The organism is Streptomyces sp. NPDC013317 (genome assembly GCF_055563155.1).
In genome coordinates this window covers 56,889-166,911 of sequence record NZ_JBVHDX010000003.1, presented here as the reverse complement: position 1 = coordinate 166,911, position 110,023 = coordinate 56,889, and the positions used below count along the sequence as shown (strand labels likewise).

Annotated in this window: 116 protein-coding genes, 1 tRNA gene and 3 pseudogenes (2 of these 120 only partly in view); 61 read left to right on the top strand and 59 right to left on the bottom strand. The window is 70.8% G+C overall.

From position 1 onward, the window contains the following. Together ACZ3IJ_RS09645 and ACZ3IJ_RS09640 are read right to left on the bottom strand one after the other, a co-directional pair. Window positions 1-841, bottom strand: the 5' portion of a protein-coding gene (locus ACZ3IJ_RS09645; RefSeq protein ID WP_467467131.1) for an MBL fold metallo-hydrolase. The gene continues 164 nt to the left of window position 1, outside the view; 841 of the gene's 1,005 nt are visible here — the first part of the coding sequence; the start codon lies at window positions 839-841; its stop codon lies beyond the left edge, outside the window. An 82-nt stretch (window positions 842-923) separates the two neighbouring features. After that, complete coding sequence (locus tag ACZ3IJ_RS09640; protein WP_467467130.1) at window positions 924-1,700, bottom strand: LysR substrate-binding domain-containing protein; 777 nt, start codon at window positions 1,698-1,700, stop codon at window positions 924-926. 58 nt (window positions 1,701-1,758) lie between these two features. Between ACZ3IJ_RS09640 and ACZ3IJ_RS09635 the strand changes: the two genes are divergently transcribed. Beyond that, window positions 1,759-2,163 (top strand): DUF5997 family protein, encoded by a 405-nt coding sequence (locus ACZ3IJ_RS09635; RefSeq protein ID WP_467467129.1) that lies wholly within the window; start codon window positions 1,759-1,761, stop codon window positions 2,161-2,163. 42 nt (window positions 2,164-2,205) lie between these two features. Here ACZ3IJ_RS09635 and ACZ3IJ_RS09630 read toward each other — a convergent pair whose 3' ends face one another. Continuing rightward, entirely contained in the window at window positions 2,206-2,991 is a 786-nt protein-coding gene (locus tag ACZ3IJ_RS09630) for an SGNH/GDSL hydrolase family protein (protein ID WP_467467128.1), read from the bottom strand. Window positions 2,992-3,154: 163 nt separating this feature from the next. On the opposite strand from ACZ3IJ_RS09630, the gene ACZ3IJ_RS09625 reads away from it, so the two are divergent. Further along, window positions 3,155-3,817: a class I SAM-dependent methyltransferase gene (locus ACZ3IJ_RS09625; protein WP_467467127.1), complete on the top strand. Its 663-nt coding sequence runs from the start codon at window positions 3,155-3,157 to the stop codon at window positions 3,815-3,817. A 4-nt stretch (window positions 3,818-3,821) separates the two neighbouring features. Here ACZ3IJ_RS09625 and ACZ3IJ_RS09620 read toward each other — a convergent pair whose 3' ends face one another. Continuing rightward, window positions 3,822-4,313, bottom strand: coding sequence for a nucleotide triphosphate diphosphatase NUDT15 (locus ACZ3IJ_RS09620; RefSeq protein ID WP_467467126.1), 492 nt, complete (start codon window positions 4,311-4,313; stop codon window positions 3,822-3,824). A gap of 125 nt (window positions 4,314-4,438) precedes the next feature. Between ACZ3IJ_RS09620 and ACZ3IJ_RS09615 the strand changes: the two genes are divergently transcribed. Further along, a complete protein-coding gene (locus tag ACZ3IJ_RS09615; protein WP_467467125.1) occupies window positions 4,439-5,179 on the top strand; it encodes a class I SAM-dependent DNA methyltransferase in 741 nt (246 codons plus the stop codon). Between the two features lie 74 nt (window positions 5,180-5,253). Here the strand turns inward: ACZ3IJ_RS09615 and ACZ3IJ_RS09610 are convergent, their stop codons facing one another. Then, a complete protein-coding gene (locus ACZ3IJ_RS09610) occupies window positions 5,254-5,535 on the bottom strand; it encodes a hypothetical protein (protein ID WP_467467124.1) in 282 nt (93 codons plus the stop codon). Beyond that, window positions 5,532-5,981 (bottom strand): DUF2269 family protein, encoded by a 450-nt coding sequence (locus tag ACZ3IJ_RS09605; protein ID WP_467467123.1) that lies wholly within the window; start codon window positions 5,979-5,981, stop codon window positions 5,532-5,534. Before ACZ3IJ_RS09605 ends, ACZ3IJ_RS09610 begins: the two co-directional genes overlap by 4 nt. An 83-nt stretch (window positions 5,982-6,064) precedes the next feature. Here ACZ3IJ_RS09605 and ACZ3IJ_RS09600 point away from each other — a divergent pair, with 83 nt between their 5' ends. Beyond that, complete coding sequence (locus tag ACZ3IJ_RS09600) at window positions 6,065-6,406, top strand: PadR family transcriptional regulator (RefSeq protein WP_467467122.1); 342 nt, start codon at window positions 6,065-6,067, stop codon at window positions 6,404-6,406. Next, the gene (locus tag ACZ3IJ_RS09595) at window positions 6,403-7,122 is read left to right on the top strand and encodes a permease prefix domain 1-containing protein (RefSeq protein ID WP_467467121.1); all 720 of its coding nucleotides are present in this window, start codon (window positions 6,403-6,405) and stop codon (window positions 7,120-7,122) included. Before ACZ3IJ_RS09600 ends, ACZ3IJ_RS09595 begins: the two co-directional genes overlap by 4 nt. A 63-nt stretch (window positions 7,123-7,185) precedes the next feature. Here the strand turns inward: ACZ3IJ_RS09595 and ACZ3IJ_RS09590 are convergent, their stop codons facing one another. Further along, window positions 7,186-8,559, bottom strand: a complete 1,374-nt coding sequence (locus ACZ3IJ_RS09590; protein WP_467467120.1) for a cytochrome P450 — start codon at window positions 8,557-8,559, stop codon at window positions 7,186-7,188. Window positions 8,560-8,713: 154 nt separating this feature from the next. Further along, entirely contained in the window at window positions 8,714-10,885 is a 2,172-nt protein-coding gene (gene helR / locus ACZ3IJ_RS09585; RefSeq protein WP_467467119.1) for an RNA polymerase recycling motor ATPase HelR, read from the bottom strand. Window positions 10,886-11,141: 256 nt separating this feature from the next. Here helR and ACZ3IJ_RS09580 point away from each other — a divergent pair, with 256 nt between their 5' ends. From ACZ3IJ_RS09580 to ACZ3IJ_RS09570, 3 genes are all read left to right on the top strand, one after another. Further along, on the top strand, window positions 11,142-11,576 hold the full coding sequence (locus tag ACZ3IJ_RS09580; RefSeq protein ID WP_467467118.1) for a DUF5990 family protein: 435 nt from the start codon (window positions 11,142-11,144) through the stop codon (window positions 11,574-11,576). Window positions 11,577-11,660: 84 nt separating this feature from the next. Continuing rightward, window positions 11,661-12,107, top strand: coding sequence for an SRPBCC family protein (locus tag ACZ3IJ_RS09575; RefSeq protein WP_467467117.1), 447 nt, complete (start codon window positions 11,661-11,663; stop codon window positions 12,105-12,107). A 183-nt stretch (window positions 12,108-12,290) separates the two neighbouring features. Further along, the gene (locus tag ACZ3IJ_RS09570; protein WP_467467116.1) at window positions 12,291-13,163 is read left to right on the top strand and encodes an endo alpha-1,4 polygalactosaminidase; all 873 of its coding nucleotides are present in this window, start codon (window positions 12,291-12,293) and stop codon (window positions 13,161-13,163) included. A 119-nt stretch (window positions 13,164-13,282) separates the two neighbouring features. Here the strand turns inward: ACZ3IJ_RS09570 and ACZ3IJ_RS09565 are convergent, their stop codons facing one another. Beyond that, on the bottom strand, window positions 13,283-13,948 hold the full coding sequence (locus ACZ3IJ_RS09565) for an HAD family acid phosphatase (protein ID WP_467467115.1): 666 nt from the start codon (window positions 13,946-13,948) through the stop codon (window positions 13,283-13,285). A 140-nt stretch (window positions 13,949-14,088) separates the two neighbouring features. After that, a complete protein-coding gene (locus ACZ3IJ_RS09560; RefSeq protein ID WP_467467114.1) occupies window positions 14,089-15,108 on the bottom strand; it encodes an AraC family transcriptional regulator in 1,020 nt (339 codons plus the stop codon). A gap of 100 nt (window positions 15,109-15,208) precedes the next feature. Between ACZ3IJ_RS09560 and ACZ3IJ_RS09555 the strand changes: the two genes are divergently transcribed. After that, a complete protein-coding gene (locus ACZ3IJ_RS09555; protein WP_467467113.1) occupies window positions 15,209-16,138 on the top strand; it encodes an MBL fold metallo-hydrolase in 930 nt (309 codons plus the stop codon). A gap of 76 nt (window positions 16,139-16,214) precedes the next feature. On the opposite strand, the gene ACZ3IJ_RS09550 is transcribed toward ACZ3IJ_RS09555, so the two are convergent. Both ACZ3IJ_RS09550 and ACZ3IJ_RS09545 read right to left on the bottom strand, forming a co-directional pair. Continuing rightward, on the bottom strand, window positions 16,215-19,274 hold the full coding sequence (locus ACZ3IJ_RS09550) for a glycoside hydrolase family 3 protein (RefSeq protein ID WP_467467112.1): 3,060 nt from the start codon (window positions 19,272-19,274) through the stop codon (window positions 16,215-16,217). Window positions 19,275-19,471: 197 nt separating this feature from the next. Then, a complete protein-coding gene (locus ACZ3IJ_RS09545; RefSeq protein WP_467467111.1) occupies window positions 19,472-20,473 on the bottom strand; it encodes a LacI family DNA-binding transcriptional regulator in 1,002 nt (333 codons plus the stop codon). 376 nt (window positions 20,474-20,849) lie between these two features. Between ACZ3IJ_RS09545 and ACZ3IJ_RS09540 the strand changes: the two genes are divergently transcribed. Both ACZ3IJ_RS09540 and ACZ3IJ_RS09535 read left to right on the top strand, forming a co-directional pair. Beyond that, window positions 20,850-22,694, top strand: a complete 1,845-nt coding sequence (locus ACZ3IJ_RS09540; RefSeq protein WP_467467110.1) for a ricin-type beta-trefoil lectin domain protein — start codon at window positions 20,850-20,852, stop codon at window positions 22,692-22,694. 97 nt (window positions 22,695-22,791) lie between these two features. Then, a complete protein-coding gene (locus tag ACZ3IJ_RS09535; RefSeq protein ID WP_467467109.1) occupies window positions 22,792-24,273 on the top strand; it encodes a hypothetical protein in 1,482 nt (493 codons plus the stop codon). On the opposite strand, the gene ACZ3IJ_RS09530 is transcribed toward ACZ3IJ_RS09535, so the two are convergent. Further along, a complete protein-coding gene (locus ACZ3IJ_RS09530) occupies window positions 24,266-24,919 on the bottom strand; it encodes a Tat pathway signal sequence domain protein (protein WP_467467108.1) in 654 nt (217 codons plus the stop codon). The genes ACZ3IJ_RS09535 and ACZ3IJ_RS09530 overlap by 8 nt on opposite strands. A 390-nt stretch (window positions 24,920-25,309) precedes the next feature. On the opposite strand from ACZ3IJ_RS09530, the gene ACZ3IJ_RS09525 reads away from it, so the two are divergent. The 3 genes from ACZ3IJ_RS09525 (at window position 25,310) to ACZ3IJ_RS09515 (ending at window position 27,412) form a co-directional block, all read left to right on the top strand. Continuing rightward, window positions 25,310-26,074 carry a TetR/AcrR family transcriptional regulator gene (locus tag ACZ3IJ_RS09525; protein ID WP_467467107.1) on the top strand — a complete coding sequence of 255 codons (765 nt, stop codon included), beginning with the start codon at window positions 25,310-25,312 and terminating at the stop codon, window positions 26,072-26,074. A 208-nt stretch (window positions 26,075-26,282) separates the two neighbouring features. Then, window positions 26,283-26,954 (top strand): DUF6230 family protein, encoded by a 672-nt coding sequence (locus ACZ3IJ_RS09520; RefSeq protein WP_467467106.1) that lies wholly within the window; start codon window positions 26,283-26,285, stop codon window positions 26,952-26,954. A gap of 119 nt (window positions 26,955-27,073) precedes the next feature. Beyond that, complete coding sequence (locus ACZ3IJ_RS09515; RefSeq protein WP_467467105.1) at window positions 27,074-27,412, top strand: DUF6114 domain-containing protein; 339 nt, start codon at window positions 27,074-27,076, stop codon at window positions 27,410-27,412. A gap of 87 nt (window positions 27,413-27,499) precedes the next feature. On the opposite strand, the gene argG is transcribed toward ACZ3IJ_RS09515, so the two are convergent. The 10 genes from argG to ACZ3IJ_RS09465 form a co-directional block, all read right to left on the bottom strand. Continuing rightward, window positions 27,500-28,945: an argininosuccinate synthase gene (gene argG / locus ACZ3IJ_RS09510; RefSeq protein WP_391801875.1), complete on the bottom strand. Its 1,446-nt coding sequence runs from the start codon at window positions 28,943-28,945 to the stop codon at window positions 27,500-27,502. A 37-nt stretch (window positions 28,946-28,982) separates the two neighbouring features. Then, window positions 28,983-29,621: a phosphatase PAP2 family protein gene (locus ACZ3IJ_RS09505; protein ID WP_467467104.1), complete on the bottom strand. Its 639-nt coding sequence runs from the start codon at window positions 29,619-29,621 to the stop codon at window positions 28,983-28,985. Window positions 29,622-29,669: 48 nt separating this feature from the next. Beyond that, a complete protein-coding gene (locus ACZ3IJ_RS09500; RefSeq protein WP_467467103.1) occupies window positions 29,670-31,007 on the bottom strand; it encodes a diacylglycerol/lipid kinase family protein in 1,338 nt (445 codons plus the stop codon). A 456-nt stretch (window positions 31,008-31,463) separates the two neighbouring features. Further along, window positions 31,464-31,736: a hypothetical protein gene (locus tag ACZ3IJ_RS09495; protein ID WP_467467102.1), complete on the bottom strand. Its 273-nt coding sequence runs from the start codon at window positions 31,734-31,736 to the stop codon at window positions 31,464-31,466. 129 nt (window positions 31,737-31,865) lie between these two features. Then, window positions 31,866-32,660 (bottom strand): SDR family NAD(P)-dependent oxidoreductase, encoded by a 795-nt coding sequence (locus ACZ3IJ_RS09490; protein WP_467467101.1) that lies wholly within the window; start codon window positions 32,658-32,660, stop codon window positions 31,866-31,868. A gap of 862 nt (window positions 32,661-33,522) precedes the next feature. Further along, window positions 33,523-33,747, bottom strand: a complete 225-nt coding sequence (locus ACZ3IJ_RS09485) for a hypothetical protein (protein WP_467467100.1) — start codon at window positions 33,745-33,747, stop codon at window positions 33,523-33,525. A gap of 767 nt (window positions 33,748-34,514) precedes the next feature. Continuing rightward, the gene (locus ACZ3IJ_RS09480; protein WP_467467658.1) at window positions 34,515-35,618 is read right to left on the bottom strand and encodes a hypothetical protein; all 1,104 of its coding nucleotides are present in this window, start codon (window positions 35,616-35,618) and stop codon (window positions 34,515-34,517) included. A 112-nt stretch (window positions 35,619-35,730) separates the two neighbouring features. Then, window positions 35,731-36,072, bottom strand: a complete 342-nt coding sequence (locus ACZ3IJ_RS09475) for an STAS domain-containing protein (RefSeq protein WP_467467099.1) — start codon at window positions 36,070-36,072, stop codon at window positions 35,731-35,733. 169 nt (window positions 36,073-36,241) lie between these two features. Continuing rightward, complete coding sequence (locus tag ACZ3IJ_RS09470) at window positions 36,242-36,451, bottom strand: hypothetical protein (protein WP_467467098.1); 210 nt, start codon at window positions 36,449-36,451, stop codon at window positions 36,242-36,244. Between the two features lie 202 nt (window positions 36,452-36,653). Then, on the bottom strand, window positions 36,654-37,679 hold the full coding sequence (locus ACZ3IJ_RS09465; RefSeq protein WP_467467097.1) for a YihY/virulence factor BrkB family protein: 1,026 nt from the start codon (window positions 37,677-37,679) through the stop codon (window positions 36,654-36,656). 347 nt (window positions 37,680-38,026) lie between these two features. Between ACZ3IJ_RS09465 and ACZ3IJ_RS09460 the strand changes: the two genes are divergently transcribed. Next, window positions 38,027-38,296 (top strand): hypothetical protein, encoded by a 270-nt coding sequence (locus ACZ3IJ_RS09460; RefSeq protein ID WP_467467096.1) that lies wholly within the window; start codon window positions 38,027-38,029, stop codon window positions 38,294-38,296. 183 nt (window positions 38,297-38,479) lie between these two features. Here ACZ3IJ_RS09460 and ACZ3IJ_RS09455 read toward each other — a convergent pair whose 3' ends face one another. From ACZ3IJ_RS09455 to ACZ3IJ_RS09405, 11 genes are all read right to left on the bottom strand, one after another. Continuing rightward, entirely contained in the window at window positions 38,480-38,914 is a 435-nt protein-coding gene (locus tag ACZ3IJ_RS09455; RefSeq protein ID WP_467467095.1) for a hypothetical protein, read from the bottom strand. Between the two features lie 71 nt (window positions 38,915-38,985). Then, complete coding sequence (locus ACZ3IJ_RS09450) at window positions 38,986-39,309, bottom strand: gas vesicle protein K (RefSeq protein WP_467467094.1); 324 nt, start codon at window positions 39,307-39,309, stop codon at window positions 38,986-38,988. Window positions 39,310-39,314: 5 nt separating this feature from the next. Continuing rightward, on the bottom strand, window positions 39,315-39,593 hold the full coding sequence (locus ACZ3IJ_RS09445; RefSeq protein ID WP_467467093.1) for a gas vesicle protein: 279 nt from the start codon (window positions 39,591-39,593) through the stop codon (window positions 39,315-39,317). Beyond that, window positions 39,590-40,543, bottom strand: a complete 954-nt coding sequence (locus tag ACZ3IJ_RS09440) for a GvpL/GvpF family gas vesicle protein (RefSeq protein WP_467467092.1) — start codon at window positions 40,541-40,543, stop codon at window positions 39,590-39,592. The genes ACZ3IJ_RS09445 and ACZ3IJ_RS09440 overlap by 4 nt, the downstream gene beginning before the upstream one ends. After that, entirely contained in the window at window positions 40,540-40,995 is a 456-nt protein-coding gene (locus tag ACZ3IJ_RS09435) for a gas vesicle protein (RefSeq protein WP_467467091.1), read from the bottom strand. The genes ACZ3IJ_RS09440 and ACZ3IJ_RS09435 overlap by 4 nt, the downstream gene beginning before the upstream one ends. A gap of 38 nt (window positions 40,996-41,033) precedes the next feature. Continuing rightward, window positions 41,034-42,230 carry an SRPBCC family protein gene (locus tag ACZ3IJ_RS09430; protein ID WP_467467090.1) on the bottom strand — a complete coding sequence of 399 codons (1,197 nt, stop codon included), beginning with the start codon at window positions 42,228-42,230 and terminating at the stop codon, window positions 41,034-41,036. Continuing rightward, window positions 42,223-42,858 (bottom strand): hypothetical protein, encoded by a 636-nt coding sequence (locus tag ACZ3IJ_RS09425; protein WP_467467089.1) that lies wholly within the window; start codon window positions 42,856-42,858, stop codon window positions 42,223-42,225. The genes ACZ3IJ_RS09430 and ACZ3IJ_RS09425 overlap by 8 nt, the downstream gene beginning before the upstream one ends. Window positions 42,859-42,898: 40 nt before the next feature. Beyond that, window positions 42,899-43,156, bottom strand: coding sequence for a gas vesicle protein GvpG (locus ACZ3IJ_RS09420; protein WP_467467088.1), 258 nt, complete (start codon window positions 43,154-43,156; stop codon window positions 42,899-42,901). Between the two features lie 61 nt (window positions 43,157-43,217). Further along, the gene (locus tag ACZ3IJ_RS09415; RefSeq protein ID WP_467467087.1) at window positions 43,218-43,931 is read right to left on the bottom strand and encodes a GvpL/GvpF family gas vesicle protein; all 714 of its coding nucleotides are present in this window, start codon (window positions 43,929-43,931) and stop codon (window positions 43,218-43,220) included. Between the two features lie 3 nt (window positions 43,932-43,934). Continuing rightward, a complete protein-coding gene (locus ACZ3IJ_RS09410) occupies window positions 43,935-44,372 on the bottom strand; it encodes a gas vesicle structural protein GvpA (RefSeq protein ID WP_467467086.1) in 438 nt (145 codons plus the stop codon). 168 nt (window positions 44,373-44,540) lie between these two features. Continuing rightward, entirely contained in the window at window positions 44,541-44,837 is a 297-nt protein-coding gene (locus ACZ3IJ_RS09405) for a gas vesicle protein GvpO (RefSeq protein ID WP_391801856.1), read from the bottom strand. 343 nt (window positions 44,838-45,180) lie between these two features. On the opposite strand from ACZ3IJ_RS09405, the gene ACZ3IJ_RS09400 reads away from it, so the two are divergent. The 4 genes from ACZ3IJ_RS09400 to tpg all read left to right on the top strand — a co-directional run bounded on the left by ACZ3IJ_RS09400 (window position 45,181) and on the right by tpg (window position 49,596). Further along, window positions 45,181-46,257, top strand: coding sequence for an epoxide hydrolase family protein (locus ACZ3IJ_RS09400; protein ID WP_467467085.1), 1,077 nt, complete (start codon window positions 45,181-45,183; stop codon window positions 46,255-46,257). Between the two features lie 106 nt (window positions 46,258-46,363). Next, window positions 46,364-46,585, top strand: a complete 222-nt coding sequence (locus tag ACZ3IJ_RS09395; protein ID WP_467467084.1) for a hypothetical protein — start codon at window positions 46,364-46,366, stop codon at window positions 46,583-46,585. Window positions 46,586-46,746: 161 nt separating this feature from the next. Continuing rightward, window positions 46,747-49,026, top strand: a complete 2,280-nt coding sequence (gene tap, locus ACZ3IJ_RS09390; protein WP_467467083.1) for a telomere-associated protein Tap — start codon at window positions 46,747-46,749, stop codon at window positions 49,024-49,026. Window positions 49,027-49,035: 9 nt separating this feature from the next. Next, a complete protein-coding gene (gene tpg / locus ACZ3IJ_RS09385) occupies window positions 49,036-49,596 on the top strand; it encodes a telomere-protecting terminal protein Tpg (RefSeq protein ID WP_467467082.1) in 561 nt (186 codons plus the stop codon). Window positions 49,597-49,614: 18 nt separating this feature from the next. On the opposite strand, the gene ACZ3IJ_RS09380 is transcribed toward tpg, so the two are convergent. Next, window positions 49,615-50,112, bottom strand: coding sequence for a hypothetical protein (locus ACZ3IJ_RS09380; protein ID WP_467467081.1), 498 nt, complete (start codon window positions 50,110-50,112; stop codon window positions 49,615-49,617). A 625-nt stretch (window positions 50,113-50,737) separates the two neighbouring features. After that, the gene (locus ACZ3IJ_RS09375; protein WP_467467080.1) at window positions 50,738-51,340 is read right to left on the bottom strand and encodes a hypothetical protein; all 603 of its coding nucleotides are present in this window, start codon (window positions 51,338-51,340) and stop codon (window positions 50,738-50,740) included. A gap of 133 nt (window positions 51,341-51,473) precedes the next feature. On the opposite strand from ACZ3IJ_RS09375, the gene ACZ3IJ_RS09370 reads away from it, so the two are divergent. Then, complete coding sequence (locus ACZ3IJ_RS09370) at window positions 51,474-52,802, top strand: MFS transporter (protein ID WP_467467079.1); 1,329 nt, start codon at window positions 51,474-51,476, stop codon at window positions 52,800-52,802. A gap of 54 nt (window positions 52,803-52,856) precedes the next feature. On the opposite strand, the gene ACZ3IJ_RS09365 is transcribed toward ACZ3IJ_RS09370, so the two are convergent. Continuing rightward, window positions 52,857-52,934 (bottom strand) — tRNA-Trp (locus ACZ3IJ_RS09365). A gap of 560 nt (window positions 52,935-53,494) precedes the next feature. Here ACZ3IJ_RS09365 and ACZ3IJ_RS09360 point away from each other — a divergent pair. The 3 genes from ACZ3IJ_RS09360 to ACZ3IJ_RS09350 all read left to right on the top strand — a co-directional run bounded on the left by ACZ3IJ_RS09360 (window position 53,495) and on the right by ACZ3IJ_RS09350 (window position 56,464). Next, a complete protein-coding gene (locus ACZ3IJ_RS09360) occupies window positions 53,495-54,685 on the top strand; it encodes a serine hydrolase domain-containing protein (RefSeq protein ID WP_467467078.1) in 1,191 nt (396 codons plus the stop codon). 180 nt (window positions 54,686-54,865) lie between these two features. After that, window positions 54,866-55,690, top strand: a complete 825-nt coding sequence (locus tag ACZ3IJ_RS09355) for a class I SAM-dependent methyltransferase (RefSeq protein ID WP_467467077.1) — start codon at window positions 54,866-54,868, stop codon at window positions 55,688-55,690. Window positions 55,691-55,897: 207 nt separating this feature from the next. After that, window positions 55,898-56,464 (top strand): restriction endonuclease, encoded by a 567-nt coding sequence (locus ACZ3IJ_RS09350; RefSeq protein WP_467467076.1) that lies wholly within the window; start codon window positions 55,898-55,900, stop codon window positions 56,462-56,464. Between the two features lie 135 nt (window positions 56,465-56,599). Here the strand turns inward: ACZ3IJ_RS09350 and ACZ3IJ_RS09345 are convergent, their stop codons facing one another. Then, window positions 56,600-57,628 carry a hypothetical protein gene (locus ACZ3IJ_RS09345; RefSeq protein WP_467467075.1) on the bottom strand — a complete coding sequence of 343 codons (1,029 nt, stop codon included), beginning with the start codon at window positions 57,626-57,628 and terminating at the stop codon, window positions 56,600-56,602. A gap of 468 nt (window positions 57,629-58,096) precedes the next feature. Here ACZ3IJ_RS09345 and ACZ3IJ_RS09340 point away from each other — a divergent pair, with 468 nt between their 5' ends. After that, the gene (locus ACZ3IJ_RS09340; protein ID WP_467467074.1) at window positions 58,097-59,284 is read left to right on the top strand and encodes an FAD-dependent monooxygenase; all 1,188 of its coding nucleotides are present in this window, start codon (window positions 58,097-58,099) and stop codon (window positions 59,282-59,284) included. Next, entirely contained in the window at window positions 59,284-60,813 is a 1,530-nt protein-coding gene (locus ACZ3IJ_RS09335) for a hypothetical protein (RefSeq protein WP_467467073.1), read from the top strand. The genes ACZ3IJ_RS09340 and ACZ3IJ_RS09335 overlap by 1 nt, the downstream gene beginning before the upstream one ends. A 106-nt stretch (window positions 60,814-60,919) precedes the next feature. Here the strand turns inward: ACZ3IJ_RS09335 and ACZ3IJ_RS09330 are convergent, their stop codons facing one another. The 3 genes from ACZ3IJ_RS09330 to ACZ3IJ_RS09320 all read right to left on the bottom strand — a co-directional run bounded on the left by ACZ3IJ_RS09330 (window position 60,920) and on the right by ACZ3IJ_RS09320 (window position 62,249). Then, complete coding sequence (locus ACZ3IJ_RS09330) at window positions 60,920-61,390, bottom strand: UBP-type zinc finger domain-containing protein (RefSeq protein ID WP_467467072.1); 471 nt, start codon at window positions 61,388-61,390, stop codon at window positions 60,920-60,922. A gap of 107 nt (window positions 61,391-61,497) precedes the next feature. Next, on the bottom strand, window positions 61,498-61,677 hold the full coding sequence (locus tag ACZ3IJ_RS09325) for a DUF6480 family protein (protein WP_467467071.1): 180 nt from the start codon (window positions 61,675-61,677) through the stop codon (window positions 61,498-61,500). 80 nt (window positions 61,678-61,757) lie between these two features. After that, entirely contained in the window at window positions 61,758-62,249 is a 492-nt protein-coding gene (locus ACZ3IJ_RS09320) for a DUF427 domain-containing protein (RefSeq protein WP_467467070.1), read from the bottom strand. Between the two features lie 112 nt (window positions 62,250-62,361). Between ACZ3IJ_RS09320 and ACZ3IJ_RS09315 the strand changes: the two genes are divergently transcribed. Both ACZ3IJ_RS09315 and ACZ3IJ_RS09310 read left to right on the top strand, forming a co-directional pair. After that, window positions 62,362-63,087 (top strand): DUF2625 family protein, encoded by a 726-nt coding sequence (locus tag ACZ3IJ_RS09315; RefSeq protein WP_467467069.1) that lies wholly within the window; start codon window positions 62,362-62,364, stop codon window positions 63,085-63,087. A 341-nt stretch (window positions 63,088-63,428) separates the two neighbouring features. After that, a complete protein-coding gene (locus ACZ3IJ_RS09310; RefSeq protein ID WP_467467068.1) occupies window positions 63,429-63,980 on the top strand; it encodes a hypothetical protein in 552 nt (183 codons plus the stop codon). Between the two features lie 74 nt (window positions 63,981-64,054). Here the strand turns inward: ACZ3IJ_RS09310 and ACZ3IJ_RS09305 are convergent, their stop codons facing one another. Next, window positions 64,055-64,408, bottom strand: coding sequence for an STAS domain-containing protein (locus ACZ3IJ_RS09305; protein ID WP_467467067.1), 354 nt, complete (start codon window positions 64,406-64,408; stop codon window positions 64,055-64,057). A 1,059-nt stretch (window positions 64,409-65,467) separates the two neighbouring features. On the opposite strand from ACZ3IJ_RS09305, the gene ACZ3IJ_RS09300 reads away from it, so the two are divergent. Both ACZ3IJ_RS09300 and ACZ3IJ_RS09295 read left to right on the top strand, forming a co-directional pair. After that, window positions 65,468-65,818: a DUF485 domain-containing protein gene (locus ACZ3IJ_RS09300; protein WP_467467066.1), complete on the top strand. Its 351-nt coding sequence runs from the start codon at window positions 65,468-65,470 to the stop codon at window positions 65,816-65,818. Beyond that, window positions 65,815-67,434 (top strand): sodium/solute symporter, encoded by a 1,620-nt coding sequence (locus ACZ3IJ_RS09295; RefSeq protein WP_467467065.1) that lies wholly within the window; start codon window positions 65,815-65,817, stop codon window positions 67,432-67,434. The genes ACZ3IJ_RS09300 and ACZ3IJ_RS09295 overlap by 4 nt, the downstream gene beginning before the upstream one ends. Window positions 67,435-67,594: 160 nt before the next feature. Here the strand turns inward: ACZ3IJ_RS09295 and ACZ3IJ_RS09290 are convergent, their stop codons facing one another. Next, window positions 67,595-68,047, bottom strand: coding sequence for a hypothetical protein (locus ACZ3IJ_RS09290; RefSeq protein ID WP_467467064.1), 453 nt, complete (start codon window positions 68,045-68,047; stop codon window positions 67,595-67,597). 667 nt (window positions 68,048-68,714) lie between these two features. Between ACZ3IJ_RS09290 and ACZ3IJ_RS09285 the strand changes: the two genes are divergently transcribed. Genes ACZ3IJ_RS09285 through ACZ3IJ_RS09275 form a run of 3 tightly spaced genes read left to right on the top strand, consistent with a single transcriptional unit; the run spans window position 68,715 to window position 71,857 of the window. Beyond that, a complete protein-coding gene (locus ACZ3IJ_RS09285; RefSeq protein ID WP_467467063.1) occupies window positions 68,715-70,337 on the top strand; it encodes a PP2C family protein-serine/threonine phosphatase in 1,623 nt (540 codons plus the stop codon). Further along, on the top strand, window positions 70,334-71,443 hold the full coding sequence (locus ACZ3IJ_RS09280; protein WP_467467062.1) for a cobalamin B12-binding domain-containing protein: 1,110 nt from the start codon (window positions 70,334-70,336) through the stop codon (window positions 71,441-71,443). The genes ACZ3IJ_RS09285 and ACZ3IJ_RS09280 overlap by 4 nt, the downstream gene beginning before the upstream one ends. A 24-nt stretch (window positions 71,444-71,467) precedes the next feature. Beyond that, complete coding sequence (locus ACZ3IJ_RS09275; protein WP_467467061.1) at window positions 71,468-71,857, top strand: STAS domain-containing protein; 390 nt, start codon at window positions 71,468-71,470, stop codon at window positions 71,855-71,857. A gap of 27 nt (window positions 71,858-71,884) precedes the next feature. On the opposite strand, the gene ACZ3IJ_RS09270 is transcribed toward ACZ3IJ_RS09275, so the two are convergent. After that, window positions 71,885-72,715 carry an alpha/beta fold hydrolase gene (locus tag ACZ3IJ_RS09270; protein WP_467467060.1) on the bottom strand — a complete coding sequence of 277 codons (831 nt, stop codon included), beginning with the start codon at window positions 72,713-72,715 and terminating at the stop codon, window positions 71,885-71,887. 312 nt (window positions 72,716-73,027) lie between these two features. On the opposite strand from ACZ3IJ_RS09270, the gene ACZ3IJ_RS09265 reads away from it, so the two are divergent. After that, complete coding sequence (locus ACZ3IJ_RS09265) at window positions 73,028-73,921, top strand: hypothetical protein (RefSeq protein WP_467467059.1); 894 nt, start codon at window positions 73,028-73,030, stop codon at window positions 73,919-73,921. Between the two features lie 184 nt (window positions 73,922-74,105). Continuing rightward, window positions 74,106-74,642, top strand: coding sequence for an SMI1/KNR4 family protein (locus ACZ3IJ_RS09260; RefSeq protein WP_467467058.1), 537 nt, complete (start codon window positions 74,106-74,108; stop codon window positions 74,640-74,642). Window positions 74,643-74,684: 42 nt separating this feature from the next. Here ACZ3IJ_RS09260 and ACZ3IJ_RS09255 read toward each other — a convergent pair whose 3' ends face one another. Further along, complete coding sequence (locus ACZ3IJ_RS09255) at window positions 74,685-75,290, bottom strand: hypothetical protein (protein ID WP_467467057.1); 606 nt, start codon at window positions 75,288-75,290, stop codon at window positions 74,685-74,687. 214 nt (window positions 75,291-75,504) lie between these two features. Here ACZ3IJ_RS09255 and ACZ3IJ_RS09250 point away from each other — a divergent pair, with 214 nt between their 5' ends. The 3 genes from ACZ3IJ_RS09250 (at window position 75,505) to ACZ3IJ_RS09240 (ending at window position 77,012) form a co-directional block, all read left to right on the top strand. Beyond that, window positions 75,505-76,281, top strand: coding sequence for a class I SAM-dependent methyltransferase (locus ACZ3IJ_RS09250; protein ID WP_467467056.1), 777 nt, complete (start codon window positions 75,505-75,507; stop codon window positions 76,279-76,281). 97 nt (window positions 76,282-76,378) lie between these two features. Next, on the top strand, window positions 76,379-76,630 hold the full coding sequence (locus ACZ3IJ_RS09245; protein ID WP_467467055.1) for an antitoxin MazE7: 252 nt from the start codon (window positions 76,379-76,381) through the stop codon (window positions 76,628-76,630). A 4-nt stretch (window positions 76,631-76,634) separates the two neighbouring features. Beyond that, complete coding sequence (locus ACZ3IJ_RS09240; protein ID WP_467467054.1) at window positions 76,635-77,012, top strand: toxin Doc; 378 nt, start codon at window positions 76,635-76,637, stop codon at window positions 77,010-77,012. 67 nt (window positions 77,013-77,079) lie between these two features. On the opposite strand, the gene ACZ3IJ_RS09235 is transcribed toward ACZ3IJ_RS09240, so the two are convergent. Beyond that, on the bottom strand, window positions 77,080-77,679 hold the full coding sequence (locus tag ACZ3IJ_RS09235) for a hypothetical protein (RefSeq protein WP_467467053.1): 600 nt from the start codon (window positions 77,677-77,679) through the stop codon (window positions 77,080-77,082). A 348-nt stretch (window positions 77,680-78,027) separates the two neighbouring features. On the opposite strand from ACZ3IJ_RS09235, the gene ACZ3IJ_RS09230 reads away from it, so the two are divergent. The 4 genes from ACZ3IJ_RS09230 to ACZ3IJ_RS09215 all read left to right on the top strand — a co-directional run bounded on the left by ACZ3IJ_RS09230 (window position 78,028) and on the right by ACZ3IJ_RS09215 (window position 82,543). Further along, window positions 78,028-80,127 (top strand): SpoIIE family protein phosphatase, encoded by a 2,100-nt coding sequence (locus ACZ3IJ_RS09230; RefSeq protein WP_467467052.1) that lies wholly within the window; start codon window positions 78,028-78,030, stop codon window positions 80,125-80,127. A gap of 163 nt (window positions 80,128-80,290) precedes the next feature. Then, window positions 80,291-80,830: an ArsR/SmtB family transcription factor gene (locus tag ACZ3IJ_RS09225; protein ID WP_467467051.1), complete on the top strand. Its 540-nt coding sequence runs from the start codon at window positions 80,291-80,293 to the stop codon at window positions 80,828-80,830. Continuing rightward, window positions 80,827-82,122 carry an MFS transporter gene (locus ACZ3IJ_RS09220; protein WP_467467050.1) on the top strand — a complete coding sequence of 432 codons (1,296 nt, stop codon included), beginning with the start codon at window positions 80,827-80,829 and terminating at the stop codon, window positions 82,120-82,122. The genes ACZ3IJ_RS09225 and ACZ3IJ_RS09220 overlap by 4 nt, the downstream gene beginning before the upstream one ends. Window positions 82,123-82,315: 193 nt before the next feature. Next, window positions 82,316-82,543, top strand: a complete 228-nt coding sequence (locus ACZ3IJ_RS09215; protein ID WP_467467049.1) for a hypothetical protein — start codon at window positions 82,316-82,318, stop codon at window positions 82,541-82,543. 77 nt (window positions 82,544-82,620) lie between these two features. On the opposite strand, the gene ACZ3IJ_RS09210 is transcribed toward ACZ3IJ_RS09215, so the two are convergent. After that, window positions 82,621-83,409 carry an alpha/beta fold hydrolase gene (locus ACZ3IJ_RS09210; protein WP_467467048.1) on the bottom strand — a complete coding sequence of 263 codons (789 nt, stop codon included), beginning with the start codon at window positions 83,407-83,409 and terminating at the stop codon, window positions 82,621-82,623. A 199-nt stretch (window positions 83,410-83,608) separates the two neighbouring features. Here ACZ3IJ_RS09210 and ACZ3IJ_RS09205 point away from each other — a divergent pair, with 199 nt between their 5' ends. Further along, window positions 83,609-84,166 (top strand): hypothetical protein, encoded by a 558-nt coding sequence (locus tag ACZ3IJ_RS09205; protein WP_467467047.1) that lies wholly within the window; start codon window positions 83,609-83,611, stop codon window positions 84,164-84,166. Between the two features lie 135 nt (window positions 84,167-84,301). Beyond that, window positions 84,302-85,084, top strand: coding sequence for a hypothetical protein (locus ACZ3IJ_RS09200; RefSeq protein WP_467467046.1), 783 nt, complete (start codon window positions 84,302-84,304; stop codon window positions 85,082-85,084). 204 nt (window positions 85,085-85,288) lie between these two features. Here the strand turns inward: ACZ3IJ_RS09200 and ACZ3IJ_RS09195 are convergent, their stop codons facing one another. Beyond that, window positions 85,289-86,077: an alpha/beta fold hydrolase gene (locus ACZ3IJ_RS09195; protein ID WP_467467045.1), complete on the bottom strand. Its 789-nt coding sequence runs from the start codon at window positions 86,075-86,077 to the stop codon at window positions 85,289-85,291. Between the two features lie 276 nt (window positions 86,078-86,353). On the opposite strand from ACZ3IJ_RS09195, the gene ACZ3IJ_RS09190 reads away from it, so the two are divergent. The 4 genes and pseudogenes from ACZ3IJ_RS09190 to ACZ3IJ_RS09175 all read left to right on the top strand — a co-directional run. Continuing rightward, entirely contained in the window at window positions 86,354-87,646 is a 1,293-nt protein-coding gene (locus ACZ3IJ_RS09190; protein WP_467467044.1) for a hypothetical protein, read from the top strand. Between the two features lie 461 nt (window positions 87,647-88,107). Beyond that, on the top strand, window positions 88,108-88,296 hold the full coding sequence (locus tag ACZ3IJ_RS09185) for a hypothetical protein (RefSeq protein ID WP_467467043.1): 189 nt from the start codon (window positions 88,108-88,110) through the stop codon (window positions 88,294-88,296). Between the two features lie 413 nt (window positions 88,297-88,709). Continuing rightward, window positions 88,710-89,336: a VOC family protein gene (locus ACZ3IJ_RS09180; RefSeq protein ID WP_467467042.1), complete on the top strand. Its 627-nt coding sequence runs from the start codon at window positions 88,710-88,712 to the stop codon at window positions 89,334-89,336. 215 nt (window positions 89,337-89,551) lie between these two features. After that, window positions 89,552-89,804: pseudogene (locus ACZ3IJ_RS09175) on the top strand (transposase); the annotation flags it as partial. Window positions 89,805-89,868: 64 nt separating this feature from the next. On the opposite strand, the gene ACZ3IJ_RS09170 reads toward ACZ3IJ_RS09175, so the two are convergent. After that, a complete protein-coding gene (locus ACZ3IJ_RS09170) occupies window positions 89,869-90,360 on the bottom strand; it encodes a hypothetical protein (RefSeq protein ID WP_467467041.1) in 492 nt (163 codons plus the stop codon). An 807-nt stretch (window positions 90,361-91,167) separates the two neighbouring features. Between ACZ3IJ_RS09170 and ACZ3IJ_RS09165 the strand changes: the two genes are divergently transcribed. The 6 genes from ACZ3IJ_RS09165 to ACZ3IJ_RS09140 all read left to right on the top strand — a co-directional run bounded on the left by ACZ3IJ_RS09165 (window position 91,168) and on the right by ACZ3IJ_RS09140 (window position 96,786). Next, entirely contained in the window at window positions 91,168-91,566 is a 399-nt protein-coding gene (locus ACZ3IJ_RS09165; protein ID WP_467467040.1) for an SRPBCC family protein, read from the top strand. A 293-nt stretch (window positions 91,567-91,859) separates the two neighbouring features. Beyond that, window positions 91,860-92,243, top strand: coding sequence for a DUF6479 family protein (locus tag ACZ3IJ_RS09160; protein WP_467467039.1), 384 nt, complete (start codon window positions 91,860-91,862; stop codon window positions 92,241-92,243). Window positions 92,244-92,568: 325 nt separating this feature from the next. Beyond that, window positions 92,569-93,279 (top strand): SDR family NAD(P)-dependent oxidoreductase, encoded by a 711-nt coding sequence (locus ACZ3IJ_RS09155; protein ID WP_467467038.1) that lies wholly within the window; start codon window positions 92,569-92,571, stop codon window positions 93,277-93,279. After that, window positions 93,276-94,487, top strand: coding sequence for an FAD-dependent oxidoreductase (locus ACZ3IJ_RS09150; RefSeq protein ID WP_467467037.1), 1,212 nt, complete (start codon window positions 93,276-93,278; stop codon window positions 94,485-94,487). Before ACZ3IJ_RS09155 ends, ACZ3IJ_RS09150 begins: the two co-directional genes overlap by 4 nt. Then, entirely contained in the window at window positions 94,487-95,218 is a 732-nt protein-coding gene (locus ACZ3IJ_RS09145; protein ID WP_467467035.1) for a class I SAM-dependent methyltransferase, read from the top strand. The genes ACZ3IJ_RS09150 and ACZ3IJ_RS09145 overlap by 1 nt, the downstream gene beginning before the upstream one ends. Before the next feature lie 56 nt (window positions 95,219-95,274). Then, window positions 95,275-96,786, top strand: coding sequence for an FAD-dependent oxidoreductase (locus ACZ3IJ_RS09140; protein ID WP_467467657.1), 1,512 nt, complete (start codon window positions 95,275-95,277; stop codon window positions 96,784-96,786). 60 nt (window positions 96,787-96,846) lie between these two features. On the opposite strand, the gene ACZ3IJ_RS09135 is transcribed toward ACZ3IJ_RS09140, so the two are convergent. From ACZ3IJ_RS09135 to ACZ3IJ_RS09120, 4 genes are read right to left on the bottom strand one after another with little or no spacing between them, the layout of a single operon-like run. After that, window positions 96,847-97,857: a DUF5914 domain-containing protein gene (locus ACZ3IJ_RS09135; protein WP_467467033.1), complete on the bottom strand. Its 1,011-nt coding sequence runs from the start codon at window positions 97,855-97,857 to the stop codon at window positions 96,847-96,849. Further along, complete coding sequence (locus ACZ3IJ_RS09130; protein WP_467467032.1) at window positions 97,854-98,852, bottom strand: phytoene/squalene synthase family protein; 999 nt, start codon at window positions 98,850-98,852, stop codon at window positions 97,854-97,856. Before ACZ3IJ_RS09130 ends, ACZ3IJ_RS09135 begins: the two co-directional genes overlap by 4 nt. Then, a complete protein-coding gene (gene crtI, locus ACZ3IJ_RS09125) occupies window positions 98,839-100,404 on the bottom strand; it encodes a phytoene desaturase family protein (protein WP_467467031.1) in 1,566 nt (521 codons plus the stop codon). The genes ACZ3IJ_RS09130 and crtI overlap by 14 nt, the downstream gene beginning before the upstream one ends. Beyond that, window positions 100,401-101,543: a polyprenyl synthetase family protein gene (locus tag ACZ3IJ_RS09120; protein WP_467467029.1), complete on the bottom strand. Its 1,143-nt coding sequence runs from the start codon at window positions 101,541-101,543 to the stop codon at window positions 100,401-100,403. Before ACZ3IJ_RS09120 ends, crtI begins: the two co-directional genes overlap by 4 nt. A gap of 393 nt (window positions 101,544-101,936) precedes the next feature. Here ACZ3IJ_RS09120 and ACZ3IJ_RS09115 point away from each other — a divergent pair, with 393 nt between their 5' ends. Continuing rightward, a complete protein-coding gene (locus tag ACZ3IJ_RS09115) occupies window positions 101,937-102,473 on the top strand; it encodes a Dps family protein (RefSeq protein ID WP_467467656.1) in 537 nt (178 codons plus the stop codon). A 47-nt stretch (window positions 102,474-102,520) separates the two neighbouring features. Then, window positions 102,521-102,748 carry a hypervirulence associated TUDOR domain-containing protein gene (locus tag ACZ3IJ_RS09110; protein ID WP_467467028.1) on the top strand — a complete coding sequence of 76 codons (228 nt, stop codon included), beginning with the start codon at window positions 102,521-102,523 and terminating at the stop codon, window positions 102,746-102,748. A gap of 595 nt (window positions 102,749-103,343) precedes the next feature. Here ACZ3IJ_RS09110 and ACZ3IJ_RS09105 read toward each other — a convergent pair. The 3 genes from ACZ3IJ_RS09105 to ACZ3IJ_RS09095 form a co-directional block, all read right to left on the bottom strand. Then, window positions 103,344-103,817 carry a hypothetical protein gene (locus ACZ3IJ_RS09105; protein ID WP_467467026.1) on the bottom strand — a complete coding sequence of 158 codons (474 nt, stop codon included), beginning with the start codon at window positions 103,815-103,817 and terminating at the stop codon, window positions 103,344-103,346. A gap of 280 nt (window positions 103,818-104,097) precedes the next feature. Then, window positions 104,098-104,697 (bottom strand): isoamylase early set domain-containing protein, encoded by a 600-nt coding sequence (locus tag ACZ3IJ_RS09100; RefSeq protein ID WP_467467025.1) that lies wholly within the window; start codon window positions 104,695-104,697, stop codon window positions 104,098-104,100. 179 nt (window positions 104,698-104,876) lie between these two features. Further along, complete coding sequence (locus ACZ3IJ_RS09095) at window positions 104,877-105,266, bottom strand: hypothetical protein (protein WP_467467024.1); 390 nt, start codon at window positions 105,264-105,266, stop codon at window positions 104,877-104,879. A 207-nt stretch (window positions 105,267-105,473) separates the two neighbouring features. On the opposite strand from ACZ3IJ_RS09095, the gene ACZ3IJ_RS09090 reads away from it, so the two are divergent. Both ACZ3IJ_RS09090 and ACZ3IJ_RS09085 read left to right on the top strand, forming a co-directional pair. Continuing rightward, on the top strand, window positions 105,474-105,695 hold the full coding sequence (locus ACZ3IJ_RS09090) for a hypothetical protein (protein ID WP_467467023.1): 222 nt from the start codon (window positions 105,474-105,476) through the stop codon (window positions 105,693-105,695). Between the two features lie 511 nt (window positions 105,696-106,206). Continuing rightward, a complete protein-coding gene (locus tag ACZ3IJ_RS09085; RefSeq protein ID WP_467467655.1) occupies window positions 106,207-106,617 on the top strand; it encodes a hypothetical protein in 411 nt (136 codons plus the stop codon). A 187-nt stretch (window positions 106,618-106,804) separates the two neighbouring features. Here ACZ3IJ_RS09085 and ACZ3IJ_RS09080 read toward each other — a convergent pair whose 3' ends face one another. Continuing rightward, window positions 106,805-106,996, bottom strand: a complete 192-nt coding sequence (locus tag ACZ3IJ_RS09080; protein WP_467467022.1) for a hypothetical protein — start codon at window positions 106,994-106,996, stop codon at window positions 106,805-106,807. Window positions 106,997-107,648: 652 nt separating this feature from the next. Here ACZ3IJ_RS09080 and ACZ3IJ_RS09075 point away from each other — a divergent pair. After that, window positions 107,649-108,034: pseudogene (locus ACZ3IJ_RS09075) on the top strand (DUF5959 family protein). On the opposite strand, the pseudogene ACZ3IJ_RS09070 reads toward ACZ3IJ_RS09075, so the two are convergent. Then, window positions 107,976-108,260: pseudogene (locus ACZ3IJ_RS09070) on the bottom strand (transposase); the annotation flags it as partial. The pseudogenes ACZ3IJ_RS09075 and ACZ3IJ_RS09070 overlap by 59 nt on opposite strands. 35 nt (window positions 108,261-108,295) lie before the next feature. Continuing rightward, window positions 108,296-108,613 (bottom strand): helix-turn-helix transcriptional regulator, encoded by a 318-nt coding sequence (locus tag ACZ3IJ_RS09065; RefSeq protein WP_467467021.1) that lies wholly within the window; start codon window positions 108,611-108,613, stop codon window positions 108,296-108,298. A gap of 192 nt (window positions 108,614-108,805) precedes the next feature. Between ACZ3IJ_RS09065 and ACZ3IJ_RS09060 the strand changes: the two genes are divergently transcribed. From ACZ3IJ_RS09060 to ACZ3IJ_RS09050, 3 genes are all read left to right on the top strand, one after another. Continuing rightward, a complete protein-coding gene (locus ACZ3IJ_RS09060; RefSeq protein ID WP_467467020.1) occupies window positions 108,806-109,102 on the top strand; it encodes an STAS domain-containing protein in 297 nt (98 codons plus the stop codon). A gap of 379 nt (window positions 109,103-109,481) precedes the next feature. After that, window positions 109,482-109,784: a hypothetical protein gene (locus tag ACZ3IJ_RS09055; RefSeq protein WP_467467018.1), complete on the top strand. Its 303-nt coding sequence runs from the start codon at window positions 109,482-109,484 to the stop codon at window positions 109,782-109,784. A gap of 182 nt (window positions 109,785-109,966) precedes the next feature. Further along, a protein-coding gene (locus ACZ3IJ_RS09050; RefSeq protein ID WP_467467654.1) for an MmyB family transcriptional regulator crosses the window boundary here: on the top strand, window positions 109,967-110,023 show its beginning. The gene runs 177 nt beyond the window's last position; 57 of the gene's 234 nt are visible here — the first part of the coding sequence; its start codon is at window positions 109,967-109,969; the stop codon falls past the right edge of the window.

Below are 110,023 nucleotides of genomic sequence, written 5' to 3'. Positions count from 1 at the left end.
GGACCGGGACCACGACCGGCGGGAATCCCAGGGCGCGCAGCAGCCGGGGGACGTACCGGTGGGTCGCAGTGCTGGAGGGGACCGCGACCGTCGCCACGTCGGGCCGCAGCCCCTCGGCCGCCCGCTCGGCGAAGTCGCTCGCGCCCATCAGGAACACGGCGGGCCCGTCGGAGCCGGCCGTGACCTGGAAGGCGAGCGTGTCGCCCTCGGGCAGGTCGGAGATGGTCGCCGGAGCGGCGGCGGGCGGCGCCGTGAGCGTGCCCGGCGCGAAGTAGGAGTGCTTCTTGTTGCGGCTGTGGAGGCTCGCCACCACCTCCACGGTGAGGCCGCCGCCGAAGTCGAGCACCTCACCGCCCTTGACCACGGAGATCTGGAGCGGGTCCACGCCGAAGGCCACCAGCAGATGGAAGGTCGTCTCGGTTCCCACCACTCGGGCCCCGGTGGTCTTCGCGAGGTAGGGGACGTCGGCGACGTGGTCCCAGTGGGAGTGGCTGACGAGAATCAGCTCCGGGCGACCGGCGTACTCCCGTACGAGCGTGGGATCGGTCGCCGCGATCCGCGTGGCCGGGTCGAAGTGCCCGTCGAAGAGGCCGGTCCTGAAGCGGGTGAGATACGGGTCGAAGAGCACCGTCCGCCCGCCGGTGTCGATCCGCCAGCCGGACGTGCCCAGCCACCGAAGCGAGGCCGAGCCGTGCGCGGAGGTCTCGGCGCGATGCCGAGCGGCGGTGGCGGGGGAGGGGGTGCGGGCATGGGCCGCGGTCGGCAGAAACGGTAAGGCCGTGCCGATGGCGGCGCCCCGCAGGACGTTCCGCCGGGCGTACGCGTGCGTGTCGTCGGTCATCCCGTCAGAAGATCACCCGCCGCGTTCCGCTGTCCATCACCGGAACGCAGGGATGCTCCCTCCGGCGAGGCGCGACGGGCCGCTACGGCCTGCGGCGGGGCTTGCCGCTTCCGCGCTTCACGCTCTTCGAACCCTTGGCGCCCTTCGCACCGCCGGAACCGGCCCGGGGGCTCTTGTCGGCCGGCCTGCCGCTCTTCTCCGGACGCTTGGCCTTCGCCTTGGCCTTCGGCTGCGGCGGCGTCGCGGCGCGCCCCCGGGTGCTGTTGACCGTCCGCCCGCGAACGATTCCGATGAACTCCTCCACCAGGTCCGGCGTCGGCTCCGCCTGCGGCCAGGAGAGCGCGACCCGCGACTCGGGGGTGTCCGACAGCGGCCGGTAGGTGAGGTCCTTGCGATGGTGGAGGCGCGCGAGCGACTGCGGGACCACGAGCAGACCCACACCCGCCGCGACCAGCTCGATCGCGTCGGCCGTCGTCGCCGGGCGCTCGATCGCCGGCCGCCCCGGCGGACGGTCCCAGTCGAGGGTGTCGTCGAGCGGGTGCAGCACGATCTCGTCCGCCAGCTCCTCCGGCGACACCTCCTCGACCGCCGCCACCACATGGTCCTTCGGAACCACGACCACGGTCGTCTCGGCGTACAGGGGAATCGCGCTGAGCTCCGTACGGTCGACCGGCATGCGCACGAGCCCGGCGTCGGCACCGCCGGTCCGCAGCAGCTCGTCCGCCTCGGCGGCCGGCACCTGGACGAGGGTCAGCGGGACGTCCGGCAGGCGCTCGTTCCAGACCCGCACCCACTTCGTGGGCGTCACTCCCGGTACGTACGCGAGCCGGAACGAGGAGGGTTCTTCCTGGCCAGTCACCCCGCCAGGTTACCGGTCGTGGTCAGAGGTAGCTCACACGCTCGATACCCTTGACACCATGACGTCGCACCAGACCGCCCAGACGATGAAGCCCGCGACCGCGGCGAAGAAGCTGGGTGTGTACCTCGAGGCCACCCCCGCCGACTTCCGGGAGGGTGTCGTCTCGCGCACCGAGCTGAACGCCCTGCAGACCGATCCGCCCGAGTGGCTCCGCGAGCTCCGGCGCAACGGCCCCCACCCGCGTCCGGTGATCGCGGCGAAGCTCGGCATCTCCATCTCCGGACTCGCCCGTGGCGGCATCACCGAGGCCCTCACCACCGAGCAGATCGAGGCGCTGAAGGCGGACGACCCCGAGTGGCTCCAGAAGGAGCGCGCCACGCAGGCCGAGGTCCGCAAGGAAGCCGTCCGCATCAAGGAGAAGCAGGCCGAGAAGGCGGCGAAGGCCGACCGCTCGGACTCCTGACGTCGTCCCGCGCCGAGTGAGCGGCACGGCCCGGGCCGTACCTCACCCGGCCAGGACCGGCACCAGCTCGGGACGCTTCGCCGTGCGGCCCTCCCCCGAGGAGCGGCCGCGCAGCCGCCTTCCGAGCCACGGGCCGAGGAAGCCCGCGACCCAACGCGCCTCGTCGAGCGCCCTGCGCGGGACGGACGGCGCGGGGCCCGGGAGCTCGGGCAGCGGACGGGTCCAGGCGTCGTCGCTGCCGGGAACCCCGAGGGCGTGGGCGACCGCCGCGGCGATCCGCTCATGGCCGAGCGGACTCGCGTGCAGCCGGTCGGCGCTCCACAGCCGGGAGTCCGTCACCACCGGATGGTGGAAGGTCTCGGCGACCGCGACGCCGTGCCGCGACGCCGCCTCGCGGATGCGCTCGTTGAGCGCGAGGACGCGCGAGGCGAGCGGCCGGGCGAGCGGGATCACCCGCCCCGTGTCCGGGAACGTCACCGTCGCCACCCGCGCGCCCTGGGCCGTGAGCCGGGCGAACATCGCCTCCAGATGACCGACCACCTCGTCCGCGTCGAACCGTGGCCGGAGGAGGTCGTTCATCCCCGCGACCACGGTGGCCACGTCGGGCCGCAGCGCCAGCGCCGGACCGAGCTGTTCGGCGTGGACCTGACCCGCGAGGCGGCCCCGTACGGCCAGATTGGCGTAGGTCAGTCCGGGGCTGCTCGCCGCCATCAGCTCCGCGAGCCGATCGGCGCAGCCACGGAGGCCGGAGGTGTCGTCGCCGTCCCCGAGGCCTTCGGTCTGACTGTCGCCCAGGGCGACATAACGCGTGTACGGGCCGGTGTGCATGGGCCTCTTGCTCCTCCGTGCGGCGGCGTGCCCTCAGCGGCACGCGTCGAAGGTATTCAACACCGTACCTATTCAATTTGGCGACTAGGTTCGGCGGGCGGTCCCGCTGTACGCGGACGGGGACCCGGGCCCGGCTGTCAGTGCCCGCTGGCAAGATCGTCGGATGACCTACCGTACCGAGGCCATCGCCGCCTACTGGGACTCCGCCGCCCCGAGCTTCGACGACGAACCCGACCACGGACTGCGCGCCGACCGCACCCGCGCGGCCTGGGCGCGGCGTCTCGAGACCTGGATGCCGCCCGCACCGGCCGGCGTCCTCGACATCGGCTGCGGGACGGGGTCCCTCTCGCTGCTCCTCGCTTCGGCAGGCCACCGGGTGACGGGCGTCGACCTGGCGCCGAGGATGGTGGAACAGGCGCGGGCCAAGTTCGCGGCGGCCGGCCTCGAAGGCCGGTTCCTGTCCGGTGACGCGATGGCGCCGCCGACCGGGGGCGAGCGGTTCGACGCCGTGCTGTCCCGGCACCTGCTGTGGACCCTGCCCGACCCCGAGGCCGCACTGCGCGCCTGGGTGAGCCGTATGCGGCCGGGCGGCACGCTGGTCCTCGTCGAGGGGCGCTGGCGGGAGTCGGGGCAGAGCGGCGTCCCGTACGTCACGGGTGCCGAGGCCCTGCCATGGCACGGCGGCATCCGCGCCGAGGGCCTGGCCGCGGCCGTCCGCCCGCTCGTCGCCCGCCTCCGCGTCGAACCCCTCGACGGAGTCGCGGACGACGACCTCTGGGGGAAGCGGGTGGACGACGAACGGTACGCGCTGATCGCCGAGGTGTGATCCGTCAGCGGCCCGGCATCACGCGGTAGCGGTGGAACGGCCCCTCGTCGATGGGCAGTTCGGGGCGCCACGTCCTGAGTGCCTGGGCGGAGGGCGTGAACAGCGGCTCGGGGAGGCGGTCGAGCGCGGTCCACTCCCAGCGCAGGATCTTGTCCGGCTCCGCCACGGCAGGGGTGCCGCTGAAGGCCCGTACGACTGCCACCGCCGTCAGCCGGGTGAGCTCCGTCGAGGTCAGCGAGTCCAGCAGGATCCCGATGACCTCGACGTCGGCCGGGTCGGCCACGAGCGTGGTCTCCTCGGCGAGTTCACGGACCGCCGCCGACTCGATGGACTCGCCCGGATCCACCTTCCCGCCGGGCAGCTCCCACGCCCCGCTGGGATGCAGCCCCAGCAGAACCCGCCCGGCTTCGTCGGTCACCACGACACCGGCGCCGAGCGAGGCCTGGGCGGTCGGGGGCTGGGCGTTGCGCTGGGGCGGCTGGTCGGCGGGGGACATGTCGACTCCTCGTACGGACGGGGGGCATGGTGTCGCAAGCCAGCCAACACCATGCCCGGCCGGGGAACTCCTGGCGGCGATAACGCGTCGACAGCGCCCCTCGGAACCCGGCAGAGTGGCCGCTCGTGACGAGCAGTGAACTGTGGACCCGTGCGACCGCCGACCGCTACGACGCCGAGGAGGCCGAGATGTCCTCGGCCGCCGTTCTCGGGCCGACCCTCGCCTTTCTCGCCGAGCTCGCCGGAGACGGCCGGGCACTGGAGTTCGCCATCGGAACCGGACGAGTCGGCGTCCCGCTCCGGGAACGCGGCGTGCGGGTCGTGGGCATCGAACTCTCCGAGCACATGGCGGCGGTGCTGCGGCGCAAGGCCGACGAGAGCGCACTCCCGGTCACCATCGGGGACATGGCCACCACGGTCGTCCCGGGCGAGTTCGCCCTGGTCTATCTCGTCTACAACACCATCACGAATCTGCTCACGCAGGACGAGCAGGTCGAGTGCTTCCGCAACGCCGCACGTCATCTGGAGCCCGGCGGCCGATTCGTCATCGAGCTGGGCGTGCCGCCGCTGCGGTTCCTGCCGCCCGGACAGGTCGCGGTGCCGTTCGACGTCTCCGAGCGGCATCTGGGCTTCGACACCTTCGACCTGGTCGAGCAGATTCTCGTCTCGCACCACTTCACCCGCGACGGCGACGACGGCCACTACCGTCGTGGCGACTCCCGGCACCGGTACGCCTGGCCGGCGGAGCTCGACCTGATGGCACGGATCGCCGGGCTGGAGCTGGAGCGCCGCGTCGCGGACTGGGACGGGGCGCCGTTCGTCCAGGACTCCCCGAAGCACATCTCCGTATGGCGCAAGCCGGCCTGAAGTCGGCCACCGGGCTCCACGACCCGGCGCCTGGCGCCGAGTCGTGGAGCCATGCCCGGCGTACCGGTCGGCGATCAGCCTGCGGGCTTCCGGGTGTCTGGGCGGCTGCCCCGGAGCCGGCGGAGCGCGAGCAGTCCGCCGACCCCCGGGATGACGGCGAGCCATCGGGCGCCCGACGAGGCGGCGCCGGGAGCCGGCCAGGCCGCCGCGATCGTGACCAGGTAAACGGTCCCGTGCAGCGGTCCGATCAGGGATGAGACCGCGGGCGCGTGCGCCGTGAGCAGGTTGGCCAGCAGGGCGACCAGGGAGGCCGCCTCCGCGGCGGCGGCGATACGAAGGACGCGCACGGTCGTCACGCCCCCGTCGTCGAGCCGGGCCGGACGATCATGAGGACCACGACGACCGCCCACAGCACGTTGAAGACGCCCGTGAGCATGGCCAGCCGCGCCGCCGTCGCGCGCGAGGCCGAGTCGTCGGCGCCTCCGGCGGTCTCGGCCCCGTCCAGCACGCGCCGCTGGCCGGGGAGGATCGCGAGGATCAGGACGGCGGCGGCGATCGCGGTCAGCGCCAGCGAGGTGAGCAGCCAGGCGTCGGTGAGGACGCCGAGCTGGATCGCCGTGGCGATGCCGAAGACCGGGACGGCGACGCCGGCGACGGCGTAACCCCGGCAGATCCGGTGCAGCAGCGCGGCGACCGAGGAGGTCTGCCGCGCGTAGCGGGGGAAGAGCGAGGCGGCGACGGTGATCGGCCCGACCACCAGAATCGCCGCGAGTACGTGTATGGACAGCAGCAGCTTGGTCACTGCGGGCCCCTCCAGCCGATGCGCTATATGTTGGCTGCCAATAGATAGCATGTCTACTGCTTCATTGAGTAGGCTGCCTACCTATGAGGGCTGATGCGGTGCGAGGGCACCTCGACGGACTGCTGCTGGCCGTACTGGAGCCGGGGCCGCTGCACGGGTACGCGATCATCACGGCGGTCCAGCAGCGCAGCGGAGGCGTGCTCGACCTGCGCACGGGCACGATCTATCCGGCGCTCAACCGGCTGGAGCGCATCGGTCTGCTGAGCAGCAGCTGGGACGCGACCGGCGAACGCCGGCGACGCTGCTACGAACTCACCGACGCCGGGCGCGGAGCGCTCGCGGGGGAGCGGGCGGCCTGGCACGAGTTCACGACGGCGATCGGCTCGGTCCTCAACCCCGCCGCCCCGCCCAGGCCCGCGACATGAGGGCGCGCAGGGACGTGGCGGACCGCACCGATCCCACCAATCCCACCGACGCTATCGACCCCACCCACACCGTCGGCTCCCCGGACCCGATCGACGCATACGCCACGGAGCTGCGCGGCGCGCTCCACGGTCCGCGCCGCATCGCGGAGCGCCTCGTCGAGGAGGTGCGCGGCGGGCTGGCGGACGCCACGGAGGCGTACACCCGCGAGGGAACGCCCTACGGGGAAGCGGTCCGCGAGGCGGTACGGGAGTTCGGGACGCCCGCCGAACTCGCCCCCGCCTGCCAGCGCGAACTGACGATCGCCCAGGCCCGCCACACGGCGCGCTCCGTCGTTCTCGTGGCCCCGCTGCTCCTCGCCTGCTGGTACACCCTCGTCACCACGGGGACAGGTCAGGACGGGCTGCTGCCCCGAACGGCTCAACTGCTGGCCGTCGTCGCGGGCGCCGCCGCCCTCCTCGCCGCGAGCGCCCTGGCGGCCACAGGCACACTCGCCCGCCGCCTGCCCACCCCGGAGCGCCTCCCGCTCCTGGTCGCGTGGACGGGCACCACGGCCACGGTGTCCATGGCGCTCGCCGCCCTCTCGCTGGCCGTCGCGTCCTTCATGACCGCGCAGTGGCCCCTGATCGCCCTGGCGTGCGGCCTCGCCGCGGCCTCCCACGCCCTCACGGCCTCCTCGGCCCGCGCCTGCCGCCGCTGCGCACGGCTGCCCGCCTGACGCCGCACCTGACCGCCGCGCCTGACCGCCGCGCCTGACCGCCGCGCCCGGTGTCCGAGCGCCTCAGACTCCGGCGGCCAGGGCGTCACTCACCCGCACCTCCAGCGGTGCGCGGAACGAGAGCAGGTCCAGGACGGGCGGAGGCGGCGCACCCGGGGTGAGCCGGAGGCCGGGGAGACGGCCGGCCGCCGCCTTGAGGGCCACCGCCGCCTCCGTACGGGCCAGGGAGGCGCCCGGGCAGCGGTGGCGGCCCGCCCCGAACGACAGATGGTGGCGGACGTTGGCCCGCGAGGGGAGCAGCCGGTCCGGGGCGTCGAAGACCTCGGTGTCGGAACCGCTGCCCATGAGCATCAGCAGCAACTCGGCGCCGGCGTCGAGCCGTACGCCGCCCAGCTCCACCGGCGCCGCCGTCACCCGGCGCCAGGTCGTCACGGGCGGCTCCCGGCGCAGCACCTCCTCGACCCACGCCTCGGCAAGCCCCTCCTCGTGTGCCACTCGCTGCCACAGGCCGGGTTCGGCGAGCGCGCTGCGCAGGACCGTCGCGATGAGCTGGCCGGTCGTGGACTGCCCGGCGATGAAGACGAAGAAGCAGGCGCCGACCGCCGTATGCACGTCCACCGCCTCGCCGTCGGGCAGACGGTGGCGGGCGAGCGCCCCCACGAAGCTGTCCGGCGCCGCCTTCCGGTCGACGACGACCGATGTCAGCCACTGGTGGAACTCGCCGACGAGCGCCGCGAGTTCGACCTGCCGCTCCGGAGTCGGCCGACCGTAGAAGAGCTCCAGCGAGGCGTCGCTCCAGCGCACCAGCGTCACAGGGTCCAGACCGTCGATCCCCAGGAGCTCCATCATGACCCGGCAGGGCAGGGTGTGCGCGAAGGTGCCGAAGAGGTCGCCGGAACCCCGCGCGTCGAGCTCCGCCCGTACGCCGTCGAGGAGTTCGCCGGCCACCCGCTCGATCACCGGCACCGCCGCGGCGACCCGCTGGGCGTTGAAGAACCGCGTCACCACGCGCCGCAGCCCGGCGTGGCTCTCGGTCGCGTTGTTGGCCAGGGCGGGCCGCAGCCGGAATCCCGCGCGGGCGAGGAGCCGCAGCGCCGGAACGGCCAGTGGAGTGACCGCGTGCTGAGCGTTGTCCGGCCGGAACGCCTCCGGATCGAGCAGCACCCGGCGGATGTCCTCGTACCGGCTGACCAGCCACAGACCGGTGGCGGCGTCGTGATGGACCGGTGCCTCGGTGCGCAGCGCGTCCAGCCAGGGGTACGGATTGGCGACGAACTCCTCGCCGAACAGGTCGAGCAGCCCGATCCGGTCGGCGGGACCGACCAGGTCGCGCAGCGGACTCGGCGCGGGCGCGGAGCCGGTCCCGCCACCGTACGGGCAGGGGCCGGCCGGACCCGTCGGAGATGCGGGCCCGGGCCCGCCGGGAGCGGATGTCACGCTCGCGGACGCTAGCACGCGCCCGCACGCCTACCGGTCGGTCTGTGCGAGGGATCACGCGGGAATCCGCGCAGGCCAGAGGCAGTGCTGCCAGGACGGCAGGGCACCGGCCCCGCACACCCCGGGACCGGCGCCCTCGTCCGTCACTCCCGGGTCAGGAGCCCGTCAGGACGACAAGCCGCTGCGTCGCCCGGGTCATCGCGACGTAGCGGTCGACCGCTCCCTCGACACCCGTGCCGAACGCCTCCGGGTCGACCAGGACGACCAGGTCGAACTCGAGACCCTTCGACAGTTCGGGCGTCAGCGAGCGGACACGGGACGTCTCACGGAACGCGGGGTCGCCGATGACGCAGGCGGTCCCCTCGGCATGTCCGGACAGCCACTCGTCGAGGATCGCGTCGCGGTCCGCGACGGAGCCGTGGCCGACGGGCACGCCGCTGCTGCGGACGGAGGCCGGCACGTTGGCGTCCGGAAGCGCCGCCCGGATCGCCGGCTCCGCCTCCGCCATGACCTCCTCGGGGGTGCGGTAGTTGATGCCCAGCGAGGCCACCTCGATCCGGTCGAATCCGATCCGCTCCAGCCGCTCCTCCCACGACTCCGTGAACCCGTGCCGGGCCTGCGCACGGTCGCCGACGATGGTGAAGCTCCGGGAAGGGCAGCGCTGGAGCAGCATCTGCCACTCCGCGTCGGTCAGTTCCTGGGCCTCGTCCACGACGATGTGCGCGAACGGACCCACGAGCAGGTCCCGGTCGGTGCCCGGCAGCGCGGTCTCGTCGATCAGGCTGTCCTGGAGGTCCTTCCCGCGCAGCATCCGCACCGCGCCCTCGCTCTCGTCGCCGGCCTGGTCGATGTCGGCGGTCGTGATGATCTCGTCGATCACCCGGGCCATCCGCTCGCGCTCGGCGGCGACGGCGGCCTGGTGCTGCCGCTTGCGCCGTGCCGCCTCCGGGTCCCCGAGCCGCTGCCGCGCCGCGTCCAGCAACGGCAGGTCGGACACCGTCCAGGCCTGCGCGTCCGCCCGCCGCAGCTTCCGCACGTCGTCGGGACCCAGCCACGGGGCGCACATGCGCAGGTAGGCGGGGACCGACCAGAGATCCCCGACGAGGTCGGTCGGTTCGAGCAGCGGCCACGCGCCATAGAGCGTGTCGGCCAGTTCCTGGTCGTTGCGGAGCGATCTCTGGAACACCTCGGGTGCGACGTCGCCGTCGAACTTGCCCAGCAGGATCGTGGTCAGCTCCTCCCAGATCAGGTCACGCGCCTCGTTGTGCGGGGTACCCGGCTCCGGTGCGGCGAACGCCTCGGTCCAGTCGTCGGCGCTCAGCCAGAGGTCGGCCCAGTCGGTCGTGACGTTCATGCCCTCGCGGGGCGGCTCCTCGTAGAACGCGACGGCCTTCTCGATCGCCCTCACCATGTCCGCGGACGACTTCAGACGAGCCACCTCGGGGTCGCTCTCGGCCGACGCCCGGGCGCCCTCAGCGACGAGGTCGCGCACGGTGCAGGTCTGCACGCCCTCCTCGCCGAGACTGGGCAGTACGTCCTCCACGTAGGACAGGTAGGGCTGGTGGGGCCCGACGAACAGCACGCCGCCGCGGCGGTGGCCGAGACGGGGGTCGGAGTAGAGGAGATGCGCGGTGCGGTGCAGGGCGACGACCGTCTTCCCCGTGCCGGGGCCGCCGTCGACGACGAGCGCGCCGCGGGATCCCGCTCGGATGATGGCGTCCTGGTCGGCCTGGATGGTGGCCAGCACGTCGCGCATCCGGGGCGACCGCGTGGCGCCCAGGCTGGCGATGAAGGCGGACTGGTCGTCGAGCGCGGCGTGCCCTTCGAGCCCGTCGGCCGTGAACACCTCGTCCCAGTAGTCGCTGATACGGCCGCGGGTCCAGCGGTACCTGCGACGGCTCGTCAGACCCATCGGGTCGGCGTGCGTGGCCGCGAAGAACGGCGCGGCCGCGGGGGAGCGCCAGTCGAGCAGCAGCCGGCGCCCCTCGCTGTCGGTGAGGCCGAGCCGTCCGATGTACACGGGCTCCGGGTCGTCGGCGGCGACGACGTGCCCGAGGCACAGGTCGAGGCCGAAGCGGCGCAGGGTGCGCAGGCGGTTGCTCAGCCGGTGGATCTCCGCGTCCCGGTCCATCGCCTCGCGACCGACGCCGCCGGGGGCCTTACGCGTGGCGTCGAGGCGCTCGGACAGTTCGGCGATCGTCTGCTCCAGGCTCTCCGCGATCGCCACGAAGTGCTGCTCGTCACGGCCGATCAGCGCCGGGACGGCCTTGGCGGAGAGGTGGCCGGGAAGGTCGAACGCACTGTGGGGCAGGGCGGTCACACGCACTGGGTGAATCTCCTATGTCCGCAGGTGGCTGGCTTAGATGGGCGATTGTGCGGCACCACCGGGGCCTTGCCGCAAGCCCCCCTGTGCGCTATAAGTTAAGAGTGGCGAGGAGTGGGTACACCTCCCCGCCCCCATTGCCCGCTGAGTCCGGGCAGCCCCACACCCCCGCAGCGCGCGACCTCCCGCGTCCTACGATGTGCGCGGGAGGTCGAGAGCCGGTGAGGACACCACAGGGCGGCGGCGAGGTGGAGGCGCAGTGAGCGACAGGACGGCGCTCACCCTGCGCATCGTCGGCAGCGACCTGCCGGGACGGACCTGCGGAGACCACCAGGACGTGCACGTCGCGGTGCAGCGCGGGCGCGAGCCGGAAGGCGCGGTGCCCGCGGACGCCGCCGAAGCGGTGTGGGAGTTCACGGTCGAGACGCTGCTCGCGCCGGACGGGACACGAGACTTCCGCGGGCCCTACGTCCAGGGTCGGCGCGGCGCCCGCTTCCTCTACCTCAGCTGGGGCGAGGTACCGCCAGGGGGAGCGTTCACGATGTTCCGCCGGGCCAAGCTCTTCCTCGACGACCTCCCCGCCCAGGCCGTGGAGCACGGCTCCGCCGAAGCACGGCTCGGCCTGACTGACGCCTGCGGCACGCCGCTCTGTGCCGCGGTGCGCCCGCCGCGCGTCCGGTGGACGACTCGCTGACCGTCCGGCCGCTCCGGGGGTGCGGCGCGTGACCCCCTCACTTACGCTCGCCGACAGACGGCGAACACACCAGGGAGTGGGCTCATGTCCGGACAGTTCGAGGCGACGACGGACGTGAACCGTCCCATCGACGAGGTCTTCGCCTTCCTCGCCGACGGCCGTAACGACCCGAAGTTCAGCCCCCGGGTGCAGAGGATCGAGCGCGTCCCCGACACGCCGACGGCCGTGGGCACCGTCTTCCGCAGCACGGTGAAGGACGCCGGGATGAAGACGGCGCGCGAGTTCCGCATCACCGAGTTCGACGCACCGCACCGGCTCCGCTGGGCCGAGATCTCGAAGAACATCGTCACGGCCGCCCAGGGCGGCTACGACCTCGAACCACTCCCGAACGGCGGAACCCGGGTCAGGATCTTCAACGTCCTGGAGGGCCACGGACTCGGCAAGCTCCTCGTCGGCCTCGCGCTCGGCGCGGCCCGCAAGGACGCCGACGCGTTCGGCCGCCGCATCAAGGCTGCGGCCGAGGCGTCGTGACCACGTCCCCTGCCTGGCGTTCAGGTACGTCCGTGGATGCCTGACGCACGCTCACATGTTGTCGGCCCGTTCTCCGGGTGTCCGCTGGTCCGATGCGGGCCGGCTGGGATCGCGCACGTACGGTAGAGGATCGCTGGCGGCCGTGCGCCGCCCCGAGGAATCGACGACCAGGAGCCCCGCACCGTGATCGCCCGCGCATCCCGTCCCCTCCGCAGCGCGCTGTCGGCCCTGACCCTGGCCGGCGTGCTCGCCGCCACGGCGGTCGGATGCGCCTCGTCCGGCGACGGAGGGGACGGCGACTCCGCCCCGCCGGCGCCGCCGTCCTCGTCCCCCGGCGCGGTCGTCCCGCCCGAGCCCCACGTCGGGTTCGACTACCAGATCGGGGGGCCCTACCCGCCGCCCCCCGGAGTCGGAGCGGTCTCCCGTGACCGCACGGCGAAGCCGGCCGACGGGCTCTACAACATCTGCTACGTCAACGCTTTCCAGGCCCAGCCGGACGCCACCGAGTGGTGGCAGGATCATCACCCCGACCTGCTCCTCCGGAGCTCCTCGGGCGAACTGGTCGTCGACCAGGACTGGGACGAGGCCCTCTTCGACATCTCCACCCCCGCCAAGCGCGAGCGTCTCGCCGCCATCGTCGGCGCGTGGATCGACGGCTGCGCCACCGCCGGGTACCAGGCGGTCGAGGCCGACAACCTCGACTCGTACGAACGCTCCCAGGGCCGTCTCACAGCCGAGCACGACCTCGCCTTCGCCCGGCTGCTCGTCGGGCGTGCCCATGCGGCCGGACTGGCGATCGGACAGAAGAACGCCGCCGAACTCGCGCCGCGGGGGCGGGACATCGGCTTCGACTTCGCGGTCGCCGAGGAGTGCGGCCGGTACGACGAGTGCGCACCGTACGCGACCGCCTTCGACAACCGCGTGCTGGTCATCGAGTACGAGCCGAAGGGCCTTTCCCGGGCGTGCGCACGCTGGGGCGGCACCCTCTCCATCGTGCAGCGGGACACCGACGTCCGCCCCGCGGGCGCGGACGGCTACGTCCGCGCGACCTGCTGACAGCCTGCTGGACGGCGCGCGCATGCCCGCACCGGTCCGCGCCGGGCGGCGGCCGGTACGACAGACGTGCGTCCCCGGACCGGCCCTGTGACACGGGCGGGTCCGGGGACGCGGGGGCGTCAGGAGAGCTTGCCGTCGTAGTCCGGGAGCTTGAACGTCCGCTCGGCGTGACCGCCGACGAAGTCGGTGGGCCGGTTGCCGATGTTCGCGATGATCGTGTAGCCCCGCGCCTCGATCTCGGCGCGCTTGGCCGTCTTGTAGGTGCTGACCTCGTCGAAGAGGTCGGGCAGGCTGCGCACGTAGAGCCCGGCCACGGGGTAGCCCACGGCCTTCAGGTTGTACTGGGTCAGCGCGTGGATGATGCCGGGGCGCGCGGTGACGAAGAAGACGGCCACGCCGCGGGAGTGCGCGTACTGCGCGAGGTCGCGGACGTCCTGCACGGCCGGCGTCGGCAGGTGCAGGAAGAAGTGGAAGTCCGTCTCCAGCGACGTGTTGTCGATGTCGAGGACGATCGCCTGCTTCTCACCACCGGCGTTCGAGCTGCGCTGCTCGATGTACGGCCGGGCCTGGTCGACGACCGCCCTGACGTCGCGCCGCCAGGTGCCGTAGTCGACACCGGCGAGGTCGGCGATGCCGCCCGTGGACGCCGCGGTCACGGCGGCGGGAGCCGCCGCGGGCACGGAAGCCGCGGGCGCGGCCATGGCGGTGGCCGGGGACGCGACCAGGATGCCGACGGCTGCGGCGGCGGACAGGGCCGTTCTGGCGCGGAGGGTGTGGCGATGCATGTGGGGGATCTCCTGTGGACGAAGGCACGTCCGGGGGACGCGCCTGGACGAACACGACGGTTTGGCATGTTCGCGACTAGATTCACGCTTGCGCGACGCCATGTCTACCGGCCGGTAGGAAATTCCTCGTTCACACGCGGTTAACGCACAACTCCTCCCTCGCGCACGGGTCCTGCACCTTCCGTATCCTCGCCGCCCGCCTCCGTGTTCCCCGGTCCGTGGCCGTGGCCGTGGCCGTCGCCGCTGACCGCCCGTGCCCGATACCGCCCCGGCGTCGTTCCGAACTCGCGGCTGAAGGCGTGCGAGAGCGCGTACGGGGTTCCGTAGCCGACCCGGCGGGCGATCGCGGTCAGGGAGTCCCCGGTGTCGCGCAACGCGGCGGCCGCCAGGGTCAGTCGCCACCAGGTGAGGTACGCCATCGGCGGCCTGCCCACCAGGGAGGCGAAGCGCCGCGCCAGCGTGGGGCGCGAGACCCCCGCTTCCGCGGCCAGCCGTTCGTTGGTCCACGCGGCGGCCGGGTCGGCGTGCAGCGCACGCAGCGCGGCGGCGGTCACGGGGTCTCCCAGGGCCGCCGACCACGCGCCGCCGTCGCCCCGGTCCACCCAGGCCCGGATCATGTAGACGAGCAGGAGGTCGACGAGGCTCGGGACGGCGACACCGGAGCCGGGGCGCCCGGCGGTCAGCTCGCCGCCCAGCAGGCCGATGGCGGCCCTCAGTTCGGGATGGTCCCCCACCCGGTTCGGCAGATGGACCACGGTGGGCAGTTCCGCCAGGAGCGGGTGGACCCGGCTGTGGTCGAGGCGGTACTTGCCGCACAGCAGCTCCACGCCTCCCGGCACCGGCCGGGCCAGCCGGCGTGGCCCAGGCGGGCCACCCGTCCAGCGCTCGAACGGCATGGCCCGTGCGACGGTCGCCGCGTCGGCGGGGGAGTCGGCGATCACATGCCCCGTACCGTGGGGCAGCAGGACCGCGTCCCCCACCCCGAGGGAGACCGGCGGGCCGCCGTCGGGCAGCAGCCAGCAGCCGCCCTCCAGCACCACATGGAAGCCCGCGCCGTCGTACGGAGCGAACCGTGCGCACCAACTCCCGCCCACCCGAACCCGCTCGGACACCGCCTGCCCCGTGCGTACCGCCGAGATCGCGTCGCTCACCACATCCATGACGGCCACTATCCCTGGCGTCACCGGTGAGACGCACTCGTATGCACAGGAGCAGTGCGCGCATTGAGAGCCTCACTCAGGCGTCCCTATGGTCGTGGACATGAACACCACGCAGAGCCCGCAACGCATGATGCTGGGAGACGTCGAGGTCGTCCGGCTCGTCGAATGGCGAGGCGCGTTCGCCCCGGCCCGAGGCCTGGTCCCCGATTCCGGGGCCGAGGTGTGGCGCGACAACGCGGAGTGGCTCGCCCCTGACCACTGGGACCCGGAGCGCGACAACGCCGTGATGGCGCTGCAGACCTGGGTCCTCCGCAGCGCCGGGCGGACCGTCCTGATCGACACCGGAGTCGGCAACGGGCGCGAGCGGCCCGGCTCGCCCCAGTTCCACCACTGGCAGGGCGACTTCCTCGGCGGCCTGGCACGCGCCGGCATCCGGCCCGAGGACGTCGACATCGTCGTCAACACCCACATCCACGCCGACCACGTCGGCTGGAACACCACCGACGCCGCGGGGGAGTGGGTCCCGACCTTCCCCCGCGCGCGCTACCTCGTCCCGGCCGCCGACGACGTCCACTTCGGCCCGGACAACCTCGGGGGAGCCGGTCGGCACCCCGACGACCGGCTCGTGTACGACGACAGCGTCGCGCCCGTGCACCGCAGCGGCCAGGCCGTGCTGTGGGAGGGCACCCACCGCATCGACGAGCACCTGACCCTGGAATCCGCACCCGGCCACACTCCCGGCTCCGCCGTGCTGCGGCTCGACTCCGGCGGCGACCGCGCGGTCTTCGTCGGCGACCTCCTGCACAGTCCGGTACAGATCCTCAGGCCGTCCTGCAACAGCTGCTTCTGCCTGGACCCGGACGAAGCCGTCAAGAGCCGCCGACGCATCCTCGAACGGGCCGCCGCCGAAAGGGAACTGGTCGTCCCCGCCCACTTCAACGGCACCGGCATCGTGGAGGTCCGGCGCGAAGCCGACGGCCTCTCCGTCGCACCGTGGCCGGTCGGGGTCGCGCCGTCCGTCCTCGCGTGACCGAGCCGCCGGGCAGCAAAGAAGGGGGTGGGTGCAGCCCGCGACGACTGCGCCCACCCCCCCTTCGGCCGACGACTCAGCCGGCCGCCTTGTACGCCGCCCTCAGCTTCGCCACCGCACCCGTCAGATCACCCGTCAGGAGCAGGTGGTCCGCCTCGGCGAACGGCTTCGCCGTCGCCTCCGTGACGTTCTCCCCGATCTCCCGCTGGACGATCGACCGTGCCTTGCCCAGCAGGACCCTGCCTTCCGCCGAGGTCCCGTGGCCCGTCGCCTGGAGCACCTTCGCGGCCACGCCGATGGCCCGGAGAGCCGAGTCCCCACCTTCCGGAGCCGCCGTGAGCGTGGTCAGCCCCCAGCCGTACGGGAACTGCGGATCGTACGCGGTGTCGCCGACGTTGACCGGCAGCTGCGCCTCGGACTTCGGCCAGGTGACCGGGAGCTGCCCGGTGAACGGACGCGCACCGTAGAGGACGTCCGCGACTCCGTCGCCCTCCGTGCCCGGCAGCCACGAGGCGACCAGGGCGTCGATCGCGCCGAGCCGGTCACCGATGAGCTGCGGGCGGCCGGAGACCACCAGGACGGCGCACGCCATCGCGGCGCAGACCTTGTCGACGGCCGCCTTGTCGGCGGCGGTCAGTTCGAGGTCGTGACCATTGCCGACGTCACCGAACCCCTCCGCGTACGGTGTCTCGCCGACGACGACCACGCCGACGTCATAGCCGTCCGTGGCGGCCGAGGCGTCCTTGGAGTACGCGATCTCCGCGTCGGGCGCCGCCTTCCGCATCCCTTCGAGGATCGTCGTACCGGGAGTCGTCCGCCCAGGCGCACCCTGCCAGCTGATCGTCCAGCCACCCGCCTGGTTGCCGATGTCGTCGGCGTTGGAGCCGGCGACGTACACCTTCTGCGACTTCTTGAGCGGCAGCACCCCGCCCGCGTTCTTCAGCAGCACCTGGGACTTGGCGACGGCCTCCCGCGCCACCGTACGGTGCCCGGTGGAACCGATCTCCCCGAGGTGGGAGGTGTCGGCGTAGGGCTGCTCGAAGAGGCCCAGCCTGAACTTCTGCGTGAGGATCCGCGCCACCGCGTCGTCGATGCGCGCCTGTCCGACGCGACCCGCCGCCACCTCCTCCTTGAGCGTCCGCGTGAAGTCCTGGTAGTTCGTCGGCACCATGATCATGTCCAGCCCGGCGTTGACCGATGTCCGTACGTCGCTCGGGTAGTCGCCCGGGATCTGGTCGATGGCCTGCCAGTCGCTGATCACGAACCCCTCGAAGCCCATCCGCTCCTTCAGGACACCGTTGATCATCTCCGCGTTGGCGTGCATCTTCACCGGCCCCAGGTCGTCGCCCAGGACGTCGAGCGAGGAGTACGAGGGCATGACCGTGCCCGCCCCGCGCTTCACCGCCTCGGCGAACGGCGCGAGATGCACCGCCTCCAGCTCCTCCCGGGTGACCTTCGTGACGCCCTGGTCGATGGTGTACGAGCCGGTGGTCGAGGACCCGAACTCGGTTCCGCCGTCGCCCACGAAGTGCTTCGCGCTGGTCAGCACCTTGTCGTTCCGGTCCAGGTCCCGGCCGTCAGGCGCGCCCTGCATCCCGTTGATCACGGTCTCCATGGCGGTCACCAGGGCGGGGTCCTCGCCGTACGCCTCGTAGGACCGGCCCCAGCGCTCGTCGCGCGTGACACACAGGCAGGGTGCGAAGTCCCACGGGATGCCCGTGGCCCGGACCTCCTTCGCCGTCACGGCGCCCGTCCGCTCGGCGATCTTCGGGTCGCGCGACGCGCCGATGCCGATGTTGTGCGGCATGATCGTCGAACCCACGACGTTGTTGTGCCCGTGCACCGCGTCCACGCCGTAGATCAGCGGGATCTGGAAGCGGGTCGCCTGCGCGCGCAGCTGGTACGAGTCGATCATCTTCGCCCACGCGGCAGGCGTGTTGGGCGAGGGCACCGACCCGCCGCCCGAGAGCAGCGAGCCGAGGTCGTAGGAGGCGATGTCGCCCGGCGACCGCAGCGCGTTCCGCTCGGCCTGTGTCATCTGACCGGCCTTCTCCGCGAGCGACATCCGCCCCAGCAGATCGGCGACCCGCTTCTTCACCGGAAGCTTCGGATCCAGGTACGGCAGACCATGGGCGTCCACGACGACGAGCGGGTTCTCCGCGGGGGCCTTGGCGCCCGTCACGCTCAGCGTGAGCGGGATCGTCTCGGCCGACTCCGCGGACCGGTCCTTCTTCGTGACCACGGCGATCGAGCGGGAAGCGCCGGAGGCCGTGCCGGCCGGGAAGGTGAGGGTGCCGGTGACCGGCGTGTAGTCGGCGCCGGGCCGTGCGCTGCCACCTTCGGTCGCGTACGCGACGGTGACCGGCTCGGCGAGCGGGGTGGAGCCCGTCGTGCCGACGGAGACCTTCACCTGGGCGGTACCGCCCTCGCCCACCGGATGGACGATGGCCTCGGTGACGACCTTCGTGTTCAGGGCCGGTTCGGCCTTGCCGTAGAGCTCCACGCCGTCCAGGGCGAACGTGCCGGGGGAGCCGGGCGGCAGCGTGAGGGCGTACCCCCACATCCTGTCGAGCCCGAGGACCTGGTCGATTCCGCCCACCGGCTGGTAGTCGGCGCGGTACTGGAAGTCGGAGAACGGGATCTCGACGAGGTGCCAGCCCTCCCAGTCGTCCGTGAACGAGGTGGTCCACAGCTCGGACGCCTCGCCGTTGGCCCCGCCGTCCTTGAGCTCGAAGTGGATGCGCTTGCCCGATCCGGGCGGCAGCGGAGCAGTGTTCTGGCCGTACCACCAGAAGCGGATGCCCTTGGAGGCGGTCCAGTCGTGGGCGGGCTTGTCGAAGGCGAAGTCGTGGGTGAACCCGCCCCAGCCGCTGATGTCGTAGTCGCCTTCGAGGACCTTGGAGCCCTCCGGGGCGTCCGCCCGCTCGGCGATCCGCAGCTTCGGCGGGTCGTCGGCGTCACTGCCCCAGGTGAAGAGGCCCTCCGCGGGCGGGTTGGCGAAGGGGATCTCCCCTTCGAACCGGTCGACGGCCACAGGCGGGGGCGGCGGCTCGTCGGCGGCGGCGCTCGGCAGGGCTCCGGTGAGCAGAGTGCCGAGCAGAGCGGTGACGGCGATCACCGCCGTGGATCGTGGCATTGCGGCTCCTTGTACGGGACTGGGACGTACGGGGACTGGGGCAGGCCAGGGGGCCGGGACGCCGGGGCCGGGACGTACCGGATCGGGGGCGCTCGAGGGCGGATCGGACGCGGGCAGGGACCCATGCGTCGGACCTACGGGGACGGTCGGAGCCGGTCCGGTCGCGGCCCGGCTGGACGCGGGGGCCCGCGCCCGGCTCATCCGGGCGGGGGAGCGGTTGTGGGCGTGGGCGCGGAGCGCCGGACCACGAGTTCGGTGGGCAGGACGACCGGCTCGCGGGGCATCGGTTCGCCCGCGAGGCCGGCGAGAAGCATCGCGGCGGCCGTCTCGCCCATCCGGCGCATGGGCTGGCGGACCGTCGTCAGCGCAGGTTCGGTGTGCCGGGCCATGGGGATGTCGTCGAAGCCGACGACGGCGACGTCGTCGGGGACGCTCCGCCCGGCCTCCCGCAGAGCCCCCAGGACGCCCGCAGCGATGAGGTCGTTGTGCGCGAAGACGCAGTCGAAGTCCCAGCCCTCGGCCAGCGCCCGCCGAACCGCGCGGACGCCCGTGTCCTCGGTGAACTCGCCCTCGACGACCAGTTCGGCGGGCAGGACGTCTCGGAACCCGTCCAGCCGGTCGCGTACGCAACCGAAGTCGCGACGGCCGGTGACGACGAGCGGGCGGGTACGGCCCGAGGCGCGGAGATGGTGCGCCGCGGTCGCGCCCCCGGCCCGGTTCGTGGTGGCGACCGAGGGGAACGCGGGGTGATGGCCGCGGTCGTCGATGAGCACGACGGGCAGTCCGCGCCGGTGCATCGCCGTGATCGTGTCGAGGGTGCCCTCCGGCTCGACGACGAGAAGCCCGTCGAACGCCCTCGCCGAGACCTGGCCGGCGAAGTGGCTGACGGAGTCGGCGCCCCTGTTGCAGGTGAAGAGCAACAGGCCGTATCCGGCGGCCTCGACGGTGTCGACGACCCCTTGGAGCACCTCGCCCATCCACGGCCAGGTGAGCGAGGGCGTCAGCATGCCGATCGTGCGGCTGTTGCCGCGTGCCAGGCCCACCGCCCCCGAGCTGGGTACATAGCCCAGTACATCGATCACTTCACGAACACGGGCGGCCGTGGCGGAGTCGACCTCGGCCCTGGTGTTCAGGACCCGGGAGACCGTCGTCTTGCTGACACCCGCCCGACGTGCGACATCGGCGATCGTGACACGCATCGGGAGCCTCCGCGTAGAGCGACTGACATCGGTGTCGGAACCGCTTCCGGAACCGGTTCCGGCGCGGTGCGGCGAGTCAACCGCCCCCTCGTCCTGTCGTCAAGAGTTCACGCCCTGAACGCCCCGAACTACTCGGTGGCGCCACAACTCCGGCCCTGTGTTCAGGATTTGAATGCGTGACACCTTGACGACCGCCCCGACGCCCAGTTCACTCTCGACTCGACTCGGACGCGACCTGACGCCGCGCCGAGTCGATGCGGACCCGGCGCGCACCGGCTCGACCCGCGACCGGATTCTCGGACCTCCCCCACACCCTGCCGAGAAGGGCACCGACATGCTCCGTCCGACCCACGGGCCACAGGCCCCCCGCCGCTTGATGAGAACCCTCCTCGTCGGCGCACTCGCCGCCTCCGGACTCACCGCCCTCGGCGGCCTCTCCGCCGCCCCCGCGCAGGCCGCCGCCGAGCAGGTGAACGTCTGGCTGACCACCACCGACGACGCCGGCGGCCGCCATGTCACCCGCGGACTGCAGCAGCAGACCCCGATCACCCTCCAGGCCGGAAACGGCGGGGGCGGCACCACGCTCACCGTCGACGAGAGCACCCGCTACCAGACGTTCTCCGGGGGCGGCGCCTCCTTCACCGACACCGCCGCCTGGCTGATGAAGGGTTCCGGCGCGCTGTCCCAGGCCACCCGGGACGCGACGATGAGGAAGCTCTTCTCGCCGACCGACGGCATCGGCCTCTCCTTCGTGCGCAATCCGATGGGCGGCTCCGACCTGGCCCGCTTCGGCTACACGTACGACGACCTGCCGGCCGGTCAGACCGACCCCACCCTCGCGCGCTTCTCCCTCGCCCACGACCTCCAGGACGTCCTGCCGCTCACCAAACAGGCCAAGCAGCTCAATCCGGCGCTCTCCGTCGTCGCCTCGCCCTGGACCGCCCCCGCCTGGATGAAGGACAGCGGTCAGCTGAACGGCGGCTGGCTCAAGGCCGAGAACTACGGAACGTACGCCGACTACTTCGTGAAGTACCTCCAGGGCTGGCGCGACCAGGGCGCCCCGGTCGACTACGTCACCGCCCAGAACGAACCGACCTGCTGCTCCGGCTATCCCTCGATGAGCTGGAACGCCTCCGGTCTCGCGTACTTCACCAAGAGCGAGCTGCTGCCCAAGCTCCGGAACGCGGGCCTGCCCACCAAGGTCCTCGCCCACGACTGGAACTGGGACACCTACGAGGCGTACGCCGCCCAGACCGTCGACGACCCCGCCGTGCGCAGCCACCCGAACTTCGGCGGTGTCGCCTGGCACGGCTACGGCGGGAACGTCGCCAAGCAGACCGAGATCCACGACCGCTACCCGCAGCTGGACGCCTTCCAGACCGAGCACTCGGGCGGCACCTGGATCGAGAACCAGCAGCGTGAGGACATGACGAACATCATCGACTACACCCGCAACTGGGCGAAGTCGGTGACCAAGTGGTCCCTCGCGGTCGACCAGAACCGCGGCCCGCACAACGGCGGCTGCGGCACCTGCGACGGCCTGGTCACCGTCCACAACGGCGACGCCCGGCACGGCCAGGTCGACTACACGATCGAGTACTACACGATGGGCCACCTCACGAAGTTCGTACGGCCCGGAGCCCAGCGCATCGCCTCCACCGCCAGCCCGACCGTCCCCAACGTCGCCTGGCGCAACACCGACGGCTCGAAGGCCCTCATCGCGTACAACGACTCCACCACTGCGCGGCCCGTCACCGTCAACTGGGGCGCGCAGCACTACACGTACACGCTCCCCGGCAAGACGTCCGCCACCTTCACCTGGGCAGGCACGCAGAGCGCGACGCAGGGTCTCGTCGGCCTCGGGGGCAAGTGCCTCGACGTCGCGGGCGGTGCCGACGCGGACGGTACGCCCGTCCAGCTCTGGGACTGCAACGGCACGGCGGCCCAGCACTGGACCGTCCACCCCGACGGCACGGTAAGGGCGCTGGGCAAGTGCCTGGACGTGACCGCGGGTGCCACGTCGGACGGGGCCAAGGTCCAGTTGTACACCTGCAACGGCACGGGCGCCCAGAACTGGCGCCACGAAACCGCCTCCTCGGACCTCGTGAACGTGGCCTCCGGCAAGTGCCTGGACGCCTCGGACCACTCCACGGCGAACGGCACGCGAGCCCAGATCTGGGCCTGCACGGGAGCGGCCAACCAGAAGTGGCGCCTGACCTAGCGACGTACGAGTCCGTTCCGGGCCCCGGGGGCCTGGGGCAGTCGCCCCCCGGGGCCCCGCGGGATGTCGCCCCGGGGGCCCTCTAGGGTGAACGCCCATGACCGACCGCGTACTGGAACTGCTGCGTACCCGCCCCGACCTGGCCGAACTGGCGGCCTACCCCTTCAACTTCGACATCCAGCGGGCGTACCACGTGGAAGACGTCCATCTGGCGTCCGGCGCCTCGCTGGAGCCGATCGCGGGAGACGACACCGGCGGCACGTACTTCCTCTGCGGCGGCAGGGCCGTCCTTCACGCCTCCTCCGACGGGTACGCCTCACTGCTCGCCGACTCCGTGAGCGAGGCCCTCGAGATCCTTGTCCGGCTGCCCTGGTGGTGCGAGGACGTCTCCGCCGACCTGGACGAGGAAGGTCTGCTGGCCGCCGTACGGGAGGGAGACACCAACACCTATGAGGAGTCCGCCCCCGAGATCGACGCGCAGAGAAGGGCGTTGATCGCCGGCCTGGGACTTCCCGACCGGCCGCTCACCGAACTCCACGCCCTGTCCGAGGCGGCAACGAGGCGAACCGAGCCCGATCACCTGCTGCTCAACTCCTACGAGCTGTGCGCGTACCAGCTGGAGGAGCGCTACCGGCAGCCGCTGCGGGACATCGTCCTCGCCCCGGGGCGGGCGGCGCTGGAACGGATGCGCTCCGGTGATCTCGCCGTACGGGAGGAGGTGGCCGCGGATCCGGTTCTGCGCGCGGGGGTTCTGCGCGCGGCCGGCTCAGACCGTCACGAGGGCGATCTGCCGCACCTGCGCCTGCTCCTGGAGCAGGAGAACGCGGACCGGACAGAGCGTTCCGAGCGGTTCGAGGAGCGGTGGCTGGCCGCGACGCTGGTCGCCTCGTACGGGCGGGAGGCCGACGTTCCGCTGCTGCGCGCGGCAACGGCCGGCCAGATCACCGACATCGCGGAGGCCGTCGAGTGGGCGCGTGCCGAGGGGGGCCGACGTCCTGAGGACGACTTCACCTGGATCGACCTCGCACACCGGCAGGGACGGATCGAGAACGCACGGGTCGCCCTGATCCGCATGCTGGACGACACCGGCCCGGACGCGGACCGGCTCCGCCGGCTGAGCCGTGCCCTGGAGCACCTCGGCGACCATGCCCAGGCGGCACGTGGTCAGGCCGACCTCCTCTCCCTCCAGGACTCACCGCGGGACCGGGCCTCGGAGGCCTCCGTCCTCGCCCGCCTCGAACGCCACAAGGGCGACCTTCCGGCCGCCGCCCGCGCCCTGGAGAAGGCGCGGACGGCGCTGGACGAGTTCCCCGAGGGCCGTCGCCTCGGGCTCGGCCGGCTGGTCACGGAGCAGCACCTCGAACTGACCCTCGCCGCGGCGGAGGCGGGTCACACAGAACTCGCCCGGACGACGCTGGGAGACGCCAGGCGCCTGCTCGCCACCATCGCCGAGCGGTCGGTGAAGGCGCTCAGCGCCCTCTCCACGCAGGCCAAGTGGACCGTCGCCCGCCTTCCGTCCGGGAGCGCGTCGCGTGCGCTCCCGGACGGACCCGGGGCGAGTGGCGCCGGAGTCAGTTGACGAAGACGGGGGCGCCGGCCTGGGTGCTGTCCTGCACCGGTCCGTACTTGGCCGTGAAGTAGCCGTTCGCGGGGCAGGTGCCGGGCCCGGTGGCCTTGGTGAAGAGCTGGTTGGAGAAGGCGAGCGAGTTGTCGGCGTTCGACGGGGTCGCCGTCAGAGTCGTCGCCCGGTACACGCAGGTCGTCAGACCCAGGATCGTGTTGATCTTCAGCGTGGTCTGGATGGGACCGGTGCTGCCCGCGGTCACGGTGAGCGACCCGCCGGACGTGACAGCCGTGGTGTAGGGCAGGTTGTTGACCGTGATGCTCTGCACGCCGGTCGCCCCGAAGATGTTGGTCGTGCAGGTGCTCAGCGTGTGGGACGTCAGCGTCTCGGTCGCGGTCCCGGGCGCGGCGGGGTTGCTGGTCACGGTGGCGCTGAAGGCGGAGGCGTTGCAGGTGATGCCGGTGCTTCCGCCCGACGTGGTGGCGATCTTGGCGGTGGTGCCGGAGGCGAGCGAGGCGGCGAGGACGTCGCCGACCGCGACCGACGGGCCGCTCGCACTGCCGGTCGTCAGCACCGTGCCGGCCGCACCGGCCGGCTGGGTGACGGCCAGCACGGCGGCGACGGCCGCTCCGGCGGAGGCTAAGAAGGCACGCTTGTTCATGGTGGGGGTCCTTTCGTACCAGGGTGGCGAGGGGATGGCGGTGGTGGAACCCGGCTCTGCCCAGGGATGAGGGGACATCACCCGGTGCGGGCACGCGTGGGTGGCCGGCGGTGGCCGGTGGCGGGGGAAGAGCGCGGCTCGAAGGGGACAGGCAGAGCGAGTGGCGTCTCTTGTCGGGCCGATCCGGCGCCACGGATCGGCCCGACGATGTCGCGGGACGCGACGAGAGCGTGATACACGGTGCTGTGTGCGGTGCTGTCCGGTGTGCGGTGCCGGGCGGGTCCGCGTCCCCGGGGGACCGGACCGCCGACCGCACAACGAGAGGAAAACCCATCAGGGTTGTAAACCTGTCGAGTATGTGACGTCAACAGCCCTGGGGGGATGTGGCCGGTGAAGGGTGCTCGTCCGACCGAGGAGTGGCAGGCCCTGCCCGGCGCGCGTACGGGCCGCGACCCGGAACGCTCCCTGCGCCCGGGCCCCCGGCGTCTGACGCCGGAACAGGTGGCGTCGAGGCAGCGCGAGAGGCTGCTCGACGGGGTGGCCCGGATGGTGGCGGCGCACGGGTACGCCGGTGCCCGGATCAGCGACATCTGCCGGGCCGCCGGAGTGACCCGGCCCGTGTTCTACGCCCTGTTCACGGGCAAGGAGGACGCGGTACTCGCCGCGTACCGGAGTGGTACGCAGATGGTCGTACGGGCCATGCAGAGGCCGTACGAGGAGGCGGGCGGCGCGGCCTCCTGGCCGGCGGCGGTGCGGGCAGGACTCCGTACGATGCTGGCGCTGCTGTCGCAGACCCCGGCCTTCGCGCGGATGGTCGTCGAGATCGAGTCGGCGGGGCCCGCCGGGCGCCGTGCGCGGGCCGAACTTCTGGCCAGTTTCCGCCGGTTCTTCGTCGACGCTCCGCCCGCGCCGCCGGGGGTGGAGCGGGCGGAGCTGGTGGACACGGTCGTGGGGGCCGTCCACGCGGCGGTGCACCGCGCGGTCGACCAGGACCGCACCGGGCAGCTGCCGCGTCTGCTGGACACGCTGGTGCACGTTGTGGTCGCACCCTTCACGGGGAACGACGGCGCTGGTGCGTCCGGTGCGTCCGGTGCGACCAATGCGTCCGGTGCGTCCGGTGCGTCCAGTGGGGCTGATGTGGGCTCCTGTGCGTGACGTCCCGCACCTCACGCACCACCGACACCTTTCTACTGCACGGTAGTTGACTGGGCGGTAACGACGGGCTTACGGTCCAGGCGGTTCCCTGCCACGCGGCCGCCTCCGTGCACGAGACGTGAGGAAGACCCGGGCGGGTCGGGGGACCGTCCGCGCCAGGACACCACCGCCACCAGGTCTGTTCCCTCGCCATTGTCAGGAGCACCTCATGGCCATGTCCGAAGGCCCCGCCCTGCCCGAAGAGCCCACCCCCGCACCCTCCTTATCCCCGGCCGAGGAGGTACGGCGACGCGGCCGCGTCCGTTTCCGGCGCTCCGCCCTCATGGCGGCCCCCGCCTGTGCGATCGCCGCGACCCTCGTCGTACTGACGGCCCAGGGGGCCCTCGCCGCCCAGTTCGCCATCTCCGGCATGCCGTTCACGGTGAAGGCCGACACCCTCAAGGGCACCGGCTTCGGCCAGTTCGGGGCCCTGGACACCATGCCCGAAGGCAGCCCGAACGCCGGTGACACCGGTGGCCAGGTGCTGGTCATCGTCACCGCCATCCGCCAGGCCGAACTCACCAACCTCTGCCAGAGCGTGGAACTCGGCGGCACCCATCTGCGCATCACGGCGGGCAACCGGGGCACGCCGGTCAAGGCGACCGGTCTGACCACGGACTCCACCGAGATCTCCGGCAAGCTCGCCGCCTTCGACAACATCGAGATCGGCGGCGACGCCAGCACCTTCGACAAGCCACCCGTCAAGGGACCGCTCGGCGTCTTCGGTCAGCAGGCCGACACCGTCACCATCACCGACGTGCACCAGACCAACTACGCCACCACCGCCACCCGCTTCACTCTGCCCGACCTGCACATGAGCTTCGCGTCCGAGGGCTGCTGACGATGGCACCGGCGTCATCGGCCGGCCCGGCGGCCACAGGCCCCTCGGAGGGCGCCGGCAGGCACCCATGGCGCGCCTTCGGCCGATGGCGCCACCGCCGGCCCTTCGGGCCCGGGGTCATGATCATCCTCGGTGGTGGGGAGATCCTCCTCACCCAGCAGGCGAGCATCTCCGTGATCCTCGCGGCCGGGGCGGACAGTCTCGTCGGCTACGTCCTGCCGGTCATCATGATCGTGTGCGGGGCGCTGATCGTGCTCAACCCACGCCAGCGCCTCTTCTACTCGGTCGTCGCGGTCCTGGCCTCGCTCGCGACCTGGGTCACCTCGAATCTCGGCGGGTTCTTCATCGGGCTGCTCCTCGGCCTCGTCGGCAGCTCACTCGCCTTCGGCTGGCTCCCCGACCAGCCCCCGCGCCGCCGTCTGCGCCTGCTCCTCACGCGTCGCCGCAAGGAGGCGTAGACGCGGCGAGGCCGTCCCGGCGCCCATCGGCGCCGGGACGGCCTCGTACGGTGCTGCCGACTCCGGGGAGAGGACGGACCGGACCGGTCAGTCGGTGCCGGACTCCATCGCGGCCCGGTCCAGCAGCTCCTCGATGCCGGACACCTCACCGCGCGAGGCGATGGCCTCGGCGCCGCCCTGCGGCATCGTGCCGATCAGACCGGTCGCGGCCGCCTGGGCCGCGCCGATGGCCGGGTTGGCGGTGCCGATCAGGCCGAGACCGGCGTACTGCTCCAGCTTGGCGCGCGAGTCGGCGATGTCGAGGTTGCGCATGGTGAGCTGGCCGATCCGGTCCACCGGACCGAACGCGGAGTCCTCGGTGCGCTCCATGGACAGCTTGTCCGGGTGGTAGCTGAAGGCAGGGCCCGTGGTGTCGAGGATCGAGTAGTCCTCGCCTCGCCGCAGCCGCAGGGTGACCTCACCGGTGACCGCCGCGCCGACCCACCGCTGCAGCGACTCGCGGATCATCAGCGCCTGCGGGTCGAGCCAGCGGCCCTCGTACATCAACCGGCCGAGCCGCCTGCCCTCGTTGTGGTACTGCGCGAGGGTGTCCTCGTTGTGGATGGCGTTGACGAGGCGTTCGTACGCCGCGTGCAGCAGGGCCATGCCGGGCGCTTCGTAGATGCCGCGGCTCTTGGCCTCGATGATCCGGTTCTCGATCTGGTCGGACATGCCCATGCCGTGGCGGCCGCCGATGGCGTTGGCCTCCATGACCAGGCTGACGGGGGAGGAGAACTCCTTGCCGTTGATCGACACCGGCCGGCCCTGGTCGAACCCGATCGTCACGTCCTCGGCGGCGATCTCCACCGACGGGTCCCAGAACCGGACGCCCATGATGGGCTCCACGGTCTCCACACCGGTGTCGAGGTGCTCCAGGATCTTCGCCTCGTGGGTGGCGCCCCAGATGTTGGCGTCCGTCGAGTACGCCTTCTCGGTGCTGTCCCGGTAGGGCAGGCCGTGGGCCAGCAGCCACTCGGACATCTCCGTACGGCCACCGAGCTCGGTCACGAAGTCCGCGTCGAGCCACGGCTTGTAGATCCGCAGGTGCGGGTTGGCGAGCAGCCCGTACCGGTAGAACCGCTCGATGTCGTTGCCCTTGAAGGTCGAGCCGTCGCCCCAGATCTGCACGTCGTCCTCGAGCATCGCCCGCACGAGGAGAGTGCCCGTGACGGCGCGGCCGAGCGGCGTGGTGTTGAAGTAGGCCCGACCACCGGAGCGGATGTGGAACGCCCCGCAGGTGAGCGCGGCCAGACCCTCCTCGACCAGCGCCGCACGGCAGTCGACCAGCCGGGCGATCTCGGCGCCGTAGGTCTTGGCGCGGCCGGGCACGGAGGCGATGTCGGGCTCGTCGTACTGCCCGATGTCGGCGGTGTACGTGCACGGGACGGCGCCCTTGTCACGCATCCACGCGACGGCGACCGACGTGTCGAGCCCGCCCGAGAAGGCGATTCCGACGCGCTCGCCGGAAGGAAGGGAGGTGAGGACCTTAGACATAGGAAGAGTATGCATAATCTCGCATGATCATGCAAAGTCACCTCCTGAACCTGAGAGTGTCGCGCCGGGAGAGGGCCAGGGTCAGCACGGTCGTGGCCGTCGTGGCCCCGAGCACGCCGCCCGCCAGGACGTCGCCCGGATAGTGGACTCCCGTGTGGACGCGGGAGTAGCCGACGGCGCAGGCGAGGGCCGTGAGGGGCAGGGCTGCGGGGGGCAGGACGTAGCCGACGGCAGCCGCGAAGGCCACTGCGGAGGCCGTGTGCCCGGACGGGAAGGAGGCCGAGGTCGGCATGGGGACGTGCCGGTCGATGACGACCCTGGCCGCCTCGCGGTCGGGGCGGGACCGCCGTACGAGCCGCTTGCCGAGGAGATTCGCCGTGGCGGAGGCCACGGCCACCGCTCCGACACCGAGGACGGCGGCGCGCCGCGGCCGGCCGGGGACCAGGGCGAGCGCGGCGGCGATACCGAAAGAGATCTTGGAATGGTCGGCCGCGGCAGACAGCCGCCGCAGGCGCGGGTCCAGGGTCGGCGTGGGTGTCGCGGCGACGGCGGCGTAGACCGCGCCGTCGATCGCCCGGAGATCGGCGATGACAGCGGTCACGCCGTCCGTGAACCGCCGCCCCGCACGGCGGGCCTTCTCGGCTCGTGCCACTTCCTGCTCGTGTGCTTCCCTCATCACCCTCTGCTCTCGTCGATGGCTCCGCCCCTCCGTTCCCGATCCCGCTCAGTGACGTCTCTCGCCTCCCCGGAAGGCCAGCGAGAGGACGCGGCGCCAGTCGACGGGAGGCGAGACCGGGGGCGCGCCGGGGCGACCGCGCGGCACACGCACCCGGAGCGCCCGACGGCGGACGGTGCACGTCACCGGCACGGGCAGCGTGATCGCTTCGCCGTCGACGGCGACGGGAATGGTGGTCTCGACGTCACAGGTGACCTCGACGCGGTGGGCGGTCAGGACGTTCAGACTGTCGGACTGCGAGCCTCGCAGCGCGACGTCCGCCGCCTGCGCCGCGCTCTCCACGCGGAGCCCGATGACTCCCAGCGTCCCGTGGTCCAGGCGCGGCCGGCGACCGCCCGCCAGGGGATCGGGCCGGGCGTACGCGTTGTTGCTGACCAGGATGGCCTGCTGGGAGGTCAGACGCTCCTTGTCGGCGGTGGCATCCAGGCGCGGGCCGGACTCGTGCAGCAGGTCGGGCATGACGTCCAGAGCTGTCTCCGCCTTGGCGTCGCGGTACTCGGGGCGCTCCACGACCCCCGCGTACACCCCGAACGACACGGTGTTCACGAACGGCCGGCCGTCCACGCTGCCGAGATCGACGCGGACCTCCTCGCCGTCCGTCAGCGCCTCCAGCGCCAGGGACGGATCGTTGCGGTCGAGACCGAGGTCCATGGCGAAATGGTTGCGCGTGCCCGCGGGGATCACCAGGAACGCCACGTCGTGCTCGGCGGCGACCGCCGCGACCTGGGCCTGCGTGCCGTCGCCGCCCGCGACTCCGAGCAGATCCGCCCCCTCGGAAACGGCCTCGCGGGCCAGCGCCGTGACGTCGAAGCGTCCGGACGGCTCCAGCAGCACCACTCGGGCGCCGAGCCGCTCGGCCTTCTCGACGAGCTCGAACCGCTCGACCTTGCCGCCACCCGAGGCGGGGTTCATCAGGATCACGGGCTTCCGGGGAGGCCGCCGGGGCTCCGCCCGCATGACATGACGGGCGTGCGGCCGCCGCAGAGCCGTCCGCGCACAGGCCGCCGCCACGCTCCACAGACCGACCGCGATGAGCGCGGTCACCCACAGCCCGCCCCGTACGTACAGCACGACCAGACCCACGGGCGCGCCGACCATCAGCACGACGCCGAGCCACCGCCGCGGTCCGCGGTGGGCCAGCGTCCACCAGATGCCCGCGGCCGACACGATCAGCGCGGCGAGACCGCTCACGACGATCAGGAGCCCCCCGCCGTCGAACCCCAGGAGCAGCACGACGACCGCCGCCACGACGGCCACCACGGCCCCTCGGGCCCACCACGGGGCCGCACGCCCCGAGGCGTCGGCACCACTCGCCCCCACTGCCATCGTCCCCACCTCACTGGCCGCCAGGCCTCCGCACCGTCATCACGCCAGCCTTCCCGCACCGGCGCCCCGCCAACGCACCGACGGACCCGTCCGGGTGACGCCGGAACCAGGTCCACTCTGCCGGTCCGGCGAAGAACCGGCAGCCGGGAACGACGACGGGTACGTCGCATGCCCCGCCCGGAGACGCGTACACCCGCCCGGACCTGGGGCTGGGTGTTGATCGGGGGCTCGTCGGGGCTCGGTGGGGGGGGCCGGCGGGGCCCGGCGGGGGCGAGACGCGGATGCGCTAGGTACGCGGCTCCTCCATGACGAGGCCCGAGCCTACGAGCTGCCGTGCTCCCGCTCGTGGACGACGGCCGAGACGAGAACGCGCCTTCCGCGGGCACGGCCCGCTCACGGCAGTACGGGTCTCACCCCCGGCATGGAGGGGAGCGCCGAGCCGCGCTCGAAGGTCGGTCAGGCCGGCCCCGGCCGGGAGGAGGCGTCGATCTCCTCCTGGAGCGCCCGAGCCTCTGCTTCGAGCTCCGCGATCCGGGCCTCACGCTGATCCGCCACCGCCGTGATGCGCGCCGTCTCCGCGGCGATCACCTCACACGCCAGCTCGACGGCGGCGTCCAGCTCCTCGTCGCCTGCGACGGCGGCGTAGTCCTCCAGCGCACGCTTCACGGCGTCGGAGCCTCCGCGTGCGTAGATCTGCTGGAGAGTCTGCTGGTCAAGCCGGTCCGTCACGATCAGGTACTGCCTTTCGGTCAACGCGCCCCGGGCAAGGGAGAGGTCACGCTACCGGTTGCAGGCGTGCGACCGGTATCCGGCGGGTCGCCCCGTGCTTCGGCCCGGCCCCAGGTCGAACCGTCGCGGCTACGGCAGAATCGAGTCCACGTATCCGCCGTCCACGCGCAGTGCGCCGCCGGTCGTCGCCGAAGCCTGGTCGGAAGCGAGGTAGACGACCATGTGGGCGATCTCCTCGGGTTCGATGAGCCTCTGCACCAGCGACTGCGGCCTGTGCTCCCGCATGAACGCCCGCTGAGCTTCGTCCCACGGCAGGTCACGGTCGACGAGCTCGTACACGAAGTCCTCCACACCGCCCGTGTGGGTGGGCCCGGCGATCACCGAGTTGACGGTGACACCTGTCCCGGCCGCCTGCTTGGCGAAACCGCGCGTGACGGACAGCAGCGCGGTCTTGGACATGCCGTAGTGGATCATCTCGGCGGGGACGACGACCGCCGAGTCACTGGCGATGTTCTGGATCCGGCCCCACCCGCGCTCGCTCATACCGGGCAGGTACTGACGGATCAGCCGTACCGCCGACAGCACGTTCACCTCGAAGTACCGGCGCCACTCCTCGTCACTGATCTCCAAGGGTTCGGCCGGTCCGAAGATGCCGAGACTGTTCACCAGGATGTCCACCTCGGGCAGCACGTCGCCGACAAGACGGGCGCCCTCCTCGGTCGTGACATCGGCGACGACCGCCACCGGCGCCGCGCCCGTCGCCTCGCGCCGCACGCCGGCGACGGCCCGCTCCACCCGCTCGCGCGTCCGCCCGTTCACTCCCACGCGCGCCCCGGCGCGGGCCAGCCCGGTGGCAATGGCGGCACCGATCCCCTGAGTGGATCCGGTGACCAGCGCGGTACGTCCCGTCAGATCGATGCGCATGAGCGGACCTGTCCTCGCAGCTCGAGAATGGCGACCGGTCGGTCGTGATCAAGGCTATGCGCTGTCGGCACGCTGAGTGATGACCGAGGCCGTCGCGTCAGCTGGGGAAGTTGCCCGAAAGGACCAGCCGTACCAGCACGCTCAACGAACAGAGCGGCTGAGTTCGATGCTGCCCGCAGCGGCCGGACTCCTGGCCGCGAGCTGCGCCGGCGCAGAGTCAAGTTCGTGCACGAGTAGGCAGCAACCAGCACCGGACTGTCCACAGGGCGCAAGCTGCATGGCCGGCCCCGCCGCATCGGACCTGTACTTCGCGACACAGTGTGGTTCGCTGCCCGCAGCTGCGCTTCCTTCTACCCGACGACGACTCCGTCGGTCGTTTCCCTTAGCCGGCATGGCCGCTGTGACGTGCGAGAGCAGACGGCGTCGTCAAGAGAGTTGAAGGGGCGTGACGGCACGGGCGCGGGCGCCCTCCTTGTGTCAGGCCTGGAGCGCCTCGTCGAAGTGGAACTCGGCGGACTGTCATCGACCTCGCCCGGCCAAGGAGGCCTGATTTCCTCGGCGTTCATGACTGAGCGGAACCAACTTCGCTCGACCGAGGCCGCGTGCCGCAACAGGCCCAAAGCGTCAGCCTCGACGCCTTTCTCGATGGCGGCTGCGTGCCGCCGCCCCACGGTGTCTCGGATCGGTGCACGCGGGTTCGGCCAGAGAGGATGCGGTCGGCGGATTTTCCACGCGGTGCATCAGATCCTGATGCATGTTGTGCAGGAGACAACCGAGCGGTAGGTCGGCACCACATAGCGCCTACGCCCGCGCCGGGGCGGGGAACGCGGGCAGGGCGGAGCCGTGCCGTGCCGTCCGGGACTCAGCGCCTGATGATGACGTAGATCCTTTCTGGTTCGCGAAGCGCCACCATGGCTCCCGAGATCAAGCACGCGATAAAGGAAACCAGCATTCCCCATGGCGTCCACGTAGCGATCGAGATGACCAGTCCGAGGACGCTGAGTCCCAGAAGGAACGGGGACAGCCACACGAGCAGGCCCAGGATAAAGAATCCGATGACAATGTCGAGCCAGAGCATGCCGGTCATCTGAGTCCCCCATAGTTCTTCACGTTCGCCACCTCATCGTATAACCCGGTGTGACCGGACTCTTCCGCCAACGGTAGGGGCGGGAGTAGTGCCAAGGCGCCCAGCGAGTCCAGGGCCGTCTCTCCATGCTGAAGTTCCCACAGGATCCAGTCCTGAAGTCTCTCCAGTGGTGCGATGGCCTCGGTGCCGCAGGCGACCCCTGCGAAGCAGTCGACGATCCTGTTCCACCAGTCAGGTTGGACTCGCGACGTCACTAGACCCAGCTACTCCCTGCGCTTGCGCTGCCGATGATCTGCTCCTCGAGCTGGCGCTCTCGTTCACCGCTTAGTCCAGGGGACGACAATAGCCTATATCGTCGTGGTGACGATAATGGGGAAGAGGGCTTACTGGACGGGTAGTTCATTGTGTGGCGCAGGAGGGTGGCTGTCGTCGTTCGACCAGAGGGAAGCGTGCCCGCCGGCACCTGAAGGTCCCTGCGGCCGCCGTCTCGTCGAAGCCTGCTGACGGCTAGGTCACCTCGATGCCTGCCCGCTCGGCCAGGACCAGCGTCGTGGCAACGAAGCCGTCACGGGCAGGGGCAGCGATGGCTGCGTGACTCGTTCTTCCGTGCCACGGGGCCATGGCGCGACGAACAGCTTGAACACGAGAGCCTCGATCCGGCACCCGTCAGCCTGCGTGGGTCCGACGTCGGACGGCAGCCCCGATTCGGCTTGGTAGCCATTCACCTGGCTCATGGAGGGCCGGGAGGCTCCGCAGTCCGGAACGGTCTAGAAGAGGCTGACGCGCGTGTGCTCGAGGTGTTCGAGGATCTCTCGCAACCACGGACTACGGACGTCCGGGAGTCGAACCAGGGTGTGGCGGAGGACGCTCTCATCGGGCCGGAACACGTGCTGGGGACGTGGTGCGGGCGGGTCGTCGCGCAGGACGCCGGCGGGCATGCCGCCCGACGCAGGAAGCGGAAGGTGAGGCTTCGGGAAAGCCAGCGACAGCCACACCCCGAACGGCAGAGGCACGGGGTATGCCGCAGTCGCCGGGGCGCCCGGGGTCCACGTCTGTCCGGTCTGCGGATGGGCCGGTACGAGGGCGATGTCAGCGTCAGCGTCGGGTGCAGGCAGGCCTGGTCCGGCCAGAACGGCGCGCCGTGTCCGCGGGCCCGAGGGCAGCAGGGCATCGAGCGTGCGTTGGAACACTTTCTTGCTCAGACCGTCGGGGACGGTCACCGGCCGCCCTTCCGAGGCTGCCAACAGGTGAGCAAGTGCCCGGCCGACCGCGGCCTCCCACTGCGGGCTCCACGACCAGAAGTGGTCCGTGCCGGTCTGGGGCCCCCACGTGGCGATCGGCTCGAACGACGGCGTGGGCTTCTCTTCCTTCAACAGCTCTGCCCAGCTGAGGGGCACGGAGTCCCCGCTGTCGACCAGATGGCGGCGCACGGCATGGGGCGCCAGCCATACCGCCTGCCAGAGTGAGCAGTCGTCGATCCTGCTCGCCACCGGCATGCCACACGCCTCGCAGGCCATGTTGGGGCCGTCTGTGCCGTCGAGCCCGCAGCAGTTGCCGCCGGCCCTCTCCGGAATCAACACGGTGCCGCGGGCGTCGCCGGGTGCGATGACGATCGAACCGGGGGCACCGTAGGAGAGCGCACGAACCGGTGCGTAGATGCCGCGGGCCACCGCCTCGCCTGGAGGGATCTCCTCCCATCGCCGCCACGGCGGCCCCCAGGGTTCAGGATCCTCGGCGAACGTGCCCGGCTTCATGAGGACCGGGAGCTGAAGCCCGTTCCCGTACGTCTGATGAGCGTGCGCCGGCAGGGCGACCCGGGACAACGGGGCGCTCAGCTCGGCGCCGCATCCCGCACACAAGAAAACGAACAAATGCCCTCCGATGGCGATTCGGAGGGCATCGTTGCAGTTCGTGGGCAGACCGGCCAACGTGTTTTGAGCGCACTGCGAGCCCTCACGCCCGCCTACGGCCGGTGCGCGCGTCCTACGCGATGGGTCCCACCACGAACATCCCCGCCGTGTCGGTCGTTTCCAGCAGGCGCAACAGCTGATGGCAGGGCGCCCCGAGCCGGAGAGTGTGACCGAACGCCATGGCATGGCGGCGGGCGTCCAAGAGCACGTTGAGGCCCGAGGAGTCGCAGAACGACGAATGCCTGAGATCGAGGACAACGTCGGCCCGGGGTGGGGCCTGAGCGATTTCCGTGAACAGTGTCGTTCGGACCTCGTCCGCGTGATGCATGTCCAGCTCACCAGTCACATGCACGACGTGGGCTTGCGGAGATGCCTCGGCCCGGCGGTCCGTATGTTCCTCGTACGTGGTTCTCACGACGTTCACCTCGATCGCCCTGCGGCTGCCCAGGTCCGGCCGTGGTATGCGACAGACCCGCACCTGGCGCTACGGCACCTACGTCATCCGCAGTCCGGTCGAATCGCTCGCCGGGCCCATGCCCCTTTTCGGCGTCGGCGATCCACGCGCCCGGCGTCCGCCCGAGCCTCTATTCCGTGACGAGGTGCAGCTGGGAGACGGGTACCGCCGTGGTCGCGTCGACCTTCTCGCCGTCGTACCAGTCGACGGTGGCGGTGTCGCCGGACAGCGCGGTGATTCTGCCGACCGGCAGGTCGGCGAGGCGGACCGGCGTCGAGCCTGCGGTCTGCCCCAGGTCCTGTGTGGTCACCCGGTCCCCGACTGTGAAGCTGTGGGCCATGCGTTCCTCCAAGGTCAGGTGTGACAATCAAGCCTCCCCGCTCCTGAGGGCCCCACATGAGGGCCACGCTGAGCCCGGTGCCGCATTCACTCGCCTGGCGAGACCCGGCCGGGCGCACCCACGCCGCCTGACCGGCCGAGTTCACGATCCGAGACACGGCTGATCGGGTTCCTGGACCGCCAGGCCCGTGACAGCGACGTACTCACTCCAGGCGGCGACGGTCCACATCCGACCACTTCCGGGTGTCCCTCGGCTCGATGTACAGCTCCTCGTCCTCAGGATGTCCGCCGGCGATGGCCCGCTGACGCGCAACCTCGGCGTCGAACTCCAGGCCGAGCAGGAGGGCGAGGTTGGTGATCCAGAGCCACATCAGGAAGACGATGACGCCCGCCAGGGTGCCGTAGACCCTGTTGAACGAGCCGAAGTGCGCGGCGTAGAAGGCGAATCCCCCGGACGCGAGCATCCAGAGCGCCAGCGCGAGGAAACTGCCCAGGCTCACCCACCTGAATCCACGGCCCTTGGCGTTCGGCGCCGCCCAGTACAGCAGCGCCATCATGACCGCGACGAGGACGACCAGGACCGGCCACTTCACGACCGACCACACCGTCATGACCGTGTCGCCGATGCCGAGAGCGGCGCCCGCATGCCGGGCCAGCTCGCCGGTGACGACCACGATCAGGGCGCTCACGCCTGCCAGGAGCATGAGCGAGACCGTCAGAACCAGGCGCAGCGGGAGGATCTTCCACAGCGGGCGCCCCTCCGGGACGTCGTAGACGGCGTTCGCGACGCGTATGAACGCGGCGACGTATCCGGAAGCGGACCAGAGCGCGAGGATCAGACCCACGACGGCGAGGAGAGAGCCGGCCCCGCCGTTGCCCCGGAGCTGCCCCACGGCTTCACCGAGCACGTCGCGCGCGGCACCCGGCGCCAGCGTGTCCACGGTGTCCAGCACATGGCGGATGGCCGACTCGCCCGCGATACCGAGGAAGGACACGAGCACCAGGAGAGCCGGGAACAGCGACAGAATTCCGTAGTACGTGAGACTCGCGGCTCGATCGAGCAGTTCGTCGTCCCTGAACTCCTCCAGCGTGCCGCGCAGCACTGCCGTCCAGGACCGCCGAGGCAGGTCGACGGGGCTGTCGGGAGCACGCTCTTCGACACGCTCGTCAGGGCCCACCGGCTTGTCTCGGCCCACGCTGCCCGGGCGCACCTGCTCGTCAGGACCCATGCCGCCAGGACCCATGCCGCCAGGACCCACCTGCTCGTCAGGACCTACGTCGAGGCGCCTGTCACCGCGCTCGGAACTCTCAGTGCCTTTCATGACCGTCGCGTTACCGCTCCGCCGCATGCCATGCGTGCACAGCCCTGCGTAACCCGTGCACCGCCCCGCCCGACGGACGTCGACACCGCGGCCGCTGTGTGGGCTCCGACAACAGGGGAAGGCGCCACCGAGAAACGGAGGAGGACGCCACCATGACGGAAAACCCGTGGACCTACAGCACGGTATGTGGCCATCTACCGGGGACCGACCTGACCGATTGGAGCGTAGAAGCGACCGACGGTCCGATCGGTTCGGTGGACAAGCATTGCGACGAGGCCGGCGACGCCTACCTGGTCGTGGACGCCGGCACGTGGATCTTCGGCAAGCTGCTCATCCCCGCCGGGGCGGTCGCCGCGGTCGACCCGGCGACCCGCACCCTCCACCTGTCCCTCACCAAGGACCAGGTCAGGGACGCCCCGCAGTTCCTCGCCGACCAGCACCTCGCCGACCGGCAGTACCGAGAGGACGTCGCGGCGTACTACCGCTTGACCGGTCCGTGCGATGCCGGCGCCGACTCTCGCTGACTCGTACGGTGACACGTACGGCGCCGGGCGGGCCGATCGCCTGCTGCCCCGAGCGGGAGCACGCCGCCCCCCAAGCGGGGGACACGCTGTGAACGACGCCGGTCCGCTCCGAGAAGACGGAGCGGACCGGGAGGCGTTCGGCGTAGGCAGCAGCCGCACATGCAGATGCAGACCCAGGTGCGGTCAGATCCGTCCGCCGGCGAGCCGGGTCAGGGGGCCGACGGCCGGCTTGGCCGTGGAACGGCCGACCGCGAACGCGGCGCCGGCGATGCCGACGATGCCCGCCGCCGCACCCGCGGCTATCACCTTCCTGTTCTTCACGACGGTCCAGGCCGCGGTGGCCGCGGTCGCCGCCTTCGCGGCATTCGCCGTCACCGCCTGCTGGCCCATCTGCAGACCGCTCGCGACCGCACGGCCGGCGGTCTTCGTCGCTTCGCCCGCGGAGCGGACAGCTGTCGACGCGGACTGCTCCGCGTCGCGGGCCGCGGTCTCCGCTTCGCTCGCCGCGGCGGTGGCCTTCGACTGGGCGCTCTTGGCGGTCGAGGTGGCCCGCTTGGCGGGCGACTTGCGCGCCGTCGTGCTACCGGTTCCCTTGGCACTTCCGTTCGATGTACTCATGGCATTCCTCCTTGCCTGACTTTCGGCGGTGAAACGGGGATCGCCTCACCGGGGCGCTGTGCGAGGCCGGATCACCGGCCGAGGGAGTCGCTGGGGAGGAGCGACCCCAACGGGCCCAGGTCCAGGTTCAGATCGTCCATGGACAGTCCGTAGCGCTCGCACAGTTCTTCCATACGCTCGTGCAGGATCATCAGCGTCATGCCGATGCGTTCTTCCTCGTCCGCGCCGAGGTCGCCCTGATCGACGCGGTGGACGGCGGTGCGTTCCATCAGCTGACGCAACAACTCGACGATGGTCAGGACGAGTTTGATGAGGTCGCGTTCCACGGTGTCGGGGTCGACGGACAGCCGTTGCGCGACTGCGCTGTCCCGCGCGTCCCTCGTCGTACTCTCCATGGCGGTCACCTCTTCGACTCGACGGCGTGGTCCCCGCGAGGGGCATCGGCACTGGTCGTTCCTCGGGTCCATGGAGCCGGCTCGTCGCCCGTGATCGACCTGATGACCGCGCGCAGATTGATGTGGACGAGGTCCACGTCGGCGATGGAGAGCACGAGGTCTCCGGTCAGGACCGCACCCCCGGTCAACAGGCGGTCCAACAGGTCGATGAGCGCGACCGGAGGACCGGAGAGGCGCTCGACCGGCTCGTGCGAGCCGTCGTCCACGAAGAAGGGCGTACTCATCGCCTGTCCACCCCGTCTCCCTCCCTGGCCCCGGCTTCGGCCCTGTCCCCGTCGCCGTCCACGGCCACGTCCGTGGCGACGGTGGCGGGAGCCGAGAACGAGTACGGAGCCCACGGACCGGTCACCTCCACCCGCACGCCCGGGACCGGGCGCGCCGCCGCCTGCACCTCGTCACGGAAACGCGTCTCGGCGCCGGCCGGCACCAAGTAGGCGTGGTTGGCGATGTTGACCCCGAGCCGTCCCGACAGTCCGCCCTCCTGAGGGCGGTGCATCACCGTGGCCCTCGCGACCTGCTGGGCCACACGCGTGACGTCGTCCACGACCGCGCCGGCGGCATGGAAGAGGTTCTCGGTGTTACGCCGTCGCTGCCTTCGCTGTTGCAGATACGCCCGGCCCGGGCTCGCCGTACGAGCCCCGACCGACTCCTGAGAAGCAGCCTGCGGGGTCGACGCGACCGCCTTCGGGTCGGCGTGGACCTTCACGCCCAGCTCGACGTGACCGTCGAAGCACGTCAGCATCTCGGCGAACCGGTCACGGTGATCGACCAGCATGCCGGTCACCCGGTCCTCGTCGGGACAGACCGTGGCGAGCCGGAAGGGAAGGACCGCCGCCCGTGTGAACGCGGCGTCGACCACGTCGTGGTGGGCCCGGGCGATCTCCTCCAGCCTCCCGAGATCCTCCAGCTGCCGCCGTAGCGCCGCGTCGTCGAAGACCTCGGCCGGTACGGAGGACACCAGGGCGACCAGGCCTTCCGCCGGGACGAGCTCCACGTGATGGCCGTCGATTCCACTCACCGTACGGACGAGGGCGGAGAGCCTGCCGTCGTCCCGGCCGACGCCGTACACGTACGCCATCGGGGGAGAGGCGGACATTCCCTCCGACCCGGGGAGGCCTTGCACCCCCGGGGTGGGGGAGGGGACCACGTCGCGGTTCAGATCACGGTCGCTCACCGCGCCTCCTCAGTCCCCTGGCGGGCATCCGCCGCCGGTTCCCGTTCGTGTCCGTCCGGTAGGGCCTCGGCGCGCAGCCGTACGAGTTCGGCGCGCAGGCGCTCGTTCTCGTCGGCCAGGAGTTCCTCCCGGCTGCCGCTGTCGATCCCACCGGACCGGCCACCGCCGTCGACATGGCGGGGCGGGCGTGCCCGGGAGGAGAGGGAGGGATCGTGCTCCCACCAGTCGATGCCCATCTCCTTCGCCTTGTCGACCGACGCGACCAACAACCGCAGCTTGATGGTCAGCAGCTCGATGTCGAGGAGGTTGATCTGGATGTCGCCCGCGATCACGATGCCCTTGTCGAGCACGCGTTCCAGGATGTCCGCGAGGTTCGCGGACGAGCCCTGGCGGCTGCTCGGCGACGCGGCATGCGGTGATGCCGGTAGGCGTCCCGCGAATGATTCGGACACGTTGGAGACCTCTGTTCTCTGGGTGTGCTGTGCTCTCGTCAGCCGCCGACGGAGGCACGACGGCGGGTGCGGCGCCCCGACCTGCGCGCCCGGCCGGCCTCGGCCTCTTCGGCGTCGTCGGCCGGTTCGTACTCGGCGTCGGCGTCGGTGTCGGCGTCGGCGTCGTCGAACTCGGAGTCCCGGTCGTCCACGTCGGCCTCTCCGGCCGGTTCGTCCTCGCCGTACCCGTCGGCCTCGTCGTCCGGGTCAGCCCCGGCCTCGTCCTCGACCTCTGCGCCGTCCTCGTCGGCCTCGTCGAGTTCCTCCTCGCCGAGGGGCTCGTCGTACTCCTCGGGGTCGAGGTCCTCCTCCGACTCCTCGTCCGCGAAGTCCTCCGCCTCACCGTCGGCTCGGTTCTCCTCCTCGACCGCTTCCTCATGGCTGACCACGACCTCGCCGTCGCGGACCTCGCCCCGCCAGCCGTCGGTGGCCTCTCCGCGCAGCATCAGGAACTTGCGGTAGAGCTTCAGATCCAGCCGGGCGCGCCTGCCCTGAGCGCGCCAGATGTTCCCCGTCTTCTCGAACAGCCCCTTGGGGAAGTACTCCAGTACGAGCAGGACACGGGTGAGGTCGTCGGTGATGCGGTGGAAGGTCACCGCTCCCCGGACCGTCCCCTTCGCGCCCTCCGTGGTCCAGGTGATCCGCTTGTCGGGGATCTGCTCGGTGACGTTCGCCTGCCAACTGCGGGTCGACTTCGCGACCTTCACCTTCCAGTTGGTGGTCGTGTCGTCCGCCGTCTCGACGCTGACGACACCCTTGGCGAAGGTGCTGAACTCCTGGAACTGCGTCCACTGGTCGTACGCCTCGCGTACGGGGACGCCGACATCGATGTCCTCGACGATGGTCACGCTCTTCGCCGCGCCTCCGCCTGACTTCCGACCACCGCCGAAGAGACTCCGGGTCTTGTCCTTCACGGTCTCCTTGAACGCGGAGGTTCCGGCGGCGAGGGCTGCCCGCGCGGGGGACTTGCCCTCGCCGAGAGCTTTCCCTCCCTTGGCAAGCCCCTTGCCGAGGCTGCTCTTCGCGGCTCCGGGCTCGGCCAGCCGGGCCACGCTGTCGCCGAGGTGCTGCCCGAGCCGGGTGACCGCGTCCTCGGCGCGTGCCGTCAGATAGAGCCGCAGCTCTTCCTTCAGTCTGTCGGTGGCAGGGTTCTCCGCCAAGTCGTTCTTGATCCTGCTGAGCGCCGAGTCACTCATCGCTGTCACTCCTGCTCTTCCGCGTGCGGGACGCCGTCGCCTTCCTGGGGGCACTCGCACGCTTGCGGGCGGTTGTCGCCTTGCGAGGGCTGCCGCCGGAGGAACTGCTTCGGGAGGCCGATCGGCTGGGGCTCTTCTTCGCGGCGCTCTTCGTGGCGCTCTTCGCCGTGCTCTTGGCGGTGCGCTTCGTGGTGCTCTTGGCCGAGGCCGCCGGCCGCGCGGACTCCTGATCACCCTCGCCCTCGGCCTCGTCATCGCCGACGTCCGCGTCATCGGCGGCGTCCCCGGTCTCGCGGCCGTCGAGGTCCTCGCGGTCGTCGTCGGTGTCGTCACGGCCGAGCGCCCGCGTGCGCTCCTGCAAGGAGTCGGCGAGGCCCGAGGCGCGCTTGGTGAGGGCCTGCGTCGCTGCCGACTTCGTGGCCTCGAACAGCTCTCTGCGAACCTGCTCGCTCAGAGCCCCCGCCATAGGCGAGGCGGCCAGGAGTTTCCCGATCCGTCGGGGGTCGAGGTCCAGTCTGCGCCCGGCGAGGAACATCCCCACCCCGATGGCCATCTTGGCCTTCCTCGTCCGCCCCAGGAGGTAGCCGCCGACCAGCGCGGCTGCCGTCGTGGCATTCTTCGGTATCACCGGTACACCTCGTTCTGCCTCGCAATGTCACTGTGCTCGGTCATGAACCGTTCTCCGTCCCCATTCGGTACGCCTCGATCTCGTCGAGCCGGTCCAGAAGCGCGTCTTCGCGCCGGTCGAACTCCTCGGCGTCCACCCGCCCGTTCGCCAGGTCGTCCACGAGTGCCGCCAGCGCTGCTCGTACGGGCTCGGGGTCGTAGTACTCCCGTTCCGCGGCCAGCAACACCTGGTCGACCACCCACGCGGTGCCGCGCACCGGTGCGAGCGGCAGGGTCAGAAGTCCGGTGAGCAGTCCCATGGCTCCGTCTCCTTCCCCGCGTCGCTCGAACCTGCTGCTGCCGGCCGGTGCCGGGCCCGCGTCATACGAAGCTGTACGGCGGCAGCGGCCCGGTCAGCGTGAAGGTGCAGGCCTCGCCCTGCCGGTCGGCCTCTTCCCGTACGGTGCGGACGAACGCGTCCGTGGCGGTGGCCGGAACAAGGAACGAGACGTTGAGGAAGAGGCTGGCACCGGGCTCGGCGCGCGAGGCGCGGGCCGCGGAGGGCAGCAGCCGCTCCAGCGTCTTCTCCGCCTGTGCGTTGTTGCGTTCGGCGACCTGGGCGGCGACGAGCTCCCCGAGGGCGATCCGGTCGTCCTGCCCCGCTGAGCCCGACCGCGTACGTTCGTTGAGCTCCCTGATCTGATCGGACTCCGCCACGATCTCCAGCAGCAGGTCCTGCTCGTCGCGGGCAGCCTTGAGGTTGAACTCGACGTGGCCGGCGAGTTCGGCAAGCCTGGCGGTGTAGGCGTCGCTGTCACGCTTCAGTGCGGCGCCGACCTGCTCGTCGTCCGGGCCGAGCAGGCCGAATCGCATCGGCAGCGTCGCTCCGTCCGTCATCAGGGTCTCCAGGACCGCCTCGTGCGCCAGCACGTCGCGTCGCTTGGCCCGCAGTCCCTCGGGGGCGTCGCTGACGACCGCGGCGACGTCACCCGCGGCGACCGTCCGCAGCGGAGTCGGTGGGTCGCCCACGCCCTGGAGCCCGTCCAGGCGCAGTGGGTGATCGGCGCCGGTGATGGCGTAGATGTAGGTGGGCACTTGCTACTCCTCCCGTCGGGCGGTGGACGTGCGGCTGGAGGCGGACTTGCGTGCCGGCCGCTTGCGGGGCTCTTCCTCGGACTCCTCGCGCTTGCCCTGGAGGGAATCGGTGAACGCCTCCACGGCGCCGGTCAGCGCGCCCTTCGACTTGCCCTTGGCGCCGCTCTCGGTCATGTCGCCGACGATGTCGGTGAGCTGCGTGGGCGCCTTCCGCCCGGACTCGAGGTCGAGCCGGTTGCACGCCTCGGCGAAGCGGAGGTACGTGTCCACGCTGGCCACGACCACGCGGACGTCGATCTTGAGGATCTCGATCCCGACCAGGGAGACGCGGACGAACGCGTCGATCACGAGCCCTCGGTCGAGGATGAGCTCCAGCACATCGTAGAGATTTCCCGAGCCGCTTCCGCCGCTCGTGGCATTGCTCTGTTGGACGAGTGTCACAGTGAACTCCTTCCGGTTCAGCGCCTGTCGACTGCTGTGCCTTGGCTTCTGCTGTGCCTGTGCCTGTGGCTTCTGCGCAGCCGGCTTCTGCGCTTGTCGGCTTCTGTGCCTGTCGACGCCGGCCGGCACGGTGGCCCGCCCCGGCACGGCCGGCGCGCGCCACCGCCGTCAGCGACGGTCGATCTGGCCCCGGGCGTAACGCCGTGTGCGCTCGTACGCGACGAGCTGTCCCTCCGTGTCGAGGGCCACGCGGTACGAGGCCATGACGCTCATCGTGTCCGGCACCTTCTCCAGCTCGACGACCTCCACCTCGGCCGCCCACCCGTCTTCCGTGGCTTTGACCGCGGAGACGGATCCGGGTTCGCACTGCAGCAGCTCCGAAAGCTGCGCGGAGGCACGGCGCATGGCCGTGGCGATGTCGAGCTTTCCGGACGTCTTCTTCTTCTCGTCGTCAGTTGCGCTCATGTTCCCGCCTGTGAGGCCTGGATGACCGCCCTGGAGTGGTGCTCCAGCAGCCGTCGATGGCTGACGTTCGCGTGCCCCCCGCGTCCGAACGTATGCGTGACCAACCTCGAAACAGGACGGCGAGAGTCGAGGGAGGCCTCGATCCCGTCCGCTGTCCTCCACCCCGCTGCCTCAAAGCGGATACGCAACAGCCCTGTTGAGGTGCGGCAGCCGCGTCGGCCCTCACCGGAGCCGGCCGCGGCCGCGAGAACACCGTCGCACCTCTTGCGTTAGTGACACTAACGGTCTAGCTTTGTTGGTGTCACGAACGTTCGTGGTTCGAATGAATTCGGGAGGGAAGACCGTGATCAAGCCGTTCCGCATCGACATCCCCCAGGCCCACCTCGACGACCTCAACGACCGCCTCGCTCGCACCCGCTGGCCCAACGAGGTGGCCGAAGCCGGGTGGGACTACGGCTTCCCCCTGGCCCGACTCAAGGAGCTGGCCGAGTACTGGCGCTCCGGTTACGACTGGCGTGCCCATGAAGCCGAGCTCAACCGGCTTCCGCACTTCACCACCGAGATCGACGGCCAGAACATCCACTTCGTCCACGTCCGTTCCTCGAACCCGGACGCGCTCGCGCTGGTCCTCACCCACGGCTGGCCCGGCTCGTTCCTGGAGTTCCTCGATGTGATCGGGCCGCTGTCCCGCGACTTCCACCTCGTGATTCCGTCCATCCCTGGCTTCGGTTTCTCCGGGCCGACCCACGAGCGAGGCTGGGACATCGTCCGTGTCGCTCGGGCCTGGGCCGAGTTGATGCGCCGCCTCGGCTATGAGCGGTACGGCGCGCAGGGCGGTGACTTCGGCGCGGGCATCTCCTTGGCGCTCGGCGCGGTGGCTCCCGAGCGAGTCGTCGCGGTGCACGTCAACTACCTGCCGACCCGGCCGGATCCTGATGCCGGCGTCGAGCTGTCCGGATCGGACGAAGCCCGACTGGCCAAGGTCAAACAGCTGATGGCCAACCGTCCGCCGTACCAGGCGCTGCAGGCCCTGACGCCCCAGACCATCGGCTACGCCCTGACCGACTCACCCGTGGGGCAGCTGGTCTGGATCGCCGAGCGCTTCGCCCAGTGGACCGACCCGCGCACGCCGATCAGCGACGAGCGGATGCTCACCGACATATCGCTGTACTGGCTGACTGCCACCGCGGCTTCCTCGGCGCGGCTCACCTACGAGGCCGCCCGTCGGATCGAACGGTGCCCGGTGCCGGTAGGGGTGGCGGTGTTCGCGCACGACATCACGCAGTCGGTGCGACCGCTCGCCGAACGGCTGTACGACATCGACCACTGGTCGGAGTTCGACCGAGGCGGCCACTTCGCCGCGATGGAGGTACCCGAGCTGCTGGCCGCGGACGTCCGGGACTTCTTCCTCGACGCCTGACGACTGGTGTGCGGCGGAGGTGGGGAGCGCGCCCTCGGCCATGGATGCGGAGGCACCGGCGACGGATGGGCCGTCCGCAGGCCTCGCCCGCGTACATGTGCCTGACGTGCCACACCAGCAGCTGATCGATGCTCTGCGCACGGACGCGGGCGACGCGACGACCGATGAGGCGGTGCGGGCGCGGGAGTACGCCGAAGACCTGTCCTCGGCCCTCGAAGTCCAGGGCACCGACAGGACGGCCCGCATCCTCGGACGGATCAACGCTCTCCTGTCCAGCGCCACGGCGGCCTTCACCCTCACTCGCGAGCTGCTCCCCCCTGGTTCGTAACGCGCGTCGCACTGACGAGAGCCTCGCTCCGGCTGGGCATGCTCGAACCGGTTCCCTCACCCCATCCCGGCCTGTGCTGATAATCGGAGGATAAATCCGAGGAACAGGTAGGGTGCAAAACTGGGAGGCTGCTGCGCTAACGTTCGTCCTGGAGGTGAAGGATGCCGACAGAGGATGAGCTGTTCGCAGCGGTGGACGCGCTGCTCGCCGGAGAGCCCGAGCTGCCCGGGCCCGCCGAGCGCGCTCGCCTGCGCGAAGCCGCCGGGATCACCCAGGCCCGGCTCGCGCAGGTGCTGCAGACCACGGCGCAGACGGTGAAGAACTGGGAGGCCGGCCGCGCCGAACCACGCCCCCCTCGCCGCCAGGCCTATCAACGACTCCTTGACGGCTGGTCAGCCCAGTTTCCGCTCGACTCCCACCTCATGCCGCCCGAGGCCGACGCGGCGGAGCCGGAAGGTGCGGAGCAAGGAGGCGCGGAGTCGGTAGTGGCCTTCACCGGCCCGGCGAGCTCGGCGCAGCGAGCGACCGAGTCCGCAGGCCGGACTCCGGCCGCCCCGACCGCTCCGACAACTCCGGTCGCCCCGTCCGCTCCGGCCGCCGTGGCCGAGCAGACCGTGCCGCGTCCGGCACGGACCGCCAGGAGCACGTCGGCCGCCCGCCGTCCCGGCGGTCACAAGGCGGCCCAGGCGGCCACCCCGGAGCCGGGCGCCGACCCGCGGTTCGCCAACGGTCCGCTCGCGGTGGTCGACACCGACGAGTCCGGGCAGGTGCTGGCGTACTGCCCCGGCGGCCTGGTACTGGACGTGCCCGCGAAGAGTCTCTCCTCTCTGCTGGACTGGACCCTCGCCGAGGCGAGGCTCGGGCAGCCGAAGCTCTCAGGCCCTGGCAAGCCGGCCGATCCGCTGCTCGTGCTCACCGAGGCCGCGCTCGAGCGCTACGGTCTGCCGGCCGCCCTCACCGACGAGGAGCGGCATGCCGGACGGCTGCCGGAAGACCACAAGGTCATCAAGCAGCTGGTCCGTGCGGAGTGGAAGCTGACCAAGCGTGGGTTCGGGCCGTGGGCGCGGATCTACCGCCCGGCCGTCGGCTCGGAGCGGGCCTGCGTCCAGTTGTGCATCCCGTCGTGGAACGCGCTGGACGCCCGGCACTGGGGCGAGGCCGGGCAGCTGCCCCCCGCGGAACTCGCCCGGCTCCTGGGCGTGTACGCGGCCAGGGTGATGACGCCCCGCGGTTCCACCGCCGTGACCGGCCTGGAGCTGATGACCGCACTGCACCCGCCGACCCGCGCCTCCGAACAGGACGCCGACGGCAAGCGGCACTCCGAGCACAACCCCGGATCGCTGGGGAAGGACCCGGTGGACTGCGCGCCGTGCGAGGCCCCGGACGGCCACCCGCTGCTCAAGGACCTGCCGCGATTCCACGTCCGCGGCCCGGCGGAGAAGCTGTTCGAGGAGGCGTACGACTGGGCCCGCCCTCTCACCGACGCCGAATGCCTGCGCCGCCACCTGGTCGGCATCGACGTGAACATGGCCTTCGCCGCGGGCGCCAACGGACTGAACGTCGGCCTCGGAGCGCCGACGCACGTCAAGGCCCCGCAGTTCGACCCGAAGCTCCCCGGGAGCTGGCTCGTGGACCTGTCGCACGTCGACCTGTCCCGGGTGAAGGTGGGCAAGGACTGGGCCGACCTGGACGGCAGCCTGCTGCCCAGTCCCTTCACACCGAAGGGCGAGCGCCCCGAGGGCCCGGCCTGGTACGCCACGCCGACCGTCGCGTACGCGGTCGAACTCGGCTACGAGGCGCGTCCACTGGAAGCCTGGGTCCGGTATGACAACGGCCGCTATCTGGACCGCTGGTACAACCGCCTGCGCGACGCCTACCTCGCCACGATGGCCGACCTCGGCGTCGACGCCGATCTGTCGCCGCAGGACTTCCTCACGGCGATGGAGGAGTACAGGCGCCGCGACCCCGAGCTGGCCGTCGTCGTATCGGCGATCAAGGCCACGGTGAAGGGCGGCCTGGGGAAGCTGCGGGAACGCCCGCGCGGGGAGGGCTGGCGGCCGGGCGAGCCGTGGCGCGCCCTCTCCCGCCCCACCTGGCGGCCGGACATCCGCGCGGCGGTCATCTCCCGCACCCGGATCAACCTGCACCGGAAGATCGTCAAGCACGCGTCGTACACGGGGCAGTACCCGGTCGCGGTTCTCTCCGACTGCGTCGTCTACGCGGCCGACGGGCCCTCGCCGCTGGACTTCCTTCCGTACCGGGAGGGCAAGGCGCTGCCGGGCGGCTTCAAGCTCGGCATCAACCCCGGTCTGGTCAAGCACGAGGGAACCCAGGACGTCCTGTGGGGTGAGGAGGTCCGCGAGCGGTTCGACGCCCCGGAACTCAACCTCGCCCGCTACATCAAGGACGGCTCCGTCACCGACGTCGACAGCGGAGAGTAGGAGAGGGCGATGAGCCTGTTCGGGGACGGCCTGGACGCCGCGGTGCGGAAGACGTTCACCCGCCCGGCGCCCAAGAGCGCCGGCGCGCAGATGCGGTACTTGGTGAGGCAGCACAAAGGCAGCACGAAAGCCGTCTCCGAGCTGCTCGGAATCACTCAGCGCACGGTCGAGCGATACGTGAAGGACCAGATCAGGAGACCTCGCCCGCATCTCGCCGCCGCGATGGACAGCGAGGTGCAGAAGCGGTGGCAGCCGCAGATCCGCGCCAAGGCGCGGAAGAGGGCGGCGACGACCGACGGCATCGTCATCGACACGCGCGCCCGCCTCGGCTACACCGCGCCGATCGGCTCCACGGACCAGGACCGGATCCGCCACCTGACCGTCGCTCTCCCGCCCCACCACGCCGCTCGCCTCTTCGACGCCCAGGAGCAGGGCGCCACCGAGGACCAGCTCCGGGAGATCGCGGCGGAAGCCCTCAAGGAGGTCTACTTCCAGGACGGCGGCCGCCGGGCCGGATCCCTGGAAGAGGTCCGCATGCTCGACGTCCAGCACCTCGAATTCGAGCTGTAGAGGGGACGAGCCGCGTTCTCAGAGGATCCACGGCTTCCCTCGTGAACGAGTCTCGTCGTCGACTTCGCCTTCGGGCCTGGCTGTCGCGTCATCGCCATCGCCATCGTCCTCGTCGTCGCAAGCCCGGTAGTGGTACGCGTCCATCCACCAGTCGTCGTCCGTCCAGCCGGCGTCGTCTTCACCGCTCTCCTGGAGCTCTCGGTCGGCGCCCCGCCACCTGCTGTGGTCGCCGATGCTCCGCAGAACGTGCGACCGCTGCTGCTCGTCCAGCGCCGCGAGGGCCGGATGCGACGCGGCACGGGCCCGGTCGCCCAGAGGGTCGTGCAACGCCGTGCGGGCCCGGGCGGCCTTGTGGGCATCGTCGGCGAACCAGAGCGCCGCGAGGCCCGCGGCGGCGACCGCCGCGGCGGCCCATTCCAGGACTCCGTGCGGGAGTTCCGTCACCAGCAACACGCCCGCCAGGCACCAGAAGCTGACCAGCGCGACCACACCCGCGCAGGCGCAACAGGCCGGCACCGGCCCGCCCCTCGCCGTCCGGCATACGGGGGATGCGGGGCAGCAGGGCGTCATGCTCGTCCCGGTACGCGATGCGCAGGGACGGGTACTCCTCGTCGCACCAGTCGATCCATCCGAAGGACACCGGCTCGGGATCGTGCCGGCGTACTGCCTCCAGCAGGGCGGCGGGCAGCCGGTGGGCGGGTGCCCGGCCGGGGTCGCGCCCCGCCTCGGTCAGGAGAGCCGCGCCTTCTCCGTCGATGTCGACATACCCGCCGAGCAGCAGCTCGGCTGCCGCCGCCTCGGTTGCCCGGGACACCATCGCAGCGGCGTGGTACGGCTCGAGCTCCAGGGCGGCGACCGTCGAGAGGATCTCGCGCCGGATCCGGGACCGACGCCGCCACCGCAGCCCGATGGCCCCGTACGCGGCGGTGGCGACGGTGAACACGGATACTGCCAGGGCGAATTGGAGCACACCGCGAGGCTAGGTCTGCGGGTGCCGGAGCAGTAGCGGATTTTCTTCAGCCGGGCAGCCTGCCTTGGCCGCCCTGTCACGAACGGACGTGGGCCGCACGGCCACTCAAGGGCAAACCGTGCCGCTGCTCCTACGCCGCTCACTGCTCCGGATCTGACGGTCGCCGTCGGCTCAGGCCGGTACGGTCCACCCGTCGGCGGCGTCGAGTGTGGCCGTCAGCGAGTGCGTATCGGCGAAGGCCAGCTCGGCGTCTTCGGTGATCTCTTCGACGTCGAGGACCTGGCCGGTGTGGAACGTGCCGGCAGTGATCCAGTACTGGAGGTCTGGTGTGAACAGCAGAGTGCCCGCGGTGGAATCCGCCTGCACGGCACAGACGGCGGAGCCGTTCATGCCGATACCGACCGAGGCGGTGTTCTCCGGCACGGTGGGCAGGACGTCGATGCCGAGGGAGCCCAGGGGAGTGTCACCGGAGGAAGCGCCGGCGAACTCGTAGTTCCGGTTGTCGAACGTGAACGTGACCTGGTTGTCGTCGCGGCTGCCCGGGTCGGCGCCCACCTTCTCCCACGCCGTGATCGTGTCGCCTTCCATCAGCTCGCCGGTCGGCGCCCAGAGGAAGCAGTAGGCGACGGACCACTCGAACGTGGTCGGTCGGCCCGGCCAGACCGGCGCGGTCAGCCAGGCCAGTGACAGGCCAGAGCGTGTACGCCCCAGTCGATCCCGAGTTTGCGATATCCGCAAACCATTTCGCCGATTGGCGCCCATCGAGCCGAGCATGGGCGGCAGACGACTTCGGCCGGCAGGCGGCCCGGAGCAGGAGGGGGTACCCATGAGCGCGACGACATCCCTGGCTTCCGCACCACACGCACGACACGCACTGAGCGCGCGGAGACGTTGGACCGTGCTCGCCGTGTGCGCGCTGAGCATGTTTCTCGTCGGGGTCGACACGACGATCGTCAATGTCGGGCTGCCGGACATCGGACGCGGCCTGGGCGTCGGGACCCATGGTCTGCAGTGGATTGTGGACGCCTACACGCTCGTCCTCGCCAGCCTCCTCATGGTGTCCGGTGCACTGGCCGACCGCTTCGGCCGACGCAGGGTCTTCCGCTTCGGCCTGGTCGTCTTCGGCCTGGCCTCTCTCGCGTGTGCCTTCGCACCGTCGCTCGGGGTGCTCGTCGCAGCCCGTGCCGTCCAGGGAATCGGCGCCTCGATGCTGAGCCCCGTGGCGCTGGCGATCGTCGTGAACGCGATGCCGGACGCCCGCGAGCGCGCGCGGGCGATCGGGGTATGGGCAGCGGTCTTCGGGCTCAGCATGGCGGCGGGTCCCGTCACCGGCGGGGCGCTCATCGTGTCGTTCGGCTGGCGGTCGGTGTTCTGGATCAACGTCCCGGTGGTCGTCGCAGCCCTCGTCCTCGTCGCGGTTTTCGTGCCGGAGTCCCGCGGCGAGCGTTCCAGGCGGTTCGACCTGCCCGGCCAGCTCCTGCTGACCGCCGCGCTGTTCCTCGGCGTCGGCCTGCTCATCGAAGGCCCACGCATCGGCTGGGCCTCGCCCGCCGCCCTGACGTGTTACGTCCTGATCGTGCTCGCCGTAGCGGCCTTCGTCAGGGTCGAGAACCGCATGCCCGAACCGCTGATGGATCTCGGGCTCTTCCGACGGCCGGCCTTCACAGCCGCCGTCCTGGGCGCCGTGTCCGTGTTCGTCGCGCTGAGCATCAGCCTCCTCCTCACGACGCTCTACCTCCAGCAGGCCCGAGGCTGGACGCCGCTCGCGTCGGGCCTCGCGACCCTGCCCATGACCCTCGGCGCGACTCTGTGCGCTCCCTGGTCCGGCGTTCTGGTGGCGCGCCATGGGCCCCGGATCCCGCTGCTCCTCGCAGGCGGCTTCACCGTGGCCGGCGGTCTCTGCCTGGTGAACCTGGACCAGGAGACGGACCTGTGGCTTCTCCTGACGGCCTATCTCCTCATCGGCGCAGGTTTCGGCTTCGCCAACGCTCCCCTGACCAACACCGCCGTGAGCGGCCTACCGCGCTCCCAGGCCGGGCTGGCCGGGGCGATCACGTCCACCGCGCGCCAGGTCGGCTCGGCGGTCGGCATCGCGCTCGCAGGTGGCCTGGTCGCGGGGGTCGCCCCGACGGTACTGGCCGAAGCCTCCCGCACCGGATGGCTGCTCGTGGCCGCCTGCGGACTCCCTCTCCTCGCCGCAGCGCTGACCACGCGAACAACGCCCGCCCAAGCGTGATCAGTCCGCCGCGCACCCACGAGCCGACGGGGGATCGCCTGGGCCGACGTGCAGTGGCAGGGGCGACAGGATTTGAACCTGCGGCGCGCGGGTTTGGAGTCCGCTGCTCTGGCCTGGCTGAGCTACGCCCCTTCGTTGAGGAGAGCTTGGCATCGCGGCCCTGTCGCACGCCACCCGATTTCGGTGCCGCCGGACGGCGTGTGGAATCGTCTGAGCAGGGCGGCTCCGGCACGTTCACCGCCCAGCACGCCGAGCACGGCCAGCACGGCCGACTGGACACCACCCAGCCCGACCGGCTGTGGAGTGGCTGGGAGGCGATCCATCGGGCCAGGGCTCCGTCGCACTGCCCGGCATGCGACGGGCGGGGCGGGTCAGGCTCGGTGTGCGAATCGGTGCGCTCACCGCGATGGGGTGCGGATGCGATGCCGACGGCCGGACGCGCAGTACCGACGTACTTCGACCGGCGCTCGCACCCAGCCGAACGGGGCGGCGTCGGCTGCCCCCGTTCCCGCGTACGGTGCGCGAGCGCGCTCGACGAGGTCGCCGCGGCGGGGGCCCTCGAAGGGCCCCCGCTGACCGGAGGCTAGGCCGCATGGAGCACGGGGCAGGCACATACCGACCGCGCGTCCGATGCTGGGGCGGACCCTCTGAACCGGGTGGACCCCGCCCGGTGTCCCCGCGAAGGAGCCCTCGTGTCGGCACGCTCTGCAGTCCGTTCCCGTTCGCGCGCATCCCTGCGTCTGTCCGCCGCCGGCCTGGCCGCGTCCGCGGTGCTCGCCGCCCTGGTCCAGCCCGCACAGGCCACGGCCACGCCGCCGTCCCCGGACAGGGCGCTGCAGCAGCAGCTGAACGATCTCGTCCGTACGGCCGGAGGGCCGCCCGGAGCGATCGCGCTGATGCGGCAGGGCGACCGGACGGCGGTCTACCGTGCGGGCGTCGCCGACACGACGACGGGCCGCCCGCCCCGTATCACCGACCACATGCGGATCGCGAGCGTGGCCAAGGCCTTCAGCGGAGCGGTCGCCCTGCGCCTGGTGGACAGGGACAGGCTGAGCCTCGACGACACGATCGGCCGGCGCCTGCCGTCGCTGCCCACCGCTTGGCATCAGGTGACGCTCCGCCAGCTGCTCAACCACACCAGTGGGCTGCCCGACTACACGACGGCGCCGGCGTTCCTCGAGATCCTGCAGGAAGACCCCCGGCACCACTTCGACTCCCGTCGCCTGCTCGAATTCGTCGCCGGCGAGGGCCTGCGGTTCGAGCCGGGATCGCGGTACGAGTACTCGAACTCCGACAACATCGCCGTGGCGTTGATGGCCGAGGCGGTGACGGGGCAGCGGTACGAGCGGCTGCTCGAACGGCTCGTGTACCGGCCCCTCGGCCTGTGGCAGACCAGCCTGCCCCAGGGCTACCGGCTGCCCGAGCCGTACCTGCACGGGTACGACGTGACGCCGCCCGCCCCGCCGGAGGACATCAGCGAGTTCCTCAGCGCGTCGGGTGTCTGGGCGTCCGGCGGGATCGTCTCGACGCCGAAGGACCTGAACACCTTCATCCGTGCCTGGGCCGGCGGACACGGTTTCCTTTCGAAGGAGACCAGGGACGAGCAGCGGACCTTCATCCCGGGTGCGGCCTCGGAGCCCGCCGGTCCCGGCGTCAACGCCGGCGGACTGGCCATCTTCCGCTATACGACGCGCTGCGGCACGGTGTACGGCCACACCGGCAACTTCCCCGGCTACACCCAGTTCGCGGCCGCCACCGCGGACGGCCGACGCTCCCTCACGTTCTCGATCAACACGCAGACCAGCAAGAGCATGAAGCCGGAACTGCTGGCCAAGGTCCGCGCCGTCCAGGAGGACTTCGTCTGCGCCCTGCTGCGGCACTGACGCCACGCTCGTACGGAGAGACCCTCACCGCGGCCCGACGGTCCTGAAGGTCAGCTGGGACGACGCCGTCGGAGCACGTACTCCGACGGCCGCCACAGCGCCCGTACGGCAGTGAACGCCTCTGCGCGTCACCCGATTGGCCCCGTCCCCTCGGGCCGCGGCAGGGTAGGGATGACGGACATGAGCAACGAGCATGCCGCCCCCCAGTCCCTGAAGGCGAAGCACCGGGCGATGTGGGCCCTGGGCGACTATCCCGCCGTGGCGACGCAGGTCATCTCCGAGCTCGGGGACGTGCTGGTACGGGAGTGCGGCATCCGGCAGGGCGACCGTGTCCTCGATGTCGCGGCGGGCTCCGGGAACGCGGCCATCCCCGCCGCCCTTCTCGGCGCCGATGTCATCGCCTCGGACCTCACCCCGGAGCTCCTGGACATCGGGCGCGATCTCGCAGCGGAGCGCGATGCGCGGCTGGAGTGGCGCGAGGCCGACGCCGAGGCTCTGCCGTTCGCGGACGGCGAGTTCGGCACGGTCATGTCCTGCGTCGGCGTGATGTTCGCCCCGCACCACCAGGAGGCGGCAGACGAACTGGTCCGGGTCTGCCGCCCGGGCGGCACCATCGGCCTGATCAACTGGACCCCGGAGGGGTTCATCGGGCAGATGTTCGCCACGATGCGCCCGTACGCGCCGCCACCCCCGCCCGGAGCCCAGCCGCCGCCGCTCTGGGGCAACCCGGACCACGTGAGCTCCCTGCTCGGGGATCGCGTGACGGACGTGGAGGCTCGCCGGCAGGCACTGCGAGTCGACCGGTTCGCGCGACCGGAGGAGTTCCGGGACTTCTTCAAGGCCTGCTACGGACCGACCATCGCCACGTACCGCTTCATCTCCGATGACCCCGAGCGGGTGGCCGCTCTCGACGACGCCCTCGTCGAACTGGCCTCGCAGCACTTCGTCGACGGCGCCATGGACTGGGAGTACCTGCTGGTCACAGCCCGGCGGGCGGACGCGTAGGAGTCCGTCGACCTGCCGGGCCGCAGCCGGAACCCGGACCCGCGCCCTCCTGAGGCACTTGTTCACCACCTTCTGCCCGGACTGAGAAGGCGCCCCCTCTGCGCGTCCGCGCCAGATTCCTCCTCGTCGGGATAGAGCGCGGCCCGGGTGGGGAGCTAGCTGCGTGACAGTGACGCCGGGGAGGGGCAGAGCATGGGTACGGGCACGATGGTGCTGGTGGCGTCAGCCGTCCTGGGGGCGGGATGCCTGGTCGCGGTTCTGGTGCGTGCCGGGAGGCGTGAGGCCGCGGCCGAAAAGGTCCGGCTGGCCGAGCAGGCGCGGGTGCAGGCCGTTCGGTCGATGGAATCGGTCTGGGGCATGGATGACCGCGCGTTCGAGCAGTACGTGGCGGACCTGTGCCGCCGGGACGGCTGCACCGAGGTCCGCCGGGTAGGCGGCGCGAACGATCTGGGGGCTGACGTGATGGGCCGGCTGCCGGACGGCCGGAAGATCGTGGTGCAGTGCAAACGCTACGCGAAACACCGCACCGTCGGCAGCCCGGACCTCCAGAGGTTCAACGGAACCGCGCGCAGCGAACACCAGGCGGACATCCCGCTCTTCGTCGCCTCGTGCAAGTTCACCAAGCAGGCCAGGTCCTTCGCCGCCCGCCATGACCTGGTACTCGTCGACGTCGACCTTCTCGGCTTCTGGAACAGCGGCACGGCTCTGACCGCGCTCCTCGACCTGGACATCAGCCGATCAGGAACCAATCGGAAGCTGACCCCGGACAACTGAGCCGCTCGACGGCCGGACTCGGCCGAGGAGGGGCGGGCGGGGTTGTCGTGGTCCCCGGTACGCCGCCGGCAGTGGGCTGCGTACCGCGGACCATGCTCCAGCCGTAACACCACGCTGGATCTCCACCTGGGGCTGTCAGCGGTCGGTTCTGCGGAAGATGCCGAGGCTCTTGGTGAGGGATTTCAGCGGTGAGGTGTCCTGCTCGGCGGCAGGCGGTGCGAGTGTCCTGAGTGCGTTGCTGCCGCTGGTGGCTTCGGCGAGCGCGGCGTGGGCCGACTCGGCAGCCTCGCGGTACAGGTCGCAGGACGCCGTCATGGCCTTGAGCGCCTCGGCGTACCGCGTGACCATGGCCCGTGCGTGGACGAGTTCCTCGTCAGGAGTGAGCAGGTGCCAGCCTTGGCGCAGTCGCGTGAGGGCCTGCTCGGCGCCGTCCGGAAGCGGCCGTGGCAGTGCGGCGAACTCCGTGATCTTTCGGAGGAGTTCGGTCGGTTCGGTGCCGTCGAGGAAGACGTCGCCCACGGTGAAGCGTTCGGCGTCGTAGCCCGGGGTCTGCGGTGTGGAGGGCAGGACGACAGCCCCTCCGCGCGGAAGCCCCACACCCAGCTCGCGCTTCATCGCGAAGTCGGCGATCAGTGCCTGCTCCGGCGTGGCCCGGTGCTCGATCACCCGGTGCTTGATGCTCGGCGGCAGGAACGTCGTGACCGGCCGCCGACCCAGCGCGTCCGGCGTCATCGCCTCGTGCACCACGACATGGATGAACCAGCTCTGCCGGCTGCAGTCCCGCAGCAGCCGCCGCAGCTCGCCGTCGTCCTTGGGAAGGTGGTTGACCGTCCGCAGACGCCCGCCCGGCACTCGGTCGTGATCCCAGGCGACCTGGTCGCTGTCGGGCCAGAACACGGTGGCGGGTGAGGGCCAGCTCGCCTGCCACGCCGTCTCCGCCTCGGCGGCCAGCACCCAGGCGACCTCGCTCTCGTTGCCGGGACGGCGGGACTCCGGCTCGTAGGTGGTCATTTGGGCGCGCACCGTGACGCCACCTGCCACGCGCCAACGTGCTTCGAACACGCGGCGGGCCGAGGGGCCGGGGTCGGCGGACTCGTCCCGGGGGAACAGGTCGGTCGAGCGGGCGGCCTCGACGGGGTCGAGGTCGACGAAGTCGTCGATCACTCTGGCCGCCTTGAGAGCGAGCAGGTTGCGTCGGACGTCACGCTCGGCTTCGGGCCCGACGTGACGCCCCCGCCCGAGCCATACGGTTTCGGGGGCAGTGGTCGATGAGGAGGTGCTCTTGGCCATGGAACCGTCCAGTGGGTGATCGGGGCTCGACGACCAGTATGGTCCGCGGCCCGAGCAGCGAAGTCCACCAGCCCGCGCTGCTCAGGCGGAGCGCGGTGCCAGGGGGCGATGCCTCACAGGGAGCCGCCCCCCTCGCGATCCGCTTGCGACAAAGGTCAGTGCCGATCAACCGCCCCCGCCGCGTCCCGGGCGAAGGCCTCGACCCGCGAGCTTCCTGACGTTGACAGGGGTGGGGTGACATGTTGCTATGGGTCGCCGCTCAGCCCTCCCACCTGCGCCGCGTCCCGTCCCCACCCACCGCACGCGCCCTCGCGGCGGAGCCCAGAACCTGAGCGAGGAACCATGCCGCAGCGCGCCGCGACCGTCGTCGGCGGCGGGATCGGGGGCCTCACGGCCGCGATCGCCCTGCACCGGCGCGGGTGGCGCGTCCAAGTCCTCGAACGCGCTCCTCGGTTCACGGAGATCGGCGCCGGGATCTCCCTGTGGCCCAACGCGCTGCGCGCGCTCGACACGCTCGGCCTGGCCGGCACCGTGCGCTCTCTCGGCGCGGTCGAGACCGCGGGCGGCGTCCGCGACCGCAGGGGACGGCCGCTCTCGCGAACCGAGACCGCCGAACTCGTGCGCCGCTTCGGGCATCCCCTCGTGGTCCTGCACCGCGCTGAGCTGCTGCGGGCGCTCACCGAGGCCCTGCCGCCGGAGTGCCTGCGGCCCGGCACCGACGTGACCGGCGTCCGCGACGACGGCCACGGCCTCGTCGTCGAGCACAGCGGGGGAGCCTGTCGGGCCGACCTCGTCGTCGGCGCCGACGGGCTGCGCAGCGCGGTCCGCCGGGCCCTGTGGCCCGACGCGCCCGACCCCCGGTACGTCGGCTACACCGCCTGGCGCATGGTCACCGAGCCTCTCGCCCAGCCACCCGCCGAGGGAGCCGCGACCTGGGGACGCGGCGAACGGTTCGGCTACACCTCCCTGCCCGGCGGCCGGATGTACTGCTTCGCGACCGCGTCCCTCCCGCCCGGAACCACCTTCGCCACCACCGAGCACGCCGAGCTGCTGCGCCGGTTCGGATCCTGGCCGGAACCGATCCCCGCCCTCCTGTCCGCCGTCCCCGCCGACGCCGTGCTCCGACACGACCTGTACGAACTCCCGCCGATGCCGACCTTCGTACGCGGCCCGGTCGCGCTCCTCGGCGACGCCGCCCACGCCATGACCCCCAACCTCGGCCAAGGCGCCTGCCAGGCCCTGGAGGACGCGGTCACGCTCGCCGCCTGCCTCGACACCACCGCGGACGTGACCGCCGCACTCCGCTCGTACGACCGGCTGCGCCGCCCCCGTACCCAGGCGGTCGCGCGCCGCTCCGCACGGCTCGGCGCGATCGGGCAGCTGGCGTGGCCGCCGGCCGCGTTCCTGCGCGACGTCGCCGCCCGGCTCACGCCGGAGCGGGCGACTCTGCGTTCCATGACACCGGTGCTGGGCTGGACCCCGCCCGGAGCCCCCGCGACCCCGACCGCGACGGATGACGAGACCCCCTGATGCCGGACTGGACCTATCACCCCCTGCGCGGCGCCGCCGCCCGTGTCGTCGGCACGCGCCGTTCGCAGCGCACCGCGCTGAGGCTGCTCGCCGCGATCGGCTCCCGCCCCGCCGGCGCGCGGCTGATCGCCCGAGGCTTCGGACACCGGCACCCCCCGGAGCGGCTCGCCGGTGAGCTGGCCGGCGTTCCCGTGGCCGTGCGCCTGGGCATATCCGTCCCGCCCGCGCTCGCCCACGAGACCGTCCGGGCCATGGCCCCGCTCGGGGCCGGTGTCGTCGAGGTGGCGCCGGTCGCGGCAGAGGACGTCGAGACCGTTCGCGCTGCCGCCGCCGGCCGCTCGATACCGGTGGTCGTCCGAACCGCGGACCCGGAGACCGAAGCCGCCCTCGCCGCCCACGTCGACGGCTTCACGCGCGACGACGAGCCCCGGACCGTGCGGGTGTCGGACCCGTCGGTCGGCGCCGCGGCCGCCGCGCTCGACGACCAGGACGCGGTCGTTCTCGCCCGGCCGGGTGTGCTCGTCGAGGCCGGACCCGGCTGGTTCGCCCGGGTCACCGAGGCCGCCACCCCCACCGCGCCCGCCGCCGGGCTACGGGACGTCGGCCTCGACCCCCGCCGGTGGCCCGCCTGGGTGTGGGGCCTGCTCGTCGGGCTCGGCATGACGGGCGCCGGACTCGGCGCGGCGGCGATCACGCTCGGGCCCGTACTGCTCTGGTACGACCGCGACTACCTCGGCATGACCCTGGACGAGCTGCACGCCGCCAACCACCACCTTGTGCACTTCCTCCAGCACGACCGGATCACCATGGCCGGCACGATGGTGTCGATCGGCGCCCTCTACACCGGCCTCGCCGTGGGCGGGATCAGACGCGGCAGGGCATGGGCCCGTGAGGCGTACCTGCTCTCCGGAGCCATCGGCTTCCCCACTCTCTTCTACTTCCTCGCGACCGGCTTCGTGGAACCGCTCCACACGGCCACCACGCTCGTGCTCTTCCCGATGTTCGTGGCCGCGGTCCGCCGGGCGCCGCGCACCCCGCGCTGGCACCGGATGCCCGAAGGCCCGGAGCGAGAGCGGCGGCGGGCCCTGGTGGGTCAACTCCTGCTCATCGTCACGGGGGCGGGCCTGTTCGTCGGCGGCGCGGTCATCTCGCTGGTCGGCCTGACCGGCGTGTTCGTGCCGAGCGACCTGGTCTTCCTGGGCACCGACACGCAGGCGCTGGAAGCAGTGAACCCCCGGCTCGTCCCGTTCGTCGCCCACGACCGGGCGGGCTTCGGCGGCGCGCTGATGGCCGCGGCCGCGGCCATCACGCTGCTCAGCGCATGGGGCTGGGGGCGGGGCGAGGCATGGGTGTTCTGGTCCCTGGCCACGGCGGCGGCCTTCGGCTTCCTGCCCGCCGTCCTCGTCCACGGCGCGATCCACTACACGGACTTCCTCCACCTCGCGCCGGTGTACATCGGCATCGTCCTGACCGCCACGGGCCTGCTCCTGGCCCGCCCGCACCTGTGCGCGAAGTCGCCGACCCCCTAGGTCGTGTCCGGAATCCCAGTGTGCGGGGCGCCCGATGACTGTCCCTCCCCCCGTAGGGGGCCGCTCTCGATCCCTGCTCGTGCCGTGTGTCGGCCGCGGCCGTGCGTCAGTTGCTGTCGCCTCCGCTCTCCGCAGTGGCTGTGGGGAAGGCGGGTGTCAGAAAGAGCTCGTCGGCGTAGCACCACGCCCAGGACCCTTCGGCCGCGGCCGCGATCGGGTGCCCGGTGTGAGAGGCGTGCTGATGAGCGTGGGCGCCGGGGGAGCTGTCGCAGCAGCCATTGTGTCCGCACCGCAGGCAGACGCGGAGGTGGACCCAGTCGTCCCGGTCCGCCGCCAGGCATTCCGCGCAGCCGGTGACGGGGAGGCGTAGCGGGGGTGGAGTCTCGTCGTCGAGGTGCGGGCACGGCGTCGGGTGCGTCCGTCCGCCGTCGGGAGCGACTTGCCAGCCTTCCGCGGGTACCAGGACCGAGCCTGCCCGGTCCGCATGTCTCCTCGCGCTCGCCGACGCCCCGCGGCCGACGTCCAGGGCCGATCGCCGGGGTGGTTCGGTGCCGTCGTTTGCTCGTGTCTTCGCCATGATCCGTCTCGATCGGTTCCTCGTCGCTGATTCGGGTGCGGGGCGCGAAGCGGATGCGCGGCGTGGGTACGAAGGGGTGGCCGGTGCCGATTCGACGGATACGGTGCTCACCAGCCGGCGATCCTCGCGATGAAGAAGGCCGCCACGATCAGGGCGCCCAGCACGATGGCGGTGAGCAGGACTCTCGGGTGTTCCCACAGGCCGCCGTCGGGGCGTTCCTGGTGCGCTTCCGCCGTGGATCCTTCTGCGGGCGGCGTCTCGCCGGGGCGGATGTTGGGTGTCGACATGGTGTTCTCCCGACTTCCGGATCTTGTTCCTCGTGACGGCCCCGTACGGTTTCGGGGGGCTGGGGGCTCTCGGCGCAGGGTCACCAGCCGGCGCTGCCAGGGGGGCCTTTGAAGGGGCCGGTTATCTCCCCGGTGATCCACCCTCCGTAGAAGTCACCAGGCTGTGGCAGCACCTGTTCGCCGTCGACAGTGCAGCTGTCGACGCGACCGGGATAGAAGGCCACGTGACCCGCGAGCACGGCGTAGGCGGGGTCGGGCGCCTCGTAGCTCCACGCCACGTCCGCGACAATCGTCCCGGGAGCCGTCCAGGTCCAGTAGGAGGCCAGGCCCTTCCACTCGCAGTGCGTGACCCTGGCCGATGGCGCCAGCAGGTCCATGCGAACGTGCTGCCGCGGTACGTAGAAGACCGGCGGATGACTCGTCTCGAGGACGCGTACGCACTGGCGCGAGTCGGCGAGGACGACTCCGCCGTGGCGAACGACGATCCGACGTGTATCGGGAACCGTACGGGGCGGTCTGGGGTACTCCCAGACCGATTCGGCCGGCCTGAGCCGTCGCTGGACCTGGTCCATGTGCCATCACCCTCTTCTCCAGCTCTTCCCCGGCGGCACACATCGCGGATGCAGGAAACCTGGACATGCGCCTCATGAGGCGATCCCGAGAGGGAGGTGCGACCATCTTCCGATGCGAGAGATCGATCAGCTGGTCGATGTGGACGCCCCGGTGTGGCCGGAACTTCAGGGGATTCTGAAGTCGAGCGCCGTGCCGGTTCGAGTGTTGTCCGGAGACATCGAAGAGGGCCGTCGCTGCCTCCTGCAGATGCAGGTCAGCGCGGGATCGGTACTGGGTGCGCTGGCGTTGAACACGGGCGGACTGCTCGTGGACAACGGGTGGGTGCGCGTGTTCGGCGGGGGTACGAGGGGGGAAGGTCGACTCCCGAGTCTGGCGCAGGTCAACCGTTTCCCCACAGTCTTCGATCCTGGGTGGTATCCCGCGACCGGTCTTGTCGTCGGCCACGACGTCGTCGGAGGGGTGTTCGCGTTGAACGGTGGCGATCCCGCGGCCGCGGGCCGCCCCGGGACACCTGGCCAGATGACGTACTTCGCTCCCGACACTCTGGCGTGGGAGGCGATGGAGATGGGTCACTCGGGGTGGGTCTCCTGGCTGCTCTCGGGCAGGCTGGAGACCTTCTACGACGGAGTGCGCTGGCCCGGGTGGCGTGAGGAGGCCGAGGCCCTGGCCTTGGGGCATGGCCTTTCCGTCTACCCCTTCCTGTGGTCCGAGGAAGCTCACGCCGATCTCGCGGCCACGAGCCGGCGGCCTGTGCCGATGCGCGAGGTGCTCGGAGTCGCGGCGGACTTCGCCCGGCAGATGGGGCCGTCCGACCCCGGGTTCCTGGGCGACGTGTGACTGGCTTCGCTGTCGGTCCCGGGGTGTCGGGCTGTCGGCCCTGGGGTGTCGGCGAAGGTGCCGAAGGTGTCTGCGGCTGCTTCTGCCGCATGGTTCGGGACCGGCGGGCTCGTCGCCGCCGCACGCGTCGGCGCACTGGCGCAGGACGCCGTTCGACGTGGGAAGCCGGTTCCGTCCGGCGCTGCCGGCGGTCGCCGAGATGCCGAGCGCGAACCGTGCTCGGCGGGTGCCGGTGTGGGCTGAACGGTGGTGGTCCGTTCGGAGTCTCGTGCGTGACGGGTATTCAGGTACGGGGGAGGGTTCTGGCGCGTCCGTGTTCGTCGCACCTGAGGAGTCCTCACATGGTCCGTCTGTCCGCTCTGGCCGCACTGACCACCGGAGTCGTGCTTGCGGTGACGTCCGCCCCAGCTGTCGCCGAGCCGGAGGCTGGGACGGCGGTGGCCGACAAGGCCGCGGCGTACCGCGCCACCGCTCCCTTCCTGCGGCACGACGAGGGCGTGCGGGCCGGGTACAGACCCGACCGGTACTGCGTGTCCGACGCGGCGGGTGGTTCGGGAGCGCTGGGTTACCCGCACTTCAACCATGCCTACGACAATTCGACCGACCCCGCGAAGCCCACCGCACTCCTCTACGAGGACGACGGCAAGGGGGGCAAGCGTCTCGTCGGCGTCGAGTGGCTCGTCTTCGACCGTGACCAGGACCTGGCCACGGACGACGACCGGCCGAGCATGTTCGGCACGCCGTTCAAGGGGCCCAAGCGCGGCAACTTTCCCGGTCAGCCCGTGCACTACGCCCTGCATCTGTGGCTGTGGAAGAAGAACCCCCGTGGGCAGTTCGCCACCTTCAACCCGGCCGTCAGCTGTCTGCCCGGCACCACCCGCCCGACTGTCTGAACGACCAGGGCCAGGCAGGGGAGCCGCCGCGGAGCGTGGCCGTGCCCGGAGGCACGCCCACGCACCCCGCCGTATCAGGCTCGTGGCGCGGAACGCGGACGAGGCAGGGGGGCCTCGGGCTGGTCGGGGAGGAGCACGGCGTTGGCGCCGGTCATCTCCAGGACCCGCAGGACCCGGTCCTGCAGGCCGGTCAGAACGAGCGGGCTTCCCTCGCTCTGCAGGCGCCGGTGAAGCCGGAGCAGCAGATTCAGGCCGGAGGAGTCCATGAAGGTCACCTCGGACATGTCCAGTCGCAGCGGTGCCCCGTCGGCCGGGGTGAGGTGAATGACACGCTCAAGGGCGGGGCAGGATGCGAGGTCTATCTCACCCGACACGGTGATGACCGTGGCGTCGGTGTTCTGCCGGGTGGTCACGGTGAGTTCGTTCATTGGTCGCCCCTCACTTCCAGGGGTCGAGCCCAACGCACCCCGGTACGGGGTGCCAGGAGCGTGACGTGGGGTCACGCACAGCCAAGCAAGACAAACCCGAACCGCCTCTGCGCCCGCGTGGGGGCTTTCAGGAGCGGTCGGGGTCTCCTACCAGACCAGGCTGGTGTCCTGGCAGCGTGGCACATGTCGGACGCCGATGGCCACCCCGCCTCCTCCTGCCGGCCGCGTCCAGGCGCCTCACGACCCGGCTGTCACCACGAGACGGTCGTTCGGCGCCTCCACCTGAAATCCGGCCTCCCGCAGGATCGCGCCCAGCGCGCCAAGTTGAGAGCCGACCACCATCCAGGCAGATCACACCTCTGCGCCGAGGGCCTTCCCGGAACGACCGGCGGACGGGCGCTCAGGGCGCGCGGCCGGAGCAGGCCGGCCTCCCGCCCGTCGACCGCGCCCGCCCCGGCTCCAAGCACCACCTGGCCGGGCCGATCGGGGCCGGGGGCGGCCAAGGGCATCCCCCGACCACATCGCCGGCCCGCCACGCGCACTCGCCGGCCCGCCACGCGCACTCGCCGGACCGGTCGTGCAGAGCGGCCCGCCCGGACCCAGGGGTGGCACGAGACCCACCCGTGACCTGCGGGAAGATCCACGACGGGGGTTACCGCGGGTTCCGTCGCCGCGCACACAGGATCGTCACCGAACCGACATACCGAGCGGTCGGAAACCTCTTACGCAAGGGCTATACCCATGAGTAACGTACGCGGACCACCGGCGCCACCCGCCCGTCCCCCGGGGCGGCAAGGAGCAAGATCGATGTCGTACCACCAGTCTTTCCCCGGCCCACCGCCCCTACCGCAGCACCGGAATGCCGGGCGGCACCGCCAAGAGGCGGCGTCGCAGTCCTGGGAGGGTGGGTCGCCGTCCTGGGACACCGACCCACAGGCGGCCCGGGACTCGTCCTCGCGAGCGTGGGACTCCTCGCCGCAGGGCAGGGAATCCACGCAGCAGCCCTGGGGCGCGTCCCCGCAGCCGCGACCGCCCGTCGCCACCGACGATCGAGCTGATGTGCGCCGGCTCGGAGCGGCCTACCGCAGGCTCCGCCGCGTCGCCACCTTCACCGCGCTCGGCTACTTCGTCATCTTCCTCTTCCTGTCCGGCTACGCCCCCTCGCTGATGACCGGCACCATCACCGGTGGTCTCACCACCGGTCTGGTCCTGGGGCTCCTCCAGCTGCCCGTCGCGCTGGCTGCGATCGCGCTGTACGAGCGGATCGCGCGCAAGCGCGTCGACCCGCTCGCCGCGGCGATCCGCGAACGCGCCGAGCACGCGGCCGCGGCGGCCGAGCCCCGTCCGGAACGCCAGAGCCGCCCCGGACGTCCCGAGTGGCAGCAGCCCACCGGAGGTGCGCGCGCATGACCAGCTTCAGCTCCGAGGCCCAGACCATGTCGCTGATGGCGTTCATCGCGGTCATCACCGTCACGCTGCTGCTGTGCGTGATGACCGGACCCGACCGTGACGACCTCGGCGAGTTCTACACCGGCTACCGCTCGCTGTCTCCCGTCCAGAGCGGCCTCGCGATCGCCGGCGACTACATCTCCGCCGGCACCGTTCTCGGCACCATCGGCATCATCGCCCTCGTCGGCTACGACGGCGTCACGCTCGCCCTGAGCACCGTGCTGTCGCTGGTCCTGATGATGTTCCTGCTCGCCGAACCGCTGCGCAACGCCGGGCGGTTCACGATCGGCGACGTCCTCACCCGGCGTCTCCCCGGCCCCGCCGTGCGGATCACCACGGCCGCGGTCACCCTGACCGCACTACTGCCGCTGGTGGTCTTCCAGCTCGCGGGCGCCGGCGATCTCCTCTCCGTCGTCCTCGGCTTCGACTCCGACGGCTTCAAGACCGGGGCGATCGTGTTCCTGGGCCTGTTGATGATCGCGTACGCGGCGATCGGCGGCATGAAGGGCACCGCCTTCATCCAGATCGTCAAGACCGTCGTCCTGCTCGGCGCGTCCCTCGCGATCGCCGCGCTCATCCTCCACCGCTTCGACTTCAGCCCGTCCTCCCTGCTGGACGCCGCCAAGCTCGGCAGCGGGGCGGGAGACGCCTACCTCGCCTCCGGCCTGCAGTTCGGCGGCAACGAACTCGACATGATCAGTACCCAGTTGACGGTCGTGCTCGGCGCCGCGGTGCTGCCGCAGATCACCATGCGCATGTTCACCGCGCGCAGCGCGGCTGCCGTGCGGCGCTCGATGTCCTGGGCCGTGTCGACCGTCGTCGTGACCTGTCTGCTGATCGCCGTCATCGGCTTCGGCGCGGCGGCGATCGTCGGCCACCAGGGGATCGTCGCCGGCGACCCGCAGGGCAAGACGGCGTTCCTCATGGTCAGCCAGGCCGTCATGGGCACGGACCAGACGACCGTCGAGACGCTGCTGTTCACGGCCGTCGCGACAGCCATCTTCCTCACCCTGCTGGCCTCGGTCGCCGGGATCACCCTGGCGTGCGCCAACACCCTGGCCCACGACCTCATCACGCACGGGCTGCGCCGCAAGGCACAACTGAAGCCTTCCGCAGAGATGGCCATGGCACGGACCGCCGCGGCGGGCGTCGGGCTCGTGGCGATCGCGATCGCCGCCGGTGCACGGCATCTGAACCTTCAGGCACTGCTCACCCTGTCGTTCTGCATCGGCGCGTCCGCGGTCGCACCGGCCCTCATCTACAGCCTCTTCTGGCGCCGCTACTCCCGTACGGGACTGCTCTGCACGCTCATCGTGGGCAGCGCCTCCGCTTGCATCCTCATGACCGGCAGCAACCTGGTGTCCGGATCGCCCCAGGCGATCTTCCCGGACGAGGACTTCAACTGGTTCCCGTTCACCACCTCGGGCATCCTGTCGGCCCCGCTCGGCTTCCTCGCGGGCTGGCTCGGCACGGTGCTCTTCGAACGCGACCCGGCGGACCAGCGCATGCGGTACGAAGCGGTGGAGGAGACGATCCTGGCCGGCACACCCGCCGCGAGCAGCACCTCCACGTCCTGAAGCGCACGCCTGGACGAAAGGGCGCCCGGCCTGATGTTCCAGGCCGGGCGCCCTGCTGGTCGCGCGAGCTGCGCCGGGCGATGTGTCAGCGCCCGGGAGAGCGCGCGAGCCGAACACGCATGGTGCCGCGATAGTGCCGGGGCCGCCGGCCAGTGCCCCCTCAAGGGCCGGGGCTGTCGTCGCGCGCCGTGTGGTCCGGGTGTCCGGCGGTGCGGCGAGCCTCCTTCATCTCCGCCTCGTACAGATGGTCCCTGCCGTCGACCAGGTCGGCGAGCGCCTGACGCTCCACCTCTCTGAACGGCTCGTAGTAGGTGCGGTTGTACTCCTCGACGATCTGAAAGGTCCAGTGCCCGGGGATGACGTTCCGGCCCAGGATCTCCCGCTCCACGCGGTCGGCCCACCGGTCGTGGCCCGACTCGCGCAGCAACGTCACCGCCCGGTCCAGCTCCAGGTCGGAGCGTCCGGTCAGCTGGTGGAAGGCGTAGAGGTGGCCGCGGGCCCGCTCGGTCGTCTCCAGGGCCTTCGACAGGGATCCGAGCGCCTCCACCGTGGCGTCGGTGACACCGTCGGGGCGCTGATGGTCGCGATCGGGCCCGTCGCCGTTCTCGTACACGCAGAACCGTCCTTGAGGCTGGGATTGCCGTGGCTCGAAGCACGCCGTCGTGCCGCACGCCGTCGTGCCGCACTCGGTCGTGACGCCGACACGTTCTTCGGACTCATCGCAGACCACCGGCGCCGCGACGGCGACCCACGAGGGGCCACTCGGAGCAGCTCCCGCCGGCCGACGGCCCTGGGGCAGCGGGTGCGGGATCCGCCTGGTGGCACGAGTCCCAGGGCGTGCGCGGCCCACGACCTCCGCGGGACGGGCTTGGGCAGGCCGCCTGGTCAGGTACGTCGCGATCCCGTGCGCCCACGCCGTGCGGCGGGAGACTCCGGGGCCAAGAAGCGTGATGTGCGGCACACCGAGGACGGGATTCACGAGCCCGCCCTGCCCACCTGCCCCGCTCGACGCGCCGCTCCTCCCGTTGTGCGGACGCGCGGTTCAGGTGATGTGACCGTGGCGTGAAGGTTCGAGGCCGTTCACGGCGCGTGTCAGGCAGGCAGCCGATCCAGGAACCGGCGGAAGTCACAGCTCAGCGGCAGGGTGCGTGCGGGAGACCCGGCCTCGGGGGCCGTGTTGCGGTTCGGACGGCAGGTGAGGGATCGTTGCCGATCAGCAAGAGTTTCCACATCGTGGTGTGAGAGGTAGGTGAGGGCCCGTCCGCAAGGCCCAGGGTTCCATGACCAGTTTCGCCCAGCGTCCCCGAGCGGGAGCCGCCAGCAGTGTGGTGGGCGCCCTCGCGGCTCCTTACCCGGTCATGGTGATCGACAAGGCCGGGCGCGTCGTGGACTTCAATGACGCGGCTGTCGCCCTCCTCCCGAAGGCCCGCGCCAAGCGCTCCGTGCCACCCCCCGGCTGGCTCGCCGCCGCGCACGGCGTCCCCGGCGTCACCGACGTGAGCGGCTCGGTCGGAGACCGCTTCTTCTCGGCCCACCCCACCGCCCTGCCCAGTGGTGACACGGCGTGGTGGCTGGTGGAGCAGACCGCCTACCGTTCGGTCCTCAAGGAGCTGGAAGCCGAGCGCGAGCGCACCCGCTTCCTCACCGAGGCCTCCAGCAGGCTCCTGGCGTCGCTGAACCTGAAGCGGTGCATGGAGGTCACCGCCCGCCTGGCCGCGGAGCATCTCGCCGACGCCGCCTTCGTCATCGCCCCGAGCACCGCACGGAAGCTGCCGGTGGTCGTCTGCGACCACGAGGGGCGCGTGTCCCACCAGACCCTCCCCAATGCCGCGCATGCCCTGCCGGGTCTGTCGGAGGCGTTGCGAGGCTTTCCACCCGCACCGTCACGCTGGATCGACCCCGCCTCGGCGCCCGCCTGGCTGATCCCGCCGGGGTTCGGCGAGGTCGGCTCGGTGGCGATCACCCCGCTGCCCGGCCATGGAGTCCCGGCGGGGGCGCTGGTGTTGCTGCGCAGGAAGCAGCAGAGCGCCTTCACCGAGTCGGAGGAGGAACTCGCCGGCCTCTACGCCGCCCGCGCCGGAGCGGCCATGTCGGCGGCCCGGCTGTACGCCGAGCAGAACACGATCACCGACACCCTCATGCGCGAACTCCTCCCGCCCACCTTGCGCCAGTTGGAGGGCGTGGAGTTCGCCGGAGGGTACCGGGCCAGCGGTGACAGCGAACGGATCGGCGGCGACTTCTACGACCTGCACCCTCCCAGCGAGGACTGCCCCGAGACCCTCGCCGTCCTCGGCGACGTGGCGGGCAAGGGGCTCGAAGCCGCGGTGCTCACCGGAAAGATCCGCAACACCCTGCAGGCGCTCCTCCCGCTGGGCGCCGATCACGCGCGCATGCTGCGGCTGATGAACAACGCCCTGCTCAACAGTCACCACACCCGCTTCGTGACGCTGGTACTGGCCTCGGCCCGCCGGCAACAGCAGGAGGTCGTGCTCCGGCTGACCTCCGCCGGACACTGCCCGCCCCTTGTCGTGCGGGGGGACGGAACCGTCCAGGTGCCCGACACCGGTGGCACCCTGATCGGCGTCCTGCCGGAGATCATCTCGCGCACCGCCGAGGTACGGCTCGCACCGGGCGAGACGTGCCTGCTGTACACCGACGGCGTCACCGAGGCGAGGGGCGGCCCGCTGGGCGACGCCCAGTTCGGCGAGGAACGGCTCCGGCGCGCTCTGGCCGGGTGCGCGGGCCTGCCTGCCGAAGCCGTCGTCGAGCACGTGCAGATGCTCGTCTCCGAGTGGATCGGCGACGGCGTCCACGACGACATCGCCGTCGTGGCCATCACCGCGCCCCGCGGCGCGCACCTCAGCGCCGTGGACGGGACGACCAGTGGCAGGTTCACCCCATGACGATCATTCCCACCCAGGGCCGCGACGACGCGCGCGGCCGTCACCGCATCGGCGCCCGCCTCGCGTCTTCGCACGGCGACGAGCGGTCCGAGCAGTGGGCCGACAAGCTGTGGTCGGCGGTCCGAACGGCCGACGAGCACGCGGCCGTCGCCGTCGTCACCGGCGCGGTCGCGGCCGGGCTGGAACCGGAGAGGGTCCTTCTGGAGGTCATCGGCGCCGTCCAGCACAAGGTCGGCATCGAGTGGGCCGCCGACCGTATGAGCGTTGCCGAAGAGCATGCCGCGACCGCCATCAACGACCGCGTCATCGCCGTCCTGACGACCCACAGCAGCGGGCCTTCCCGCGGCCGGCTGACGGTCGCCTGCGTGGACAAGGAATGGCACGCCCTGCCGGCCCGCCTCCTCGCCGAGACGCTGCGGCTGCGCGGCTGGCAGGTGGACTACCTCGGTGCCCAGGTCCCCACCGCGCATCTCATCAGTCATGTCCACCGCACCGGCCCTGCGGCGGTGTGCCTGTCGGCCGCGCTGTCCGTGCGGCTGCCCCTCGCGCACGCGGCGATCTCGGCCTGCCAGGCCGCCGGCGTACCCGTGATGGTCGGAGGCCTCGCCTTCGGCGTGGACGGGCGGTACGCCCGCCTGCTGGGCGCGGACGCCTGGGAGCCCGAGGCGCGCGCCGCCGCCGATCGGCTCGCCTCCGCTCCGTTGCCACCGCCACGGCCGCCCCACCAGGCCATCGACGACCTTCCGCACCTGGGCGACCAGGAGTACACCATGGTGACCCAGTCCGCCCGGAGCCTGGTGAGCGGGACGCTGGAGGGCCTCGAGCAGCGCTTCCCGGCGATGCGCGACTACGACGACGCCCAGCGCGAGCGCACCGCCGAGGACATCGCGCACATCGTCGATTTCCTGGCGGCCGCTCTCTATGTGGACGACGCCGACTGCTTCACCGGCTTCCTGGCCTGGACCGCGGAGATCCTCACCGCGCGCGGAGTCCCCGCCCACTCCCTGCCACCGTGCCTGGACCTGCTGGAGGAACGCCTGAAGGACTTCCCCCGGTCGCGCCGCCTCCTCGACGCCGGGCGCACCGCGCTCGCATCCTGTTCCTGACCCCTTCACGCCAGGAAGAATCCCTTGACCGCCTTCCCTGACGCAGAGCCCGTCGTCCTCCAGCCGGCCACCGCCCCGCACACCCTGTGCCTGGCCCTGGTCGGAGACCTCGGCTACGAGAACAGCGAGGAGGTCCTCGCCCTGGTGGGCGGGGAACTGTGGGCCCACGAGGACCTCCGTACCCTGCGGCTGGACTGCCGAAGGCTGGACATGGTCGACTCCACGGGGCTGTCCGCGCTGCTGCAGATCCACCGCTGGACGCAGCGGGAAGGCATGGACCTCTACCTGGACCACCCCGGCCCGATGCTGGAACGCATCCTCCGCATCACCGGCACGTACGAGCACCTGACGGCCCCCCGACCGTCCTCACCCGGCCAGGGGACAGCGCCGCAGACCTACGAGATAGAAGGCTGAACTCGCCCGAGGGAGGAGGCCCCTGGCCTACCCCGTCACGAACGCGAGGAGGTCGGGGTTGAGGACGTGCGGATGCGTGGCCAGCATCCCGTGGGGGAGACCCTCATAGGACTTCAGCTGTCCGTGCCGCAGCAGCTCGGCCGCCAGGGGAGCGGAGTCGTCGTAGGGCACGATCTGGTCGTCGGTACCGTGCGCGACCAGGACCGGTACGTCGATCTGCTTCAGGTCCTCGGTGAAGTCGGTCTCCGAGAACGCCTTGATGCAGTGGTAGTGGGCGTTGGCCGCACCCTGCATGCCCTGCCGCCACCAGTTGTCGATCAGCCCCTGCGAGACCTCCGCGCCGGGCCGGTTGAAGCCGAAGAACGGCCCTGTGGGAACGTCGATGTAGAACTGCGCGCGATTGGCCACGAGAGAGGCCCGGAACCCGTCGAAGACCTCGATGGGCAGGCCCCCCGGGTTGGCGGGCGTCTTCACCATGATCGGAGGCACCGCGCCGACGAGGACCGCCTTGGCGACGCGCCCTGGAGCGGCGCGGGCGACGTAACGTGCCACTTCGCCGCCGCCCGTCGAGTGGCCGATGTGAACGGCGTCCCGCAGGTTGAGTGCGTCGGTCAGCACGGCAACGTCGGCCGCGTACGTGTCCATCTCGTGCCCGGTCGCGCTCTGCGACGAGCGCCCGTGGCCTCGCCGGTCGTGAGCGATGACGCGGTAGCCCCGGTCGAGGAAGAACAGCATCTGGTTGTCCCAGTCGTCCCCGCTGAGGGGCCAACCGTGGTGGAACACGATCGGCTGGGCGTCCCGGGGACCCCAGTCCTTGAAGTAGATGCTGGTGCCGTCGTTGGTCGTGACCGTTCCCACGGCTGATCCTCCGCCCAGTTGCGCGATGCGGTGTCTTTCGCAGGGTTCACACAGAAGGGAAGCGACCCGAGTCGCCGAACGCCACGAACATACCCCTCCACGGAAATGAAGTCATTTCGGGCATTACCTCCCCACAGGTCGGCGGTGCTCGGCGATGCCCGTCGGGCAGGACGCGCCCACCGGCGCGCGCCGTGTCACCTTCCCGTGCCCCAAAAAGTACGGTCGCCCTGTACCCGTGCGGGCCTCACCGGCAGTAGGACGTCGTCATGGCGCGGAGAGGCTCCCAGACTCGGATCTGATTGGACCGCCCCGATGGATGCAGCCGCTCGAGCAGATCAACGGGTCGCACAGGTACGGGACGACGCGACCGGGCGCATCGCATTGGCTCAGGAGTTCTATACGACCGCCTCCGGGCCGGTCCGCCGGTATGGCCGCGCTGAGCTCAGCTTTCTTCGATGGACCGCTGCCCGCGGTGTGCTGGCGTCGGAATCCGCAGACCGCCCAGGCAGCCCCTGGTGGCGATCCGTCAACGAGGGACTCCTGAGAGACAAGGTGGAGGCGGGCATTCTGTCGACCACGCGTGGCACCAGCGCAAGTACTCGGAGCGTCGAGTACTGGATGGAATTCGTCCGGGCACCGTCGCCGGCTCACTGGTACCGCGCCCACAATGCCAGCATCGTCTCGGGGTACCTGAGGCACGAGGACCTCGCTGATGCCGAACTCCAGGTGGAGCGCTTCATGATGAACGTGGCGCTGCTCCGTGTGCTCTTCACGCACGCGATGCTGGTGAAGCCGCAACTGGCTCTTGGGCGCCTGGCCAGGCTGGGGCCACGGCTGGTCGATCCGCGCCATCGGACGGTCAAGCTCTTCCTCGACCTCGGCAGATCGTTTCCATCCGAGTATCCACTGACACTGCCGACGGAGGAGACGATCCTCGACGAGCACGCCCTGGCCCGAATGCTGGACTACGGCATGATCGCGCCACGTCTGCCGGCGCTGTACGAGTTCTCGGCACACGCGCTTGATGAGCCGCGCCTGGAGGGCCTCCTGGACGCCGGCGTCCCTGCTTACGCATGGCCGCGAGAAGACCGGTCGATCTGGTACGTCGGCAACACAGGCGCGCACCTGGGTGCGATCGCCCGGGCTTCGGGCGTAGGACTTGACTGGCAGCGATCGCCGGCGACCCGTACCGACAAACGTCGATGAGCAGGTCCGCATGTCACGAGCCCCCACCTCCGCCGACGTGCAGAAGGTGGGGGCTCTGTGCTGTCCTTCGTCTGCCCGGGGCAGTTCGGATGCGCTCAGCGCCGACCGGGTCGGGGCTGCCGGTACGGTCGGTCGAGTGGTCGCCGCCCCGGGAACCAGTGTCTTCAGATTCTTCGATCGGAGTGTGGAAGTAATGTGGGTCGAGCGCATCGCCCAGACCACGAACTGGGAGCCGCTTCGGCTGGAAATCCCCTGGAACAGCATGGAGGACGACCTCGGCACCGCCCTGCCGGCGGACTACAAGGAGCTCGCCGAGACATTCGGCATCGGGGAGTTCTCGGAGTTCATGAGGGTCCTGAGCGTCGACGCCACGCGCCAGTTCGACCTGACCCACGTCTGGCGCACACATCTCGACACCAGTCCCGAGGAAGGGGCCGATCCTGTCCTCAAGCCCTACCAGGTGTACCGGCCCGGTCGACGAGGCCTGATTCCCTGGGCCTTCGCGGAGATGGACTGCAGCTACTTCTGGCTGGCCTCGGCGGACGAGGACCCGTCGACCTGGCCGATCGTCACCCAGGGCGACCCGTACTCCTGGCACGAGGTGAGCATGTCCACCTCCGAGTTCGTCCACCGCGTCCTGACGGACCCGGAGTTCGAACCCTTCTCCATCGCGCGCCTGATGCCGGAAGCGGGCTTCCACCCGATCGGCCAGGCGTGGTGACCGCTCGGCGCTCTCTGACCGCCCCCCATCCGAAACCGCCTGTCAGGGCCGCAGGCCGGCCCGCCTGAGTGTGATCGCGCAGAGGTCGGCGATGACGTCCCGGTCCCCCTGACGCCAGGCGTCGGCGAAGCCGCCCTGAGGGGCCGGGAGTGCGACGAGATCGCCGGGTGGGCCGGTGAGGGCACGCAAGGCGAGCAGATCGGCGCCTCCAGGGGAATCGAGGAGGCGGCGAATGGTCGCGCTGCGCCGGATCCAGAGCAGACGTGGCGGGAGCCACACCAGTAGTACGAAGGCCACGGGAATGACGATCAGAGCCGTTGCGGTGAAGGTTGCCACGCGGCCGACCGTCTGCTGGAGCGATTCTCCGGCGTCGGCGAACCCGGTGCTGGCGTCGGCCGCGGACTGCAGCGGCTTCTGCAAGAGGCCCCCGACGAACGGCACGTTCGACGCCGCATCACCGGCGTTGCCGAGTTCCATGGCCAGGCTGTCGCCCGAGCTTTCGACCTTTCGCCCCGGCTCGGCCAGAAGCATGATCGTTTCGCGGACGGTGAGGGCGCCCCACACCGCAGCGACGATCAGAAGTACGGCGATCAGGTCCGCGAGCACCTGACGGTTCCGGCGTGCTGGTGTCTGAGCGTAGAGGCGCATCGGCGGGCTCCCGTTCGGGTCGTGGCGTCGAGGAGGATCGACCGCCGCCGGGCGCGGATCGGCCGGCCGACCGTACGTCGGACTCGACTCTTCCACCTCTCCACAGGAGAACGTCCGTGACACGACGCCCGACCAGCACTCGGTGAAGGAGGATCAGGGGACTGTCTGCGGTCGGCACCTCGGCCGTTGTTGGAATGGGACCTAGTCTTCGGTCGTGCCGGAAGATTCTGTGACCCGCTTCTACGACGGTTTGGCCGACGACTACCACCTGATCTACGCGGACTGGGATGCGAGCATCCGACGCCAGGGGGAAGCCCTGGATGCCCTGATCGGACCGGATCGGGCACAGGTGCTCGACTGCTCTTGCGGGATCGGCACGCAGGCCATCGGTCTGGCGCTGCGCGGGCACCAGGTGACGGGCGGCGACATCAGTCCCCGCGCTGCCGCCCGGGCCTCCCGGGAGGCAGCCGCGCGAGGCCTGGAACTTGGCACGGTCGCCGCCGACATGCGCCGTCTTCCTTTTGCCGATGCTCGATTCGATGCCGTGGTCTGCGCGGACAACTCACTGCCCCATCTGTTGACGGTAGACGACGTGTGCGCCGCCCTTGCCGAGATGCGCCGCGTGATGCGTCCCGCGGGCACCCTGCTGATCAGCACGCGCCCCTACGACGACCTGCTGCGTGACCGCCCCGCTTCGACGGCACCGCAGGTCCACGGGGCCACAGGTCGGGCCGGCCACGAAGACCGGACCGTCACCTTCCAGCTCTGGCACTGGCATGACGACGGGGAGCACTACGACCTGGAACACTTCCAGCTCCTCCCGGCCGGCGGAGAGTGGCACGTCCGTGTACGACGAACCACCTACTGGGCACTTGGCCAGGACCGGCTGTCCACCCTCGTCGCCGAGGCCGGGTTCGTCCACGCGGAGTGGCGGACGCCCGAGCAGACAGGCTTCTTCCAGCCACTTCTCGTCGCGCGGGCCGGCGAGTAGGCGCCAGAGCCATCGGAGAATCGCGCCGGGAAGGAGCGGCGGGAGCATCTCCTCGAATGGGTAGCCGGTTGCGTATACCGCGCGGCATACTGGTGGCATGGCAGACACCACCGTCAAGATCGACGACACGACACGGGACCGGTTGAAGGCCTTGGCCGACGGCGCCGGTCTGTCCATGAAGGACTACCTCGCGCAGGTCGCCGCGGAGAAGGAGCAGGAGTTGCTCCAGGAGAGCGCCACCGCCGCCTTCCGCCGCGCCATCGGCGCCCCTGGGATCATGGACCGGTTCGACGCCGAGTTCGGCGGCCTTCCGCCCACGGCCAAGCGCGAGACTCCGCGGGCGGCCTGAAGCCGTGGACCTGCTGATTGATCACCGATGGCTTCTCGAGCGGCAGGAAGAAATCCTCCGCAAGGACCTGACGGTCAACGATCTCTCCGTGCTCGTCGGTATGGCCACCCGTCACCGTGTGAACACGCCGCGCCTCGACCAGGCCGACCCCGACGCCTTCTGGCGTGCCGCGGTCTTCCTGGAGGAGTGTGTCCTGCTGCGCCCCCTCCCCGCCCGTAACGAGTTGTACGGATACGGGCTGGCCATCGCCTACCTGGAGGCCTCCGGCCACCAGGTGGACACCTCCTTCGAGCCATGGCGAGACCTGATCCACGAGATCCGGCGGCTGCGCCTCGACTCCTACGACATCGCAGATCACCTCAGGTCCTGGAGCACGTCGTAGACATCGCCAGGTGAAGAGGCTGCTGTCCGGCCTGAGGGACGGTTGAGGTGCCCGTCCCGCTGACAGGTCAGCGGGGGAGGGGCCAGCGGTCAGGACGGGGCAGGTAGGGGGCGATCCGACGGTAGCGCTTCCACAGGGCGTACAGCTGCTGGGTGGGCCGTTGCTGTTCGCCGTGGACGGCGTTGAGGACGAGCAGGCCGCCTGTCAGCGCCGGCACCACCCACTGCATGACCTCGAGGTGCTGCTCGGCCTTCTTCGTCTCCGCAGGATGCTGCCGCGCCTTCTCGGCGTCCGGTGTGGTCTCCGAGGTGACGTACTCGATCTTCTTGCCGAGCATGCGCGTGTAGGCCGTGGCCGCGAGCGCGGCGCCGGTCAGCGCGGTCTTGGCGATCGTGGACGCGGCCACTCCCTGCTGGGTGACGACCCGTGCCGCGTTCACGGCGAGCAGTCCGCCGGCGCCTACCATGTGCACCCCGATCGCGGCCGCACCGACCGGCGCCCACTTCGACCAGCCCGAACTCGCGATTCGCCCACCGAGTTCCCAGTCGCCCCCGCTCTGGGCTCTGGCCGCGCCGTTGAGGCCGACCGCGCCCATGAGGGATCCGCCGAACCAGGCGGCCAGACCGATGTCGTGCAGGCTTCTCAGGACGGTGTTGCGAGCGGGCATGGGCCCTCCTCGGACATGCGCGGAGCGGCGGCGATGTTGCGGCCGCTGCGGCTACCGTTCCTCGCGACGGCGTGCCCGGCCATCTCGGCTGCTCCGACCGGCCCACCCGTCGGCACCCGTGCGAGACCACTGTCGTCCCCACCACCGTCCTCCCCGGGGAAGCGGCGGAGGCGGCGCCGTGCTCCACCTCGGCCTCATGGCCGCGGATCGGACCGGCGCGCGTCACCCGCCCCATCCGCTGCGGTGGCCGACTCGGCGTGGTGGGCGTTGCATGAGAGGCACGCAGTCCATCGTCTTGTCGAACGGACGTTTGCAGTGGTTCGTGAGGATCATCCGGACAGCCGGTCGGTGCCCGAGGAAATGGGGGACGCCGTCCTGGACGCGCTGTTCTCCCAGTCGCCCATGGGCCTCCACGTCTACGACCGAGACCTGCGCCTGGTACGGGTGAACACATCCGCTCGGCTGATGCGGCAGTTCCCGGTCGACCGGCTGCTCGGCCGTACGCTTCCCGAGATCCTGCGGACCCTCGACGTCACCGATCCGGCAACCGTGGAACGGGCGGCTCACCGTGTACTGGAAACAGGCACTCCTGAGATCGAACTGAGCATCCGGGCCCGCGACGGGGCCGACCCGCCGGTCGAGGCCGTCGCCTCGGTGTCCGTGTTCCGCCTGCAGCGGGCCGACGGCACCGTGCTGGGGCTGGCAGCCGCGGTGACCGACGTGACCGCCCGGATGCGGGCGGAAGCGGAGGTGCGGCTTCTGAACGAGGCGGCCGCACGGATCGGCACCACGCTCGACGTCTTCCGTACGGCTGCCGAGTTCTGCGAGGTCGCCTCCCCGGCCCTGGCCGACACCGTGACCGTCGATGTCTACGACGAGGTCCTCCGCGGCCGGGCTCCGACAGCTGACGCACTCGATCGGAATCAGAGCGTCCGACGCGCCGGATTCCGCTCGGTCGCCGGACCGGACCAGCAGGGCGTCCCCGTCGTCGGCGAGGTCGACGTGTACCCGCTCGGAACGCCCCACCGCACGGTCCTGGACACCCTGGCTCCCAAGCTGATCCGACAACTTCGCCCGGACGCCCCGTGGATCGATCTCGCGCGTGGACGCGACGCCCGGATCCTGAGTGCGGGAACGCACTCGATGCTTCTGGTCCCCATCCGGACACGGGGCGTGGTACTCGGTCTGGCCTGCTTCTACAGGTGGCAGGATCCGACCCCGTTCGACCGCCGGGATCTGAAGCTCGCGCAGCAGCTCACCGCCCACGCCGGCCAATGCCTGGACAACGCCCGGCTCTACAGCCGCGAGCGCTCGGCCGCCCGCATCCTGTCCGGTGGGTTCGCCCACACGAAGGCTTCCGTGGGCGCGTCTGTCGAACTCGCCCGCACCCACCTGCCGGCCGGCACAGGCGGCGGCTGGTACGACGCCATCCCCCTGTCCGGGTCCAGGGTCGCGCTTGTCGCCGGGGACACCATTTCCGGGACGTCCAGCCCAGGAGTGATGAGCGAGGTCCGGGCTGCCATCGAGGTGCTCGCCGATCTCGACCTGCCGCCGGACGAGATCCTGCAACGCCTGCACGACCTCGCCAGCCGCCCCACCACTCCCGAGGGCGTGGCTGCGTCCGATGCCGGAGCGGCTCCGCCCGCCACCTGCCTCTGCCTCGTCTACGACCCGGTCACGCGGCTGTGCGCCGCAGCGAGCGCGGGACACCCCTCGCCGTTCCTGGTGCATCCGGGCGGCGACGTCGAAGTGTTCGACGTCGCGGCAGGGTCACCACTGGGCCAAGGGCGTGGGCAGTACGCGCTCACCGAACGCGCCCTGCCCGAGGGCACCACGTTGCTGATCTACAACACCGCCCTGCTTGCCGGGTCCGCTCCCGGAACGACGCCGCTGAGCCTGGTGAGCGAGCAGTTCGCCGAGCCCCGGCCGTCGTTGCAAGCCGCGTGCGACGCGTGCGCCGACGCCCTCGCCCCGCAACAACCCCCGCGCGACGCCTATCTGTTGCTGGCCCGTACACGGACTCTGGGCGATTCCCAGACCAAAGCCTGGACCTTCGTCAATGCCCCCGAGAGCGCTGGTCAGGCCCGCAGGCGAGCCGCCGAGCAACTCGCGGAATGGGGACTTGCCCAGGACGTCATCGACGACACGGCGCTCGTCGTCAGCGAACTGGTCACCAACTCCGTGCGCTACGCCAAGGGTCCGATCCAGTTGCGCCTCATCCGCGACGGCGACACCACCCTCGTGTGCGAAGTCACCGACGACAGCAGCGCCAGTCCCCATCTCCGCCGCGCCCTGGACACGGAAGAGAACGGTCGGGGCCTCTTCATCACCGCCCAGCTCACCGAGCGCTGGGGCGTGAGGCCCTTGGGGCGGGGCAAGACCCTCTGGGCCGAACGCGTCGTCGCCACACCTCCCGCCTCCGACCACGCTCCCGCCTCGGAGGCATGACCGTACGCACGCGGCGGTCCGCCGTCGAACACCGGCTTCGGTAGCCGCCTGCCCGGACCGTGGTCCCGGTCGCCGGGCCTGAGCATGGTGAACAACCTCGGTCTCCGAAAGTCCGCGCGAAAAGCCCTTGCCGAATGGTCAAGAATCGTTGACCATTACTCGTATGCCCACCGATGATCTTCCCGAGACGTTCCACGTCACCACGGACGAGCAGCTGCGCGCCGTCTCCAACCTCACGCGCCACCGGATCATGGCCGTACTCCGCTTCGAGCCCGCGACGATCACGCAGATCGCCGAACGAGTGGGCCTTGCGAAGGGGAGTTCCAGCTACCACGTGCGGCTGCTGGAGCGGGCCGGTCTGGTGAAGGTGGTACGGACGCGGAAGGTGCGGGGTGTCACCGAGCGGTACTACGCGATGGCCGCGCGGTCGATCGTGCTGCCCGATCCGGGCGAGGGAGGACCGGATCTGCTGATGCGGCATGCCGTGGCGGACCTGGAGGCGTCACCGGCGGATGGCGAGCGGCACGTACGGATGGCGCACCTGCGGCTCACCGAGGAGCAGTTCGCGGAGCTGGGCGCGCGGCTGCAGGCACTGGCGGACGAGTACCGCGAGCTGTCCGACCCGTCGCTGCCGGACGCGTCACTCGTCTTCGCACTGTTCCACCCGGCGCCCCGCGGCCAGGCCGAAGGAGACTCCAAGTGACCTCAGATGCCCAGAAGTTGCCGACCGGATTCGGACGGCTGTGGACCGCGCAGACGGTGTCCTCGCTCGGTGACGGGGTGTCGCACGCCGCGCTGCCGCTGATCGCGCTGACGCTGACGCGGGATCCGATGGCGCTCGCCGTCGTCACGGCCGCCGGGACGCTGCCGTGGCTGCTCTTCGGGGTGCTCGGCGGTGCGCTGGTGGATCGCTGGGACCGCCGGCGCACGATGTGGGTCGTGGACGCGGCACGCGCGGTGCTGCTCGTGATACCCGCGGTGGCGGCGGCGGTCGACATGCTGAGCATTCCGCTGCTCGCGGTCGTCGCCTTCCTGCTCGGCCTCGGCGGACTCTTCTTCGACACCGCCGCCACGGCTTACCTCCCCGACCTGCTCGGCCGTGACCCCGCGCTCCTGGAGCGCGCCAACTCCCGCCTTCGCGGCGCCCAGACCGCCATGTCCGGCTTCGCCGGTCCGCCCGCCGGCAGTGCGCTGCTCGCCCTCGGACGCGCGGTTCCGCTGCTGGCCGACGCGGTGTCGTTCATGCTGTCCGCACTGCTCGTACGGTCGCTTCCCGCCGTACCCCCGCCCGAGCGTGAAGCCCGTGAGTCGCTGCTCCGCCAGGCGCGCGCCGGGGCCTCGTACGTCTTCCGGGACCGCCTGCTGCTCGGGCTCGCCCTCCGCCCGGCGGTCGGGAACATCTCCTTCCTCGCCGTCGAGACCGTCCTCGCCCTCTTCGCCCACGACCACCTGGGCATCGACACCTACGGCTTCGGGCTGCTCCTCACGGCGGAGGCCACCGGCGGTCTGCTCGGTGCGGGCATCGCCTCCTACCTTGGCCGACGCCTCGGCACCGGAACCGCACTGACCTGCACAGCCGCAGTCGAAGGATGCGCCATCCTGAGCCTGGCCGCTGCCCCGAACCCTTACGTGGCCGGGCTGGCGCTCGCCGTCTGCGGGGCCGGCATGGGCGCCACGATGGTGCTCGCACCCTCACTCCGGCAGGCGATCGTCCCCGCCCACCTCATGGGCCGGGTCGCCTCCACCTCCCGGATGCTGGCCATGTGTGCCGCTCCCCTCGGGGCCTTCCTCGGCGGCTGGCTGGCGACCAGCTACGACATCCGTACCCCGCTCTACGCCGCCGGGGCCCTCCTCCTGGCGATGACGGCCGTCACCGCGTCCATGACCACCAACCGCCGGGTCGAAGCGGCGCTGCGTGCCGCCGCGCCGGACAACGACCCGGACGACCGGGCCGCCAAGGACCCCGTCCAGGAGAGTGCGCCCGTCGTGTCGTGACGCCTGCCGCGAGGACGCCGCAACACCACGGCGCGCAGAGGGCGCTGGAGTCGTACGACGCCCGGGTCGGCTCAGCACGGTGGGACTGCCATCTGTTGGCGACGAACGAGGCGGGTACGAAACCGACCCGGATGTCGCCCCTACGGCTCGTGTCGCCGTGCCCGTTGCCGTCACGGCGTGCAACGGTCTCCCTATGACCGCAGACTCCCCATCGCCGGCCCGCATCACCGTGCTGGGCGTCGTACCTGGCAACCCGCCGTTCCGCGTGGTCGAACTCGACGGGGAGCTTGCCGGCCGGGCTACGTCGATGACGGACGTGCTGGTGATCGCCGCGGAGGCGGGGCTCACCATCCATGATCTCGATGACCCGGCCGAGGTCCGGTGGGTCGGGGGTGGCAAGACCACCTGGACCGTGCACTGAGCGGCGCCACGCTTTCACCGACGATGGTGCGGTTCAGCGTCAGCTGTGGGGGCATCCGTTGGCTTCCGCGACCACCCTCAGGAGTGTTGATCCTGCTCTCGGTCCATGAGAGCCGCCGCGGTGGCACTCACGAAGCCTTCCGGGTTGTCCAGCATGATGACGTGTCCGCAGTCCGGTATCGCAACGATGGACACCCCGGCTTCGACAAGGGCTTCAGAGCCCGGGAGCGCGCCGTCGGCCGCGGGGAGCAGGTAGGTGCGGGGGATCTTCAGCTCCAGCAAGAGCTCACGCATGGTGGGGACGGTGCCGCGGGTGAGGTGGACCGCGCTGCGATGCAGTGCCTCACGGCCGGCGAGGCGCATCGTGGACCACCAGTGCGCACCGACCCGGTCGCGGACCTCTTTCCATCCGCCGGCCACGAACTCCCGCTCGGAGTACGAGGCGATGCCGCTGCTGCCTGCCGCGGCGGGCGTAGGCGGGATCGGGTCGAGGTTGGCGTCGACCAGGACCAGCCGAGAGACCAAGTGGGGGTGGCGGGCGGCCAGGACGATGGCCACTGAGCCGCCCATGCTGTGCGCGATCAGCTCGGCACCGGCTACGCCCGAGCTGGTCAGCGCAGTGGCAAGCGCATCGGCATGCGATTCCAGCGTGTAGTCGAAGCCCGTCGGGCGGTCGCTGATGCCATGACCCAGCAGGTCGACCAGCAGAGACCGGCGACCGGCCAGCAGAGGATGGACCGCGACTTCCGTGAAGTAGGCGGGCGACGTTGCGCCCAACCCGTGTACGTAGACGCGGGGAGGCTCCTGCCCGGGCAGCTCGACCCAACGGATGCGATCGCCCTCCGGCGTTACGACGACACTGCGCACAGTCTGCTCCCTTGCGGTCAAAAGCGATGGGGAGACGACCTTAACTACGGAAGCTCCGTGCACCACCACCGAGGTTTGCCCGAGGGTCGGGCCGGCGGGGGGATGGTGGCGCGCCGGGCCATTCCCCCCGATCCCTTCCTGCGGGATTGAGTACACGTACTCATGCCGCAGGAGACGTCTCGTTCGTACGGTCGAACCCATGAGGAAGATCGCCGTGCTCCCGGCCCTGCTGCTCGCCGCCCTGACGACCACGGGCTGCTCCGTGCTGGAGCGGGAGTACCCCTCCGCCGATCCGACAACGCTCTCCCAGCGCCTGACCGACCGCGCGCAGTGGGCGTACGACGGCATGGCCCTGCCGCCCCACGAGGCGGTCAGGCCCGCCCAGGTGGTACCCGGCCACAGCTGCTACGCGGGCGGGCTCAGCATCGACAAGACTCTGCCGGACGTCGTCACCTACGACCTCAGCTGGACGGTCGCAGACATCACAGCCGACGTCGCCCGTGCCGCGGAGGCTCGCCTGCGCCAGGAGTTCACCTCGGCGGGCTGGACCCTCACCCACGACGGAAACCGCCGCGGCAAGGACTTCGTCGAGTTCGGATTCCGCGTCCAGGACCCGGCGAACGGTGACCAGTTCGACCTGGCGTGGAACGACTCGACCACCTCCCTCTTCCTGTCGGGCTACACCTCCTGCGCGAAGGTCCCCCAGTCGGCGGCCGACACCCCGTCGCCGAGGACCTGGACACCGCGAACCGTCTGACGCGCCGCAGCCGTCGCCCGCGCCGGGCGAGCCGTAGAGACCACACCCACGGGCCGGCGCATGGGGGGCGCGTGCCAAGGGCATCACGGTTGGGTGAAAACAACGGGGTACGGGCGGGGTTGGTATCGCGGGCGGATGCCCGTCTGGTTACGCGGACTGGTCGTCCTCGCGGCCGGATGGGGAGTTTTTCTCTGCGGGCAGCAGGTCGCCGAGGGGTACGGGCAGACCATGACGTACCGCGACGCGCCGGTCTGCGAAGCCGGGAGCGCCAAGGGGAACGGAGGCGACGGAGAGACGTGCGTGCGGCGCGAGACGGGCACGGTGCGCGACCGCAGGACGGGCGAGCGCTGCACCTCCAACGGCACGAGTGGGGGCACGAGCGGCGGCATCACGACGATCGGCGGAGGCGGCGGCATGGCCACCGCCGGCGGCAGCATGGGCGGGGCCGTCACCGGTGGGGTATCCACCGGGGGTGGCGGAGGCGGTACGACGTGCACGACGTACTACGACGTCGAGGTGGAGTGGCCCGACCGCTCCGCCTGGTTGGCGGTGGGGTCGGAGACGTACGACGACGTCAAGGCGGGGGACCGGGCCGAAGTCCGTTTGTGGCGTGGTGAGGTCGTGGGGCTCGAGGTGGGCGGCCGCACCCATTCCTACGCACCCTCCTCGGAGACCGGGGTCCTCTGGTGGCTCGCGCTGGGCACTCTCATCCTGGCGGCGGGCGCGTGGGCAATGGTGAGCGGACGGCTCTCGGGGCTCCTCGCCTTCCCCAACTTCGGCTGGCCCTTCCTGGCTCTGGGGCTCGGCTGGCTCGGTGCCATGGCGCTGTTCGGCGGACCTCTTCTGGTCTGGGGCTTCGCGATCCTGTGGACGGGGTTCGCGGTCTTCTGGATCGTGGGCGCGTGGCGGGACGGGTGACGGCTGCCCCGCGTCGATCCGCCGCCCCGAGGAGCTTGAGGAGCGCGTCGGTGAGCTGTCCCAGTCAGACGTCGATGCCCTGATCCCGGCGTTCGACGAGCTCGGCGGTGTACGTGACGAGGGAGGTCGCCGGGGCTCTGACTCAGAGCACCCGGCGGGCGCAGCGAGACCGAGCCGCGGGCTCGGGTGGCATCCAGCGCCGGTTCAGGAGTGGGAGTGGCAGAAGTCGCGCACGGCTCGGTTGAACTCCTCGGGCCGTTCCAGGTTGCTGACGTGCCCCGCGCCGGGGATCACGACCAGACCCGCATCCGGGATCGCGTGCTGAAGCTGCCGCGCGACGGCCAGTGGTGAGCGGACGTCCTGCTCTCCCCACAGCAGGAGAGTGGGCACCGAAACGGTGGGCAGGAGATCCCGCAGGTCCGCCTGTGCCATGAGAGAGAGCTGCGTCCGCATGGTCTCGGGGCGCGCGGCGGCGGCCATCGCGTCCAGCAGCGGCACGAACTCGGCAGGTGGCTCGCCGGCGAACAGTCCGGGGAGCGTCGGATCGAAATCCCCGTGCGGCGCGGACAGCATCCGGTGAGCGCCCTCGACCCGGGCACGCACCTCCTCCGCGGGCAGCGAGCCCTTCCAGCCGGCATAGGTGTCGATGAGGATCAGTGTCTTCACGAGGTACGCGTGGTGGCGGTAGAACTCCAGGGCGACAGTGCCGCCCCAGGAGAGGCCGGCGATATGTGCCGGACCGAGCCCCAGCGACTCCACGACCCCGGCCAGACAATGGGCGTAGTCCGCGAGGGTGAACGACCGGGGGATGTCGGAGGAACGGCCGGCTCCGGGCTCGTCCCACGCCACGACCGTGAACGCGTCCGCCAGCGCGTCGAGTTGCGGCCTCCAGACGCGGGCGTCCTCGGCCGCACCATGCAAGAACACGACGGGCGGCCCGTCGCCCACACGGTCGTACGCGATCCTCGACCCGTTGACCCGCACCGTCGCCATGACTTCAGGGTAGGCGCGCCCACCGACGCCTTCACCGTTGCCCGGCCGGGTTCGCGCGTCACCGCCCTCGACGACCTCCGTCCTCACTAGCCATACGGCGCGCGCACCGCGTGGCCGTCAGGCAGCGGCGTGGGTTCGGGAGGTTTTTCGCCCGGTTGGACGAGTGTGAGGTTTCCTCGGATGGCGCAGCGTGAAGTTCCGCGTACTAGTGGTGTTGAGGTACGCGCTTTCAGCGCGTCATGAGCCGGCCATGGCGGATGCCGTGGGTGGCTGTGAATGGAGTTCAGCATGGCCCCCGATTTCTTCGACAGCACTCCGGCGAGCGACCACACGGAGCGCCGCGCCGTCGGCTCAGAGCAAGAGTCCAGTTCTCTCCCCGACCGCGGGCCGGTTCGCAGCACGCGGTCGCCTGCTGTTCCGGACGCCACCGTGCCGGCACTGGAGGCTGCTGCCGTGCCGCCGGGCGGAACTGCTCCGGTGGCTGCGGTCATCGCCGGCGCGCAAGGGAGCTCTTCTCCTCCGGCGCCCTTCGCGGCGTCGTTCGCCGTCGGCCCGTCCGGCACCGTGGAAGCGGCGGCCGCGGAGTCTGCTGCCTCGAAGCCGGCGGCTGAGGAGCGGGCGGCTGAGGAGCGGGCGGCTGAGGAGCCGGCTGTCCCGGGGGCGGCGGCAACGGAGGCTCCGGACGGTGAGGAGGCACTCCACACGCTGCTGTGGACGGCGGCGACGGAGCGTCCGGTGTCCGAGGTCGCTGCGTTGGTGGCCCGGCTCAAGGACTCGGCCGCAGTGTCATGTCCCGCCGACGTGGCGCTCCGCGCCGCCGCGGTCTCCCGGCCCCTGGACGAGGTAAGACAACTGGTCGTGCTGCTCAACGAGGCGGGCTACGACCTGCACCAGGCCAAGACCACACTGCGCGCCGCGGCCGTGGGCCGGCCGATCGAGGACATCGTCGAACTCGTGAACATCATCGGAACCGACAGCAGCAGTTGGCGGACCCTGGGCGGCGCCGACGCCGAGTCAGCGCAGTCCGCGCCGGGGCAGAGCTCCGAACCCTCGTCGCGGCAATCCGCGGCCGCGGCGGAGCCTGTATCGGAAAGGATCCGCAGGGTCCTGAAGCCGGCGAACACACCCTCGGACCACCCGGCAACGGCAGCGCCGGCAACTCACGTTCCGTCCTCCGCGCTGCACTCAAGGCTGCGCTGGCCTGCGGCGATCGCGCTGTTCGCCTGCGGCCTGGTCCATCTGCCGACCGGCGTGCCGGGGCTGCAGTCCGCCGGCACCGCCGCGATGGTCTCCGCCCTGATCACCGCCTGCTGCCTCCTGGGCGGCGCATGGCTGGTGGTGCAGGACAGCGTGAGGGCCTGGTCCGCTGCGGCAGCGGTCGCGGCAGGGCTGATCGCACTGCACGTCCTGGCCGGCGCGCGCACCGTGGACCTGCTGAGCAGCAGCCTCGGTTCCCGGCTCATCTGGGCACAGGCTCTGACGGTCCTGACTGCTGCGGCTGTCATCGCCCTGGCGACGGTGGTACTGCTCCGCAACACAAGAGCGACCACAACGGCCGATCGCGCCTGACAGCCGGCTGACACGGCTCGCGTTCGCGCACATGAGAACCTGCGGAACCGGCTCGGTCTCCGGCCGTGTACTCCGAAGGCCTGCGAGCCCACCGTCGTCCACCGATGTGCCCGCCGGCCCCGGGTGGGGCCGGCGCGGCGGCCTCCACCCGGGTCCTGCCTATGAGAAGTGGACTCGGGCGATGACCGGCGCCACGACCGACCATCCGTTCCTCAGCGCCTTGGGGGAGTGGTCACTGTTCCGCGCCATCACGCTCAAGCTGCCCTGGCACCGCCGCAGGACGACCTGCTCGCGGCCACAACTCTGAGTATTGCTCGCCCGGGCCTGTGGAGCGCGCTTGCAGCGGCAGCCGACTGCGAAGCTCCGCCGCTGGTAACCGATTCTCGAACAGTCCGGGCACCGCGAGGCTTGACGCCGACCGTCTGGCGCGGTGCCATGAATGAAGATGGAGGGGGTGCGGGGTGAGCGACGAGGACGGCGCCGCCGAGGGCAGGGGTGACGATCATCCGCCGAGGCCGGGCCCTTCGGGATTCGAGGACAATTTCTGGCTGGTGGCGCTCGCGCTGATCGTGGTGGTCATCTTCCTGATCGGCCTCATAGGCGCGGACACCGGGCCTGCGAACCCGGACGGGTACACCGGCTGGCATTGAACGGGTATGCGGGAGGAACCTGGCCGCACCGTTGTACCTCCCGTCCCGGTCCGGCCCCGTTCACCTGGCAGAGGGCCAGGACGCACGTCAAGGACGGCAGCGCGCATGGCGGCGGGTCGGCCGACCCGCACGTCGCTTCGGCCGAGCTGCCACTGCCCGACTCCACCAGGCGGAAACGGGCTGTTGATCTCGCGCTCGGCGATCAGGTGCCAAGGGTGTTCGGCAAGTTGGTTCCTGACCTCCTGTGGAGGGGCTGGCCCTGCTGTTGCCGCCCGGTCCCGAACGGCGCCACCGCTACCCCGGGTAACGGCGTCTTCCCCACCTGGGGCCCCCGCTCTGACGCCGACAGCGGCAGCCACAATGAGCAGGCGACAGATTCGACGGCTTGGGGGAACAGGATGCTGACCGGGATCGTGATCGACGCGCTGGACGTCGCGCGCATGGACCGCTTCTGGCAACACGCCACACAAGGCCGGACCGGCGGGCTGCAGCTGCGGTTCGAGCCGGCCACGGAGCGGAAGTCGGCGCACAAGAACCGGCTTCACCTCGACTTGGCAGGCGGCCCGGGCTGGCAGGCCGAGGTGGCGCGCCTGCTCACCATCGGAGCGATGCGAGTCGACATCGGCCAAGGGGACGTCCCGTGGGACGTGCTGGCAGATCCGGAGGGAAACGAGTTCTGCGTCCTGCGCCCCGGTCACCCCGGCGTGCTCGCCGACTCCGGCCTCGTCGCCATCTGCCTCGACGTCACCGAAGAGGACCGCTACGCGCAGTCAGCCTTCTGGCAGTCCCAGGCCGACTGGCACGCGGTCGAGTCCCATGATTGGGGTGTCCGGCTGCGGCGGAGCCCCACCGACACGATCTCGCTGGTGATGGGGCCGCCTGCGGCGCCGAAGGCGGCACGGAACAGGCTGCGTCTGGAGGTCACGCATCCCAACCGGAAACCCGGCGAGTTCCTCGACACCGGCGGGAACGAGTTCCACGTCACGGGGGGCCCGTTGGCCCCGCCTTCCAGGGCCTGTTTCACCGCTCGTTCAGAATGAGTTGAGCGGCGGGTCTTGCTCTTTGCGATCTTGGTCGACGGGGTTCCCGCGTGCGCACTGATCTTGTTCTGGATGATTTGTGGAGCAGGTGGCAGCTCCGCTGTTGCCGCCTGCTCCCGCACGGTGGCGCCGCTACCCCGGGCGGCTGCGTGCTCCCGACAGGACAGCGGACAGCCCTCGCCGGCGTCCTGCGTGTACTGCGGTGATCGTCGACCGCCACGGGGGCCCCGCTCGCCGTCGCGCTCACCGGAGGAAACCGACACGACGTCACCCAGCTTGCCACTGCTGGACGCCTTCCCGTCGGTTCGGGGTCTGCGGGGACGCCCCCGCCGCGAGCTACGGCGTCTGTATGGAGACCGGGGCTACGACTTCGACAAATAGCGCCGCCCGCTGTGAAAGCGCGGCATCAAGCCGCTGATCGCCCGACGCGGCGTCGCACACGGTTCCGGACTGGGCAGGGTGCGCTGGGCCGCCCTGCTCATCCAGCCCGCTGAGTTCCGATTCAACCTCCCGCCTGTTTGCCAGAACGCAATCAGGTGTCGTACTCGCCGTTCCATGGAGCCGAGAAGCCCAAGCGATCTGGATAGAGCTCGGCCCAGTCGTCCTCGCCGTCCTCGTCCTCGGCGTGGCACTCGGTGATGAGGCCGAAGACCACACCGTCAACGGTGAGCTGGAACGGCTGGATCGCGATGTCGCAGAACTCACGCTCGGGAAGGTCGTCTACCAGGGCGGCCAGCCGGGCTTCTGCGCGGGCAACCACGGAACGCTCGCCATGCGGACGCTTCGTCTGCTCTGCCCGAGTACCGGCGCACCAGATGACGGAATCCTGGTGGTGCCCGCCGTGGTCGAACGTGTGCAGCACGACGAAGAGCCGCTGTTGCTCCTCCCAGCCGTCGCCCATCGCGAACCCATCCGGGAGTGTATAGGTGACCGAAGCCAGAAACTGGCCTTCGCTGAACCGGCCGATGGTGGCAGTTCGATGGTCCGGCTCATGTGCGATGGGGATGATCTCGGGGACAGCCATGCCCGCACCGTAGACCCCCGGTGAGCCCAGCCTCCGACTGGGGCCGGGAACCGAAACCGGCTGAGCTTGCCACTAACCTTGAGGTGTCGACGCGGTGGGTTCGGTTCCGGCGGCAGGGGTGGCTTTGCCGGTCCATGCCCAGGGCTCCTGAGGAGGATCCCAGCTCACCTCGATGTCGGTGTGCAGTCGCGCGCGAGTTCCGTCACCATCCGCGCTGCCGCGGCCCGCGCGTCTTGCGGTGGGTATTGATCGGTACGTCTAGACGTCCGCAGAGCATGCCGCCGTCCACGGCGAGGACGCTGTGGCGCCAGCCCTCTGGCGTCGCCAACAGCACGATCCCGTTCGGCATACCCGTGGCCGCGGGGAGCGCCCACACTCGGCGGGCAGGCTGCGCTACTCCGCCGCCGGTGTGCAGTGAGCGTGATGATGACAGCACGGGCCCGATCGGGCCCAGACCGAGAGGTGCCACGCGCCGGGCGGAAAGCGTGCCGCAACGATGCAGGATCTGCCATGCCCGGACCGCGCATGCGGAGAGAGTCGCCCGACGCGTGTGTCGCGCGCGAGGTCCGAGTGGCGCGGTCAGGATGATGCGTGACAGTGGAGAGACTCTGATGCGGGACGGCGGTCCCACCGCCGGGCACGGTCGACGAGAGGGGCAGATCGCGTGAGCAAGTCCAGAGCCCTGGCGCATGTCGTCCGCCGATCGCCGGGCCGAGCCGCGCCTCTGCCTCTGGGGCAGGCCAGGCGCTCACCGCGTGCTGAGTCGCCTTCGGCACCCGCCGGGCCCTCCGGGAGGGCCGCCCGTCCATGGCAGTGCTGACGCTTCGGGCATCAGGGCCGGCTTCCGCTCAGGAGGTCTGGTCCTGCTATGTCCTCCCCGCGCGCTGGTCGGCGTGGTCGCCGCAGATCAGAGCGGTGAGAGTCGCGGGTGAGCGGATCGTGCCAGGCATGCGGGGAGACGTCGTGGCGAGATTCGGCGCCATCGCGCATTTCGTCGTGGAATCCGTCGACGAGCCACAGATGCGGTGGCTGTGGCGAGTCCGCATAGGCCCGGTACGTCTGCGGCTGCACCACGCGGTCGCTCCGCTCCCGACAGGCTCTGCCACCTTCCTGCGCATCGAAGGTCCCGTTCTCGCCCTCGCGGCCTACGCCGGTCTGGCGCAGTGGGCCTTGAGACGGCTCGTCGGCAGGCAGGTCCAGTGTTGAGGAGTGAGATCGGCACGGCCTGCCCGTGGCACGGCAGAGCCGGCCATCAGAGCGCACGCGACACCCCATCCATACGGTGCTCGTCGCGGTTGCGGCAGGCACGGGCCCAATGCCGCGCAGCGCAGCCGCGCACGCCGGCCTCTCGTGCCGACCCAACGGCTGCCACCGTCCGGGATTTCCGTCCAGCGCGAGTGGTGCATCCGCCGTTGGCCCACGTGGCGAAGGAATGGATGACGTAGTGGGCATCTCGAATCGGCCTCCGGGCAACCGGCGAACACGAGTGAGGTATTCCCATGCACGTGCATCTTCTGGGAGAGCAGGTCATTGCGTCTGGCGTCTGGCAGTCAGGGCTGGCCCAAGTCCTGGGTGGGCTGGTCGTTGTTGCGGTACTGATCGGTGCCTTCATGCTGGGGATCCGGATCAAGAACAGGGAGCTCCCGCCGCCGGACCCCGAAACGCAGCCGCACCGGCCAGCGTCGGACCACCTTCCCGGCGAGATGAGCGAATACCGAAAAGCCTCGGAGGTTCCGCCGAACGACGGTGAGCATCGACTGATGCCGTACAACCTCAGTAGCTCGGGCGAGACCGACCCAGAACCGCCGAGCGAGGAGAGGCGCAAGTGGCACGGCATCTCCAGCGGCGGCTTCGGGAGTGGCGGGCCTGGCCACGGTGACTGAGCAGCTGCATCGGAGGACGTCGCGTCGCACCACCGATGGGCAAGCAGGGACCGCTCACGACATCACTGAATGCCGCACCGACTCCAGCGGTGGGCGCGGCACTCGCTCGAGCTGCACCACGCGTATCGGTCCACACGGATACGCGTGTGGGGGTCACCGGCGACCGGATCGGTGCAGCGTGCGCCGGCGGCGGCGGCGCACGCAGGCGCCAGGCATGAGCTCAGGCTGTACGTCGGTTTTGCGCAGCCGCATCCGTGGGAGGTCTCTCGCCCGAAGAGCCCATCGACCGTACGTGACCTGCCGACCCGTACCCCTGGAGCCAAGTGTGGAGCTGAGCGGCGCACGTGTCCTGGTGGCCGGTGCCACCGGCGCCCTGGGCGGTGCCATCACCGCGGAGATCGTCGGCCGCGGTGCTCGGGCCGCCCTCGCCGGACGCGATCCGAGTCGGCTGGCAGCTGCCGCACACGCCTATCCAGGCGTCCCGACTGCCCGGTTCGACGCCTACGACCCCGGGTCGTGCGCCAAGGCCGTGGAGCAGGCGTCGGCCGCGCTCGGAGGACTGGACGCCGTGGTCGTCGCCTTCGGAGCGGTGGCATTCGGCACGGCCGGGGAGGTCGGCGACGAGGTCGCGGAGCACCTCATGGCCGTCAACCACCTCGCCCCCGCCGCGTTCTTCCGCGCCGCCCTCGACGTCCTGGAACCCGGGTCGGCGATCGCCGCGGTCACCGGCGTGGTGGCAGAGCGCCCGCAGAAGGGGATGGCCGACTACAGCGCCTCCAAGGCCGCACTGCGCGCCTGGCTCGACGCCGTGCGCCGCGAGGCGCGGACGGTCGGCGTCGGGGTGCTCGAGATCCGGCCGGGCCACCTGCACACCGGCTTCTCCGACCGTCCCGTGGCCGGTACCGCCCCGCCGCTGCCCCGGGGCGGCGACCCGCGTCAGGTGGCCGCCGCCGTCGCGGACGCGCTGGTGGCCGGCGCCGAACTCCTGCGCACGGACGCGGCCGGGATTCCCGTCATCGAGCGGCGGGCCCGGTGACACCTGCCTCCACCGACACCTGCGAGGTAGCCGTCCTCGGCGGTGGCGCGGCCGGACTCAGTCTGGCGTACCACCTGGCTCGGACGGGTGCCGGATCCGTGACTCTCGTCGAGCAGCCGGACGGCCCGCTCCGCCCGGCCGAACGTACGTGGTGCTACTGGAGCCAGCACGACACCGACCTCGACGAGGCCGTCAGCGCCTCCTGGTCACGGCTGCGCGTGCACGGACCCGACGGCCGGGACGTGACCGTCGACTCGACCCCGTTCACCTACCGCATGGTGCGTTCCACGCCGTTCGAGCGCATGGTCCACTCCTGCCTGGAGCGCTCGCCCGCCGGGCGCGTACTGCGAGCGACGGCAAGCGAGGTGCGCGACGTGCCCGGGGGTGCGGAGGTCCGGTGCACACTGCCCGGAGGCCGCCCCCTGACACTGCGCGCTCGCCGGGTCTTCGACTCGCGGCCGCTGCCGTCACTGCCGCCTGCCCGGACGCAGTTGCTACAGCATTTCCGTGGCTGGTTCGTCCGTACAGCCACCGAAGAGTTCGACCCCACGGCCGCCACCCTGATGGACTTCCGTGTGCCGCAGCCGAGTCACGGGCTCGCCTTCGGCTACGTCCTGCCGCTGGCCGCCGATCGGGCACTCGTCGAGTACACCGAATTCTCCCGCGTGCCCTTGACCACCGCGTCGTACGAGGCCGCGCTCGGCCTCTACACCCGCGAGATCCTGGGCCTGGGGGCGTTCACCGTCGTTACGGCGGAACAGGGAGTCATCCCCATGACCGACGCCTGCTTTCCCGGCCGGATCGGGCGAGCCGTGTACCGGATCGGGACGGCGGGCGGTGCGACCCGCCCGTCGACCGGTTACACCTTCGCAGCCGTGCAGCGTCAGAGCCGGGCCATCGCCACGGCGCTGCGCGACGACCGCGACACGCTGCCCCCGCCGCACGGGAGACGAGCGCTCGCCATGGACGCGGTGCTGTTGCGGGCGCTGGACACAGGACGGATCGACGGCCCCGCCTTCTTCACCGATCTCTTCCGCCGTACGCCGACGCCCCGGCTGCTGCGCTTCCTGGACGGCGCGACCTCGGTCCGCGAGGAATGGGGCATCGGACTGCGCACACCGGTCGGTCCGATGCTCCGTACCGCGGTCGAAGTGCCCTTCCTCCGCCGTCGTGCCCACACCACCCCACCGACTGGAGACACCTCCTGATGACACTGCTGCGCGACGACGACCTCTCACGCGCCTTCGACCACGCGTCCCGTACGTACGACCGGCTGACGGCCCTCAACCCCGGATACCGCGCCGACCTGCTGCGCTCGGCGCGCCGGCTCCGCCTGCCCCGGGAGGGAGCGGGGCTGCACATCCTCGATCTCGGCTGCGGAACCGGTGCCTCCACCCGGGCCCTTCTCGACGCGGCACCCAAGGCGCGGGTCACCGCCGTGGACGCGTCGGCCGGAATGCTGCGCCGCGCGCTGGGCAAGCCCTGGTCCGCCCGCGTGCGCTTCCTCCACCTGTCCGCCGAGGACGTCGCCGCGGAAGCCGAGGGCCCCTTCGACGCGGTGTTCGCCGCGTACCTCTTCCGCAACGTCACCGACCCGGACGCGGTGCTCGAGACCGTGCGGACCCTGCTGCGGCCCGGGGGACGTCTCGCGGTCCACGAGTACAGCCTCAGCGGCTCGCCGGTGCACCGCGCTCTGTGGACGGCCGTCTGCCGGGGGATCGTCATCCCGGCGGGCACGCTCACCGGCGACCGTCCCCTGTACGACCATCTCTGGCGCAGCGTCCTCGCCTTCGACACCGCCCCCGCATTCGCCGAACGTCTGACAGGAGCCGGCTTCACAGGAGTGCGTGTCGCCCCCGTCGCCGGATGGCAGACGGGGATCGTGCACACCTTCCTCGCCCGGAACGGAGCGACGACGGCCGAGGAGCGCGACCGGTGACCGGCGCCGAGCCGGGAGCCGCGCGGCGGGGGCGTGACCGCAAGGCCGACATTCTCATGCCCGTACCCGGCAGAGCGAGGTTCCCGGAAGGCGACGAGCCGTCGGTCGCCGTGGTCGGCGGCGGAATCGCCGGCCTTGCCGCGGCGACGCTGCTCGCCGAACGCGGTGCGCGCGTGACGCTCTACGAGAAGAACGGCTCACTGGGCGGCCGGCTCTCCGGATACAGCACGAGACTGGCGGACGGCTCCCAGGCGACGATGACGCGCGGGTTCCACGCCTTCTTCCGCCAGTACTACAACCTGCGAGGACTGCTGCGCCGTACCGATCCCTCCCTGGCACGCCTCACCCCTCTGCCCGACTACCCCTTGCGGCACAGCGGCGGCCTGACCGACAGTTTCGCGCGCGTTCCCAGGACACCACCGTTCAGCGCACTCGGATTCGTCGCCCTGAGTCCGACCTTCGGCTGGCGGGACCTCGCCGCGATGGACGCCCGGGCGGCGCTGCCGCTCCTCGACGTCCGCGTTCCCGAGGTGTACGAGCGCTTCGACGAGATCACCGCCACGGACTTCCTGCGGACCGTGCGCTTCCCGGAAGCCGCGAACCACCTCGCGTTCGAGGTGTTCACGCGCAGCTTCTTCGCCGACCCTCGCGAACTGTCCGCCGCCGAACTTCTGCTCATGTTCCACATCTACTTCCTCGGATCGGCGGAGGGCCTCCTCTTCGACGTGCCGAGCGAGCCCTTCCCCCAGGCGCTCTGGGAACCGCTCGGCGACTACCTCCAGCGCCTCGGAGTGCACGTCCGGACCGGTGCCCCCGTCCATGACGTCCTCGCGCGACGCGACGACGACGGAGCGGACGTACGCACCGACACCGGAACCGACCACCACGACGCCGTGGTCCTCGCCCTCGACACGGAGGGACTGCGACACGTCGTCTCCGCATCACCGGGCCTGGGCACCTCCGCCTGGCGCGACGGCATCGCCGGACTGCGCACAGCGCCCCCCTTCCTCGTCTCCCGGCTCTGGCTGGACCGCCCGGTCCACGCGGACCGACCGCCCTTCCTCGGGACCAGCGGCTTCGCGGGACTGGACAACATCAGCGTCCTGGAACGGTACGAGGGCGAGGCCGCCCGCTGGGCCGCGCGGAACAGGGGCTCGGTGGTGGAGCTGCACGCCTACGCCGCGGACGACGCCGCGGAGCCGGAGAAGGCTCAGCGCATGCTCGTCGACCAGCTGCACCAGGTGTATCCGGAGACCCGCGACGCACGCGTCGTCGACGCCCGGCACGAATGGCGTTCGGACTGCCCGCTGTTCCTCGTCGGCACACACCGACTGCGTCCCACCGTGCGGACGCCCTACCCGTGGCTGACGCTGGCCGGGGACGCGATCCGCTGCGACCTTCCCGTCGCCCTCATGGAACGGGCCGCCACCACCGGCTTTTTGGCGGCGAACGCACTCCTCGCCGACTGGGGAGTGAAGGGCCAGACCCTGTGGACGGTTCCCCGGACGGGCCGTTCACCCGTGCTCAGAGCACTCGCGGCGATCGCGGGACGCCGGCCGACCGGCTGAGCGACGGCCCATCGACGCACGAAGGCCGCCGGCGGCGGACAGCCCGCCGGCGGCCTTGCGTCAGCCGGGGAATCTCCCCGTGCTGCGCAGCAGCCAGCGGCGCTCGGCATAGGCCAGATCGTCGCGCCACAGACGTGCCGCGGCACGGCGCATGAGCGGGCGCAGCACCGGGGCGGCGCTCCGGGCCAGCGCGAAGCCCTGCCGGTCCGACGCCGCGACGACCGCCTCGACGACGGCGGTCCGCGGCCGTTCGGCGTCCAGAGAGGTCAGCGGCGTCGCGTGCGTCTCCACGACGGACGAGGCTCCCTCACCGTCGGTGATCCGCATGACGACCGTGCGCGGCTCCGGCGCGGTGAACTCGGCCCGCACCGGAACCACCAGACGCCCCGCCACCCGGAAGGAGACGTCGACGACGAACGCGTCGTCCTCGTCGTCCTGCGGCTCACGTACCACCGCCAGGTCCACGAACGAGTACGGATGAAACCAGGACCCGTGCCACGGATCGAGCCGGTTGGCCACCACATCCTGCGGTTCGCACCGCCCGACCACGGTGAACACGGCGTCCACCCCGCGGCCCGTCGCGGGCCGCACCGGCACGACCGGGCGCTCAGCGGGCTCCTCGCCACCCACCTCGTCCATCCGTACCCACACAAGCACTCCGTCGTCGTGGACGGGAAACGGCTGCCAGCCCGCGAACGGCGAACCGTTCAGAGCCAGGCCGTGCCAGTGGCAGACGAGCGTGCCGCACACCACCCGGCTGTCGCGCAGAGGAGCACCCAGATGCGGACACACTCCCTGACCCGCGTGCAGGACGCCCGCGTCCGAGCGCCAGAGCACCACCTCCACGCCACCGACCGTCCTGCCGTATGGGCGTCCCGCGGCGGCCATCTCCCGCGAGGCACCGACCACGAACCAGTTGCCGGACGGACGGGCGGACGCACGCTTGAGCGCGGCCTTGATGAGCGCCGGCCGCGCCTGCCGCCAGGTCGGTTCCTGTGTCGCCCAGCCCGGGCCACCACGCCGACGCCGCAACGGAGGCGTCCAACGTGCCCCGCCCCTTCGCTCCCTCACCGCACCGCCCCTTTCCGCTCGCCGGCAGCCGGCGCCGCCGCGGACCGCGGGTCTCCGGCGGAACGCCCCTGCCACCGGGCGCGTACCACGTGCAGCACACCGGTCGCCGCGGTTGCCGCACGACGCCCACGGGACACCACCGCACGACGATGCAGCACGCTGTAGTCCTGCGCCGCGATCGCGTCGAGAATGCCGCCGTAGAGGGTGAAAGCCGTGCGGATACAGGGGCGTACGCGCGGGTCGAGCATGGCGATTCCCGGTTCCGCCGCACGGTACTCGTCCCTCGTCATCGCTTCCGCGGCGACGAGTGCCCTGCGGATCCGCGGATCGCCGCGCCCGGTGCGACGGCTCCACTCCAGGAGGGACCTGTCCACACCATGGGCGGACAGCAGGTCACCGGGCAGGTAGACGCGCCCGCGGTCGAGGTCCTCACCCACGTCCCGCAAGAAGTTGGTGAGCTGGAACGCCACACCCAGTGCCGCCGCGTGCGGGGCCGCGTCCGCGCGGGGCACGACCGTGCCGAGTACCGGCAGCATCTGCAGACCGATCACCGCGGCCGAACCGTGCACATAGCCCTGCAGCGCGGCATAGGTGGGGTACTCGGTGACGCTCAGGTCGGCACGCATCGACGACAGGAAGTCGGCGAAGAGCGCGTGCTCGATGTCGTACCGGTGGGCGGTGTCGGCAACGGCCCGCACCACGGGTTCGTCTCCCTCGCGCGTACGCAGCCCCCGTTCCAGGTCGTGCTCCAGAAGGCTGAGCAGACGATCGCGCTCGGCGGGTGCCTCGAACCGGTCGAGATCGTCGACGATGTCGTCGGCCCAGCGGGCGAAGCCGTACAGCGCATGAACAGCCGAGCGGCGTTCCAGCGGCAACAGCCGGGTGGCAAGAAAGTAGGTCCTGCCATGGCGGGCATTGAGCCGCCGGCACCTGGCGTATGCGGAGCGCAGCGCGGGATCGGTGATCCCCGCCGCCTCGAGTTCACGACGGGTCATCAGCACCTGCCTGTGTCGGGGTGGCGAGTACGGGCGGCGAAGCCGGAGGCACGGTCAGGTACCGACGGCCGGCACCGCCTGTCACGCGCGCGGCGGCGAGCTTGCCGCTGATGAGTACGGTGGGGACGCCGACGCCCGGAGTGGTTCCGCAACCGGCCAGCACCACGTTCTCCACGCCGCGCACGAGGTTCCGCGGCCGGAACGGTCCGGTCTGGACGAAGGTGTGGGAGACCGAGAAGGGACTGCCCGCAGCGTGCCCCTGCGCCGTCCAGTCGCATGGGGTCACCAGCAGCTCCTCCTGGACGCTGTCCGCGAACCCGTCCAGGCCCCGGCGCTCCAGTTCGCCGACCAGGCGGTCGCGGTAGAGCGGGCCGAGGTCCCGCCAGGCGGCAGCCGACGGGCCGACCGTGGTGTTCGGGCACGGGGCCAGGACGTAATGCAGATGGCGGCCGGGCGGCGCGAGAGCCGCATCGTGCGAGGTCGGGCGCGTGATCAGCAGGGACGGATCGCTCATCAACCGCCCCGACCGGGTCAGTTCGTCGAAGGTGCGCTCCCACGCGGCACCGAAGGAGAGGGTGTGGTGGGAGAGCTGGGGCCAGGTGCGGTCCGTCCCGGCATGCAGGACCACCGCGGACGGAGAGTGCCGGGTCCTTGACGGGCGCCACGGTGTACGTCCCAGCAGCCGGTAGGCGGAGGGGAGTTCACACGTGAGCACCACCGCGTCGCACGGGATCCGCTCGCCCGTCGTCAGGCGAACGGCCCGCACCCGGTCTGCCGAGCGCTCCAGCGAGCCCACTTCGGACGTCCAGCGCAGCTCGGCGCCGGCGTTCGCGGCGGCATCGGCCAGTGCGCGCGGGATCGCGTGCATCCCTCCCTTGGGGAACCAGACGCCTGCGACGGTGTCCATATAGGCGATCACGGCGTAGGCCGCGAGGGCACGAGCGGGGGCGACACCGGCGTACAGCGACTGGAAGGAGAAGACCCGGCGCAGGCGGTCGTCGGAGAGGAAGCGGCCGATCCTGCTGTCCAGTCGGCCGAACCCGCCGAGCGAGGCCAGACGTGCCAGGTCCGGGCTGAGCAGCTGGAAGGGACTGTCGAAGTTGGTGTCGATGAAGCGGCGCATCTGCGCCTGGTACAGACGTTCCAGCCATGTCCGCAGGTCACGGTAGCCGGCCGCCTCCGCCGGTCCGGCGAACCGTCGCACCTCCGCCTCCATCGCTTCTCCGTCGGTGTGCACGTCGAGCGAGGAACCGTCGGCGAAGCACGCCCGGTATGCCGGATGGAGGGCCACCAGTTCGACGTGACGGTAGAGACTGTCACCGACTGCCGCGAACGCCTCGTCGGCCAGATGAGGCATCGTCAGCACCGTCGGACCCGTGTCCACCTGGTATCCGCCCAGGTCCAGACGGCCGGCCCGACCGCCCGGACCGGACTCGCGCTCCACGACGGTGACCCGGCGGCCGGCACCCAGCAGGTGCAGGGCACAGGCCAGCCCCGACAGACCGGCGCCCACCACGACGACGTGATCGGTCGGCCCCACCACCGTTCTCACGCGACCTCCTCCGCGCACCGCGGCACCACGCCCGATGCCCGAGCGACCAGCGCGGCGAACTCGTCCCGCACGCCGGGGCGGGCGCCGGTGCGCTCGAAGTGCAGGAGACTCACGCCCGCCAGTTCGCCGATCTTCGCCTCCACCACCGCCCGTGCCCCCGACCTCTCCAGGGCGGTGCGCATACGCTCCACGGCCCGTTCCGACCTCGTATCGGCGCCCGGAGCGAGGGCTGCCGCGGCCCGTGAATCTCCGCCGGCCTCGGCAAGTTCGACCGCGACCGCCAGGAGGTAGGTGAGCTTGCGCGAACGAAGATCGTCACCTGTCGGCTTGCCGGTCAGAGCGGGGTCACCGAAGGCGCCGAGGAGGTCGTCACGGAGCTGGAACGCCAGCCCGGCGCACCGACCGGCCGCCCGCAAAGCGTCCAGTACGTCCTCGTCGGCGCCCGCCAGCGTCCCGCCCAGCGCGAGCGGACGGGCCACCGTGTACAGGGCACTCTTCAGGGTCGCGATGGCAAGCGCCTCCTCGACTCCGGACGAACGGGCCGCCTGAGCGTGCAGGTCGCGGTACTGACCGGCCACCATCTCGGTGCGCACCGCCCGCCACTCCTCGACCAGCCGCGCGCCCTGCGGCGTCCCTAGCGCCGTGTCCGCCAGCAGATCATCCGCCCACACCAGCGCCAGATCACCGGCGAGCACGGCGGCAGAGGTCCCGAAGGACTCGGCGGAGCCGTGCATGCCGGCCGCCCAGTGCCTCCGGGCCATCTCGACGTGCATCGCGGGGGCACCCCGGCGGCGCAGGGATCCGTCCATCACATCGTCATGGACGAGGGCGCACGCCTGGAGCAGTTCGAGGGCGGCCCCCACGCGGAGGACCGCCGTGTCGTCGCCCGAGCCGCCCGCGGCGAGCCAGCCGCACGACGCGAACGCGGTGCGCAGCCGCTTTCCACCGCGGGTGACCAGCGCCGCCACACGGTCGGCCACATCGCGGGCGAAGACCGGATCGACCGCGCGGGACTGGTGCAGTCGCTCGTTCAGAACTCGGTCGAGGACGGTGGCCGCCCCGGCTTCGACGCTTCGCGCGGTTGGAGTATCAGCATCGTGTTCGGCCCTCTCGGCCGATGTCGGCGACAGTCCAAGCATGCCCGACCTCTTCTCGCTCCCGGCTAGATGCACATCCGTGCTTCTGTCGACGACGTTCATGCGGATGCGCTGATCTCTGCCCGGAACGGGCCGGTCCGGGGACGTACTCACTCCGGTGGCCCATCGACGAGGAGCGCACGGCGGTCTGCCGGCTGTCGCGCGTACCCGAACCAACATGCCGCGTCCCTGCGGATCGGACCGTCCGTTCTCGTCACGCGCCGTGATGAGCGTGCCTACCGCGCATCGTCCGCGGGGTCCGTCGCGACAGGGCTGTACGGCGGCTTTCGACGGGCGGCCGAACAAGGGGGATGGTTGCGTGGCGGCGAGACATCACTCGTCGCGAAAGGTACGTCCGTGTCCCCTGAATCCGCCCCCCACTACACCGTCCCCGGCATGACCGTCCAGGACAGCAGCAGCGTCATCGCGCTTCTTCAGATGAGACTGCACTCACTGAACGATCTCACTCTCACGCTCAAGCACATCCACTGGAACGTCGTCGGACCGCACTTCATCGCCGTGCACGAGATGATCGACCCACAGGTCGACCAGGTCCGTGCCATGACCGACGACCTCGCCGAACGGATCTCCACCCTGGGCGGCGAACCGCACGGCACCCCGGGCGCCCTGGTCGCCGACCGGACCTGGAACGACTACTCGATCGGCCGAGCCGAAGCCATCGAGCACCTGGGCGCACTGGACCTCGTCTACACCGAGATCGTCAAGGACCACCGGGCAGCCATGCAGGCCACCGAGTCCTCCGACCCCGTCACCCAGGACATGCTCATCGAGCAGCTGCGCGGGCTCGAGCTCTTCCAGTGGTTCGTCCGCGCTCACCTGGAGAACAGCGGCGGCCGGCTCAGCACCGCCCGTGCCACCACGGAGCAAGCGGCCGCGCGCCAGGCAGCCGAGCAGGCACGCGACCAGCCGTGACCCCTCCGGGAAGCCGTTCATCCAGCACCACCGCAGAGGAGAGAGTCGTGGCCAAGGACAAGGACGTCAGCAGGGGCGACAAGGTCGCGTGGAGGAGCCACGGAGAGACGGTCAGGGGGAAGGTGAAGCGCAAGATCACCGAACGGACCGAGGCCGCCGGCCGCACGGTGGACGCCTCGACGGAGGAACCGCAGTACGAGGTGGAGAGCGACAAGTCGGGCCGCTCCGCCGTGCACAAGCCCGGCGCGCTGCGCAAGAGGGGCACGTCCTCGTGAGAAGGCACGACGATGCCCGTGACGAACGCGTCAGGGGTTTCGAGTTCTCGGGCAGCGCCCCAGCGGCGACATCACGGAGACCCTGTGGCGCTACTCGCTGAAGAACTGGGGACACGACCCGCTCTGACCACGCAGACCGACGCAGAGGCTGCGCGGCCCCAGGCCCAGCGGAGGACTGCCCACCGTGCACGATGACGGCGGCGGGCCCGACGGCGGCCCCCCAGCGTCCTCACGGCGTCACCGATGCCGGCGTGTGGCGCGTCCCCGTCGAGTCGCTCACGGCGCTCTGCCCGGAACGTACGATCCGAAGGTCCATTCACGCCCTTCGAGATCGAGGACGCGGGCGCGCCGTGCTCCCCATGGCGTTTCCTCAGGGGCGAACACGGCGCTGGCTCCCGCCTCGACCGCACGCTGGTAGTAGGCGTCGGGATCCTCCACGCAGAGGTAGACACCGGCCGCGGGCGCCGCTGGGCACGTGTCGGTGCGGATGCGCGGCTGATGGTGAGGGACTCGAGGGTGCCGACTACAGACGATGTCATTCGTGGACCGGATCGATCCGAACCGAGGGGCAGTCGAAGGCTCCGCCGAGTCGGTCCTAGTCTCCTGAGAATCCGAAGATTCCCAGGTGAGTCGGCCTGTCGCCGGAGTAGAGGACGATGTAGTAACCGGTCCACCGCATCTGACACTCACCGAGCAGGCTCTGCTCGTGCTCCTCATGGCTCTCGGCCTCATTGGCAGCAGCGGTGAGTTCCTCGTACTGCTCGACCGAGGGGCGGTCTGTGCCGAAGTGGTGCATCACTCGGTCGAGAGCCAGAGGGCGCAGGGTGCCGTAGTCGGCGATACCGGAGCGCGTCGGCGGGTCATCCGTGGCAACGACCTTGTCGACGTCGAGGATCGTATGGGTGCCCTCGGTCCCCATGAATTCCTCGTCCTCGTAGAGGTCTTCCAGGTCTCGGTATCGGCCGTCGTCGCCGTATTCCTCCTGGAACACTCTCGCCTGCAATGTAGCCAAGGCCGCCTTGACGTCTCCGTCGTACTCGGTGACGTAGTCCCATCCACTGGCACCCATCGACCTGCCCCTCCCTGAAGATCGTGAACGGGTGAACGATAGCGACGGGAACTGACAGCGGCGCGGCCTGGCGGCGGGTTCTTCTCGACGTCCCGGATCGAGGCGTCCAGGCGGCCACCCGCATCAGGGAGATCACCCGGAAGGGTCCTGAAAGTCGGCGCGCCTCCGGGACGAGGGCCCGCCGACTGTTTCGTACGTTTGGCTCTGTTTCATGGGGAGGAAACCGCGCGGAGGAGTCTGCTGCTCGGCGGCGGTGTATGCCGACGGGGCAGTGAGGCGTTCACCGGCCGGGAAAGGCGGGACACGATCCTCGCCATCCCACCAGAGGTCGTTGTCCTCTCAAGTCCGTTCGCGGAGCGGAAAAGCGGCGGGGGCAGTGATCGCGGTGCCGGTCCCAAGGCGCACGGGGCCACCTCGGCGGCGGTTGGTAGCGGATGTGCTCGGCGCTCCGTGTTGGCTGAGCCTGGCGTGGCATGACCGGCAAGCGGCGGAACGCTGTACCGGGCGGCGGAGCAAGTAGTCGCTCGGGTGGGGGGCCGCCGTGCTCCCGGGCGGGCAGACCAGTGGCCCGGCACCGAGCGGTGCCCGGCCACTCGCCCACGTCTCTGGTGTGCAGGCGACTGTTGGTGCCGTCGTGGCTGTCGGCCTGCTCTTCGTTGAACCAGTAGTCGCCTGCGGCCAGGTAACGGAACGAGTGCACGCCGTTGCCAGGCAGGGCCACGGTGACCGCGCGCGTCCCGTCCTTGCGCGGTGCCAGGGTGTGGGCGCCGGGCTGCCAGTCGTTGAAGTCACCCACCACGCTGACCGGGCCGGGAGGCGTGTCGGCCGGCAGGACGAACGTGACGTGAGTGCGGCCCTTGGTCTGCTTGCGTTCCAGCATGGAATCTCCTGGCTGCAGGGTGATCGGTGGGGGCCATCCTCCAACTGGCGGCGGCGATGGCTGCCCGACGCGACCATGGGCAGGGCTCACTTCACTCACCCAGCGCTGAACCGACGTGTGCGCGCCCCGTGATCATGGTCGCGGTGGCAGGCAGGCGGCAGGGGGCCTCGCGGGCGGTTCTAGTGCGGTGCGCGTAGCAACGCGGCGAGAGCCGCGGCGAGTTCCACCGGCTCCACGGGCAGTGTGACCGTGGCGTCGGCGAGGCTCCAACGAGCCAGCCAGGCGTCCTGCGGCCGGCCGATCAGGAGCAGGACCGGCGGGCACTGGAAGATCTCGCTCTTGATCTGCCTGCACACACCCATACCCCCGAGGGGGACCGCCTCGCCGTCCAGCACGCAGACGTCGATCCGGCTTGTGCCCAGTGTCTGCAGGACCGCGGGCACGGTCGCGCAGTCGACGAACGCGACGGGCGGAATGTCGGATGCGGGCCTGCGGCCGGCCGCCAGGCGGACCTGTGCCCGGGTACCTGCGTCGCTGCTGTAGAGCAGGGCCGTGGCGCTCGCGGTCATCGCTTCTCCGTGTGCCGTGTGCCGTGTGCCGTGTGCTGTGGACGGGCCGGCCGGGACGGCCAGTACCGGACCGGCCGACGCAGCCCAGGAAGCTCCAGAGTTATGGTTCAAACTTACACAAATCGGGTATTTCCGCATGTTCGGCACAGTCGGACGCCCATCCCTTCCGTATGGGCAGGCGACATCAGGGTGTGGCGGTGAGAGCCGATGACTCAATGCAAGATTCCCGACTATCGCACCGGCCATCGTGGTCGGCACTGGACACACGCCCTGCGCTGCGCGCAGAAGAAGGGAGCCGTCATCGTCACCGATGAGACGGAGGAACCGGTGCTCTACGCGCACGAGGACTCCGGGCCCGGTCGGTTCAGGCCATGGATCAGCACCGCGGGTTCCCGCTACGACAGCCACGAAGTCCACCCCGAGTGGTGACGGCCGGGCAGGCTCCCCCCGGCGGCGGCCTGCCCGCTGGTCTGAGAAGGCTCGTCCCGTAAGCCCGCACTCCGCCCTCTCGGCGTGGGCCCGACGTCACCGGTTCCCCGGGGCTGTTCCACACCATGACCGACCAGCGGGCTTCCGAGCCGCTCGGACCCAGGGAGCGGGGGAGCGGATGCGCGCGGCGGGAGACCGCCCAGATCGCCGATCGAACCGGCCGACGGCTTCCGGCTGCACGGTGTGTCGACCCTTCACCTTCAGCATGTGTGCGGGTGGTATGGCCGGGCAGAGGCGCTGGTGAGCGGGCGGCCGCGTCCGCGGTCCTCCCTATGGGCGGGCATAGGCCGCTCGCTCCCACCGTGAACACCAGTCCAGCAGACGTACCTGGGCGGATACTCGGGTGTTCTGGCAGTGGGCCGCTCAATACGCTGCCAGAGGCAGCCGCTCGTCCCGCGATCGCCTGCCAGATCTGTCTGCACCCACCGCTAGAGTGACGTGCGTGGAGGACATGGGGAAAGTCATCGAGAACCTCGCGGAGGAAGCCGAACGGCTGATCCGTGAGCGGGTGTGGGTCCCGACGCACCAGGACTGTGCCGTCGCTGAGAAGGCGGCCGCCGAACTGCAAGCCGCCATCGGTACTGCACAGTCCCAGGAGATGCTGCCCGAGGTCGACCGGCTGGCACACCTGCGGGAAGCGCTCGCCGCCCTGGCCATCGCCCTCGCCCACGTACACGGACGCCTGGCCTGGTTCCTCGGTGCAGCTGCCACCACGTTCACGCCGGTCCTGCACTGGCGCGCCCTACCTGCCGAAGGCGGCTCCACCTTCGGTGCCGTCACGCCGGAACCCCAGCAGTACACGGAAGCCGAAGAGGCGCTCCGCCGACTCCAGAGCACACTCTCCGGCATCACGGCCGCTTGACACCACCCCGATCAGCCCAGGCACGGCATACCGCTCCACGTGGTTGGCCGTGACTTCTTGGCGGCCACGACCCTCTCGGCTGCGGTCTTCGTGCTCGGCCTCATTTTCGAACCGGTGCACTACTCGCGTACCGGAGTCCCGCAGGCCGGTGTGCCACGGGAGCGGATCCCGGGCGGCTGCTCTGCCGCTAGTCCGAAGGGAGCCGCCCGGCGAGCTCGTCGGCGAGCCGATCGGCGGCGTACCCGATATGGGTGGTGTCAAGGGTGCCCAGCCGCTTCAGGTAGCCGATCGTCTGGCGGACTTCGGTTGCGGTAAGCAGGGGCAGGCGGGGTCCGTCGGTGTCGAGGTGTGCGCCGTCGACAGGCTCAGCAGTCTTCATGAGGTGCTCAACTGTCCTCAGGCGTGGCAGGACACGCGGCATTGCGGGAAGAGCTTCAGGTGTGTGAGCAGGAGGGGTGGGCAGAGGCCTGGTGAGCGTGCGGCTGTCGTCTACGGTCCATGCCCCTATGCGTGGGCGAGGGCCGCACGCCGACCGGCAGTGACGCCGGACAGAGCCCTTGCACATACGCTGCGGCAGCCAGTCGCCATGCGCTTGCCACGCGACGCGGGCGCCGCTCGCCGAACCCGTGAGGAAGCGCCGGAGGCGAGCTGCTCGCCTCAGGTCTGCCGCTCTCGCGCGAAGGCCGCCGCGCGGGTCATCGCCGGCGCGCTCGGTGGCTACGACGTGAACTCGGACGTCTCCCTGGCGCTCCGGGCTGAGGGCCCAGCCGGTTGTCGCTGCGACCTTCTCTCTGGCCCAAGCCGCACAGGCACAAGAGGTACTCGCACCCAGGGCTCATGTGGGAAAGACCGTCATTCGCCCCTAAGAACTCCTAACGCAATGCCCCCGCTACAAGTCGGTTGCGGATGTGCAGGCATCATGAGGCAGCCGATGTGAGTGTGAGGAGCGGGATGGACGAGAGCAGCGCCGGGGATCTCATCCGCCTGGCCGACGAGGACAGCAGCCTTGTGGTTCGGATTCTGGCCGCACGATGCCCGGGGTGCTGACGCTGCACGACTTCCTCGATGCAGAGATCGTCGTCACGAGCGGTTTTGCCCAGGGATGCCTGGAGGTGTGTCTGGCTCCGGACGACCTCGACGGCTGGTCCGAAGCCCTTGGCGAGGTCGCCGCCGGGCGGGATGCCGTCTGGATGGATGACGGACGTAACCCCGAGATCCGGCTCGAGTCGTCTGACCAGGACGGGATCGTCGTTGTTGCGGTGGAGACGTAGCCGCGTCTGGGACATCGGTCCGTGTCCCGGTGCGTCTGGCCGACGGATGGGCGGCCGACCACTACGAACGACTGCGGCGTGTCCGCGCTAATTGGCCTCAGGAGGTTGTGCAGACCTCGCCTGGTGCCTACGAGTGGCGGCGCTGATCTGCCTGAGCCTGCGCCAGCAGATCAGCGCACAGGCCAAGGTCAAGAACGCTTCGTGAATGTCGTCGCGGATCTCCCAACGGATCCGCAGCCGGCGGAACCAGTGCAGGTGGGCAAACGCGCGTTCCACCACCCAGCGTTCGGTCCCGAGCCCGGATCCATGCTCGGTTCCCCGTCGGGCGATGACTGGCTTCACGCCCAGGTCGAGGCGCGACCGTGCCACGTCGAGAGAATCGGCCGCCCCCGGGCTGGGCCCGGTGGCTACGGTGTGATCTGCATGCGGGGCTGCGGATCGGCGAGGAGTTCGAGGAGGCCGGCGATCTCCTGCCCTGCTTCGGCGGGATGCCGGAACGCGGCGCCGGAAACCAGGGTGTACCGGTTGCGCCGCCCGTTGCGGGCCCGCGTGAGGTACCCGGAGTCCTCCAGGTCGGCGACGATCGCCTGCACGGTGCGCTCGGTCACGCCACAGCTCTCGGCGACATCCCGCAGCCGGACGCCCGGGTCGCGGGAGATCGCCAGCAGTACGCGGGCGTGATTGGTGAGAAAGGTCCATTCAGAGTGATCTCCACCTGCTGCCATGGGTCCATGATGCTCCAGGCCCTCCCAACGTGCGAAGTACATTTCATGAAACTGTTGACGTGCGACAAGCGAGAGAAGACACTCGATGCAGGCCCTCTCGAGCTTCCGGAGGTGTTGAAAATGACGCTTCTCCCCGGCCCCGCACGCCCGGCGGACTCCCGCACGGACCGTGAATGCCGAATGGACGTGTCCGTGACCCCGACCAAGGCGGGTGCGTTCGTCACGGTCCGCGGAGAAATCGACCTCGACACCGCCACGGAGCTGAGAACAGCCCTCCTCCACGTCGTGACCGCCTGCGATGGGCCCGGGACCAACGTGGTTCTCGACCTCTCGCAGGTTTCCTTCTGCGACTCCACGGGCCTCAACACGCTCCTGCGCGCCCGTCTGCATGCCCTGGACGAACGCCGGAACCTCACCATCGCGCACGCCAGCCCCGCCGTGACCCGACTCCTGGAGATCACCGGATCCGCGCAGCTCTTCCGGCCATAGCACTCGTATCGGCGAACACGTGAGCGGACAACCCGTACGCGGACAACGCCTCCCTTCAGCTGAGTTGTTGATCGGTAGGTGCCCCAGGCCCGGATGCGGCTGCGGTGAGTGGATCGCGGCGGTGCCGGCGCTAGCTGACAGCGCTGATCACGACCGGCCTGCCGGAGCAGGCAGCCCGGTCTCATCCGGGAGCTGAGACCGTGCGTCCAGCCAGCCATTCGACGGCTGACCGCCCGCACGGGGGCTTCGCTGTGGGACGGGGAACCGCTGTAGGCCGTCGTAGCAGTACCGGCCGGGACTTCGGCCGGACGGTTGCCCGGTGGGTGGTTGGCCGGTTTGCGGCGATCTGCGGGGGCCGATGTGGGGACTGCACCCGACAGTGACCGATGACCCCAGGGACGCAACCACCGCTCCCGACCATGAGGCGTCCACCCGCCTCTACTACGGCATCGGCGACGTCGACGCCTTCTACGACGCGGTCTGGGGCGGTGAAGACATCCACATCGGCGTCAACACCCACCCAAAAGAGGCGATCGCGGAGGCCTCTCGCCGTACTGCTGCGCGGGGTCTCAAGCCAGGCGGGGCGCTGGTGTTCTCCGACATCATGGCCGCCGAAACGACCCCGCCCCAGGCCCTGCGCCCGGCGCTCTCGCGACCCGGCGTGGAAACCTCGTCGATGTAGTCGAGGGTGACGAGGTAGTCGGCGGCACAGCGGAAGTCCTCCACACGCCATGTCGCCTCTTCGGGGTGGTGCGGCTCGCCACTGCTGGCGGCCTGGAACCCGGCGCCGAAAGCGAGGACGGCGAAGCCGGCTTCGGCGAACGCCCTGCCATGCACGGAGCCTGATGACCCGCGCCTAACGAACTGGTCGGCGAGCTGTCGATCAAGGACCCCCACTTCAGAAGGTGGTGGGCCGCCCAT

Excerpts from the sequence above, each read along its gene's own strand:
- ACZ3IJ_RS09635 (WP_467467129.1), top strand. The coding sequence starts at position 1,759 with ATGACGTCGCACCAGACCGCCCAGACGATGAAGCCCGCGACCGCGGCG.
- ACZ3IJ_RS09630 (WP_467467128.1), bottom strand. The coding sequence starts at position 2,991 with ATGCACACCGGCCCGTACACGCGTTATGTCGCCCTGGGCGACAGTCAG.
- ACZ3IJ_RS09625 (WP_467467127.1), top strand. The coding sequence starts at position 3,155 with ATGACCTACCGTACCGAGGCCATCGCCGCCTACTGGGACTCCGCCGCC.
- ACZ3IJ_RS09620 (WP_467467126.1), bottom strand. The coding sequence starts at position 4,313 with ATGTCCCCCGCCGACCAGCCGCCCCAGCGCAACGCCCAGCCCCCGACC.
- ACZ3IJ_RS09600 (WP_467467122.1), top strand. The coding sequence starts at position 6,065 with ATGAGGGCTGATGCGGTGCGAGGGCACCTCGACGGACTGCTGCTGGCC.
- ACZ3IJ_RS09595 (WP_467467121.1), top strand. The coding sequence starts at position 6,403 with ATGAGGGCGCGCAGGGACGTGGCGGACCGCACCGATCCCACCAATCCC.
- ACZ3IJ_RS09575 (WP_467467117.1), top strand. The coding sequence starts at position 11,661 with ATGTCCGGACAGTTCGAGGCGACGACGGACGTGAACCGTCCCATCGAC.
- ACZ3IJ_RS09565 (WP_467467115.1), bottom strand. The coding sequence starts at position 13,948 with ATGCATCGCCACACCCTCCGCGCCAGAACGGCCCTGTCCGCCGCCGCA.
- ACZ3IJ_RS09560 (WP_467467114.1), bottom strand. The coding sequence starts at position 15,108 with ATGGATGTGGTGAGCGACGCGATCTCGGCGGTACGCACGGGGCAGGCG.
- ACZ3IJ_RS09555 (WP_467467113.1), top strand. The coding sequence starts at position 15,209 with ATGAACACCACGCAGAGCCCGCAACGCATGATGCTGGGAGACGTCGAG.
- ACZ3IJ_RS09550 (WP_467467112.1), bottom strand. The coding sequence starts at position 19,274 with ATGCCACGATCCACGGCGGTGATCGCCGTCACCGCTCTGCTCGGCACT.
- ACZ3IJ_RS09545 (WP_467467111.1), bottom strand. The coding sequence starts at position 20,473 with ATGCGTGTCACGATCGCCGATGTCGCACGTCGGGCGGGTGTCAGCAAG.
- ACZ3IJ_RS09540 (WP_467467110.1), top strand. The coding sequence starts at position 20,850 with ATGAGAACCCTCCTCGTCGGCGCACTCGCCGCCTCCGGACTCACCGCC.
- ACZ3IJ_RS09535 (WP_467467109.1), top strand. The coding sequence starts at position 22,792 with ATGACCGACCGCGTACTGGAACTGCTGCGTACCCGCCCCGACCTGGCC.
- ACZ3IJ_RS09530 (WP_467467108.1), bottom strand. The coding sequence starts at position 24,919 with ATGAACAAGCGTGCCTTCTTAGCCTCCGCCGGAGCGGCCGTCGCCGCC.
- ACZ3IJ_RS09520 (WP_467467106.1), top strand. The coding sequence starts at position 26,283 with ATGGCCATGTCCGAAGGCCCCGCCCTGCCCGAAGAGCCCACCCCCGCA.
- ACZ3IJ_RS09515 (WP_467467105.1), top strand. The coding sequence starts at position 27,074 with ATGATCATCCTCGGTGGTGGGGAGATCCTCCTCACCCAGCAGGCGAGC.
- argG (WP_391801875.1), bottom strand. The coding sequence starts at position 28,945 with ATGTCTAAGGTCCTCACCTCCCTTCCTTCCGGCGAGCGCGTCGGAATC.
- ACZ3IJ_RS09505 (WP_467467104.1), bottom strand. The coding sequence starts at position 29,621 with ATGAGGGAAGCACACGAGCAGGAAGTGGCACGAGCCGAGAAGGCCCGC.
- ACZ3IJ_RS09500 (WP_467467103.1), bottom strand. The coding sequence starts at position 31,007 with ATGGCAGTGGGGGCGAGTGGTGCCGACGCCTCGGGGCGTGCGGCCCCG.
- ACZ3IJ_RS09490 (WP_467467101.1), bottom strand. The coding sequence starts at position 32,660 with ATGCGCATCGATCTGACGGGACGTACCGCGCTGGTCACCGGATCCACT.
- ACZ3IJ_RS09485 (WP_467467100.1), bottom strand. The coding sequence starts at position 33,747 with ATGACCGGCATGCTCTGGCTCGACATTGTCATCGGATTCTTTATCCTG.
- ACZ3IJ_RS09470 (WP_467467098.1), bottom strand. The coding sequence starts at position 36,451 with ATGGCCCACAGCTTCACAGTCGGGGACCGGGTGACCACACAGGACCTG.
- ACZ3IJ_RS09465 (WP_467467097.1), bottom strand. The coding sequence starts at position 37,679 with ATGGGTCCTGACGAGCAGGTGCGCCCGGGCAGCGTGGGCCGAGACAAG.
- ACZ3IJ_RS09455 (WP_467467095.1), bottom strand. The coding sequence starts at position 38,914 with ATGAGTACATCGAACGGAAGTGCCAAGGGAACCGGTAGCACGACGGCG.
- ACZ3IJ_RS09450 (WP_467467094.1), bottom strand. The coding sequence starts at position 39,309 with ATGGAGAGTACGACGAGGGACGCGCGGGACAGCGCAGTCGCGCAACGG.
- ACZ3IJ_RS09445 (WP_467467093.1), bottom strand. The coding sequence starts at position 39,593 with ATGAGTACGCCCTTCTTCGTGGACGACGGCTCGCACGAGCCGGTCGAG.
- ACZ3IJ_RS09430 (WP_467467090.1), bottom strand. The coding sequence starts at position 42,230 with ATGAGTGACTCGGCGCTCAGCAGGATCAAGAACGACTTGGCGGAGAAC.
- ACZ3IJ_RS09420 (WP_467467088.1), bottom strand. The coding sequence starts at position 43,156 with ATGGGACTGCTCACCGGACTTCTGACCCTGCCGCTCGCACCGGTGCGC.
- ACZ3IJ_RS09405 (WP_391801856.1), bottom strand. The coding sequence starts at position 44,837 with ATGAGCGCAACTGACGACGAGAAGAAGAAGACGTCCGGAAAGCTCGAC.
- tap (WP_467467083.1), top strand. The coding sequence starts at position 46,747 with ATGCCGACAGAGGATGAGCTGTTCGCAGCGGTGGACGCGCTGCTCGCC.
- tpg (WP_467467082.1), top strand. The coding sequence starts at position 49,036 with ATGAGCCTGTTCGGGGACGGCCTGGACGCCGCGGTGCGGAAGACGTTC.
- ACZ3IJ_RS09375 (WP_467467080.1), bottom strand. The coding sequence starts at position 51,340 with ATGCTCGGCTCGATGGGCGCCAATCGGCGAAATGGTTTGCGGATATCG.
- ACZ3IJ_RS09355 (WP_467467077.1), top strand. The coding sequence starts at position 54,866 with ATGAGCAACGAGCATGCCGCCCCCCAGTCCCTGAAGGCGAAGCACCGG.
- ACZ3IJ_RS09350 (WP_467467076.1), top strand. The coding sequence starts at position 55,898 with ATGGTGCTGGTGGCGTCAGCCGTCCTGGGGGCGGGATGCCTGGTCGCG.
- ACZ3IJ_RS09340 (WP_467467074.1), top strand. The coding sequence starts at position 58,097 with ATGCCGCAGCGCGCCGCGACCGTCGTCGGCGGCGGGATCGGGGGCCTC.
- ACZ3IJ_RS09335 (WP_467467073.1), top strand. The coding sequence starts at position 59,284 with ATGCCGGACTGGACCTATCACCCCCTGCGCGGCGCCGCCGCCCGTGTC.
- ACZ3IJ_RS09330 (WP_467467072.1), bottom strand. The coding sequence starts at position 61,390 with ATGGCGAAGACACGAGCAAACGACGGCACCGAACCACCCCGGCGATCG.
- ACZ3IJ_RS09325 (WP_467467071.1), bottom strand. The coding sequence starts at position 61,677 with ATGTCGACACCCAACATCCGCCCCGGCGAGACGCCGCCCGCAGAAGGA.
- ACZ3IJ_RS09320 (WP_467467070.1), bottom strand. The coding sequence starts at position 62,249 with ATGGACCAGGTCCAGCGACGGCTCAGGCCGGCCGAATCGGTCTGGGAG.
- ACZ3IJ_RS09315 (WP_467467069.1), top strand. The coding sequence starts at position 62,362 with ATGCGAGAGATCGATCAGCTGGTCGATGTGGACGCCCCGGTGTGGCCG.
- ACZ3IJ_RS09310 (WP_467467068.1), top strand. The coding sequence starts at position 63,429 with ATGGTCCGTCTGTCCGCTCTGGCCGCACTGACCACCGGAGTCGTGCTT.
- ACZ3IJ_RS09305 (WP_467467067.1), bottom strand. The coding sequence starts at position 64,408 with ATGAACGAACTCACCGTGACCACCCGGCAGAACACCGACGCCACGGTC.
- ACZ3IJ_RS09295 (WP_467467065.1), top strand. The coding sequence starts at position 65,815 with ATGACCAGCTTCAGCTCCGAGGCCCAGACCATGTCGCTGATGGCGTTC.
- ACZ3IJ_RS09285 (WP_467467063.1), top strand. The coding sequence starts at position 68,715 with ATGACCAGTTTCGCCCAGCGTCCCCGAGCGGGAGCCGCCAGCAGTGTG.
- ACZ3IJ_RS09280 (WP_467467062.1), top strand. The coding sequence starts at position 70,334 with ATGACGATCATTCCCACCCAGGGCCGCGACGACGCGCGCGGCCGTCAC.
- ACZ3IJ_RS09265 (WP_467467059.1), top strand. The coding sequence starts at position 73,028 with ATGGATGCAGCCGCTCGAGCAGATCAACGGGTCGCACAGGTACGGGAC.
- ACZ3IJ_RS09255 (WP_467467057.1), bottom strand. The coding sequence starts at position 75,290 with ATGCGCCTCTACGCTCAGACACCAGCACGCCGGAACCGTCAGGTGCTC.
- ACZ3IJ_RS09245 (WP_467467055.1), top strand. The coding sequence starts at position 76,379 with ATGGCAGACACCACCGTCAAGATCGACGACACGACACGGGACCGGTTG.
- ACZ3IJ_RS09235 (WP_467467053.1), bottom strand. The coding sequence starts at position 77,679 with ATGCCCGCTCGCAACACCGTCCTGAGAAGCCTGCACGACATCGGTCTG.
- ACZ3IJ_RS09225 (WP_467467051.1), top strand. The coding sequence starts at position 80,291 with ATGCCCACCGATGATCTTCCCGAGACGTTCCACGTCACCACGGACGAG.
- ACZ3IJ_RS09215 (WP_467467049.1), top strand. The coding sequence starts at position 82,316 with ATGACCGCAGACTCCCCATCGCCGGCCCGCATCACCGTGCTGGGCGTC.
- ACZ3IJ_RS09205 (WP_467467047.1), top strand. The coding sequence starts at position 83,609 with ATGAGGAAGATCGCCGTGCTCCCGGCCCTGCTGCTCGCCGCCCTGACG.
- ACZ3IJ_RS09200 (WP_467467046.1), top strand. The coding sequence starts at position 84,302 with ATGCCCGTCTGGTTACGCGGACTGGTCGTCCTCGCGGCCGGATGGGGA.
- ACZ3IJ_RS09195 (WP_467467045.1), bottom strand. The coding sequence starts at position 86,077 with ATGGCGACGGTGCGGGTCAACGGGTCGAGGATCGCGTACGACCGTGTG.
- ACZ3IJ_RS09190 (WP_467467044.1), top strand. The coding sequence starts at position 86,354 with ATGGAGTTCAGCATGGCCCCCGATTTCTTCGACAGCACTCCGGCGAGC.
- ACZ3IJ_RS09170 (WP_467467041.1), bottom strand. The coding sequence starts at position 90,360 with ATGGCTGTCCCCGAGATCATCCCCATCGCACATGAGCCGGACCATCGA.
- ACZ3IJ_RS09165 (WP_467467040.1), top strand. The coding sequence starts at position 91,168 with ATGGCAGTGCTGACGCTTCGGGCATCAGGGCCGGCTTCCGCTCAGGAG.
- ACZ3IJ_RS09160 (WP_467467039.1), top strand. The coding sequence starts at position 91,860 with ATGCACGTGCATCTTCTGGGAGAGCAGGTCATTGCGTCTGGCGTCTGG.
- ACZ3IJ_RS09145 (WP_467467035.1), top strand. The coding sequence starts at position 94,487 with ATGACACTGCTGCGCGACGACGACCTCTCACGCGCCTTCGACCACGCG.
- ACZ3IJ_RS09140 (WP_467467657.1), top strand. The coding sequence starts at position 95,275 with ATGCCCGTACCCGGCAGAGCGAGGTTCCCGGAAGGCGACGAGCCGTCG.
- ACZ3IJ_RS09130 (WP_467467032.1), bottom strand. The coding sequence starts at position 98,852 with ATGACCCGTCGTGAACTCGAGGCGGCGGGGATCACCGATCCCGCGCTG.
- ACZ3IJ_RS09120 (WP_467467029.1), bottom strand. The coding sequence starts at position 101,543 with ATGCTTGGACTGTCGCCGACATCGGCCGAGAGGGCCGAACACGATGCT.
- ACZ3IJ_RS09115 (WP_467467656.1), top strand. The coding sequence starts at position 101,937 with ATGACCGTCCAGGACAGCAGCAGCGTCATCGCGCTTCTTCAGATGAGA.
- ACZ3IJ_RS09105 (WP_467467026.1), bottom strand. The coding sequence starts at position 103,817 with ATGGGTGCCAGTGGATGGGACTACGTCACCGAGTACGACGGAGACGTC.
- ACZ3IJ_RS09100 (WP_467467025.1), bottom strand. The coding sequence starts at position 104,697 with ATGCTGGAACGCAAGCAGACCAAGGGCCGCACTCACGTCACGTTCGTC.
- ACZ3IJ_RS09095 (WP_467467024.1), bottom strand. The coding sequence starts at position 105,266 with ATGACCGCGAGCGCCACGGCCCTGCTCTACAGCAGCGACGCAGGTACC.
- ACZ3IJ_RS09090 (WP_467467023.1), top strand. The coding sequence starts at position 105,474 with ATGACTCAATGCAAGATTCCCGACTATCGCACCGGCCATCGTGGTCGG.
- ACZ3IJ_RS09085 (WP_467467655.1), top strand. The coding sequence starts at position 106,207 with ATGGGGAAAGTCATCGAGAACCTCGCGGAGGAAGCCGAACGGCTGATC.
- ACZ3IJ_RS09080 (WP_467467022.1), bottom strand. The coding sequence starts at position 106,996 with ATGAAGACTGCTGAGCCTGTCGACGGCGCACACCTCGACACCGACGGA.
- ACZ3IJ_RS09065 (WP_467467021.1), bottom strand. The coding sequence starts at position 108,613 with ATGGCAGCAGGTGGAGATCACTCTGAATGGACCTTTCTCACCAATCAC.